The sequence below is a fragment of the Actinomadura rubrobrunea NBRC 15275 genome (assembly GCF_001552235.1).
In the GTDB taxonomy this organism is placed as follows: domain Bacteria; phylum Actinomycetota; class Actinomycetes; order Streptosporangiales; family Streptosporangiaceae; genus Spirillospora; species Spirillospora viridilutea.
In genome coordinates, this window is sequence record NZ_BCQU01000004.1 from 1 (window position 1) to 114,012 (window position 114,012).

104 protein-coding genes, 1 pseudogene and 1 riboswitch (1 of these 106 only partly in view) are annotated in these 114,012 nt (G+C 73.1%); of the genes and pseudogenes, 34 read left to right on the forward strand and 71 right to left on the reverse strand.

What is annotated here, in order from left to right; translation table 11 throughout:
• Window positions 1–11: 11 nt before the first annotated feature.
• The 6 genes from AR3_RS01910 to AR3_RS31950 form a co-directional block, all read right to left on the reverse strand.
• Window positions 12–941 (reverse strand): type II secretion system F family protein, encoded by a 930-nt coding sequence (locus AR3_RS01910; RefSeq protein WP_067907340.1) that lies wholly within the window; start codon window positions 939–941, stop codon window positions 12–14.
• On the reverse strand, window positions 938–1,915 hold the full coding sequence (locus AR3_RS01915; protein ID WP_067907343.1) for a type II secretion system F family protein: 978 nt from the start codon (window positions 1,913–1,915) through the stop codon (window positions 938–940). Before AR3_RS01915 ends, AR3_RS01910 begins: the two co-directional genes overlap by 4 nt.
• A 33-nt stretch (window positions 1,916–1,948) precedes the next feature.
• Window positions 1,949–3,250, reverse strand: a complete 1,302-nt coding sequence (locus AR3_RS01920; RefSeq protein ID WP_067907346.1) for a TadA family conjugal transfer-associated ATPase — start codon at window positions 3,248–3,250, stop codon at window positions 1,949–1,951.
• Window positions 3,251–4,198, reverse strand: a complete 948-nt coding sequence (locus tag AR3_RS01925) for a hypothetical protein (RefSeq protein ID WP_083950842.1) — start codon at window positions 4,196–4,198, stop codon at window positions 3,251–3,253. It abuts the gene before it with no gap.
• 2 nt (window positions 4,199–4,200) lie between these two features.
• The gene (locus tag AR3_RS01930; RefSeq protein WP_083950843.1) at window positions 4,201–5,148 is read right to left on the reverse strand and encodes a hypothetical protein; all 948 of its coding nucleotides are present in this window, start codon (window positions 5,146–5,148) and stop codon (window positions 4,201–4,203) included.
• 266 nt (window positions 5,149–5,414) lie between these two features.
• Window positions 5,415–5,942: a hypothetical protein gene (locus AR3_RS31950; protein WP_227023223.1), complete on the reverse strand. Its 528-nt coding sequence runs from the start codon at window positions 5,940–5,942 to the stop codon at window positions 5,415–5,417.
• Between AR3_RS31950 and AR3_RS01935 the strand changes: the two genes are divergently transcribed.
• Entirely contained in the window at window positions 5,941–10,173 is a 4,233-nt protein-coding gene (locus tag AR3_RS01935) for an FtsK/SpoIIIE domain-containing protein (protein WP_227023222.1), read from the forward strand. The genes AR3_RS31950 and AR3_RS01935 overlap by 2 nt on opposite strands.
• A gap of 69 nt (window positions 10,174–10,242) precedes the next feature.
• Here AR3_RS01935 and AR3_RS32540 read toward each other — a convergent pair whose 3' ends face one another.
• The 11 genes and pseudogenes from AR3_RS32540 to AR3_RS30970 form a co-directional block, all read right to left on the reverse strand.
• Window positions 10,243–10,368: a hypothetical protein gene (locus tag AR3_RS32540; protein WP_281179221.1), complete on the reverse strand. Its 126-nt coding sequence runs from the start codon at window positions 10,366–10,368 to the stop codon at window positions 10,243–10,245.
• A complete protein-coding gene (locus AR3_RS32845) occupies window positions 10,313–10,519 on the reverse strand; it encodes a hypothetical protein (protein ID WP_390097716.1) in 207 nt (68 codons plus the stop codon). Before AR3_RS32845 ends, AR3_RS32540 begins: the two co-directional genes overlap by 56 nt.
• Before the next feature lie 80 nt (window positions 10,520–10,599).
• Window positions 10,600–10,740 (reverse strand): hypothetical protein, encoded by a 141-nt coding sequence (locus tag AR3_RS30175; protein WP_157406600.1) that lies wholly within the window; start codon window positions 10,738–10,740, stop codon window positions 10,600–10,602.
• A gap of 239 nt (window positions 10,741–10,979) precedes the next feature.
• Window positions 10,980–11,204 (reverse strand): annotated as a pseudogene (locus AR3_RS32850) (hypothetical protein); the annotation flags it as partial.
• 208 nt (window positions 11,205–11,412) lie between these two features.
• Entirely contained in the window at window positions 11,413–11,985 is a 573-nt protein-coding gene (locus tag AR3_RS30180) for a hypothetical protein (RefSeq protein ID WP_146150310.1), read from the reverse strand.
• 55 nt (window positions 11,986–12,040) lie between these two features.
• Window positions 12,041–12,346 carry a hypothetical protein gene (locus tag AR3_RS30185; RefSeq protein ID WP_146150309.1) on the reverse strand — a complete coding sequence of 102 codons (306 nt, stop codon included), beginning with the start codon at window positions 12,344–12,346 and terminating at the stop codon, window positions 12,041–12,043.
• A gap of 275 nt (window positions 12,347–12,621) precedes the next feature.
• The gene (locus AR3_RS01940) at window positions 12,622–14,760 is read right to left on the reverse strand and encodes a hypothetical protein (RefSeq protein WP_067907351.1); all 2,139 of its coding nucleotides are present in this window, start codon (window positions 14,758–14,760) and stop codon (window positions 12,622–12,624) included.
• A 22-nt stretch (window positions 14,761–14,782) separates the two neighbouring features.
• Window positions 14,783–15,016: a hypothetical protein gene (locus AR3_RS01945; RefSeq protein WP_067907354.1), complete on the reverse strand. Its 234-nt coding sequence runs from the start codon at window positions 15,014–15,016 to the stop codon at window positions 14,783–14,785.
• Window positions 15,017–15,092: 76 nt separating this feature from the next.
• Window positions 15,093–15,362: a WXG100 family type VII secretion target gene (locus AR3_RS01950; protein WP_067907358.1), complete on the reverse strand. Its 270-nt coding sequence runs from the start codon at window positions 15,360–15,362 to the stop codon at window positions 15,093–15,095.
• A 226-nt stretch (window positions 15,363–15,588) separates the two neighbouring features.
• A complete protein-coding gene (locus AR3_RS01955; RefSeq protein WP_146150308.1) occupies window positions 15,589–15,861 on the reverse strand; it encodes a hypothetical protein in 273 nt (90 codons plus the stop codon).
• A 27-nt stretch (window positions 15,862–15,888) separates the two neighbouring features.
• Window positions 15,889–16,029 (reverse strand): hypothetical protein, encoded by a 141-nt coding sequence (locus AR3_RS30970; protein ID WP_169803773.1) that lies wholly within the window; start codon window positions 16,027–16,029, stop codon window positions 15,889–15,891.
• Between the two features lie 384 nt (window positions 16,030–16,413).
• Here AR3_RS30970 and AR3_RS01965 point away from each other — a divergent pair, with 384 nt between their 5' ends.
• Window positions 16,414–16,890, forward strand: a complete 477-nt coding sequence (locus AR3_RS01965) for a GntR family transcriptional regulator (protein ID WP_067907369.1) — start codon at window positions 16,414–16,416, stop codon at window positions 16,888–16,890.
• Window positions 16,891–17,352: 462 nt separating this feature from the next.
• Here AR3_RS01965 and AR3_RS01970 read toward each other — a convergent pair whose 3' ends face one another.
• The 3 genes from AR3_RS01970 to AR3_RS01980 all read right to left on the reverse strand — a co-directional run bounded on the left by AR3_RS01970 (window position 17,353) and on the right by AR3_RS01980 (window position 19,517).
• A complete protein-coding gene (locus AR3_RS01970; protein WP_067907372.1) occupies window positions 17,353–17,679 on the reverse strand; it encodes a hypothetical protein in 327 nt (108 codons plus the stop codon).
• A complete protein-coding gene (locus AR3_RS01975) occupies window positions 17,676–18,881 on the reverse strand; it encodes a Shedu anti-phage system protein SduA domain-containing protein (RefSeq protein WP_217998417.1) in 1,206 nt (401 codons plus the stop codon). Before AR3_RS01975 ends, AR3_RS01970 begins: the two co-directional genes overlap by 4 nt.
• A gap of 108 nt (window positions 18,882–18,989) precedes the next feature.
• Complete coding sequence (locus AR3_RS01980; protein ID WP_067907380.1) at window positions 18,990–19,517, reverse strand: hypothetical protein; 528 nt, start codon at window positions 19,515–19,517, stop codon at window positions 18,990–18,992.
• Between the two features lie 178 nt (window positions 19,518–19,695).
• Between AR3_RS01980 and AR3_RS01985 the strand changes: the two genes are divergently transcribed.
• The 4 genes from AR3_RS01985 (at window position 19,696) to AR3_RS02000 (ending at window position 23,710) form a co-directional block, all read left to right on the forward strand.
• Window positions 19,696–19,947, forward strand: coding sequence for a type B 50S ribosomal protein L31 (locus AR3_RS01985; protein ID WP_067907382.1), 252 nt, complete (start codon window positions 19,696–19,698; stop codon window positions 19,945–19,947).
• Between the two features lie 110 nt (window positions 19,948–20,057).
• Window positions 20,058–21,824, forward strand: a complete 1,767-nt coding sequence (locus tag AR3_RS01990; protein ID WP_067907385.1) for an acetyl/propionyl/methylcrotonyl-CoA carboxylase subunit alpha — start codon at window positions 20,058–20,060, stop codon at window positions 21,822–21,824.
• 177 nt (window positions 21,825–22,001) lie between these two features.
• A complete protein-coding gene (locus AR3_RS01995) occupies window positions 22,002–23,330 on the forward strand; it encodes a hypothetical protein (RefSeq protein ID WP_067907388.1) in 1,329 nt (442 codons plus the stop codon).
• Between the two features lie 68 nt (window positions 23,331–23,398).
• Complete coding sequence (locus AR3_RS02000; RefSeq protein ID WP_067907391.1) at window positions 23,399–23,710, forward strand: DUF5313 family protein; 312 nt, start codon at window positions 23,399–23,401, stop codon at window positions 23,708–23,710.
• A 141-nt stretch (window positions 23,711–23,851) separates the two neighbouring features.
• Here the strand turns inward: AR3_RS02000 and AR3_RS02005 are convergent, their stop codons facing one another.
• Entirely contained in the window at window positions 23,852–25,237 is a 1,386-nt protein-coding gene (locus AR3_RS02005; RefSeq protein WP_067907598.1) for an NAD(P)H-quinone dehydrogenase, read from the reverse strand.
• An 81-nt stretch (window positions 25,238–25,318) separates the two neighbouring features.
• On the opposite strand from AR3_RS02005, the gene AR3_RS02010 reads away from it, so the two are divergent.
• From AR3_RS02010 to AR3_RS02020, 3 genes are read left to right on the forward strand one after another with little or no spacing between them, the layout of a single operon-like run.
• Window positions 25,319–25,771, forward strand: a complete 453-nt coding sequence (locus AR3_RS02010; protein ID WP_067907394.1) for a gamma-glutamylcyclotransferase family protein — start codon at window positions 25,319–25,321, stop codon at window positions 25,769–25,771.
• A 58-nt stretch (window positions 25,772–25,829) separates the two neighbouring features.
• Complete coding sequence (locus AR3_RS02015) at window positions 25,830–26,642, forward strand: purine-nucleoside phosphorylase (protein WP_067907397.1); 813 nt, start codon at window positions 25,830–25,832, stop codon at window positions 26,640–26,642.
• Between the two features lie 19 nt (window positions 26,643–26,661).
• Window positions 26,662–28,326, forward strand: a complete 1,665-nt coding sequence (locus AR3_RS02020; protein WP_067907400.1) for a phospho-sugar mutase — start codon at window positions 26,662–26,664, stop codon at window positions 28,324–28,326.
• On the opposite strand, the gene AR3_RS02025 is transcribed toward AR3_RS02020, so the two are convergent.
• Both AR3_RS02025 and AR3_RS02030 read right to left on the reverse strand, forming a co-directional pair.
• Window positions 28,319–28,969, reverse strand: coding sequence for a PH domain-containing protein (locus AR3_RS02025; protein ID WP_083950862.1), 651 nt, complete (start codon window positions 28,967–28,969; stop codon window positions 28,319–28,321). The two genes, AR3_RS02020 and AR3_RS02025, sit on opposite strands and share 8 nt — an antisense overlap.
• On the reverse strand, window positions 28,966–30,060 hold the full coding sequence (locus AR3_RS02030; RefSeq protein WP_067907601.1) for an adenosine deaminase: 1,095 nt from the start codon (window positions 30,058–30,060) through the stop codon (window positions 28,966–28,968). The genes AR3_RS02025 and AR3_RS02030 overlap by 4 nt, the downstream gene beginning before the upstream one ends.
• Before the next feature lie 277 nt (window positions 30,061–30,337).
• On the opposite strand from AR3_RS02030, the gene AR3_RS02035 reads away from it, so the two are divergent.
• Window positions 30,338–30,793, forward strand: coding sequence for an excisionase family DNA-binding protein (locus AR3_RS02035; RefSeq protein WP_067907408.1), 456 nt, complete (start codon window positions 30,338–30,340; stop codon window positions 30,791–30,793).
• A gap of 3 nt (window positions 30,794–30,796) precedes the next feature.
• Entirely contained in the window at window positions 30,797–31,360 is a 564-nt protein-coding gene (locus AR3_RS02040; RefSeq protein WP_067907411.1) for a VapC50 family PIN domain-containing toxin, read from the forward strand.
• Window positions 31,361–31,394: 34 nt separating this feature from the next.
• Here AR3_RS02040 and AR3_RS02045 read toward each other — a convergent pair whose 3' ends face one another.
• Both AR3_RS02045 and AR3_RS02050 read right to left on the reverse strand, forming a co-directional pair.
• Window positions 31,395–34,253: a hypothetical protein gene (locus tag AR3_RS02045; protein ID WP_146150307.1), complete on the reverse strand. Its 2,859-nt coding sequence runs from the start codon at window positions 34,251–34,253 to the stop codon at window positions 31,395–31,397.
• Window positions 34,254–34,473: 220 nt separating this feature from the next.
• The gene (locus tag AR3_RS02050) at window positions 34,474–36,921 is read right to left on the reverse strand and encodes a M16 family metallopeptidase (RefSeq protein ID WP_067907417.1); all 2,448 of its coding nucleotides are present in this window, start codon (window positions 36,919–36,921) and stop codon (window positions 34,474–34,476) included.
• A gap of 53 nt (window positions 36,922–36,974) precedes the next feature.
• On the opposite strand from AR3_RS02050, the gene AR3_RS02055 reads away from it, so the two are divergent.
• Window positions 36,975–37,937 carry a hypothetical protein gene (locus AR3_RS02055; RefSeq protein ID WP_146150306.1) on the forward strand — a complete coding sequence of 321 codons (963 nt, stop codon included), beginning with the start codon at window positions 36,975–36,977 and terminating at the stop codon, window positions 37,935–37,937.
• Window positions 37,938–37,953: 16 nt separating this feature from the next.
• Here AR3_RS02055 and AR3_RS02060 read toward each other — a convergent pair whose 3' ends face one another.
• The 8 genes from AR3_RS02060 to AR3_RS02095 all read right to left on the reverse strand — a co-directional run bounded on the left by AR3_RS02060 (window position 37,954) and on the right by AR3_RS02095 (window position 47,822).
• Window positions 37,954–39,231, reverse strand: coding sequence for a thymidine phosphorylase (locus tag AR3_RS02060; RefSeq protein ID WP_067907423.1), 1,278 nt, complete (start codon window positions 39,229–39,231; stop codon window positions 37,954–37,956).
• Window positions 39,232–39,241: 10 nt separating this feature from the next.
• Window positions 39,242–39,643 (reverse strand): cytidine deaminase, encoded by a 402-nt coding sequence (locus tag AR3_RS02065; RefSeq protein ID WP_067907428.1) that lies wholly within the window; start codon window positions 39,641–39,643, stop codon window positions 39,242–39,244.
• The gene (locus AR3_RS02070; protein WP_390097725.1) at window positions 39,640–40,959 is read right to left on the reverse strand and encodes an ABC transporter permease; all 1,320 of its coding nucleotides are present in this window, start codon (window positions 40,957–40,959) and stop codon (window positions 39,640–39,642) included. Before AR3_RS02070 ends, AR3_RS02065 begins: the two co-directional genes overlap by 4 nt.
• Window positions 40,956–42,068 carry an ABC transporter permease gene (locus tag AR3_RS02075; protein ID WP_067907432.1) on the reverse strand — a complete coding sequence of 371 codons (1,113 nt, stop codon included), beginning with the start codon at window positions 42,066–42,068 and terminating at the stop codon, window positions 40,956–40,958. Before AR3_RS02075 ends, AR3_RS02070 begins: the two co-directional genes overlap by 4 nt.
• Window positions 42,065–43,618 carry an ABC transporter ATP-binding protein gene (locus tag AR3_RS02080; RefSeq protein ID WP_067907435.1) on the reverse strand — a complete coding sequence of 518 codons (1,554 nt, stop codon included), beginning with the start codon at window positions 43,616–43,618 and terminating at the stop codon, window positions 42,065–42,067. Before AR3_RS02080 ends, AR3_RS02075 begins: the two co-directional genes overlap by 4 nt.
• A 71-nt stretch (window positions 43,619–43,689) precedes the next feature.
• Window positions 43,690–44,736: a BMP family lipoprotein gene (locus tag AR3_RS02085; RefSeq protein WP_083950844.1), complete on the reverse strand. Its 1,047-nt coding sequence runs from the start codon at window positions 44,734–44,736 to the stop codon at window positions 43,690–43,692.
• A gap of 331 nt (window positions 44,737–45,067) precedes the next feature.
• Window positions 45,068–46,489, reverse strand: a complete 1,422-nt coding sequence (locus AR3_RS02090; RefSeq protein ID WP_390097729.1) for a M20 family metallopeptidase — start codon at window positions 46,487–46,489, stop codon at window positions 45,068–45,070.
• Window positions 46,490–46,655: 166 nt separating this feature from the next.
• On the reverse strand, window positions 46,656–47,822 hold the full coding sequence (locus AR3_RS02095) for a glutamate--cysteine ligase (protein WP_067907613.1): 1,167 nt from the start codon (window positions 47,820–47,822) through the stop codon (window positions 46,656–46,658).
• Window positions 47,823–48,353: 531 nt separating this feature from the next.
• On the opposite strand from AR3_RS02095, the gene AR3_RS02100 reads away from it, so the two are divergent.
• Window positions 48,354–49,565: a D-alanyl-D-alanine carboxypeptidase family protein gene (locus AR3_RS02100; protein ID WP_083950845.1), complete on the forward strand. Its 1,212-nt coding sequence runs from the start codon at window positions 48,354–48,356 to the stop codon at window positions 49,563–49,565.
• A 73-nt stretch (window positions 49,566–49,638) separates the two neighbouring features.
• Here the strand turns inward: AR3_RS02100 and AR3_RS02105 are convergent, their stop codons facing one another.
• From AR3_RS02105 to trpS, 3 genes are read right to left on the reverse strand one after another with little or no spacing between them, the layout of a single operon-like run.
• Window positions 49,639–50,745 (reverse strand): YihY/virulence factor BrkB family protein, encoded by a 1,107-nt coding sequence (locus AR3_RS02105; protein WP_083950846.1) that lies wholly within the window; start codon window positions 50,743–50,745, stop codon window positions 49,639–49,641.
• Window positions 50,746–50,804: 59 nt separating this feature from the next.
• Window positions 50,805–51,401: a 2'-5' RNA ligase family protein gene (locus AR3_RS02110; protein WP_227023221.1), complete on the reverse strand. Its 597-nt coding sequence runs from the start codon at window positions 51,399–51,401 to the stop codon at window positions 50,805–50,807.
• A 19-nt stretch (window positions 51,402–51,420) separates the two neighbouring features.
• Complete coding sequence (gene trpS, locus AR3_RS02115) at window positions 51,421–52,503, reverse strand: tryptophan--tRNA ligase (protein ID WP_067907438.1); 1,083 nt, start codon at window positions 52,501–52,503, stop codon at window positions 51,421–51,423.
• A gap of 593 nt (window positions 52,504–53,096) precedes the next feature.
• On the opposite strand from trpS, the gene galE reads away from it, so the two are divergent.
• Together galE and galK are read left to right on the forward strand one after the other, a co-directional pair.
• Window positions 53,097–54,065: a UDP-glucose 4-epimerase GalE gene (gene galE / locus AR3_RS02120; protein ID WP_067907441.1), complete on the forward strand. Its 969-nt coding sequence runs from the start codon at window positions 53,097–53,099 to the stop codon at window positions 54,063–54,065.
• Window positions 54,062–55,264 carry a galactokinase gene (galK, locus tag AR3_RS02125; RefSeq protein WP_083950847.1) on the forward strand — a complete coding sequence of 401 codons (1,203 nt, stop codon included), beginning with the start codon at window positions 54,062–54,064 and terminating at the stop codon, window positions 55,262–55,264. Before galE ends, galK begins: the two co-directional genes overlap by 4 nt.
• A 46-nt stretch (window positions 55,265–55,310) precedes the next feature.
• On the opposite strand, the gene AR3_RS31955 is transcribed toward galK, so the two are convergent.
• From AR3_RS31955 to AR3_RS29235, 5 genes are all read right to left on the reverse strand, one after another.
• Entirely contained in the window at window positions 55,311–57,962 is a 2,652-nt protein-coding gene (locus AR3_RS31955) for a hypothetical protein (protein WP_067907444.1), read from the reverse strand.
• Window positions 57,959–59,794, reverse strand: coding sequence for an HSP90 family protein (locus AR3_RS02135; protein ID WP_067907446.1), 1,836 nt, complete (start codon window positions 59,792–59,794; stop codon window positions 57,959–57,961). Before AR3_RS02135 ends, AR3_RS31955 begins: the two co-directional genes overlap by 4 nt.
• A gap of 205 nt (window positions 59,795–59,999) precedes the next feature.
• Complete coding sequence (locus AR3_RS02140) at window positions 60,000–60,989, reverse strand: malate dehydrogenase (RefSeq protein ID WP_067907449.1); 990 nt, start codon at window positions 60,987–60,989, stop codon at window positions 60,000–60,002.
• Between the two features lie 321 nt (window positions 60,990–61,310).
• On the reverse strand, window positions 61,311–62,528 hold the full coding sequence (locus AR3_RS02145; protein WP_067907453.1) for an NADP-dependent isocitrate dehydrogenase: 1,218 nt from the start codon (window positions 62,526–62,528) through the stop codon (window positions 61,311–61,313).
• A 129-nt stretch (window positions 62,529–62,657) separates the two neighbouring features.
• On the reverse strand, window positions 62,658–63,125 hold the full coding sequence (locus AR3_RS29235) for a DUF3017 domain-containing protein (protein ID WP_083950848.1): 468 nt from the start codon (window positions 63,123–63,125) through the stop codon (window positions 62,658–62,660).
• 312 nt (window positions 63,126–63,437) lie between these two features.
• Between AR3_RS29235 and AR3_RS02155 the strand changes: the two genes are divergently transcribed.
• Window positions 63,438–64,163 (forward strand): FHA domain-containing protein, encoded by a 726-nt coding sequence (locus tag AR3_RS02155; protein WP_067907456.1) that lies wholly within the window; start codon window positions 63,438–63,440, stop codon window positions 64,161–64,163.
• A gap of 184 nt (window positions 64,164–64,347) precedes the next feature.
• Here the strand turns inward: AR3_RS02155 and AR3_RS02160 are convergent, their stop codons facing one another.
• The 4 genes from AR3_RS02160 to purN form a co-directional block, all read right to left on the reverse strand.
• Window positions 64,348–65,202, reverse strand: coding sequence for a bifunctional methylenetetrahydrofolate dehydrogenase/methenyltetrahydrofolate cyclohydrolase (locus tag AR3_RS02160; RefSeq protein ID WP_067907459.1), 855 nt, complete (start codon window positions 65,200–65,202; stop codon window positions 64,348–64,350).
• Between the two features lie 67 nt (window positions 65,203–65,269).
• Window positions 65,270–65,349, reverse strand: a riboswitch (ZMP/ZTP riboswitch).
• Between the two features lie 131 nt (window positions 65,350–65,480).
• On the reverse strand, window positions 65,481–65,726 hold the full coding sequence (locus AR3_RS30190) for a hypothetical protein (RefSeq protein WP_106258873.1): 246 nt from the start codon (window positions 65,724–65,726) through the stop codon (window positions 65,481–65,483).
• A gap of 162 nt (window positions 65,727–65,888) precedes the next feature.
• Entirely contained in the window at window positions 65,889–67,451 is a 1,563-nt protein-coding gene (gene purH / locus AR3_RS02170; RefSeq protein WP_106258871.1) for a bifunctional phosphoribosylaminoimidazolecarboxamide formyltransferase/IMP cyclohydrolase, read from the reverse strand.
• A gap of 34 nt (window positions 67,452–67,485) precedes the next feature.
• Complete coding sequence (purN, locus tag AR3_RS02175; RefSeq protein ID WP_067907468.1) at window positions 67,486–68,160, reverse strand: phosphoribosylglycinamide formyltransferase; 675 nt, start codon at window positions 68,158–68,160, stop codon at window positions 67,486–67,488.
• Window positions 68,161–68,298: 138 nt separating this feature from the next.
• On the opposite strand from purN, the gene AR3_RS02180 reads away from it, so the two are divergent.
• The gene (locus AR3_RS02180) at window positions 68,299–68,841 is read left to right on the forward strand and encodes a hypothetical protein (protein WP_106258869.1); all 543 of its coding nucleotides are present in this window, start codon (window positions 68,299–68,301) and stop codon (window positions 68,839–68,841) included.
• Window positions 68,842–68,850: 9 nt separating this feature from the next.
• Here the strand turns inward: AR3_RS02180 and AR3_RS02185 are convergent, their stop codons facing one another.
• The 4 genes from AR3_RS02185 to sucC all read right to left on the reverse strand — a co-directional run bounded on the left by AR3_RS02185 (window position 68,851) and on the right by sucC (window position 73,545).
• The gene (locus AR3_RS02185; RefSeq protein WP_227023220.1) at window positions 68,851–70,677 is read right to left on the reverse strand and encodes a cell division protein PerM; all 1,827 of its coding nucleotides are present in this window, start codon (window positions 70,675–70,677) and stop codon (window positions 68,851–68,853) included.
• Window positions 70,674–71,336 (reverse strand): DUF4240 domain-containing protein, encoded by a 663-nt coding sequence (locus tag AR3_RS02190; protein ID WP_217998418.1) that lies wholly within the window; start codon window positions 71,334–71,336, stop codon window positions 70,674–70,676. Before AR3_RS02190 ends, AR3_RS02185 begins: the two co-directional genes overlap by 4 nt.
• Window positions 71,337–71,464: 128 nt before the next feature.
• Window positions 71,465–72,352 carry a succinate--CoA ligase subunit alpha gene (gene sucD / locus AR3_RS02195; RefSeq protein ID WP_067907474.1) on the reverse strand — a complete coding sequence of 296 codons (888 nt, stop codon included), beginning with the start codon at window positions 72,350–72,352 and terminating at the stop codon, window positions 71,465–71,467.
• A gap of 2 nt (window positions 72,353–72,354) precedes the next feature.
• Window positions 72,355–73,545: an ADP-forming succinate--CoA ligase subunit beta gene (gene sucC, locus AR3_RS02200; protein WP_067907477.1), complete on the reverse strand. Its 1,191-nt coding sequence runs from the start codon at window positions 73,543–73,545 to the stop codon at window positions 72,355–72,357.
• 372 nt (window positions 73,546–73,917) lie between these two features.
• Between sucC and AR3_RS02205 the strand changes: the two genes are divergently transcribed.
• Together AR3_RS02205 and AR3_RS02210 are read left to right on the forward strand one after the other, a co-directional pair.
• Complete coding sequence (locus AR3_RS02205) at window positions 73,918–75,342, forward strand: glycoside hydrolase family 15 protein (protein WP_067907480.1); 1,425 nt, start codon at window positions 73,918–73,920, stop codon at window positions 75,340–75,342.
• 55 nt (window positions 75,343–75,397) lie between these two features.
• On the forward strand, window positions 75,398–76,648 hold the full coding sequence (locus AR3_RS02210; RefSeq protein WP_067907483.1) for a Tm-1-like ATP-binding domain-containing protein: 1,251 nt from the start codon (window positions 75,398–75,400) through the stop codon (window positions 76,646–76,648).
• Here the strand turns inward: AR3_RS02210 and AR3_RS02215 are convergent.
• From AR3_RS02215 to AR3_RS02245, 7 genes are all read right to left on the reverse strand, one after another.
• Window positions 76,645–77,205: a GNAT family N-acetyltransferase gene (locus AR3_RS02215; RefSeq protein ID WP_067907490.1), complete on the reverse strand. Its 561-nt coding sequence runs from the start codon at window positions 77,203–77,205 to the stop codon at window positions 76,645–76,647. The two genes, AR3_RS02210 and AR3_RS02215, sit on opposite strands and share 4 nt — an antisense overlap.
• A gap of 90 nt (window positions 77,206–77,295) precedes the next feature.
• Complete coding sequence (locus AR3_RS02220) at window positions 77,296–78,201, reverse strand: endonuclease/exonuclease/phosphatase family protein (protein WP_083950850.1); 906 nt, start codon at window positions 78,199–78,201, stop codon at window positions 77,296–77,298.
• Between the two features lie 388 nt (window positions 78,202–78,589).
• Complete coding sequence (locus tag AR3_RS02225) at window positions 78,590–79,129, reverse strand: dihydrofolate reductase family protein (protein WP_067907497.1); 540 nt, start codon at window positions 79,127–79,129, stop codon at window positions 78,590–78,592.
• A gap of 20 nt (window positions 79,130–79,149) precedes the next feature.
• Window positions 79,150–79,896, reverse strand: a complete 747-nt coding sequence (locus AR3_RS02230) for an SRPBCC family protein (RefSeq protein WP_067907500.1) — start codon at window positions 79,894–79,896, stop codon at window positions 79,150–79,152.
• A gap of 1 nt (window position 79,897) precedes the next feature.
• The gene (locus tag AR3_RS02235) at window positions 79,898–80,509 is read right to left on the reverse strand and encodes an ArsR/SmtB family transcription factor (protein ID WP_174545413.1); all 612 of its coding nucleotides are present in this window, start codon (window positions 80,507–80,509) and stop codon (window positions 79,898–79,900) included.
• Window positions 80,510–80,750: 241 nt separating this feature from the next.
• On the reverse strand, window positions 80,751–80,933 hold the full coding sequence (locus tag AR3_RS02240) for a hypothetical protein (protein WP_067907503.1): 183 nt from the start codon (window positions 80,931–80,933) through the stop codon (window positions 80,751–80,753).
• 62 nt (window positions 80,934–80,995) lie between these two features.
• Entirely contained in the window at window positions 80,996–82,009 is a 1,014-nt protein-coding gene (locus AR3_RS02245) for an alcohol dehydrogenase catalytic domain-containing protein (RefSeq protein ID WP_067907506.1), read from the reverse strand.
• A 96-nt stretch (window positions 82,010–82,105) separates the two neighbouring features.
• Between AR3_RS02245 and AR3_RS02250 the strand changes: the two genes are divergently transcribed.
• Window positions 82,106–82,822 (forward strand): TetR/AcrR family transcriptional regulator, encoded by a 717-nt coding sequence (locus AR3_RS02250; RefSeq protein WP_227023219.1) that lies wholly within the window; start codon window positions 82,106–82,108, stop codon window positions 82,820–82,822.
• Between the two features lie 17 nt (window positions 82,823–82,839).
• Window positions 82,840–83,331, forward strand: a complete 492-nt coding sequence (locus AR3_RS02255; protein ID WP_067907509.1) for a MaoC family dehydratase — start codon at window positions 82,840–82,842, stop codon at window positions 83,329–83,331.
• Between the two features lie 10 nt (window positions 83,332–83,341).
• On the opposite strand, the gene pcrA is transcribed toward AR3_RS02255, so the two are convergent.
• From pcrA to dhaK, 4 genes are all read right to left on the reverse strand, one after another.
• Window positions 83,342–85,639 (reverse strand): DNA helicase PcrA, encoded by a 2,298-nt coding sequence (gene pcrA, locus AR3_RS02260; RefSeq protein ID WP_217998420.1) that lies wholly within the window; start codon window positions 85,637–85,639, stop codon window positions 83,342–83,344.
• Window positions 85,640–85,734: 95 nt separating this feature from the next.
• On the reverse strand, window positions 85,735–86,118 hold the full coding sequence (gene dhaM, locus AR3_RS02265) for a dihydroxyacetone kinase phosphoryl donor subunit DhaM (protein ID WP_067907512.1): 384 nt from the start codon (window positions 86,116–86,118) through the stop codon (window positions 85,735–85,737).
• A 10-nt stretch (window positions 86,119–86,128) separates the two neighbouring features.
• Window positions 86,129–86,746: a dihydroxyacetone kinase subunit DhaL gene (gene dhaL / locus AR3_RS02270; RefSeq protein ID WP_067907515.1), complete on the reverse strand. Its 618-nt coding sequence runs from the start codon at window positions 86,744–86,746 to the stop codon at window positions 86,129–86,131.
• Window positions 86,743–87,738 (reverse strand): dihydroxyacetone kinase subunit DhaK, encoded by a 996-nt coding sequence (dhaK, locus tag AR3_RS02275; RefSeq protein ID WP_067907518.1) that lies wholly within the window; start codon window positions 87,736–87,738, stop codon window positions 86,743–86,745. The genes dhaL and dhaK overlap by 4 nt, the downstream gene beginning before the upstream one ends.
• 98 nt (window positions 87,739–87,836) lie before the next feature.
• Here dhaK and AR3_RS02280 point away from each other — a divergent pair, with 98 nt between their 5' ends.
• From AR3_RS02280 to AR3_RS02290, 3 genes are read left to right on the forward strand one after another with little or no spacing between them, the layout of a single operon-like run.
• Window positions 87,837–88,559 carry a PIG-L deacetylase family protein gene (locus tag AR3_RS02280; protein ID WP_067907637.1) on the forward strand — a complete coding sequence of 241 codons (723 nt, stop codon included), beginning with the start codon at window positions 87,837–87,839 and terminating at the stop codon, window positions 88,557–88,559.
• A gap of 25 nt (window positions 88,560–88,584) precedes the next feature.
• The gene (locus tag AR3_RS02285) at window positions 88,585–89,529 is read left to right on the forward strand and encodes a nucleoside hydrolase (RefSeq protein WP_067907522.1); all 945 of its coding nucleotides are present in this window, start codon (window positions 88,585–88,587) and stop codon (window positions 89,527–89,529) included.
• A 12-nt stretch (window positions 89,530–89,541) separates the two neighbouring features.
• The gene (locus AR3_RS02290) at window positions 89,542–90,000 is read left to right on the forward strand and encodes an SRPBCC family protein (RefSeq protein ID WP_067907525.1); all 459 of its coding nucleotides are present in this window, start codon (window positions 89,542–89,544) and stop codon (window positions 89,998–90,000) included.
• On the opposite strand, the gene AR3_RS02295 is transcribed toward AR3_RS02290, so the two are convergent.
• Window positions 89,997–90,521 carry an AAA family ATPase gene (locus AR3_RS02295; RefSeq protein ID WP_067907527.1) on the reverse strand — a complete coding sequence of 175 codons (525 nt, stop codon included), beginning with the start codon at window positions 90,519–90,521 and terminating at the stop codon, window positions 89,997–89,999. The genes AR3_RS02290 and AR3_RS02295 overlap by 4 nt on opposite strands.
• 103 nt (window positions 90,522–90,624) lie before the next feature.
• Between AR3_RS02295 and AR3_RS02300 the strand changes: the two genes are divergently transcribed.
• Window positions 90,625–91,548, forward strand: a complete 924-nt coding sequence (locus AR3_RS02300; RefSeq protein WP_067907530.1) for a TIGR03564 family F420-dependent LLM class oxidoreductase — start codon at window positions 90,625–90,627, stop codon at window positions 91,546–91,548.
• A 30-nt stretch (window positions 91,549–91,578) separates the two neighbouring features.
• Here the strand turns inward: AR3_RS02300 and AR3_RS02305 are convergent, their stop codons facing one another.
• Both AR3_RS02305 and AR3_RS02310 read right to left on the reverse strand, forming a co-directional pair.
• Window positions 91,579–92,208 carry a LuxR C-terminal-related transcriptional regulator gene (locus AR3_RS02305; RefSeq protein WP_067907533.1) on the reverse strand — a complete coding sequence of 210 codons (630 nt, stop codon included), beginning with the start codon at window positions 92,206–92,208 and terminating at the stop codon, window positions 91,579–91,581.
• Window positions 92,205–93,332: an ATP-binding protein gene (locus AR3_RS02310; RefSeq protein ID WP_067907639.1), complete on the reverse strand. Its 1,128-nt coding sequence runs from the start codon at window positions 93,330–93,332 to the stop codon at window positions 92,205–92,207. Before AR3_RS02310 ends, AR3_RS02305 begins: the two co-directional genes overlap by 4 nt.
• A gap of 223 nt (window positions 93,333–93,555) precedes the next feature.
• Between AR3_RS02310 and AR3_RS02315 the strand changes: the two genes are divergently transcribed.
• From AR3_RS02315 to AR3_RS02325, 3 genes are all read left to right on the forward strand, one after another.
• Entirely contained in the window at window positions 93,556–94,974 is a 1,419-nt protein-coding gene (locus AR3_RS02315) for a PspC domain-containing protein (RefSeq protein WP_067907536.1), read from the forward strand.
• A complete protein-coding gene (locus AR3_RS02320) occupies window positions 94,967–95,188 on the forward strand; it encodes a hypothetical protein (protein WP_067907539.1) in 222 nt (73 codons plus the stop codon). Before AR3_RS02315 ends, AR3_RS02320 begins: the two co-directional genes overlap by 8 nt.
• Before the next feature lie 281 nt (window positions 95,189–95,469).
• A complete protein-coding gene (locus tag AR3_RS02325; protein ID WP_067907542.1) occupies window positions 95,470–96,795 on the forward strand; it encodes a dicarboxylate/amino acid:cation symporter in 1,326 nt (441 codons plus the stop codon).
• Between the two features lie 25 nt (window positions 96,796–96,820).
• Here AR3_RS02325 and AR3_RS02330 read toward each other — a convergent pair whose 3' ends face one another.
• From AR3_RS02330 to AR3_RS02340, 3 genes are all read right to left on the reverse strand, one after another.
• Window positions 96,821–98,026 (reverse strand): glycerate kinase family protein, encoded by a 1,206-nt coding sequence (locus AR3_RS02330; RefSeq protein WP_227023218.1) that lies wholly within the window; start codon window positions 98,024–98,026, stop codon window positions 96,821–96,823.
• A gap of 32 nt (window positions 98,027–98,058) precedes the next feature.
• Complete coding sequence (locus tag AR3_RS02335) at window positions 98,059–99,528, reverse strand: SLC13 family permease (RefSeq protein ID WP_083950853.1); 1,470 nt, start codon at window positions 99,526–99,528, stop codon at window positions 98,059–98,061.
• 295 nt (window positions 99,529–99,823) lie between these two features.
• Window positions 99,824–100,267 (reverse strand): cupin domain-containing protein, encoded by a 444-nt coding sequence (locus AR3_RS02340; protein ID WP_083950854.1) that lies wholly within the window; start codon window positions 100,265–100,267, stop codon window positions 99,824–99,826.
• Between the two features lie 307 nt (window positions 100,268–100,574).
• Here AR3_RS02340 and AR3_RS02345 point away from each other — a divergent pair, with 307 nt between their 5' ends.
• Window positions 100,575–102,125, forward strand: a complete 1,551-nt coding sequence (locus AR3_RS02345) for an alkaline phosphatase D family protein (protein ID WP_227023217.1) — start codon at window positions 100,575–100,577, stop codon at window positions 102,123–102,125.
• Window positions 102,126–102,160: 35 nt separating this feature from the next.
• On the opposite strand, the gene AR3_RS02350 is transcribed toward AR3_RS02345, so the two are convergent.
• From AR3_RS02350 to AR3_RS02360, 3 genes are all read right to left on the reverse strand, one after another.
• Window positions 102,161–102,850 carry a histidine phosphatase family protein gene (locus tag AR3_RS02350; protein ID WP_067907550.1) on the reverse strand — a complete coding sequence of 230 codons (690 nt, stop codon included), beginning with the start codon at window positions 102,848–102,850 and terminating at the stop codon, window positions 102,161–102,163.
• Window positions 102,851–103,442: 592 nt separating this feature from the next.
• Complete coding sequence (locus tag AR3_RS02355; RefSeq protein ID WP_067907553.1) at window positions 103,443–104,069, reverse strand: GNAT family N-acetyltransferase; 627 nt, start codon at window positions 104,067–104,069, stop codon at window positions 103,443–103,445.
• A gap of 66 nt (window positions 104,070–104,135) precedes the next feature.
• A complete protein-coding gene (locus tag AR3_RS02360) occupies window positions 104,136–104,339 on the reverse strand; it encodes a hypothetical protein (protein ID WP_067907556.1) in 204 nt (67 codons plus the stop codon).
• 319 nt (window positions 104,340–104,658) lie between these two features.
• On the opposite strand from AR3_RS02360, the gene AR3_RS02365 reads away from it, so the two are divergent.
• The 4 genes from AR3_RS02365 to AR3_RS02380 all read left to right on the forward strand — a co-directional run bounded on the left by AR3_RS02365 (window position 104,659) and on the right by AR3_RS02380 (window position 109,567).
• Window positions 104,659–105,153: a (2Fe-2S)-binding protein gene (locus AR3_RS02365; RefSeq protein ID WP_067907559.1), complete on the forward strand. Its 495-nt coding sequence runs from the start codon at window positions 104,659–104,661 to the stop codon at window positions 105,151–105,153.
• Window positions 105,150–107,558, forward strand: a complete 2,409-nt coding sequence (locus AR3_RS02370) for a xanthine dehydrogenase family protein molybdopterin-binding subunit (RefSeq protein ID WP_227023216.1) — start codon at window positions 105,150–105,152, stop codon at window positions 107,556–107,558. The genes AR3_RS02365 and AR3_RS02370 overlap by 4 nt, the downstream gene beginning before the upstream one ends.
• The gene (locus AR3_RS02375) at window positions 107,555–108,415 is read left to right on the forward strand and encodes an FAD binding domain-containing protein (RefSeq protein WP_067907565.1); all 861 of its coding nucleotides are present in this window, start codon (window positions 107,555–107,557) and stop codon (window positions 108,413–108,415) included. The genes AR3_RS02370 and AR3_RS02375 overlap by 4 nt, the downstream gene beginning before the upstream one ends.
• Window positions 108,416–108,649: 234 nt before the next feature.
• Window positions 108,650–109,567: an SRPBCC family protein gene (locus tag AR3_RS02380; protein WP_067907568.1), complete on the forward strand. Its 918-nt coding sequence runs from the start codon at window positions 108,650–108,652 to the stop codon at window positions 109,565–109,567.
• Here the strand turns inward: AR3_RS02380 and AR3_RS02385 are convergent.
• Entirely contained in the window at window positions 109,536–110,975 is a 1,440-nt protein-coding gene (locus tag AR3_RS02385; protein ID WP_067907571.1) for a hypothetical protein, read from the reverse strand. The two genes, AR3_RS02380 and AR3_RS02385, sit on opposite strands and share 32 nt — an antisense overlap.
• A gap of 135 nt (window positions 110,976–111,110) precedes the next feature.
• Here AR3_RS02385 and AR3_RS02390 point away from each other — a divergent pair, with 135 nt between their 5' ends.
• Window positions 111,111–111,812, forward strand: a complete 702-nt coding sequence (locus AR3_RS02390; protein WP_067907574.1) for a class I SAM-dependent methyltransferase — start codon at window positions 111,111–111,113, stop codon at window positions 111,810–111,812.
• Between the two features lie 92 nt (window positions 111,813–111,904).
• On the opposite strand, the gene AR3_RS02395 is transcribed toward AR3_RS02390, so the two are convergent.
• On the reverse strand, window positions 111,905–114,012 hold the 3' portion of the coding sequence (locus tag AR3_RS02395; protein WP_227023215.1) for a bifunctional glycosyltransferase/CDP-glycerol:glycerophosphate glycerophosphotransferase. 1,381 nt of this gene lie beyond the right edge of the window; 2,108 of the gene's 3,489 nt are visible here — the last part of the coding sequence; the start codon falls outside the window, past its right edge — the gene reads right to left on this strand; it ends in the stop codon at window positions 111,905–111,907.

Here is a 114,012-nt window from a genome sequence, read left to right on the forward strand (position 1 = left end):
GGACAGAACATCTAGGCGGCCATCACCCGCATCACCGCCGGGTAGGCCAGGAAGATCAGGAACGCGGCGCACAGCAGGAGCTGGGCGACGAGCATCGACTGGGACCGCTCGCCCGCCTTGCCCTCCAGCTCCGACAGCTCCCGGCTGCGCATGGACGCGGCCCGCGCCGTCAGCGACTTGCGGACCTGCGCCCCGTCGTCGGCGACCAGCGCCAGCGCGCCCGACAGGTCGCGCAGCTCGTCGATGTCCAGCTCGTCGCCGAGGCGGCCGAGCGCCTGCCACGGGGTCTGCCCGGTGATGCGCGCGCCCGCCACCGCGTCGCGGATGCGCAGCATCGCCCAGCCGTCGCCGACGTCGGACGCGGCCATCAGCGCCTCGGGCACGCCGCGTCCGCCCGCCAGGTTCATCGCCACCAGGTCGAGGAACGCGCCGACGACGTGCCGGAAGTCCTGGCGCCGCGCCCGCGCCTCCTCCTTGAGCTGCATGTCGGGGAAGAAGAAGAACAGCGCCGCGAACAGCACGCAGATCCACAGCGGCACCTGGAACGACACCCCGGCGCCGAGCAGCGCGAAGTAGGCGGCGACCACCGGGGTGAACAGCAGCGCCGTGGCGGGCAGCAGGAACTTGGTGGCCAGGAACGCCTCCAGCGACCGGCCGGTGATGGCCAGGTCGGCGCGCACCGAATGCATCCGCCACCCGCGCGCCTCGCACAGCTTCACCAGCTCCCGGCCGATGCGGGCGCGCAGCCCGCCGACCTTCTCCAGCGTGGGCGCCATGCGCCGCGCGGCGTTCTCCTCGTCGCGGCGGCGGGCGGCGTCGAAGGCGGCCAGCCGCGCCGCCAGCCCGGGACGCGGCGGGAACAGCGCCCGCACCAGCAGGTACAGACCGGCGCCGACGACCGCCCCGGCCAGCAGCGCGCCGGTCATGCCGTCGCCCGTCATGCCGCACCACCTCCGCCCGCGTCCATCGCGTGCCGTCCGCGCAGCGCCGTCTCGGTCGAGGAGCCGCCCGCCTGCCAGGACGCCACGGTGGTCGGCACCTCGCCGGGCACGCCGGGCTGCGCCGTCCGCGCCCTGGTGAGGAACCGGGCGGGCATCTCGTGCCGGGCCAGCCGCCGCAGCCACAGGAAGCCCGCCGCGTACAGGGCGATCACCAGGGTCAGCACCAGCTGCCCGAGGAAGTCGTCGTAGGGCCGCACGTAGTCGTGGTTGAAGATCGCCAGGCCGAGCGCCGTGCCGACGGAGACGCCGACGACGATACGGACGCTGCGCCGGGTGGCGCGCCGGTCGGCCTCGACGCGGCGGCGCATGTCGAGCTCGGCGCGGGCGGAGGCGGCCAGCGCGGTGAGCATGTCGCGCAGTCCGGGGCCGCGCAGCCGCGCGTTGAGGATCAGCGCGGCGACGACCAGGTCGGCGGACGGGTCGTCCAGGTCGTCGGCGAAGCGGCGCAGCGCCTCGGGCATGGGGACGCGGGTGTGCAGCCGGTCCACCAGCGTCTCCAGCGGACGCCGCAGCACCGGGGACGCCGCCCGCAGGGAGGCCGGGATGGCCTGCTCCAGGCCGACCGCCCCGGCGATCGTGTCGCGCAGCGACTCGGTCCAGGCGGCCAGCGCCTCCAGCCGCGCCATGGCGCGCCGCTCCTCCGCCGCGCCGCCCGCCAGCCCGTTCCAGGCGAGGACGAGCACGGCGGTGCCGAGCGCGCCGATCGGCCAGCGCGTCACGATGAGCACCAGCGCGCCCGCCACGGCCGCGAGGGCGCCGCGCGTGGTCAGCGTGCGGACCAGCTCCTCGCGCCGCCTCCCCCGCGCCGGCGCCGGCCGCACGGGCATCCCGCGGATCGCCGCGACCAGCAGCAGGACGCCGCCGCCGACCGCCGCGCCCGCGACGACGGCGAGCAGCACGTCCGCCGAGTACACCTCACCCACCTCCCCGGCGGGCGGCGGCCCGGGTCACCACGGGCCTCCGAGGGAGGTGTCGTAGCCGTGCCGGGCCAGGTCCTCGGCGCAGGCGATCGGGGCGGACGGGACGGCGTGCCCGTCGGGGCCCATGGCGAACACCTCCGACGACAGCACCCGCCCGTCGCAGCCGGTGACCTCCCGGACGCTGGACACGAAGCGGCGCAGCCGCCCGCCGCTCGCGTAGTCGTTGCGCTTCTCGATGAACACCACGAAGTCGATCGCGCCCGCGATGAGCATGTGGGTGGCCTCCACCGGCAGCCGCTCCTCCGCCTGGATGGCGTACGTGGCGATGCGGTTGAAGACCTCCATCGACGAGTTGGCGTGGATGGTCGACAGCGACCCGTCGTTGCCCTGCGTCATCGCGTTGAGCATGGTGACGATCTCGTCGCCGAGGACCTCGCCGACGATGACGCGCGAGGGGTTCATGCGCAGCGACCGGCGCACCAGCTCGGCCATGGAGATCGCGCCCTGCCCCTCGGAGTTCGGCAGCCGCTGCTCGAACGCCACGACGTTGGGGTGCAGGTCGGGGAAGGCGTCCAGGCCCAGCTCCAGCGCGCGCTCGACCGTGATGAGCCGTTCGTGCGGCGGGATCTCGTTGGCCAGGGCGCGCAGCAGCGTGGTCTTCCCGGCGTTGGTCGCCCCGGCGATCATGATGTTCTTGCGGGCGGCCACCGCGGCGGAGAAGAACCGGGCCAGCTCCTCGGTCATGGTGCCGTTGCCGACGAGGTCGGACAGGAACACCTTGTGGAGGCGGGCGCGCCGGATCGACAGCGCGGGCCGCACCGTGACGTCCATCACCGCCGACAGCCGCGAGCCGTCCGGCAGCCGCAGGTCCAGCTGCGGGTTGGCGGTGTCGAACGGACGCGACGACAGGCCGCTGTAGGCGGCGAGGACCTGGATCAGCTCGATGAGCTCCTCGTCGGAGTCGGCCACCGGCTCGCCCATCACCTCGCGGCCGTCGGCGTACCCGATGAACACCCGGTCGCAGCCGTTGATGTCGATGTTCTCGATCTCGGGGTCCTCCAGCAGCGGCTGCAGGCGGCCGACGCCGAACAGCGCCGCGTGCACGCCCGCCGCCAGCGCCTCCTCCTCTTCGGCGTTGGGCGGACGGCGCCCCGCGGCGATCTCGCCGCGCGCGTACTCCTCGAGCACCTGCCCGATGAGCGCCCGGGCGAACTGCCGTTCGTCCTCCCCGGACATGGGAGGCAGTCCGGCGGCGGCGTCGAGCCGGCGCTGCTGGGCGAGCCTGTCGCCGACCTCTTGGCGCAGACGTTTGACCAGTGCGTGGTCCACCTAGAGCCTCCCCTCCTGCAGTTGCGGGTCCGACGGGGCCGCCGGGCCGCCACCGCCGCCGGGCGGGGCGGGGTGCGCGGCGCCTTCGGGACCTCGGGCGTGCGGGACGGCGGCGTCCGGGGCCGACGCGGCCAGGCGCGCGACCAGCGTCCCGGCGACCTCGCGGGCCGAACGGATCAGCAGGGTCCGGTCCAGCCGGCCGCCCCAGTGGCCGGCCAGCAGTTCCGCGCCCTTGGGGTCCAGGGCCAGGCCGCCGATCACCGACACCGGCGGAGGCTGCGGTCCGCCGGACGCGGCGGCGTCGGCGCGCAGCCGCTGGTGGGCGTTGGCGACGATCCGGTCGACCTCGGCGATGGAGGCGCGGAAGTCGCGCGGGTCGGCCAGCACGACCACGCCGACGGGCGGGCCGCCGCGCAGCTCGCCCGCCAGCGCCGCGATGCGTTCGCGCAGATGGGCGACCTGTTCGAGGGTGGCGCGGGTGAACAGCACGAGCATGTCGGACGCGCGGATCAGGTCGAGCAGCGGCGTGCCCGCGCCGAGCCGTCCGCAGTCGGCCAGCACGTCGACCGGGGCGAGGCCGGCGAACGCGCGGGCCAGCGGCCCCCACAGCCAGGTCATGCCCTGGGCCTGCTCGGCGTTGGTGATGCCGACGAGCACGTCCAGGCCGCCGACCAGCCGCTGGCAGTGCTCGGCGATCTGCTCGGGGCGCAGGCCGCGGCGGGCGGTGGCGGCCAGGCTGAGCAGCCCGCGCGACGGGTTGAGCATGCCGGTGCCGCCCTTGCCGCCGTTCCGGCCGTCGTCGGCGGCGGGCAGCCGGTACACCAGGTCGCCGCCGGCCTGGTCGCATTCGGCGACGAGCACCGGCCGGGGCCAGACCGCGCCGAGGGCGACGGCGGAGGTGGTGACCCCCGGCGCCCCCTTGTCGGCGGCGAGCGCGATGAGTGCCACGGTCAGTTCCCGCCCGCGGTGGACGACCCCTGCTGACCGGCGGGCCGGCCGCCCAGGTTCGGAGTCGTGCCCGGGCCCTGCGTCGCGCCGGTCGGCTGGCCGCCGTCCGGTGCCTGCCCGCCGTCCTGCCCGCCGTTCTGCACGCCGTTCTGGGTGCCGTTCTGGCCGGTGCCGCCCGCACCCGGCGCGGAGTCCTTGGTCTTCTCGGGCGCCGGGGACGCCGCGCCGACCCGCGTCCCCTCGGGGACGAGGCCCACGGCGACCGCGCCCGCCGACGCGGCCTGGGCGACCTGCGGGGCGTCGCTCGGCGCGACCGCCACGTCCACCGTCGTCTGGTCGTCGCGCAGCCGGCCGGCGCCGCCGCCCACGCTGAGGACGACCGCGTCGGCGGACAGCACCGTGCCCGCGCGCGGCCCGCCGCCGTTGGCGCTGCCGACCGCGTACAGCACCACGTGCTTGCCCGCCTCCAGGCCCTGCGCCGGGAACTGGCCGGGTTTGAGCGCCAGCCCCACGACCACGCGGCCCCGGGCGGCGTCGTTGCCCCGGCTGACCATGGCGTTGGTGAGCAGCGCGCCCTTGACCAGCGGCACCGCCGCGTACGCCTGCGTCACCCGCATGCGCTCCGACCACGCGATGTACGACACGCCGGTGTCGCCGATCTGCACCTCCTCCAGCGCGGTGAGCGGGATGCGCTGCCCGGCCGCCACCGGCTGGGCGATCCGGATGGCCGACACCCGCTGCCCGCTGGCCATCACCAGGTACGCGCTGGTCAACGCGCCGCCGAGGATCAGGAGCACGGCCAGGGCGGCGAGCGCGGGCTTGCGCTCGCGCGGCGCGGAGGGAAGCCGCTGCCCGCCGGACGCGCCCAGCCCGGACCGGCCGAGACCGGCCGCCGCGCCGGCGCCGGCGGCGGACGTCCCGCTCGCGACGGCCGACTGGTTGCTCTTCATCGCACTCGCCCCGTGCTCCTTCCCGCCCCGGCGGGCGCCCCACTCCCGGCAGTCCCGCCCGCGTTCGCGTGCCCGCCCCGCGCCGCGAGACGCGGCATTCGCTCCGGCGACGCCCGGTATTCGACATGCACCGAGCGATCCATGCTTGCGGGACGGGCGAGGCCGCGTCAATGGATTCTCGGAGGTGAAGCCGCACCGTGACCGCGCACACCATCATGACCAGCGGATTCACCGGCCACTTGCACACTTACCAAAAGTCACAGAGATCACTTACTGCGTTCGGGAACCGCAGGTCGGGCCGGACGGAATGGCGCATCCTTGAACCGGACGACACCCGCGCGGCAGCCGACCGCGGGCACGGGCCGGTAATTAAGCTGACCCGTGCGCCGGCGCCGTTCGACGACCGCCCCGGGGGCCGGGGCGCCGCGCAGCCCGAGGGCGCGCCCGTCCCGCCGCGGACGCGGACGCCCGGTACGCCGACCGCGCGCCCACCGGCGGCGGAGCACGATGGAGGGGCTCTGAATGCGGATCTCGTTCACGGCGTTGACCGGCCGGGGCGCCCGCGACGTGATCGTCAGCGTCGATTCCGACGCGACGGTCGACAGCGTCGCCCGGTCCCTTTCCGCAGCCCTTGACGGAAATTCGGCGGCGAATGAGCGGCCGATTCCCATGGTGCCGCGTTTTTCGAAAGCCGCCCGTTCGGCGGCGGCCGGCATGTCCGCGTCCGGCTCGCCATCGACGCCGGAGCGCGGGTCCGCGGGGACGCCGACCACGCTGTGGCTGGACGGCCGCATGCTCGACCCCGCGGCGCGGGCGGTCCGGGAGCTGCGGGACGGCGCCGTCGTCGCCGTCGAGCAGCGCACGGCCGCGGCGACCGTGCTGGCCGAGCCGACCGGCACGGTCGAGGTCCGCGTGGTGGGCGGGCCCGCCGCGGGCTCGGTGCACCGGCTCGGGCTGGGCGTGTCGACCCTGGGCTCCGGCGACGACGTGGACGTCCGCGTCGACGACCCCGCGGTGCCGCCCGTCGCGCTGCGCCTCACCGTCGAACGCCAGACCGTCCGCGTGGAGGCGTCCGCCCAGGCCGTGCTGGACGGCGCGGCGCTCGACGCGCCCGCGGTGTGGGAGCCGGGCGCCATGCTCGCGGTCGGCGCCAGCGTCCTGACGCTCGCCCCGGTCGCCGCGCCCGACACCCACCTGGAGCGGCTGCCCGACGGAGGGCTGGCGTTCAACCGCCCGCCCCGCCTGCACCCGGCGCAGCGGCCCCGGCGGCTGGAAGTGCCCAAGCCTCCCGAACGCAACCCGCGCGAGCGGCTGCGGCTGTTCGGGGCGCTGCTGTTCTCGGCGTTCGGGCTGGTGATGGCGGTCGCGCTGAAGCAGTGGTGGTGGGCGCTGTTCGCGCTGGCGTGGCCGGTGATGACGGTCGGGGAGTGGGTCGGCGACCGGCTGCACGGCCGCAAGTCGTACAAGAAGGCGCTGCGCGAGTACCAGCGCAAGGCCGCCGCGTTCGACGGCGAGCTGGACCGGCTGCGCCGCGCCGACCAGGACGAGCGCCGCGCCGCGCACCCCGACCCGGCCGAGGTGCTGCTGACCGCGACCGGCCCGCGCCGCCGCCTGTGGGAACGGCGCGCCGCCGACCCCGACACGCTGCACCTGCGCGTCGGCCTGGCCGACCTGCCCGCCCGCATCGAGCTGGTCGGCGAAACGGACGGCGTCGCCGTCCCGGCCGCGCGGCTGGTGCCGGTGGCGCTGCCGCTGCCCGACCTCGGCGTGCTCGGCGTGACCGGGCCGCGGGCGGCCTCCCGCGGCCTGGCCCGCTGGCTGGTCGCGCAGGCCGCCGCCCTGCACAGCCCCCGCGACCTGGCGATCGTCGTGCTGTGCGCCGACGAGGACGGGCGCGCCGCCGAGAACTGGAACTGGGTGCGCTGGCTGCCGCACTGCGCGCCGCGCGAAGGCGAGGAGTGCGTGGCGCTGGTCGGCGCCGACCCCGAGTCGGCGGCGCACCGCGTCACCGAGCTGGCGATCCGCGTCACCGAGCGCCGCCGCGCGGCGCAGGCGGCGTCCGGGTTCTTCGGGCAGGACAAGCCGCCCGCCGACGCGATCCCGTACAACATCCTGCTCGTGCTGGACGGGGCGCGGGCGCTGCGCCGCGTCCCCGGCATGCCGATGCTGCTGTCCCGCGGCCCCGAGTACGGCCTCTACGCGATCTGCGTGGACGACGAGGAGCGGCTGCTCCCCGAAGAGTGCACCGCCGTGGCGGCGTGGGACGGCCCGCACACCCTGCGGCTGCGCGGTCAAGGGCTGGACGCGATCGGCCCCGTCCTGGCCGACCAGGTGTCGCCCTCGTGGGCGGACCGCGTGGCCCGCGCGCTCGCCCCCGTGCGGGACGTGTCGCGGGAGGACGCCGAAGACGCCCTCCCCGCCTCGGCCCGCCTGCTCGACCTGCTCGACATGCCCGACCCGTCCGCCGAGCACGTGCTGGACGCCTGGCGGCGCACCGGCGGACGCACCACGCGCGTGCCCATCGGCGTCGGCCCGGACGGTCCGTTCGAGATCGACCTGCGTACCGACGGCCCCCACGGCCTGATCGCCGGAACCACGGGGGCGGGCAAGTCCGAGCTCCTGCAGACGCTCATCGCGTCCCTCGCCGTGGCCAACCGCCCGGACGAGATGACGTTCGTGCTCATCGACTACAAGGGCGGAGCCGCGTTCAAGGACTGCGCCCGCCTGCCCCACACCGTCGGCATGGTCACCGACCTGGACGGGCACGCCACCGAACGCGCGCTCGAATCGCTGTCGGCCGAGCTGCGCCGCCGCGAGGAGATCCTGCTGCGCGCCGGGGCCAAGGACATCGACGACTACCACGACGCGGGCGGCACCGGGCTCCCCCGCCTCGTCCTCGTCATCGACGAGTTCGCCGCGATGGTGGCGGAACTGCCCGACTTCATCGCGGGCCTGGTGGACATCGGCCGTCGGGGCCGCTCCCTGGGCGTGCACCTGATCCTGGCCACGCAGCGTCCCGCCGGGGTCGTCACGGCCGACATCCGCGCCAACACCAACCTGCGCATCGCCCTGCGCGTCACCGACCCCGACGAATCCACCGACGTGCTGGACGCGCCCGACGCCGCCGACATCGCCAAGTCGACCCCGGGGCGCTGCTACGTGCGCTCCGGCGCGTCCGAGCTGTACCCGGTGCAGACCGCCCGGGTCGGGGGCCGCCGCCCCGGGGGGTCGGCGGGCCCCGGCTCCCCCTCCGTCCTGCCGCTCCCCTGGCAGAGCCTCGGCCGCCCGCTGCCGTCGCCCCGCGAAGCCGCGGACGACGCACCCGCCGTCACCGACCTGGCGGTCCTGGTGCAGGCGGTGGACGAGGCCGCCCGCCGCGCCGGGATCGACAAGCAGCCGTCCCCATGGCTCACCCCATTGCCCGAGAAGGTGAAGCTCACCCCGCGCACGGCCGCCGGCGGCTCGGTGGTGGAGGTGCCGCCCGTCCCGTTCGGCATCACCGACCTGCCCGCCACCCAGTCGCGCGAGCCGCTCACCCTGGACCTGACCTCCGGCGGCCACCTGTACATCGCGGGCTCAGCCCAGTCGGGCCGTTCGACCGCGCTGCGCACTATCGCGGGCTCCCTGGCGGGGGCGTGCTCCCCGTACGACGTGCACCTGTACGCGATCGACTGCGGCTCCAACGCCCTACTGCCGCTGGTCGCGCTGCCGCACTGCGGGGCCGTGGTGAGCCGCGACCAGCTCGACCGGGTCGAACGGCTCATCGCCGCGCTGTCCGCCGAGGTGTCCCGCCGCCAGCAGCTTCTGGCCGAGGCGGGCTTCGCGTCCCTGTCCGAGCAGCGCGCCGCCGTGGCCGCCACCGACCGCCTGCCCTGGATGCTCCTCCTGCTGGACCGCTGGGAGGGGTTCACCGCGGCGTTCGAGAACTACGACTACGGCCGCCTGCTGGACGCGCTGGTGCGGCTGCTGCGCGAGGGCGCGTCGGTCGGGCTGCGGGCGGTGTTCACCGGCGACCGCTCCGGCCTGTCCGGCCAGATCTCGACCGTCTTCGACCGGCGTCTCGTGCTGCGCATGGCCGACCCCAACGACTACGGGTACGCGGGCCTGCAGGAGAAGCAGATCCCCGCCGCCATGCCGCCCGGCCGCGCCCTGGAGGTGGTCGGCCCGGGGCTGCCGGTGCGTGAGTCGCAGATCGGCCTGCTCGCCGACGACCCGTCCGGCACCGCGCAGGTGGCGGCCCTGCAGGAGATCGCACGCGCATGCGTCACTCGCTATGGCCGCCTGCCCCGCAAGCAACGCCCCCTTCACGTGGACGAACTGCCCGTCCGCGTCACGTACCGCGAGGCGATGGCGCTCGACCCGGAATTCCTCGCGCCCTCGCCCCTGTGGGCCCTGGTGGGCGTGGGCGGCGACACGCTGTCGCCCGTCGGCATCGACCTGCTGAACGAGGGGCCCGGTTTCGTCGTGGCGGGGCCGCCCCGCTCCGGCCGGTCCACGACGCTCCTTACGATCGTCCACTCGCTCCTGGACCCGTCGGTGGGCGGCGGGTTGACGCCGGTGGTGCTCATCACGCCGCGCCGCTCCCCTCTGCGGGAGCTGTCGGGCCATCCGGGCGTCCTCGGCGTCCTGACCGGCGACGCCGACCCGGACGACCTCACCGACACGATCGGCGACGAGCACCGCTACGTCGTCGTGGTGGACGACGCCGAGCTGCTGGACGAGACCGACCTGGACGACGCGCTGTGCGGCGTCCTGCGCACGGCCCGCGACGGCGAGCACGCCGTCGTCATCGGCGGCACCACCGAGGACCTGGGTCGCGGCTACCGCGGCTTCCTCTCCGACACGCGCCGCTCCCGCTCCGGCGTCCTGCTGTCCATCAGCTCCCCGGACGACGGCGACCTGTTCGGCCTGCGCCTGCCCCGCAACGCCCCGACCGCCGGCCCCACAGGCCGCGGCCTGTTCGTCGCCACAGGCCTCACCACCCAGATCCAGGTGGCCCTCCCCCCAACCCCCAACAACCCCTGACGCACCCCACCCACACGGCCTCCGGGCCGCCGTCACATCGAAATGCGCTGGACGACGTAGGGCGATTTCTCATCCGGCGCCGTTGCCGAACACGTCGCCGCACATGCGGTCGTGACCGAGGAAGGTGAAGAACCGTTGTTCACTGACGATGCCTGCATGCATCGCCCTGGCCCCCTCTACGTCGAGCACCTGCACAGACGAGCAGGCGAGACTCCTGGGCGGCGGCCGAGTCGACCAGGAACGGCATGCCATCGGTGATGATCTGTACAACGGTGCGCCTGGAGTCCGGTCCGTCGTCGAGGTGTCCTAAGCTGCCAAGTCGTTGGGCCTGACCTTTCGGGCTCATACCGCAGGCGGGCACAGCCCTAAAAGGGCCCCCATCCCCTCGGACCTGGCCAAAGTCCCCGGATGGGGGCCCTCGCTCCCCTAGTGAAGGGGACCGAACGGTCCGCCGGACCGCAGCCAGTGGAAGACGACCCACAGGCCGGTCTTGACCAGCTCAAGACCGATGCGGATGCGCCAGTACCAGCCTGATCCGTCGTCCCGTCTCCTGCCGGGCACACCCATTGCTGGGTGCCTCCTCTCCTCCGGCCAGTTCGGGCCTGGCCGTCGCCCTGCCGGACCATCCGGCGATCGCACGCATGGTCCGATCGGAGAGGAGGAGTAGGGCCCGCGCCGATGCGAGCAGGACCTACCTCGGAAGCGTAGCGAGGAGAGCCGCAAAGCTGACCAGGCAAAAAATGGCCGGGGGAACGTTTCCTCAGTTCAAACCACTGCGCAACTGCGCAGCGGATCTGTGGAGCGGCGACCGAGTCGACCAGGAACGGCATGTCATCGGTGACGATTTGTACAACGGTGCGCCTGGGTCCGGTCCGTCGTCGAGGTGTCCTAAGCTGCCAAGTCGTTGGGCCTGACCTGTCGGGCTCATACCGCAGGCGGGCATAGACCAGCAGGGTCCGTCCGCTCGAATTTGGCCCAGAGTCGCCCCCTCGCTCCTGGAAGAGAAGCCGAACGGTTCCCCGCTCACACACGTGCAGAACGTCGGCGCTGCGGGGTCAGCGAACGCTTCCTTCAGTACTGCAACAGCCCGACGATTCACCTGACGAGCCCAGGAGAAGGCACCTTGCAGAGAGTCATGGACAGATCAGCACTAGCGTCACCGGCCATCTCCCCACCAAGCCGCTGATCCGCTGTTGCGTATCATTGAGGCCCACTGGACGCCCAGGTGCACTGCGGCCATCAGGGCCGCGGGGTGCACTTGTGCAGCTCACCGAATCGATTCTGCGCGATCCGCATGAACGCGAACATATCCTGCACAGGATCCCGCCCCCGCACCACGGGCGCGAAGTCAATGCTCAACCACGGCTGCTTGTCACCACACCGGAACAAACTGATCACATAGTTGGGTCTGACCTTGATGCTGTCAGGTCTTGCGAATCCCGTTCCCAGATCCGCAGGCAAGGTGTGCGCACTATCAGGAAAAGAAGGCCGGTTCTCTCTGAGAACTTTCTCACCGTCATCGAAATCCCACTGGATCCCCAGCGGCGGCTGCCGCCCCTTGGCATGAGCCACGCACAGCCCCGAGTCCTTCTGTGGACCATTCCACTGAGCACTCAACTGCATGGTCAGCCCGGTCACGCGACGGAACTCCACCTCTGGAACGAGATCACACAGGTAGGGGACACGATCACGAACCGGAGCCAAATCTGCAGAGACGGTCGACTGAGCAGTGTTTCTACCGCCATCGCAAGCGTTGACCGCAAGCGTTAGAAAGACGCCGGCAATCAATGCTGAACTGACCGGTTTGGACACGCCTTCTTTAACCACTCGACATTTGACCGACACACCTGTACCACTTCCACGGCACTCATGGCCGCGGCGTGCACTTGTGCAGCTCACCGAATCGCTTCTGCGCGATCCTCATGAACGCGAACATATCCTGCACAGCATCCCGCCCCCGCACCACAGGCGCGAAATCAATGCTCAGCCACGGTCGCTTGTCACCGCACTTGAACAAGCTGATCACATAGTTGGGATTCGGGTAGCCCGCAGCAGGACTGGCAAACCCTTTCCCGAGCCCCTCAGGCAGCGCATGGATGCCGTTATCCGCATAGGATTTCTCCAGACGACGAATGACCTCCTCGCCGTCACCGTAGCGCCAGTGGATACCCAACGGCGCGTCTCGCCCCTGGGCATAAGCGAGACATAGGCCAGTCGTGGTTAGATTCCCACTCCACCTAGGGGACAGTCGAAGAGACAAGCCCGTGACCCGGCGAAACTCTCCCTCCGGAACCAGATCACACAGGTAGGGGCCGACATCAATGACCGGCCGCAGGTCTACCGGCGGTGAGCTCGACTTGCCATCTCCTTCATCGCCTCCACGACAGGCTCCTAGGCTCAAAAGCGAGCAGACGACCGGAACGACCAGCCAATAACGCACGAGTGACCTCACCGCTGCTCGCTAGGGTGCACGTTGAATCGACCGTCGTCAGTGCGATAATGACCGGCCACCTGCCGTATTCCATTGTCCATCGAAGTGATAGACCTGTCTTGCAGATCCCGCACAATATCGTATTCTTCAATCGCCCACCGTCTGAGGGCGTTATATTGCTCGGGAGCAAGCGAATCCACCGGACGCAGTCGGGGAGGGTTTCCCGGCACAGCAAACGGCTGCCCGTTTAGCTCCTCTGGCCGCCATCGGTGGTTCTGCGCGACGGAGGAGACAAGCATTTGGCCGAAGAGGCCTTCGATGGCCTCGGCGTTGTTGGTTGGGCGGCTGACGGCGCTGTCGGGTTTCTCCTGGAATGGCTTGGAGGCCTGGGCCGCTACCTTGGCCAGCTGCTGGGTCACCAACTGGTTGTAGGCGAGGGTGGCCCCCGGGACTCCGGTTGCGCTGACGGCGAGGGAACCCGCGTCGCCGACGAGACCGGTGAGGCGGGCCACCTTGTCCTGGAGCTCCTTGTTGACCGCGTCGACGCGGCCATGCTCGGCGAGGACGGTCTGGTTGCGGGCCTCGATCAGGTGGCCGAAGACCTGCGCGTTGGCCACGACCGCCTCGGTCAGGGCGATCCTGGTGCCTTTCGCGGCGGCTTGGCGGATGTCCACCTGGGCGTGCGCGATCTGCGCGTTGAGCAGCTTGTCGAAGGCGGACGCGTCGCGCGAGACGTCCAGGAGCAGGTAGTCCAGGTCCGCGTACCCCATCGGCGTCGTGCCCTGCTTGGCGCCGAGGATGAACAGGCCGTACTCCTTGTTCACCGTGGTGATGTGGTGGGCGAGCACGTCCGCCATGTGCGTGCGCAGGCCGGACAGCGCGTCCAGCTTCTCCTTGTCCGCGATCTTCAGTTGCTTGGTGGCGGGGTCGACCTTGAAGTACTTGCGCGCGTCCTCGCTCAGGATCTTCCCGGCGGTGAAGGCGATGCGTTCGGAGTCTTTGTCGTCGCCGATGGAGGCGGTCTTGATGACTTTGCCCAGGGCGTCGCCTCGGTCGGTCAGAGCCCAGACCTCGCGGCGGGTGCGCAGCAGGTACTCCAGATTGGACGTGGTCTTCTCGGCCTGCTCGTCACGCGGCCAGACCCCGTACAGACGCTGGTCGAGGAGGACTTGGGCGGCTTCCCGTCCCGAGGCCGCGGTCGCGTTGAGGAGGGGGATGAGGTAGTCGGTCTTGCGTTCACCGCCGACGACCTTGGTCGTCCCGGGGTCGAGGGCGTTGCCGAGGCGGTAGCGGCCGGCGAGGTCGGGCAGCGGCCACGTGGACGGGCGGTCCTTGTGCGAGCGGTCGTAAATGATCATGCCGCCGCCCACGGTGCTGATGAATTTCGTGGAGAAGCGGGCGTCGCCGGCTGCGGCGAGAAGCGTGGACAGCGCCTGGTAGCCCACCACGCCGTACGGCGGCTTGCTGCGCGGCGGAAAGTTCGCGCTGCCCACCTCGTTGAGCTGTTTCAGGTACTCGTCGCCGACATAGCCGCTGCGTGCGGCGGGGTCGGTGCCGAGAGCGAGGCTGCGGCCGAGGATGGCGAGGGCGTGCCGGACGTCGCGGGCGTGCGCGTCCACGCTGTCGCGGTACTGGGCGATGTCGCCGCCGAGGTGGGACGTGAAGTCGATTGGCAATCTGACGACGCCTTCGGGGCCGAGCGCCTCCAGCAGCGCCTTGGCGAACGCCGGAGTGATGTCCTGCGGGTTCACTCGGCTGAGCTCGGCCTTCGCGGCCGCGTCGCCGTCGGCCGCGCGGCGCAGCAGCCCCGCGACGCGGCGGCCGTCGCCGTAGGCGACCTGGTCGGTGTAGCGGTCGGGGAGGGTGAGGTAGCTGCCGTCCTGCCGGTCGATCCTGAAGGCGAGCCGCTCTCGGTCCAGGTTGTGCGCCAGGACGTTGCGGCGGCGCAGGTCGGCCGCGGCCCTGCCAGCCCAGGCGGCGATCCGTTTGATCTCCATCGCCGGGGCGGTGCTGACTCCGGCGCCGTGCAGGGACTGCCAGAGTTCGTGGGCGAGCTTCTCCAGGCTGGTCGCCGCCTGCGTCATCTGCCGCGTCATCTGGTCGAACTGCGCCAGCTTGACGCCGCAGGTGTCGGGCCCGAGCCAGTTGTCCCCCATGGCCCTCTCACATTCCCCCTCGTCAGAGCGGCGGCCGCCGCAGTTTGTCCTGTACCAGTTCGAGGGCTTTGCGCAGCTGCGCGTGGAGCTCCCTGTCGCTGCGTTCGAGCTCCTGCCCGAACGCCTTGGCGGACTCGCCGCCGACCCACGCGTGGTCGCCCATGGCCCGCAGCGGTCCGGTGAAGACGTGCCAGTGCTCGTCGGACAACGTCTGGACGTGCATGAGCATGAGCTGCAGGCGCAGACGTTCTTCCACGGCACCTCCCCGTCCGGCATGGCGCGAGCCCCGGCCTCGGGGGGGTGAGCCGGGGCCCGCGCGTCCCTGGGCGCGTTCAGCGCGTGGCGGCCTCGATGTTCTGCTGGGAGCGCTTGATGTCCTGGCTGCCCTGCTCCAGCGCGAGCGCCATCTTGTCGAACGCGGCCTTGGCCTCGGCCCAGGCGCTGCGGAAGCGGTCGGCACCGGGCCCCCACCAGATCTCCGTGCTGCTCACGGTGCGGCTGTTGAGGTCCTTGATCAGGGCGTCGAGATTTCTGGAGTGCTTGCTGAACATGCGGGAGAGCTCCTCGAGGGCCCCGATGCTCGCACCCCGCTTGTCGCTCATGCCCGACCCCTTTCGTCGCTTGCCCCGCTTTTCTAGGGTGGCGCCAGTTTACGACTCGCAGATCACAGGAAGCCACCGGCGCATCGCGCAGGACGTGCCGTTTTACTGCATTCTCTTCTCGCTCGACTGGCCGGATCCGGTCAAACGTTTCGCCCGGTCGCGCGCGTCTCGGAGATCATCGAGCGGCGGTTCACGGGCGGATCATGACGCGCGGGATGACCGGGCGTCAAGAAATCCGCAGGCTGAGCAGCCTGGCGACGTACGCGACCGCCTCCGCGACATTCTCGGCCGAGCAGATGATGCTGCCCCATTCCGACAGAAAGCATGCCTCTCCGTTGATCGTTTGAAGATGGACGTCCGTGCTGAGCGGCGCCTCCGGATGAGACGCCCGCAGGACACGTCCTTCCTGGTCGGAGTCGCGCAGCCGCGCCGGCACCCCGTACTTCCCGAGCGCCTCGGCGAGTTCCCGCAACGGCCCCAGCGGATCCTCGTCGTCCATGTTCGTCTCCATCTGTCCGGTTTCCCCCTACCAGAATCCCCTGCCGAGGACTTTGCGGTCCCGTGCGGTCTCGACGGCGAGCAGTTCGCACAGCCGCGCCGGGGTGTCCGCGTCCAGGGACGCCTGACATCCGGCCCGCAGCTGCTCCTTGTCGAGCGGCCCTCTCATGGCCCACCACCGCCCGCGATCGCTGACGAAGACGCGCCAGCCCGGGTACGCCCGCTTGATCACGTCCGCGAACCACACCCGAGCGTTTTCGCTCAGTTCCGCGCTCTCCCCGTCCGGCCACCAGACCGGCCGGCGATCCAGCTCACACCCGACGTTCTTCCGTTCAACACGCACCTCTCCGATCCGAAAGCTCATGTCGCCTCTCCTTTGCGCGACACCGAACGGCACCGAAGGCCCTTGCCCCAAGGCGCCCTCTCGGGAGTCTCAAGATAGCCATACGTATTAATCACGTCTAGTCATTCAACGTATTCAATACGTACCCATACGTCTAGGTACGTATCTATACGTCTACAGTTCGTGGACGTGGAGCCTGATCATGAACTCGTGGCGCCGATCTATCAGCAGATCGGCCGGATCATCAGGCGCCGGATCCTGTCCGGTGAACTGCGGCCTGGACAGCGGATCCCCAGTGAGCAGGCACTGGTCGAGGAATTCGGGGTGGCACGCGAGACCGCCCGGCGCGCGGTGGCGTGGCTGCGAGATCAAGGCTTGGTCCACACCGCGCCGCAGCGCGGAAGCTTCGTGACGACGGACGGGGCCGCCGTGGATCCGCCCGCCTGGTCGACGGACGACACGGCGCCCGCGTACCTGCGCATAGCCAGCATCATCAAGAAGCGCATCGACGCGGGTCTGCTGAAGCCGACACGGCCGATACCCAGCGAAAAGCAACTGTGCCAAGAGTTCGGCGTATCACGTGTCACCGCACGCAGGGCAGTGGCCTACCTGCGTGAGCAAGGGCTCATCTACACCGTGCCGCAACGCGGCTCATACGTCGCACCGCCCGGTGACCAGTCGGACTGAGGACCGACAGCCAACCGTCGAACCGGGGGTCGTTGAGAGGACGGGTCGTACGAAGCAGGCCTTGCTAGCCCACATAAGGTCCGGCGCCCTCGACGTGAGGAGGCCCCACCCGCACCCACAAGGCCCGTCTAACAACCATGCGACAGAGGGACCACGGCTCGACCGCCCCACAACCGACGGGACCGACACGACCGTCAACCGCCGCACCGGGGGACCTCCGGAGACGGAACCGCACGCGCCCGGGACACGCTCACCCACAAGAACGCGCCTTGCGCCTTGACGTGGAGCGCCCTACTCACGCCGGTAGTGCGTCTTCACCTGATCGCAAGGCCGCCCACACCCGCATCGCCCCCACACCGGCAAGGCTGGCACGACCTATCAGCCGGCTAACCGCGGGACTACCAAGGGGCCAGCTGGGGATGCGTCAAGCAGACCGCTCCCCATATCCGCGCGGAGAGCCCTTCATCGATCGCGGTCGGGGCGCAGGTGGCGGGAGGCGGCCAGGCAGGCGGACAACCATGTAGCCTCCGGACGATTGATGATCAAGTCACTGACAGTGATCATTCCGTCCAACGGGCCGTCGAGGCGTATCGAGTGGTCGCCGACGCGGAACATCTGCCAGTCCGCGTCGCTGTGCCACAGCCGGGCGGTCTTCTCGCCCCGACGCTGGGCGAAGACGAGCTCTTCCCCGTACTCGTTCCGGAAGTATCCGACGTAGTCCTGTGAGGTGACCTCACCTCCACAGAGACGGGCCAGAAGCTGGTGGATCGCAGTGCGAGTCTCGCTCATGTTCCGGGTTCTTCCTCCGAATCTGAGTCTTGCCGTGCCGACGACAGGGCCAGCATCCGTTCGGCTGACTCCAGAAGCGTTTCGTAGGTGATCACTTCTATCCGCGCCAGGTGCGCATTGTAGGTACGCAGCGTTTCCGTGACTTCCCGGCGTGTGATTTTCTGGTTCACGTATCTTGGATGTCCGATCACGACCGTCGCCGAGGCCCTGCGGGTGTCGACACCGTACTTCGCGAGGATGGTGTGGCGGTTTTCGTCCAGAGTCCGCAGGTAGTTCTGGACCTGGGACACCGCGTGATGCACCGGGGCCCCTGGCATGAGATGGCCGCTGCGCCGGATGACCAGATCACTGATATTGGCGCGTTTGAGTTCGACAACGTGCAGGGATCCGTCCCCGCGTAGGAGCGGAATGTCGAGGATGGTGTCCGGCGTGTACTGACGACGGGACAGCTCGGCCACATAGACTCCACCGAAAATCCACTCCTGCCCCTTCAAGCAGTCGTGCAGCGCACCTTCGGAGCTGTCCGGGTCGTCCACCGCAGCGCGCAAGGCCGCGAGGCCAGCACGCCTGGCCTTCAGTTCGAGCACCTGGGCCAGCAGCCCCGCGTCGACGCCCTCCACAGCTTCGCCGATCATCCGCGCGGCCTGGGCGGAGGCGGGCCGGGGCAGGTTCTTGAGAACCAACTCCATGCGTCCGAACTGCTGAAGCGTCCTCAATTCCCGGTGGCGCAGCCGGGTCCCACCCTCACCTGCTCCGATGCTCAGGTGGTCGACAGATAGGGCTATCCCGCGGAACAGTTCACGGGCGTCGGCAGCGGTCGCATCGGGGTTGTCACGGCATAGGGCGTCGAGCGCGGCGACCGCCCGCTCGGCCCCCATGGCGGCCATTTTCCTCATGAATCGCTCGCTGCGCTGCCTCGCTTCCTCGTCATAGAAAATCTCCAGAACATCGAGGTACAGGTCCCCACGGGCGTAGGAAGCGAAGTGCTGGAAGCGCTCGGCAAGATCGAAGTCCTCGTGGAGGACCGCTTCCTGGGCAACATCCTCCAAGGCGTCCACGAGCGGCTTTCCCTTGCCGTATTTGTCAGTAGATTCCATGATGCGCAGAACCGCATCAATACGCTCCCGCACACGCGGGCGATTAGTCAGCTCCCGCGCATCTTTCACCATGCATAAAAGCCTGAAGCTTGATCGGAAACCCACGCGGGCCACCTTAGAGCCAAGCACTGACAATTGACTTTGCACTGGCCGGAGCAGGCCACGAGGTGGCGAGCGTGACGGTTCGGAGTTCGCAGAGAACGAGGACGGGGGTCAGCGGTCGGAGCTGGGGTCGTTGAGGGGGTGGGCCGTGGGATCCAGGACGTGCTCGCCCACGAGGATGATCTGGGCGCCGTCGGTGGTGAAGTCGAAGCGGCGGCGGACGGACTGGGTGACCTTGCCGGTCTCGTAGCGGATCTCGGTGTGCTCGGTGGCGTCCAAGGTGATGCGGTCGCCGGTGCGGACGACGCGTTCGGGTTCGAGGGTGGTGCGGGCGCTGGTGTACGGGGGGCCGCCCTCGACCGGGGCGCGGCCGCGGTTCTGGAGTTCGCGGACGGCGCGGGCCTGCAGGCGGGCCAGATGGGGTGCGATCCGCACGCCGAGCACCTCGGTGGGGGCCTGGCGGGAGCGGGGGCGCCGGACGAGCGCCTCGGAGCGGTACTGGAGCAGGGCGCGGGCGGCGACGGTGAGCTGACGCGTGGTGTCGGCGTCCACGGTCGGCGAGTCGTCGATGACGGCGGAGGACGACAGCGTCGCGCACGCGACCAGCGCGACCGCCGCAAGGCCGAGACGGCGAACCATCAGACTCCCGGGTAACCAGCCGAATCAGAGCGAAGATACACCCGGGCCACGCGGCCGGGGAGTCGAGAAGACGGTCGCTTGAACGTCTCGGTGGTCACCCCTGGAAGGAGCGACCACGTCACGGGAATGAAAACGGTTATCACCGTGTTCGCCCGGGTGAGCGTAGCAGGAGGTCGCCATGAAGCAGGGGATCCACCCCGAGTACCGGCCCGTCGTGTTCCGCGACCGCAGCGCCGGTGTCGAGTTCGTCACACGGTCCGCCGTCGTCACCGACCGGACGATCCAGCGGGAGGACGGCACCGTGCTCCCGCTCGTGGACGTCGATGTCAGTTCGGCGAGCCACCCCTACTACACGGGGCGCGGCCGCATCCTCGACGCCACTGGAGCCGTGGAGAGATACCGCCGCCGTTACGGGGCACGCACCAGGTGACGCCGCACCCCTAGAAATCACTCGCCGCCCCCCTGATCAGGAGGGCCTTACGAAGGTGGTGGCGGTTGATTATCTAGACTGCGTGCGTTGGTTGAGGGAGGAGACCCAACGTGCGCAAGGTCCTGATCGCCAACCGCGGTGAGATCGCGGTCCGCATCGCGCGCGCCTGTCGCGACGCCGGTCTGGCAAGCGTGGCGGTGTACGCCGAGCCGGACTTGGACGCGCTGCACGTTCGGGTGGCCGACGAGGCGTATGCCCTGGGCGGGCAGACGGCCGCCGACAGCTACCTGGACATCGACAAGATCCTGAAGATCGCCGACGTGGCGGGCGCGGACGCGGTGCACCCGGGCTACGGGTTCCTGGCGGAGAACGCGGACTTCGCCGCGGCCGTGGAGGCGGCCGGGCTCACCTGGATCGGTCCGCCGCCCGCCGCGATCACCGCGCTCGGCGACAAGGTGCAGGCCCGGCACATCGCGCAGAAGGTCGGCGCGCCGCTGGTGGCGGGCACCAAGGACCCGGTCTCCGGCGTCGACGAGGTGGTGGCGTTCGCGCGCGAGCACGGGCTGCCGATCGCCATCAAGGCGGCGTACGGCGGCGGCGGGCGCGGGCTGAAGGTGGCGCGCACGCTGGACGAGGTCCCCGAACTGTACGAGTCGGCGGTGCGCGAGGCCACGGCGGCGTTCGGCCGCGGCGAGTGCTTCGTCGAGCGCTACCTGGACCGGCCCCGGCACGTGGAGACGCAGTGCCTGGCGGACCGCCACGGCAACGTGGTGGTCGTGTCGACCCGCGACTGCTCGCTGCAGCGCCGCCACCAGAAGCTGGTGGAGGAGGCGCCCGCGCCGTTCCTGAGCGACGAGCAGATCGCGGTGCTGTACGAGTCGTCCAAGGCCATCCTCAAGGAGGCCGGCTACGTGGGCGCCGGGACGTGCGAGTTCCTGGTCGGCCAGGACGGCACGATCTCGTTCCTGGAGGTCAACACCCGGCTGCAGGTGGAGCACCCGGTGACCGAGGAGGTCGCCGGGATCGACCTGGTTCGGGAGCAGCTGCGCATCGCCGCCGGCGAGGAGCTGGGGTACGACGACCCGCCGCTGCGCGGCCACTCCATCGAGTTCCGGATCAACGCCGAGGACGCCGGCCGCAACTTCCTGCCCGCCGTCGGCACCCTGCGGACGTGGCGTCCGCCGTACGGGCCGGGCGTGCGCGTGGACTCCGGCTACGTCGAGGGCCAGACGGTGCCGCAGGCGTTCGACTCCCTCATCGCCAAGCTGATCGTGACCGGCGCGACGCGGCGGCAGGCCGTCGAGCGGGCCCGGCGGGCGCTGGCGGAGTTCCAGGTCGAGGGGATGCCGACCGTGCTGCCGTTCCACCGGGCGGTGCTGGAGGACCCCGCGTTCGTCCCCGCGGACGACGACCAGCCGTTCACCGTCCACACCCGGTGGATCGAGACCGAGTTCGACAACACGATCCCGCCCTACGACGGCCCGGCGGCCGAGCCGGCGGAGGCGGACGAGCGCGAGCGCGTCACCGTCGAGGTCGGCGGCAAGCGCCTGGAGGTCGTGCTGCCCGCCGGGCTGGGCGCCGCCTCCTCGCGGGCCGGCGCCGGGAGCACGCCGGTGCGCCGCCGCGCCGCCAAGAAGGGCGCCGCCGCGCAGGCGTCCGGGGACGCGCTGGTCAGCCCCATGCAGGGCACCATCGTCAAGGTCGTCGCCGAGGAGGGGACGACCGTCGCGGCCGGGGACACCGTCGTGGTGCTGGAGGCCATGAAGATGGAGCAGCCGCTGACCGCGCACAAGGCGGGCACCGTGACGGGCCTGTCGGCCGAGGTCGGGCAGACCGTCGCCTCCGGCGCCGTGATCTGCGAGATCAAGGACTCCTGAGCCCTGGGATCGTCGCCGACACCCCCGCCCCGGCGGGGGTGTTCGCGTTTCGGCCGGGTATGGACCATGCCGAACCCGAACATTTCGGCCCATCACCATCGAACGCCCACCGCATTCGGAACGGAGCGCGTCGCCCGCTCGTCCTACCGGGTGAGGTTGAGGAGGGACACTGTCATCATGACTTCGCAGCTTCGGCGAGGGTTCGCGGCCCACGGGCGAGGCGCCCGCCGCGGCATCCTCGCGGCGGTGGCCGCCGCGGTGATCGCGCTGCTGTTCGGCTTCGCCGCCCCCGCCCAGGCGGACGACGTCTCACAGATCGCCAACGGACTGAGCGGGTCCCGCCTGTACGTGACGACCGGCGCCCGGTCCGCGGTTCCGGACGCCGACCAGGCCGCCATCCGCCAGGCGCTGGACCGCAACGAGGACGCCGACGTGCGCGCCGTGGTCGTCCAGAGCGGCGTGACCAAGGAGCGGATCGGCCCCATGCTCAAGTCGGTGGCCCAGCGCGTCGACAAGGGCAAGACGTACGTCGCCATCACCGCCGACGGCAAGATGATGGCCATCTCCAAGGACCTGTCCGGCAAGGAGCTCAACCAGCTCATCGCCCAGACGGCCGGCGGCGACATCAAGACCCGTCTGATCAGGTTCGCGGATCTGGCCGAGGCCGAGGCCGACCAGCAGGCCCGCTCCGGCATGATCGGCGCGTTCGTGACGCTGGGCGTGCTGATCTTCGCGGTGGCCGGGGTGACGGGCGCGCTGCTGGTCGCCGGCAAGCGGCGCCGCGAGCGGCAGGCCCGCCAGATGGCCGAGCTGAAGCGGGGCGTGGAGGAGGACGTCACGCTGCTCGGCGAGGACATCGCCCGCCTGGACCTCAACGTCATGGACCCCGGCCTCGACCCCGCGGCCCGTGAGCACTACGAGAAGGCCATGAACTCCTACGACCGCGCCAAGGCCGCCACGGAGCGGGCGGCGCGTCCGGAGGACATGCAGGCGGTCACCGAGGCCCTGGAGGACGGCCGCTACCACATGACCGCCACGCGGGCCGTGCTGGCGGGCGAGCCGGTGCCGGAGCGGCGCGCGCCGTGCTTCTTCAACCCGCAGCACGGGCCGTCGGTGAAGGACGTCACCTGGGCCCCGCCCGGCGGCGTCGCCCGCTCCGTCCCGGCGTGCGCGGAGGACGCGCGGCGGGTGCTGAACGGCGAGATCCCGGACATGCGGATGGTGCCGTACGGCGACGGCCGCCGTCCGTACTGGGACGCCGGCCCCGCCTACGCCCCCTACGCGAGCGGGTACTACGCCTCGTACGGCGGCCTGGACCTGCTGAGCGGCATGATGATCGGCACCATGCTCGGCTCGATGATGTCCGGCGGGTTCGGCCACCACGTCGGGGACGTCGGCGCCGGCGACATGGGCGGCTTCGGCGGCGACACCGGCGACATCGGCGGCGGCTGGGACTTCGGCGGGGGCGACTTCGGAGGCGGCGGCGACTTCGGCGGAGGCTTCTGATCGCGTCGCGTCGTCCGGGCGCGCCCCCGAGGGGGGCGCGCCCGCCCCGCTCTGTGTGGGCCGGACCGATGACACGGCTGCCGGGTGATCCGGGTCCGCTGCGGCGGGTCCGCTACGCGCTGGGGTTCCGGCTGCCGGACGAGCACCGCGACTGGGTGCGGCACGACCTCACCGACGCGGGCTGGCGGGGCCGGCTGCTGCGCCGCCATCTCGCGGTCATGCTGCCGGTCTGCCTGGCGTTCCTGCTGCTGCCGGGCGCGTGGTGGATCGGCGCGGCGGCCGGGCTGCTGGCCCTGCTCACCAGCACGGTCACCATGCTGATCTCCGCGGACGACGTGCGCCGCTCGCGGCTGCGGCGGCACGGCCTGCCGCCGCCCTGACGCGCGCTCCCGGCGTCCGCCGCGGACGTCCACCGGTCGCCCTCCGCCGGTCGGCGTCCGCGGCCCGACGCCCGGACGGTGAAGATCTTGGCCGCCCTCCGTGCCCGCCGACTGGGCTGCGTCGCCCGGACGGCGCGTGCGTCAGAAGGCGTGTTCGGCCATCAGGCGGCGCGCGGCCTCGGTGATGCTGCCCGACAGCGACGGGTAGACGGCGAAGGTGTGCGCGACCTGGTCGACGGTCAGGTGCTGCTGGACGGCCATGGACACGCCGAGGATCAGCTCGCTGGCGCGCGGCGCGACGATCACGCCGCCGAGCACGATGCTCGTGGACGGGCGGCAGAACAGCTTGACGAACCCGTCCTGGAAGCCCTGCATCTTGGCGCGCGCGTTGCTGAACAGCGGCAGCATCACCGTGCGGGCGTTGACCTCGCCCGAGTCGACCATGGACTGGGTGACGCCGACCGAGGCGACCTCCGGCTCGGTGAAGATGTTGGACGCCACCCATCCCAGCTTGAGCGGCTGGACGGCCTCGCCGAGCGCGTGCCACATGGCGATGCGGCCCTGCATGCCCGCCACCGACGCCAGCATCAGCACGCCGGTGCAGTCACCGGCGGCGTAGATGTGCGGCACGGAGGTCCGCGACACCTTGTCGACGACGACGAACCCGCGCTTGTCGAGCTTGACGCCGACCTCTTCCAGGCCGATCCCCCGGGTGTTGGGCACCATCCCGACCGTCATCAGGCAGTGGGAGCCCTCGACCTTCCGGCCGTCCTCCAGGGTGACGATCACGCCGTCGCCGGACCGTTCCACCCCGGCGGCCCGCGACCGCGGCATCACCTTCATGCCGCGCCGCAGGAACACCTCCTGCAGCACGGACGCGGCGTCGGCGTCCTCGGTGGGCAGGATGCGGTCGCGCGAGGACACCAGCGTGACCCGCGACCCCAGCGACAGGTACGCCCCGGCCAGCTCCACGCCGGTGACGCCGGAGCCCACCACGATCAGCTCCTCGGGCAGCTCGGGCAGGTCGTACAGCTGCCGCCAGTTGAGGATGCGCTCGCCGTCCGGCTCGGCGCCGGGCAGCACGCGCGGGGTGGCGCCGGTGGCCACCAGGATGATGTCGGCCCGGATGCGCCGGTCGCCGACCGCGACGACGTGCGGCTCGACCAGCCGCCCCTCGCCGCGCACGATCTTGACCTCTTCGTAGGCGAGCCGCTCGGCCACGTCGAACGACTGCGCCCGCGCCAGGTCCTTGACCCGCTTGTTGACGGTGGCCATGTCGGCCTCCAGCGCGCCGACGACCCCGTCCGGACCGCCGTTGTAGCGCAGGCCCAGGTCGGCCGACTCCGACATGACCGCCATGCGGACCGAGGTGGCGATCAGCGTCTTGGACGGCACGCAGTCGGTGAGCACGCACGCACCGCCGGGGCCGTCGCGCTCCACCACGGTCACGTCGGCGCCGAGCTGCGCCGCGACGAGGGCGGCCTCGTAGCCGCCGGGGCCTCCACCGAGGATCACGATGCGGGTCACGTCTCCCATTGTTTCGCATAACGGGCGGTGACCCGTCCCGCCCCCGGGACGAACGCCCGTCCCTGGGTACGCTTGGCTGCCGTGGCACTGTACGCGGCGTACGCCTCCAACATGGACCCCGACCAGATGGCGCAGCGGGCCCCGCACTCGCCGATGCGCGGCACCGGCTGGCTGACCGACTGGCGGCTGACGTTCGGCGGGCAGGACGTCGGCTGGGAGGGGGCTCTGGCGACGGTGGTCGAGGAGCCCGGCGAGCAGGTCTTCGTCGTGCTGTACGACGTGCCGTCCTGGGACGAGAAGGAGCTGGACGCCTGGGAGGGCGCCGCCCTCGGCGTCTACCGCAAGATCCGGGTCCGGGTGCAGACGCTCGACGGCGACGTGCTCGCCTGGATCTACGTGCTCGACGACTACGAAGGCGGCCTGCCGTCCGCCCGCTACCTCGGCATCCTCGCCGACGCGGCGGAGAAGGCCGGCGCGCCCGACGACTACGTCAAGGACCTGCGCACCCGCCCCTGCAAGTCCCTCGGCGACTGATCGCCGCGCCGGGCCGCCCGAGTCGCCCGCGGGCTGATCTGCGAGGTAGCGTCGCCGCGTGAGCATTTCCCCTAGCGACGACGCGTTCGACCTGGCGCGGGCGGCGGCGGACCGGCTGCGCGCCCGCACGTCCGTGGACTCCTTCGATGTCGCCCTGGTGATGGGCTCGGGCTGGGTTCCGGCCGCCGACGCCCTGGGCGACCCGGCGACCGAGCTGCCGGTGACCGAGCTGCCCGGGTTCGCGCCGCCCGCCGTGGAGGGCCACGCGGGGCGGATCCGGGTGGTGGAGGTCGCCGGGCGCCGCGCCCTGGTGTTCCTCGGCCGCACGCACCTGTACGAGGGGCGCGGCGTCGCCCCCGTGGTGCACGGTGTGCGGACCGCGCTGGCCGCCGGGGTCGGCACGGTGGTGCTGACGAACGCGGCGGGCGGGCTGCGTCCCGAGCGCCAGCGGGTGGGCGACCCGGTGCTGATCGCCGACCATCTCAACCTCACCGGCGCCAACCCGCTGACCGGCGCGACGTTCCTCGACATGACCGAGGCGTACTCGCCGCGGCTGCGGGCCCTGGCGCGCGAGGTGGACCCGACGCTCGGCGAGGGCGTGTACGCGGCGCTGCGCGGCCCGACGTACGAGACCCCGGCGGAGATCCGCATGCTGCGGACGCTGGGCGCGGACCTGGTGGGCATGTCCACGGTGCTGGAGACGATCGCGGCGCGCCAGGGCGGCGCGGAGGTGCTGGGCATCTCCCTGGTCACCAACATCGCCGCCGGGCTGACCGACGGGCCGCTGGACCACGAGGAGGTGCTGGCGGCGGGCCGGGACGCCGCCGCCCGCATGGGCGCGCTGCTGGCGACCGTCCTGTCCAAGCTGTGAGCGCGCTCGGGAGGCTGCGATGACCGACTACCGCCGCCGGGCCGAGGAGTGGCTCGCCCAGGACCCCGACCCGGCGACCCGCGACGAGCTGCGGGCGATCCTGGCCGCGGGCGACGAGGCGGCGCTGGCCGACCGGTTCGCGACGCGGCTGGAGTTCGGCACGGCCGGGCTGCGCGGCGAACTGGGCGCGGGCCCGAACCGGATGAACCGCGTCACGGTGATGCGGGCCGCCGCCGGGATCGCCGCCCGCCTGCGCAAGGACCCGCCGCCCGACGAGGAGGGCGCGGGCGTGGTGATCGGATACGACGCGCGGCACGGCTCGGAGCGGTTCGCCCTCGACAGCGCGGCCGTGCTCACCGGGGCCGGGCTGCGGGTGTGGCTGATGCCGCGTCCGCTGCCCACGCCGGTGCTGGCGTTCGCCGTCCGGCACCTGGGCGCCGCGGCCGGGATCATGGTGACGGCCAGCCACAACCCGCCGCGCGACAACGGCTACAAGGTGTACTGGGGCGACGGCGCCCAGATCACCCCGCCGCTGGACGCGGAGATCTCCGCGGAGATCGACAAGGTCGGCCGGGTGGACGGGCTGCCGCTCGGCGAGGGCTGGACGGTGCTCGGCGAGGAGATCGTCGAGGCGTACCTGCACGCCCTGTCGCGCCTGCCGCTCGGCGACGCCCGCGACGTCTCCGTGGCCTACACGCCGCTGCACGGCGTCGGCCGCGACGTGCTGGAACGCGCCTTCGCGTGGGCGGGCTTCCCCGCGCCGGCCGTCGTGCCCGAGCAGGCCGAGCCGGACCCCGACTTCCCCACGGTCGCGTTCCCCAACCCGGAGGAGCCGGGCGCCATGGACCTGGTGCTCGGCCTGGCCGGCGCGTCCGGCGCCGACCTGGTGATCGCCAACGATCCGGACGCCGACCGCTGCGCCGTGGCCGTCCCGGACCGCGACGGCGGCTGGCGGACGCTGGCCGGCGACGAGGTCGGCGGGCTGCTGGCCGAGCACGTGCTGCGCCACACCAAGGGCGCCGACCGCCTGGTCGTCACCACGGTCGTGTCGTCGTCGCTGCTCGGCGCGATCGCCCGCGCGCACGGGGTGCGGTCCGCGGAGACCCTCACCGGCTTCAAGTGGATCATGAAGGCGGGGCGGCCCGGCGACCGCCTCGTGTTCGGGTACGAGGAGGCGCTGGGCTACAGCGCGGGCGGCGACGACGGCGTGGTCGTCCACGACAAGGACGGCGTCGGAGCGGCCCTCGCCGTCGCCGCCCTGGCCGCGCAGGCCCGGCGCGACGGCCGCACGCTGGTCGACCTGCTGGACGACCAGGCCCGCCGGTACGGCCTGCACGCCACCGCCCCGCTCACGTTCCGGGTGAAGGACCTGGGGCTGATCGGCGAGGCGATGGCCCGGCTGCGCGCCGCCCCGCCGTCCCGGCTGGGCGGCCGCGAGGTGGAGGCCGTCGACGACCTGTCCGGCGGCGTCGGCGGGCTGCCGCCGACGAACGCCCTGCGGTTCCGGATGCCGTCGGCGCGGGTGGTGGTCCGCCCGTCGGGCACCGAGCCGAAGCTCAAGTGCTACCTGCAGGTCGTCCACCCGGTGGGGGACGGCGAGGACGTGGCCGCCGTGCGCGCCCGCGCGAACGCCGACCTCGACCGCCTCCGCGAGGACCTGGCGTCCGCGCTCGGCCTCAGCTGACCAGCAGGGCCGCCACCAGCGCGGCCGACGCCGCCGCGGGCACGGCCACGCTCGCGACCGCGGGCCACGACCAGCCCATGGCGGCGGCGCCGGCCCGCTCGCCGGCGCGGGCGCCGCGATGGCGGGTCTTCAGCTCGTTGAGCTGCTGGGCCACGAACATCGTCGGCGTCCGCCCGGCCGCGTCCGGCGGCGTCCTGGACCCGCCGCCCTGCGCGCCGCCGCGCGTCGCCGCGGACGTCACCGCGGCGCGCTTGTTCGCCTGCGCGACGCGGGCGGCCTTGGCGTGGGCGCGGGGCGAGGTCTGCACGGCCCAGGCGCGGGCGGTGCGCTCGGCGCCGTCCGCGTCCGCGAACGTGATCGTCACCGCGGTGGTGGCCTCGATCCGCCGGATCGCGGGCCACGGCAGCCGCACGTCGCGCAGCGGGTTGCGGACGGTGACCCCGTCCTCGTCGGCGGCGATCACCGGCCGCAGCCCCACGACGTAGGCGACGCCGCAGCCGAACAGCAGCACGGCGGCCACCGCGGCCGACGCCAGGTCGCGGCCGCGCAGCGCGATGTCCAGCAGGTTCAGCGCCGCGAAGGCCATCCACAGCCACGCGCCGACCCGCGCGGGCGTCGAGCGGAACCGGTGCGGCGCGGTCATGCCAGCGGACGGGCGCCGCGCCACTTGAGCTGCGCGAACCCCGGCTTGATCACGCCGTTGATCAGCTCCAGCCGCTCGCCGAACCCGATGAACGCCGACTTCATCGCGTTGACGGTGAACCACTGCAGGTCGTCCCAGCCGTAGTCGAACGCCTCCACCAGCTTGTGGAGCTCGCGCGACAGGCTGGTGCCGCTCATCAGCCGGTTGTCGGTGTTGACCGTCACCCGGAAGTGCAGCCTGCGCAGCAGCCCGATCGGATGCTCGGCGATCGACTTGGCCGCGCCGGTCTGGATGTTGGACGTCGGGCACATCTCCAGCGGGATCCGCTTGTCGCGCACGTAGGCGGCCAGCCGGCCCAGCACCGGGGCGTCCTCGTCGGTCGCGTCGATGTCGTCGATGATCCGCACGCCGTGGCCGAGCCGGTCGGCGCCGCACCACTGGATCGCCTGCCAGATCGACGGCAGCCCGAACGCCTCGCCCGCGTGAATGGTGAAGTGGGCGTTCTCGCGCTGGAGGTACTCGAAGGCGTCCAGGTGGCGGGTGGGCGGGTACCCGGCCTCCGCCCCGGCGATGTCGAAGCCGACCACGCCGTCGTCCCGATACCGCACGGCCAGCTCGGCGATCTCCATGCTGCGCGCCTGGTGCCGCATCGCCGTCACCAGCGTGCCGATCCGGATGCCGTGGTCGCGCTCCCCGGCCTTGAAGCCCTCCAGGACCGCCTCCACGACCTGCGGCAGCGTCAGCCCGCTGCGGGTGTGCTGCTCGGGCGCGTACCGCACCTCCGCGTACACGACACCGTCGGCGGCCAGGTCCTCGGCGCACTCGTAGGCGACGCGGGTCAGCGCCTCGGCCGACTGCATCACCCCGACGGTATGGGTGAACGTCTCCAGGTACCGCTCCAGCGACCCGGAGTTGGACGCCTCCTCGAACCAGACCCGCAGGTTGTCGGGGTCCGTGGTGGGCAGCCCGGTGTAGCCCTCGTCGCGGGCCAGGTCCACGATGGTCTCCGGGCGCAACCCTCCGTCGAGGTGGTCGTGCAGCAGCACCTTTGGCGCCCGCTGGATCGCGTCAAGAGTCGGCCGATGGTCCATGACCGCCAACCTACCTCCAGGTTTCCCAAGGTCTCTCCGGCAACTGTCGCCAATCACAGCACGTCGCGCAGCTCCACGGCACGGACGATGAGCGGCCCGCTCCCCCACAGCCCCACCGGATCGTCCGGCATGCGGACGTCGCCGACGGCGTGCTGCAACGGGCACGGCCCTTGTGCCTTTCGACCGTCCCGGCGAGCACGGTCACGTCGCCCTTGAGAGCCACCTCTTGCGTTTATTTCGTTTACTGCGAATACTGCGACTAGGAGGTGGCCGCGCAATGTCGGATGTACAGGTCAAGCGCATCGAGCCGGGCGCGATCGATGCCGAGATGGCTGCCCGGGCGATGGAAAGGATCAAGAGTTATCTCATGCAGCACCCCGACGAGCAGGAGATCAGGGTCGTCGGAGAGATCGGCGCTGAAGACGCCTTGGTCCTTCCGCGCGAGGTCGTGATGCTGCTGACGTTCATCCTGAGCCAGGCGGCCGCCGGGCGAGGGGTGTCGGTGATGCCCTCTCATGCCGAGCTGTCCACCCAGCAGGCGGCGGACATGCTGAACGTGTCCCGCCCCTACCTGATCGGGCTGCTGGAGTCGGGCGCGATCCCTTATCGGCTGGTCGGCAGGCACCGCCGCATCCGGTGGGACGACCTTATGGAGTACAAGCGAAAGACGGAGGCCAAGAGTCGCGCCGCAGCCGACGAGCTCGCCGCGCTCGGCCAAGAGCTGGGGATCTGAGCCGTGCCCTTCGTCGTGCTCTACGACACCAACGTGCTCTACGGCAACACGCTCCGAGATCTGCTGATCCGCGTGGCTCTGGCCGGTGCGGTCCAGGCCAAGTGGACGAACGACATCTTGGACGAGTTGCTGGCGAATCTCGCAGCCGAACGCCCGGACATCGCACCGGAGAAGTTAATCCGGTTGCGGACTCTCATGAACGAGGCGGTCCCCGATGCGCTGGTCGAAGGGTACGAGCCGCTGATCGACGGGCTGAAGCTTCCTGATCCTGGCGATCGGCACGTGCTCGCCGCCGCGATCAAGGCGGGCGCACAGGTGATCGTCACCTCCAACCTCAGGGACTTCCCGCCGGAGACGCTGGCGGCCTGGAACCTCGAGGCCAAGAGCCCCGACGACTTTCTGCTCGACCAGATCGACATCGATGACCGTGTCGTCTGGGCGTGCGTCCAGCAGATCGCGGACTCGAGACGCAACCCACCGGCGACGGTTGAGGACATCCTCAATGACCTGGAGAGAGCGGGCCTGGTGGAGTCGGTTGCAGCCCTGCGAACGCGTCCTCCGCTGTAGGAGCGCTTCCGCAGGCTTGACTCGGCTGCGCGAATCACAGGGCGTCGCGCAGTTCCAGGTAGCGCTCGGCGGCACGGGCGATGAGGGGGCCGTTCTCCCACAGCTCCGCCGGATCGTCCGGCATAAGGTACTCCCGGGTGGCGTCTTGCAAGGGCCATGACACCTTGACCCGGCCGCGCTCCGGGAAGAGCGCGGCGATCTCCTTCGGCAGATCGGAAAGCGGGATGTCGCCGTAGGCGAAGGGCAAGGCGTACTCGAGAAGGCCGAAGACGATGTTCGCGGCGTCGGCCGGCGGCATGCCCGTGCGGTCGGCCAGCTCGTGGGCCCAGGCCGGGTCGGGGCGGACCGGGCCGCGTTCGTCGAGGAGCCGCCGCAGGGCGAGAACCCGTTCGGGGCCGCCCCACCCACGCGACGCGAACCTTGCGTACGCGCGCCATCCCGGCAGTTCGACGGGGCCGAACTCGCCGTCGGGCACGTACTCCCAGACGATCAGCCTCTTCTCGTAAACGATATGGCGCTCGACGAGCAGGACACCGCGCGGCGTCCGCCAGATCGCGCCGCGGGTCGCCTTGCTGTCACGGCCCGCGGCAGTGAAACGGAGCAGACGCCAGCGTCCGCTTCCGTCGCCTCGCGCGGTATTCGCCCACGCGTTGAGGTTCTCCAGCAGGAACCTGCGATGGTGCGCGGTGCGCCACGGCCAGACGGTGTGCAGTGCCGCGCTCCCCGTGTCCTCGAAATCCACACGCAAACCCCTGCGCCAGTCGGGCAACGTCACGACCCGCACCTGCCGAGGCTCCGGCGGCGCCGGGATCTCCAGGGCCTCCCGGACGGCGTCCTCCACCCAGCGCATGCCCGGCAGCATCACGACGCCGCCGCCCGCCGGAAGTTCGGGACGGGTCCGCAGCGACGGCGGCAGTGCGGGCTGCGGCAGGCCGAGCCGCTCGCGCAGCCGCACCGCGTCCAGCACACACTCCGCGGCGGTACGGGCGTACTCGCTCACTCCGCCACGCAATGGGCGCTCCACCACGTCCGGCAGAATCCGCGACCACTCCTCGCGGACCGCCCCGGCCCCGACGAGCGCCAGCTCCACCAGCCTCGCGGCCTGCTCCCGGTGGAGGTCCCGCAGCGCCTTCGAGCCGCGGACGTCGGTCACCGCCAAATGGCACCACCAGCCGGGCGGGACGACGGGGCCCCGCCCATCCGTCTTCTGCAACGGCCAGTAGGGCAGCCGGGCGGTCTGGGTCCCGTCCGGCGCCGTCACGGTGATCACGCCGCCGCGGTACTCGACGCGCGACGGCCCGGCCGCGTGCGGGAACGTCACCTCGGCCTCGGCCGGACCGTCCGGAAGGCGGGTCCGCGTCGCCGGGTCGAGGATCAACCCGATCTCGCCGTCATCGCCCTCCACCGCCCGGAACGTCAGCATGGAGCCGCCCAAGGACAGGGAGGCCAGCAGCTGCTCGCCGTCGTCCCAGAACACCAATCCTTGATCATGTGTCTTGAGCCAGGCGCGCAGCTTCTCACGGACGGGCGTCCAGACCTGGACATGGCCTGAGCGGTAGGCGGCGGTCAGGCGGTCGCCGTGCTGGGCGAGCTTCACCTCCTCACTGACCAGGCCGCCAGGAGATGTGCGCCATTCGTATGGGAACGTCAGCTCCTCGGGGATGCCGCCGCGCAGGGCGGCGTGCAGCGCGTCCACGGGATCGGTGATCCGCAGGCCGTCGGCGAAACCGGGGGCGAGGTCGGCGTAGCCGTGCTCGGCGAGCTTCCTCAGGCGGCGCAGGCCATGGGACAGAAGAGGCAGCGAGGCGGACGCGACCCCGGCCTTCCACTGCTCCACCTGCCTGCGCAGCTCGTCCCGGAACTCGGGAACGCCCTCCCACAGCCCGCGCAGCGCGGCCACGTAGTCGATGTTGACGGCGCGGCCGAGGTTGGTGATGAAGTGGTCCAGCTGCTGGGCGAAACGGTTCGGGTCCTGCCGTGCCTGCTCGGTGACCGTCGGTACGTTGGCGGACAGCCATCTCAATGTTTCTTGGTTCAGCTGGCCTTCCGTGGCCACGTCGAACCGGCTGTACACGTCGGTGACCAGGCAGGACGCGGCCCGTTCCTGCGGTACGAGCCGTTCGCCGGCCTGCCGGACCAGCGGCACCAGCGTCTTCAACGCGCACCGGCCGGAGTTTTGGACGAACCACTCCTCCGAGAGCAGGGCACCGGCGCCGACCTCCACCAGCACCTCCACCCACATCCGCCAGATCTCCTCGGCGAGCTCCGGATCGTCCTCCGCGTCCTCGTCCGGCTCGGCCGCGATCAGCAGCCGCACGGCATCGTCATCCCCCGTGACCAGCCGCGACAACGACGGACCAGCGGCCTGCCACACCGCATACGAGGCATACCGCAACGCGCCGCTGCGCAGCAGCCGCAGAGTCAGGTCGTCCTCCGCGACGGACTTCCTGACCTTCGCGGGCCTGCCCAGCTTGCGCGTGTCCGGATAGATACGCGCATACGGGACGACACCCTTGGCGAACGCGGCGTCCAGAATTTCGCGGTACCGGTCGTAGGCCTGCTTGGGCTCCAGCCGCTCTGCCATCAGGCCAACGTGGTCGCGCAACGCGGTCGGCGCCACCACGCCCATCGGCGTGAACTCCAAAAAGACCTGGTGAAGCCGGTCCATGTCGACCAGCCCCGGATGGTTCTTCTCCACCTTGCGGGCCTGCGTGAACGCCCACATCGCCAGCTCGGACGCCCCCGCCGCGGCGAACTCACGACACGCCTGCTCGAAGAACGGCGCCAACTCCTCCGCGGGCAACGAACGTGCGAGCCGGTTCACCCCCGACTTCGCCTTACGAGGCTCGGCCACCCCGATCGCCGCCGGCTCCGCCGGCTCCACATCAGCCATGCGCACCCCCACCGCTCGACGACACCCCTCAGACCTCTGACCGGACGATCCCGTTCCGACCAAGATCAAAGTTAGGCGTGCGCACCGACATCGCCGGAGGCGTCCCTGTGGCGGGTCCCGTACGCGGTGGTGTTCTCGGCACGGCCGATCCGCTTCGCGCCCGTGCCGCCGAGAAGCTCGACGGACGCGTCGAGCTTCTCGTTCCGGCGGAGGTCAAAAGTCAGCGCAGGCCGACGTCGCGACGGGCGTCCTTGTAGACGCGGGCGGGTCTCAACTCGTAATCCCAAGGGAGGGCACCGGGGCGGTTCTTTCCCGTGTGGGAGAGGTGGACGCGCGCCCGGTCGAAGTCGCCGGCGTAGTAGAACGCTGCGCCGAAGAGGTGGTGTGCTTCCTGGGTGCGCGGGTGCGGGACGGGCTGGGCCAGCCATTTCGCGCCCGCGGCCGCGAGGGCGGCGTGGACCTCGGGGCGGGACATGTACTCCCACATGTCGTCGTGGTCCATGCTGTTCTCCAGATGGGCGGCCGCGAGGACGGCCGTCACCGGATCACCCGGCGGCGCGGCCTCCACAGCCGACTCGGCGAAGTCGAGCAGTTCGGCCTCCGACCCGAACCACTTGGGGGCGAGGACCTGGGCTCTGGAGTAGTGGCCGGCGAACAGCGTCCGGTGGCGCCTGTGCAGTTCCTGCCAGATCCGGTCGAGTTCGGACCGGCTCAGTTGAAGGCCCAGCCCGTACCACTGCAGGTTGTCCCAGGGCACCGGGTCGTGCGGCAGCAGTTCGGCGGCGCGGTACAGCGGCTCGCCAGCGCTGGAGAGGATGAGCCAGAAGCGGCCGAACTGCTCGTCGGAGACGTGCTCGGCCCGGGCGGCGGTGCGCACGTGCCAGGCCTCCTTGACGCGGGTCGCGCCGAGCAGAAGGTGGACGTCCGGGTCGTCCGGACGGTCCGCGGCGCGCGCGGCGAGCAGGTCGCCGTGACCGCACGCCGCACGGGAGAGGTTGTCGATGTAGAGAGCGCGCAGCTCGGGGAAGTCGCGCGTGCGGGCCAAAAGTTCCACGGCCACGTCGATCCGACCGCGCCTGACCTGGGGCAGCGCGGCGGCGAGGGCGGGGTCGTCCCAGGCCATGCCTCTGCGCGTGCGCCAGGACGCGCGGTCCGGTGCCGGGCTCAGCGTCATCAGCGGCTTGCGCGACCGGGCCGCTCCCGCGGGCCGCTCCGGGATGTCCTCCTCCGGCCGGGGCGGCATCCGGACGACGCGGTCGGCGGGGACGCTCCGGTCGATCTCGGCCGGGAGGCCGTCGGCGCCGATCCACACGTTGGGTTCGACGCGGACGGTGATGCCGTCCAGCCCGATGAGGACGCGGCCCCCGTCCGGCCAGGCGACCACGGCGGCGCACGAGTCGTAGCGGACGGTGCCCAGCTCCGGTCCGATCATGCTGGTCACCCCAGCGGGGCCGGCGATGAGGTGCACCTGCTTCTGCTCGCGGTCGGCGGGGGCGTAGGCGGTGCCGCACACCGCGACCGTGGAGCTGCCGGGGGCGGGCACGTAGCGGCCTATGTGGGGTTCCTGCCCCTGCGGGACCATCACCAGGGCCGAGTCCCGCATGGTGCGGGCGGCCGACTGGATGTCGTCGGGGGTCAGCGCGTCAAGGCGGCGGACCTGCTCGTCGTAGGAGGTCTGCGGGCCGCCCAGCAGCTCGTCCTTGCAGGCCGACATCACCCAGGCGTGGACGGCGCCGGGCTGGTCCATCGCGCCGCGGTGGATCGCCACCGCCTCCGCCAGTTCGGCGCTCTCCACGGGTTCTTCGGCGATCCGTTCGATCTCGTCGAGGAACTCCTGCGTCAGCCGGGGGTGGGACTCGGCGAGCCCGTCGGCGAACGCGATGACATGGGCGAACCGACCGTCCCGGAGCGAGTAGCCGACCTGCGCGGAGTAGCTGAGCGCGTCGTCCAGCCGCAGCGCCTTGTGCAGACGCCGCTGCAGGATCGTGGTGAGGACGTTGCCGGCCGCGGCGCGCGGTACGACGGCGCTGAGGCCGACCCCGTCGACGTTGGCGGCGAAGTAGGCGGGGGTGCGGGGCAGCGCGCTCGTCGGTTCGGGCGTCGGGAGACGCCTCCCCTCGGGGAGGTCTAGGCGCAGCCCTGCGGGAGGGGGCCCGCCGACGATGGCCAGGGCGGCGTTGGCGCGGGTGAACCGGGTGGCGGCCCAGGCGGCGACGTCCTCGCCGGTGAGCGCGGGCAGTCCGAGCTCGTCGAAGCCCGGCAGGCCGTACGTGGCGGCCCCGTACCGCCACAGCATCATCCGTCCCACGGCGCCCGAGGAGCGCCCGGCGGCCTCGGTCCGCAGGATCTGCTTCTCCGCCTCCAGCCGCTCCAGGGGCGGCTCGCGCAGGGCGGCGCAGACGGTGGCCAGGAACCGGGTCGCCTCGTCGCGGTCGCCTTCGGTGGTGAACGCCGTCGTGACGGTGTCGACCGCCCCGTTGTAGTGGTGTTCGGGCTGGCCCACGCGGTGCAGCGCCAAGTGCTCGACCAGGTGGGTGATCCCCCTGCGCGCCAGCGTCTCGTCGGCTTGACCGATGCGGAAGACCAAGGCGACGTGGTAAACGTCGGTGCCATCGCCGGGCGCCCAGAACGCGGGAACCCCGTCGACCTCGGTCTGCGTGACCTCCACGTAGTCCCCCCTTTGCTCAGGTCGCGCCATCTTACGATCTTGGAGTGTCAGGAATGGTGGATTTTCGATACCAGCGCCCGATCCGGCCGCCGCGACGGGTGTACCGGCGGGCCGTCATCTTGGTCGCGGGCTACGCGCTGGTGTCGGTGCTGGTCGTCCTGACCCATCTGTCCGCGCTCACGACACCGGACTTCGACCCGGCCTACGGCGGCGACCGCAGCGCGGACGGGCGCCCGACCCTGCAGGTCGGCCGGGACGTGCGCTACCGGATCCATGTGCGGGAAGGCGCCGCGTCCCCCCGCGACTGCGTGCTGGTCACCAAGACGGGTGCGGTGCATCCGCTGTCCCTGGACCGGTCGGACGGCTCCCCCGTCGAGGAGGACGGGGTCCGCTACCGGTGGGTCGGTTCGTTCCGCTCGCCGGTCGACGCGTGGGCGGCGGTGCAGTGCACGCCGGACGCCCGCGCACCCCTGCGCGTCGAAGCGGACCCGTCCGAGCTCTTGCCGATCGGGCTCGCGTTCTTCGCCGCGCCCCTGGTCCTGCTCCTCGCCGCCGTCATGACGCTGGTGACCTGGGTGCGCAGGCGCCGCGGCAAGCGGCTGGCGTTCGTGCGTCCCGCCACGCCCGAGCTGGACGCCGAGATCGCCAAGCGGGTCGCGATGGCCGACCGGCTGGTCGGCGGGACCGCGCAGACCTTCGTGCTGTTCCGGCACGGGACGCTCGTCCCCGCCGGGACGCGGACGGGCCACGACGCCGTCGTCCACGCCACCGAGCTGCTGCGGCGGTCCGCCGACCCGGGGGACGGCTGGCGGGTCGCGGCCGTCGACGACGGCTGGACGGTCGCCTGCCCCGAGTCAGGGCTGCGCGTCCTCGTCGGCGACGACGAGACCCGCCGCCCCGACACCCAGGAGATCGGCCGGATCGGCCGCGCCAAGCTGCGCATGGACGCCCGGCGGCCCATGGTCCTGCACCTGGCCGACGGCCGGACGCAGACGCCGGCCGCGGTCGCGCGGTGACCCGCCGGCGGCCGCGTCAGCCGACGCGGTCGATGACGAGCGGGAGCAGGTCGGGGGCGCCGTCGGGGACGACCTCGATGGCGCCGTCCAGGGCCTCCAGGGCCCGGTCGATGCGGGACGGGTCGTCGGTGTGCAGGGTGAGCAGGGGCCGCCCGGCGGTGACCCGGTCGCCCGGCTTGGCGTGGCAGAGCACGCCCGCGGCGGCCGAGACCGGGTCCTCCTTGCGGGCGCGGCCCGCGCCCAGCCGCCAGGCGGCCACGCCGACGGCGTAGGCGTCCAGGCGGGTCAGCACGCCGGAGGCGGGCGCCGGGACGTCGTGGGTCTCCTTGGCGGTGGGCAGCGGCGCGTCCGGGTCGCCGCCCTGGGCGGAGATCATGCGGCGCCACACGTCCATCGCCGAGCCGTCGGCGAGCGCGTCGGCCGGGTCCTTGGCCGACGCCAGGCCCGCCGCGGCGAGCATCTCCCGGGCCAGGGTCACCGTCAGCTCCACCACGTCGGACGGGCCGCCGCCCGCGAGCACCTCCACGGACTCGGCCACCTCGACGGCGTTGCCGACGGCGCGGCCGAGCGGACGGTCCATGGCGGTGAGCAGCGCGACGGTGCGCACGCCGTGGTCGGTCCCGATGCCGACCATCGTCTCGGCCAGCTCGCGGGCCTGGTCGACGGTCTTCATGAACGCGCCGGAGCCGACCTTGACGTCCAGCACCAGCGCCCCGGTCCCCTCGGCGATCTTCTTGGACATGATCGACGAGGCGATCAGCGGGATCGACTCGACGGTGCCGGTCACGTCGCGCAGCGCGTACAGGCGGCGGTCGGCGGGCGCCAGGCCCGACCCGGCGGCGCACACCACCGCCCCGACGTCCGTCAGGACCGCGAGCATCTCCTCGGGCGACAGCGACGCCCGCCAGCCCGGGATGGACTCCAGCTTGTCCAGGGTGCCGCCGGTGTGGCCGAGGCCCCGGCCGGACAGCTGCGGGACGGCCGCGCCGCACGCGGCCACCAGCGGCGCCAGCGGCAGGGTGATCTTGTCGCCGACGCCGCCCGTGGAGTGCTTGTCGGTGGTGGGGCGGTCCAGCCCCGACCAGTCCATGCGCTCGCCGGAGCGGATCATCGCCTCGGTCCAGCGGGCCACCTCGGCGCGGGTCATCCCGTTGAGCAGGATCGCCATGGCCAGCGCCGCCATCTGCTCGTCGGCCATGACGCCGCGGGTGTAGGCGTCGATCGTCCAGTCGATCTGCTCGGGCGTCAGCGTCCCGCCGTCCCGCTTGGCGCGGATGACGTCGATGGCGTCCAATGAGGCTCCTTCAGGACAACAGGTCGTCGGGGCCGAACGCGTCGGGCAGCACCTCGGCCAGAGGGCGCACGCCGCGCGGCGTCTCCAGCAGCATCTCAGGCCCGCCGTGCTCCCACAGCAGCTGGCGGCAGCGGCCGCACGGCATCAGCGGCTCGCCGTCGCCGCCGACGACCGACACCGCCACCAGGCGGGGCCGTCCGGACGCGCCCGGCCCGTACAGGGCGCTGACCAGGCTGCATTCGGCGCACAGGCCGACACCGTAGGAGGCGTTCTCGACGTTGCAGCCGGAGACGACCCGGCCGTCGTCCACCAGCCCCGCCGCGCCCACCGGGAAGTTCGAGTACGGCGCGTAGGCGCGGCGCATCGCCTCGCGGGCCGCCGCGCGCAGCGCCTCCCAGTCGACCCCGCTCATCGGGCCTCGCCCTTGCGGTACCGCAGCCCGTTGGCCGCGGGCATGCGCAGCCGCTGGGACGCCAGCGACAGCACCAGCAGCGTCGTGATGTGCGGGCTGTAGGTGACGATCTCCTTCGGCAGCTCGTCGGTGAGCAGGTACCACGTCAGCATCAGCATGCCGACGACGACGGCGGCCGACGCCTGGACGATCCGGGAGCGCCGGTGCAGGCCGCCCGCCTCCGACGGCGTGACCGGCGCGCGGCGCAGCGACGCCAGCCGCCAGGCGGCGAACGCGAACAGCGCGACCGCGATGACCAGCAGCAGGGCGTGCACGGCGCCGGTGGCGCCGCGCTGCTGGAGCGCGTCGGTGTAGCCGAAGAGCCCGGTGCCCGCGGCCAGGCCGCCGGGCCGCCAGTTGCCGAAGATCATGGCGGCCAGGCCGATGAAGCCGCGGCCGCCGGTCTGGTTCTCCTGGTACTGCGACGACCCGACCATCGCGAGGAACACGCCGCCCAGCCCGGCCAGCGCGCCCGACACGGTCACCGCCGCGTACTTCATCGCGGCGACCCGGACGCCGAGGGACTCGGCGGCGTACGGGTTCTCCCCGCAGGAGCGCAGCCGCAGCCCGAACGCCGTCCGCCACAGCAGCACGTAGGTCAGCGGGATGAGGGCCAGGCCGATGACGGTGAGCGCGGACAGGTCCGTGGTCAGGCCGCGCACCAGCCCGGCCAGGTCGGACAGCAGGAACCAGTGGCGGCCCTCCAGGTCGGCCAGCGGCTCCCCGATCCCCGGCACGCTGACCGTGGGGAAGTCCGGCAGCGGGGGCGACTGGGTGGCGCCGCCGCCCGGCTCGTCCTGGAAGAAGATCGTGGACAGGTAGCGGGCGACGCCCGGCGCCAGGATGTTGATGGCCACGCCGGAGACGATGTGGTCCACGCCGAACGTGACGGTGGCCAGCGCGTGCAGCAGGCCCCCGGCCGCGCCCATCACCACGCCCATGAGCAGCCCCGCCCACGGGTTGCCGGAGAAGTACGCGCCGAACGCCCCGCCCCACGTACCGAAGATCATCATGCCTTCGAGGCCGATGTTCACCACGCCGGCGCGTTCGGACCACAGCCCGGCGAGCGCGGCCATGCCGATCGGCAGGCCCAGGGCCAGGGTGGTGCTCACCGTTCCGCCGGAGGTGATGGTGTTCTCCCCGGTGATGGCGCGCAGCAGCACCAGCACGCCGAACACGGCCGCGAGGACGATCAGGGCCCGCACCACCGGGCGGCGCGCCGTCCGCGCGGGCGCGGGCTCCGCCGCCGGCATGGCCTCGGTCAGGGTCGAGCTCACGCCGCCACCTCCTTCGGGGACGCGTCACGGCCGGCCAGTTGCGCGGCCACCGCCTGCTGCTGCCAGCGCATGCCGAGCCGGCGCACCACCTCGTACACGACCACCACCGACAGCAGTACCGCGGCCTGCGTGATCGCCACGATCTCCTTGGGGATTTCGTTGAACTCCAGGATCTGCGACGACTGGTCGAGGAACGACCACAGCAGCGCGGCGAACGCGATGCCGACCGGGTTGTTGCGGCCCAGCAGCGCGATGCCGATGCCGACGAAGCCGAGGCCGCTGGGGAAGTCCAGCCCGTAGGAGTACGACGAGCCGAGCAGCTGCGGCATGCCGACCAGCCCGGCCGCCGCCCCCGACAGCACCATGGCCGTCACCACCATGCGCCGGGCGTCGACGCCGCTGGCCACCGCCGCGCTCGGCGACAGGCCGGTGGCGCGCAGGTCGAACCCGAACCGGGTGCGCTCCACCACGACGTGGAACGCCACGCCGACCGCCACCGCGAGCACCACCAGCCCGAACACCTCCAGGTCGGCCCCGGGGTAGGGGATGCCGGGCACCCGCCCGGACGGCGCGATCGGCTCAGTGCCGACGTTGTCGCTGCCCGCGACCTGGGTGCCGAGCCGGTCGGTCTGCAGCAGGTAGGCGATGATCCCGGTGGCGATGAAGTTCAGCATGATCGTGGCGATGACCTCGCTGACGCCCCGGGTCACCTTGAGCACCCCGGCGATGCCCGCCCACAGCGCGCCCACCAGCATGGCCACCACGATGATCACGACCTGGTGCAGCACCGGGGGCAGCGCGAACGCGCCGCCGACCGCGGCGGCCAGCATCGCCGCCAGCCGGTACTGGCCGTCCACGCCGATGTTGAACAGGCCCATCCGGAACCCGATCGCCACGGCCAGCGCGGCCAGGTAGTAGGTGGCCGCCCGGTTGACGATGTTGACGACGCTGTCCGGCTCCAGCCCGAACTCGATCATCGCCTGGAACGTCGACGGCGGGTGGAACCCGCTGATCGACAGCACGATCGAGGTCAGCGCGACGGAGAACGCCAGCGCGGCCGCCGCCGCCAGGACGGTCAGCGCCAGCGGCGAGTTCTTCAGCCGGTTCACTCTTCCCCCTCCAGCGGCGCCCCGGTCATCGCGGAGCCGAGCCGTTCGGGCGTCACGTCGGCCGGGTCGACCTCGCCGACGATCCGGCCGCGCAGGATCACCCGCAGCGTGTCCGACATGCCGATCAGCTCGTCCAGGTCCGCGGAGATCAGCAGGACCGCCAGGCCCTCGGCGCGGGCCTGCCGCAGGTGCTCCCAGATGGCGGCCTGGGCGCCGACGTCCACGCCGCGGGTCGGGTGGGCGGCGATGAGCAGCTTCGGCTCGCCCGACATCTCCCGGCCGACGATGAGCTTCTGCTGGTTGCCGCCGGACAGCGCGGCGGCGTCCACGTCGATGCCGGGGGTGCGCACGTCGTAGGCCTCGACGATGCGCCGGGTGTCGGCCCGGGCGCCGGCCCGGTCGATCCACGGCCCCTTGACGTTGGGCCGCCGCGTCTGGTGCCCGAGGATCCGGTTCTCCCACAGCGGGGACTCCAGCAGCAGCCCGTGCCGGTGCCGGTCCTCGGGGATGAAGCCGATGCCCCCTTCGCGGCGCCGCCGGGTCGACCAGGCGGTGATGTCCTCGCCGTCCAGCCGGATGGTCCCGGCGTCGGGGGCGCGCATGCCCATGATCGCTTCGACGAGCTCGGCCTGCCCGTTGCCCTCGACCCCGGCGATGCCCAGGATCTCGCCCGCGTGGATGGTGAAGCTGACGTCGTCGACGACCGCGCGGCCGGAGGCGTCCCGCACGGTCAGCCCGTCGAGCCGCAGGACGGGCCGGTCGGTCACCGTGGACTCGCGCAGCTCCGGGACGGGCAGCTCGCTGCCGACCATCATCCGGGCCAGCTCCCGCGCGGTGGTCGCGGCGGGGTCCAGGCCGGTCGCCACCGTGGTGCCGCGCCGGATGACGGTGATCTCGTCGGCGACCGCCAGCACCTCGTCCAGCTTGTGCGAGATGAACAGGACGGTGAGCCCTTCGCGGCGCAGCTCGCGCAGGTTGGCGAACAGCTCGTCGACCTCCTGCGGCACCAGCACCGCGGTGGGCTCGTCCAGGATCAGGATGCGGGCGCCCCGGTAGAGCACTTTGAGGATCTCGACCCGCTGCCGGTCGCCGACGCCGAGCTCCTCCACCAGCTTGCCGGGGTCGACGCGCATGCCGTACCGCTGGGACAGCTCCTCGACGCGCCGCCGCGCCTTCGCGCCGATGCCGTGCAGCCGCTCGGCGCCGAGGACGATGTTCTCCAGGACGGTGAGGTTGTCGGCCAGCATGAAGTGCTGGTGCACCATGCCGATGCCGCGGGCGATGGCGTCGGCCGGCGAATGGAACGCGACCTCCTCGCCGGCGACCTTGATGGTCCCCTCGTCGGCCCGCTGCATGCCGTAGAGGATCTTCATCAGGGTCGACTTGCCCGCGCCGTTCTCCCCGACGATGGCGTGCACGGTCCCGGCCTTGACCGTCAGGTCGATGTCGTGGTTGGCGACGACGCCGGGGAAGCGCTTGGTGATGCCGCGGAGCTCGAACGCGGGCGGGGCGGCGGTGCCGGTGTCGGACGGCCGCTCAGTGGTGGACATCCCCTGGTCCTCCTACACCAGAGCCCGGGAGGAGGCCGTGGCCGTCCCCCCGGGCCGGAGCAACGTTCAGGTCACTTGGTCGGGACGGTGATCGCCCCGCTGACGATCTGCTGCTTCAGCTCGTCCAGCTTGGCCTGCACGTCCTTGATCTCCGCGGCGTTGCTGGTGGAGTAGCCGACGCCGTCGTTCTTCAGGTCGAAGGTGACGGGCCCGGACTTGGCCGTCCCCTCGCCCGCGGCCTTGACGAACTCGAAGACCGCGGTGTCCACCCGCTTGAGCATCGAGGTGATGATGTAGGGCTTCTGCGCCGGCTCTGCGTTCTGGTACTGGTCGGAGTCGACGCCGATCGCGTACTTCTTCTTGGCGGCGGCGGCCTGGAACAGGCCGGTGCCGGACAGGCCGGCCGCGTGGTAGATCACGTCGGCGCCGGCGTCGTACTGGCCCTCGGCGATGGTCTTGCCCTTGGCCGGGTCGGTGAAGCCGGAGAAGTCGGTGCCGCGGGAGATGTACTTGACGTCGATCTCGATGTCCGGCTTGACCTTCTTGGCGCCGGCGACGTAGCCCGCCTCGAACTTCTTGATCAGCGGGGTGTCCACGCCGCCGATGAAGCCGATCTTGCCGGTCTTGGACTTCAGCGCCGCCGCGGCGCCGACCAGGAAGGAGCCCTGCTCCTCGGCGAACACCAGGTTGGTGACGTTCGGGCCGGTGACCGAGCTGTCGTCGACGATCGCGAACTTGGTGTTCGGGTGGTTCTTGGCGACCTTGGCCAGCGGGCCCGCGTAGGCGAACCCGACCGCGATCACCGGGTTGTAGCCGGACTTGGCCAGCAGCTCCAGCCGCTGCACCTTGTCGTTGTCGCTCTCGCCCTTGGTCGCCTCGATGTCCTTGACCTCAAGGTTGAGGACCGACTTCACCTTCTGCAGACCCGCGTAGGCGGCGTCGTTGAACGACTTGTCGCCCCGCCCGCCGATGTCGTAGGCCAGACCGACCTTGACGGTCTTCTTGCCGTCGCCGCCGTCGCCGCCGGTGGTCGCCTTCTTGCCGCCGCACGCCGATGCACTGAGCGTGAGCGCTGCGCCCGTCAGCGCGACGAGTGAGATCTTGAGTCCACGGCGCACGTTTGGCGCTCCTTCCGTTCCCCGCCCTCGACATGGCGGCCTTCGGCCGCCGAAATCGATGGGACGCTACCGGGTCGAACGAGCGGAACGTCCGTGATGCACCGATTCGCAACGGGTCCGTTACCAAGGTGTAGGCATATCGCCACAGGTCAGGCCGCTCGCGGCCGGTGCACCCGGTAGGCCGGCGAGGAGAAGTGAATCGCGTCACCCGGCCGGGGCCCGCGTCCGGCGCCCCGCCGGACGGTGAACGACGTCCCTGAGGGGCGCGCCGCCCGGGGCGGGCGGCCGCGAGCCCGGTCGGGGGGACCGGCGCGCTCGGGCCGGGCCGGGCTCAGGCGAGGGCGGCGCCTTCCATCTGCTCGGGGTCGCCGGGGCGGCCGCCGTCCCACAGCGCGGTCAGGGCGGTGGCGCTCAGCACGCGGACGCCGACGGCGATGCAGCGCTCGTCGACGTCGAAGTCGCCCCGGTGCAGGTCGTACTCGACCGCCGAGCCGGGGGTGCGCACGCCCAGCCGGGCCAGGGCGCCCGGGATCGACTCCAGGTACCAGCCGAAATCCTCGCCGCCGAGGCTCTGCGGCGTCGGCACCGCGGCCTCCTCGCCGAGCACCTGCGCGGCGGCGTCGCGGAACATCTGCACGCTCGCGGCCTCGTTCACGGTGGGCGGGACGCCGCGCACGTACTCCAGCGACGCCTCCACGTCGTAGGCGGCGGCGACCGAGTCCAGCAGCGCCTTCATCATCTCCGGCGCGCGGTGCCACGCCTCGTCGTCCAGGCAGCGGACGGTGCCCTCGGCGATGCCGTCGTCGGGGATGGCGTTGGCCACCGACCCGGCCGACACCCGGCCCCACACCAGCGACAGGCTGGAGCGCGGGTCGACGCGCCGCGACAGCGCGGCGGGCAGCTCGGTGACGATCTTGGCCAGCGCGTACACCAGGTCGGCGGTCAGGTGCGGCCGGGCGGTGTGCCCGCCGGGCCCGGTCACCTTGACGTACACCTTGTCGCAGGCGGCGGTGATCGGCCCGGTGCGCAGGCCGAGCTGCCCGACCTCGATGCGCGGGTCGCAGTGCAGCGCGAACGCCCGGTCCACGCCGCAGATGCCGCCGGCGGCCATGACGTCCAGCGCGCCGCCGGGGGTCTCCTCGGCGGGCTGGAACAGCAGCCGCACCCGGCCCGGCAGCTGGCCCGCCGCGGCCTGCTGCGCCAGGAACAGGCCGGCGCCCAGCACCATCGTGGTGTGCACGTCGTGGCCGCAGGCGTGCGCGACGCCCGGCACCGTGGACCGGTACGGCACGTCCTTCTCGTCCTGCAGCGGCAGCGCGTCGATGTCGGCGCGCAGCGCCACGGTCGGCCCCTCCTCCGGGCCGATGTCGCAGAACAGTCCGGTGCCCTTGGGCAGGACCACGGGGGACAGCCCGGCGGCGGTGAGGCGCTCGACGATCCGCTTGGTGGTGCGGTGCTCGGCGAACCCCAGCTCCGGGTGCATGTGCAGGTCGCGCCGGAAGCTGATCAGCTCGGCCTCGTGGCGGGCCAGGAACGCGTCCAGTTGCGGCTGCAGGGCCGCGCCGCCCAGCGGGCCGCCCCCGCCCGGCCCGGTCCCGGGACCGGTCGCGGAGCCGTGCGCCAGGCCGCCGGCGGCGCCCCGGCGGACGGACCCGGCCGCCCGCGTCGCGTCCTCGGCGTCGTCCGCGCCCGCCGCCCCCGCGGCGGCCGCTGGTTCAAGGCCGGGCATCACCCCGGGTCCCGGTTGTGTCATGTGCGCCCCCTGCGCAACGGCCGGGCGGATCGGCGTCCGCCCGGTGATCTGTCCGGTATCGTGCGGGGCCGTCCCGGGCGCGCGCGGCACCTTCGGGGTCCCCCGCTCCGGGGCGTCGCCGGTCGCGTCGTCGGGTCCGGCGCGGCCCGCCGGGTCGGCGGGCCCCTCAGTTCCCGACATGTGCAACCTCCCCGAATGTGATGAACCTGTCCTCGGCGAACTCCGCGATCGCGGCGTCGACCACGTTCTCCAGCGTCCCGCCCTCGGCGCGGATCGCGCGCTGGCGTTCGTACGGAGCCCCGTGCTCCAGGATCTCTCCCGCGACCTTGAGCTCCTCGGCGCAGCCCAGCCGGTCGGCCACGGGTTCGAGTTCGCGGACCAGTTCGTAGAGGTCGTCGCGGAGCGGCACGGTGTTGCCGCTGTCATCGGTGATGACGAGGGCGTCGAGACCGTGGCGGGTGGCGCGCCACTTGTTGTCGCGCACCACCCAGGCCGCCGGGCGCGGCAGCGTGTAGCCGCGGTCGAGCTGCTGGTCGAACAGGGTCACCAGGCTCTGGCAGAGCGCGGCCGCCATGCCGAGCTCCCGCAGGGTGGGGATGCCGTCGAACATCCGGATCTCCACCGTGCCGAAGTCCGGGTGCGGCCGGATGTCCCACCACACCTCCTTGATGCTGCGGATGGAGCCGGCGCGCAGCAGGGTCGCCATGTAGTCCTCGAACGCGGCCCAGTCGTCCAGCAGGTGCGGCGGCCCGGCCGTGGGCAGCTGGCCGAAGACCACCGCGCGGCTGGACGCCAGGCCGGTGTCGTGGCCGCTCCAGAACGGGCTGGAGGCGGTGAGGGCGAGAAAGTGCGGCAGGTAGGCCGACAGGGCGTTGACGATCGGGATCACCCGGTCGGCGTCGCTCACGCCGACGTGGACGTGCACGCCGAAGGTCTGGATGCGGCGGGCCAGCCACTGCATCTCCTGGATGAGGTCGGCGTAGCGCTGGACCGGCGCCATCACCGCGTCCCGCCAGTCGCTGATCGGATGCGTCCCCGTGCAGCACAGCGCGATGCCCCGCTCGGCCGCCGCCGACCGCAGCGCGGCCACCGTGGCGGCCAGGTCGGCCTTGGCCTCGCCGACGGTGTGGCACACGTCGGTGACGATCTCGACGGTCGACTCCATCAGCTCGTGGCGGATCTTGGGGACGCCGCCGCCCTCGCTGAGCGACGGCAGCGCGGCCAGCACCTCACGCGCGTCCTGCCGCAGGTGCCTGGTCTCCGCGTCCACGAGCTGGAGCTCCCACTCGACGCCCAGCGTCGGGCCGCGGGACGGATTGAAGTCAATGGCCACGGCCAACCTCCGTCCACAATCCTTGCAGGTCGATGCGTGGCACGTGGCGCAATTCGGCCAGCGGGTCACTAAGCCTGGACAAACGCCGATCCAGGCGCCGGTCCAAGCCGGGACTGTCCACCATCATGACGCCGGGCGCCGAGAACCGGCAGGGCTCTGCGCCCGGCACGGATCATTTGATCCCTATGGACGACAACCGGACACGATCCGTAACCCTTTTCGGTCATGCCGGATCGGGGGGTCATCCTCCGGACGGACTAGTCCGCGCACCCAGAGTACCTGGTGACGGTACGTGATCGCCCGTGTTCTCGTCCCGACACCGCGCCCTACGTCCCAGATGAGCGGTCCGATGGCGAACGTCCGTATTTCGGCGCCGACAGGAGGGTGCGCGACAGGCGTGAATCTCCTCCCGGACAGGTCATAAGGTCGTGGCTTAATCTTCGTGAAGTCGCGGGGATCACCCCGAGACGCCAGGAGCGCCGTCCACCGGAAACGCGGATCGTTATTCGGACCGAACGCCATCGGGGAGCCATGAGAAGACCACCGCGCGCCGTCTCCGCGATCACCGTGCCGTCCGTCGCGGCCTGCCTCGCCTGCGGCCTGGCGGCTCCCCCCGCCGCCGCCCGGCCGGCGGCCGCGGGGCCGGGCGGGACGACGCCGGTCACCACGGCCGCCCCCGCGGAGCCGCTCGGCGGTCCGCAGCTCGCCGGGAAGGGCACGATCGTCAACCCCGCCCCGGGGGTCCCGGCCCCGCCGAAGATCAAGGCGGCGTCGTACCTGATCGCCGACGGCGACACCGGCGAGGTGCTGGCGGCCAAGGACCCGCACGGCCGCTACCTGCCCGCCAGCACGCTCAAGACGCTGACCGCGCTGACGCTCATCCCCCGGCTCAAGCCCGACCAGACGGTGCGGCCCTCCCGCGAGGCGTGCGACGTCGAGGGCACCAAGGTCGGCATGACGCCGAAGATGAGCTACAAGGTGTCCGACCTGTTCTACGCGCTGATGATGATGTCGGCCAACGACGCGGCGGTGGCGCTCGCCGAGGCCAACGGCGGCATGAAGAAGACCCTGGCCGACATGAACGCCGAGGCCCGGCGGATCAACGCCCGCGACACCCTGGCCGGCTCCCCCAACGGGCTGGACCGCGACCTCGGCCTGACCGTCAAGACCCAGCACACCTCCGCCTACGACCTGGTGCTGATCTTGCGCGAGGCGATGCGCCATCCCGACTTCCGCCGGTACGTCCAGACCATCGACCACAAGTTCCCCGCCCCGCCGACCAAGAAGGAGCGCAAGAAGGGCAAGAAGGTCGGCGGCTACCCGATCCACACCCACAACCGGATGCTGCCGGGCCAGTCGCACGCCTACCCGGGCATGCTCGGCGGCAAGAACGGCTACACCATCGCCGCCAAGCAGACGTTCGTGGCGGCCGCCCGGCGCGGCGGCCACACCGTCTACATCTCGCTCATGGGCGCCGACCGGCCGCCGTCCCCGTACGCCGCCGAGCTGCTGGACTGGGGGTTCAAGGCGCGCGGCAAGGTCAAGCCCGTGGGCATGCTGGTGCCGCCCGGCGACCTGACGCCCAAGAAGGACGCCGGACAGGACGACGGGCTGCTCGCCGACACCCCGCTGGGCGGGGACGGCCCCGCGCACGGCTGGGGCCTGGTGGGGGGCACCGTGGCCGGGGCGGTGCTGGCGGCCGGGCTGGTGTTCGTCGTGGCGCGGCGGCGGCAGCGCGGCTGATTCGGCGCCCTGGACGGGCGGCCGATTCTGCGGCGCATCGCTCGGCGGGCGGCGACCACCCGTCGTCCCCGGTTCAGGGCCTTCTTCCGGGACGGCCGGCGGAGCCGACGCCGCCCGCCTTCGAATCGCTCCCGCCCACGGCGCCGTCGCCTTCGCCGTCTTCAGGACCGGCCGCGCCTGAGGCGGCCCTCCGGTCGGCGTCCCCGGCGGGCGGCGCGCCGGTCTCGGGTTCCTCGCCCGCAGGCTGTTCCTCGGCGGGCGCGGCGCGGTCGGCCCTCAGGACGGCGGTGCGGGTGGCGGTCCACGCGGCGACGTACAGCACGTACCGGGCCGCGATGTTGATCCACACGATGAGCCCGACGAGGACGGCGAACGAGGCGTAGACCGGGTTGCTCGTGGTGTGCCCGAGCAGCAGGGAGGCAGCCTGCTTGAGCACCTCGAAGCCCACCGCGCCCACGAGCGCGCCGCGCAGCATGGTGCGCCACGGCGCTCGGGTGCCCGTCACCCGGGAGAAGAGCACCAGGAAGATCACGGTGTTGGCGGCGACCGCCACGGCCGCCGACAGCAGCCACAGCCCGACGCCCGCCCCCGGCACGTCCGCCGCGCCGAGCCGGCCCAGCACCGCGCTGGAGGCCGACACCGCGACCGCCGACAGGGCCATGCCCACGATGAGCATGCAGCCCAGGAACAGCAGCACGCCCGCGTCCCACAGCTTGCGGACCACGATGTTGGCTTCGGGCTCCGGCGGGTGGCCCCAGATCTCGCGCAGCGACTCGCGCACCATGGTCACCAGGCCGAGGCCCACCACCAGCAGGCCGGCCAGGCCGAGCAGCCCGGCGGCGGTCCGGGACCGGGCGATCTGCTCCACCTGGAGCCGGTCGGCCAGCCCGGGCAGCAGCGACCGGACCGCCTCGACGAAGTAGGCGCGGGCCTCCTCGCTCACCCCCACCAGATAGCCCAGCAGGGCGTACGCCAGCGCCAGCAGCGGGAAGAAGGACAGGAAGGCGTAGCAGGTCAGCGCGGCCGCCAGCCGGTCGCCGCGGCGCTCCTGGTACCGCGTGAACGCGCGGGCCAGGTGGTCGAACCACTCCGAGCGGGCGCGTGCGGCGTCCAGCAGGCGTCCGGCCCGGTCGCGCAGATCCGCGGCCAGGCGGGCCGTCGCGTTGATCGCCCGCCGCATGCACGGACCGTACCCGACGGGTCCTCGGCGATGCGCGGCCCCGCCGAAGGCCCGGCGCGCTAGGACGGGGTGCCGCCGCCGAGCAGGAAGTGGCGCTGGGGCCGCCACACCCCGTCGGCCCCGTGCTCGTACAGGGAGAACCCCCACACCTCGAAGGCGGCCTCGTAGTCGGCCAGCTCCTTGTAGGCGCGGTCCATCTGCTCGTCGGGCAGGTGGTGTGCCACGGTGACGTGCGGGTGGTACGGGAACTGCGGCTTCTGCGCCAGCGGACCCGACAGCACTTTGTCGTGCAGGCGCGCGCAGCCGTCCATTCCTTCGGCCACGGCCACGAACACCACCGGTGAGACGGGTCGGAACGTTCCCGTACCGTGCAGTCGGAGGCCGAAGGGGCGCTCGCTGCGCGCCACCCGCGTCAGATGCTCCTGGATCGCGCCGAGATCGGCGGCGTCGATCCGCGTGGGCGGCAGCAGGGTGATGTGCGTCGGGATGCACGCGGCCAGCCGGTCGCCGAACGACTCGCGGACGCGCTGGAGCTCGCGCCCGTACGGGTGCGGGATCGGGATCGCCACCCCGATCGTGCGCGCGGCGTGCCCCGCGGCCTGCCCTCCGGCCTGCCGCGGCTCCGCCGTCCGTTCCGCGGGGGGAGCGCTCCCCACGGCTTGCGCCCCTCGGGCGTCAGCGACCACGTCCCACGAATCCAACCCGGTCGCGCACGACCTCCATCGTGTGCGCGGCGACCTTCCTGGCGCGCGCCGCCCCGTCGGCGAGGACGCGGTCGAGCTGGTCCTCGTCGGCGAGCAGCTTCTGCGTGCGCTCGCGGATGGGGGTGAAGGTGTCCACCACCAGCTGGGCCAGGTCCTTCTTGAACTGGCCGTAGCCGCTGCCGGCGTACCGCTCCTCCAGCTCGGGCACGGACGTGCCGGCCAGGGCGGAGTAGATCCGCAGCAGATTGGTGATCCCGGGCTTGTTCTCCTCGTCGTAGCGCACCTCGGTGCCGGTGTCGGTGACCGCGCGCATGATCTTCTTGCGCATCGGTCCCGGCTCCTCCAGCACGTCGATGATGCCCTGCGGCGAGGAGGCCGACTTGCTCATCTTGGCGGTCGGCTCCTGCAGGTCGGTGATCTTGGCGGCGCCCTCGGGGATGTAGGCCTCCGGCACCGCGAACGTCTCGCCGAACCGCTGGTTGAACCGCTGCGCCAGGGTGCGGGTGAGCTCCAGGTGCTGGCGCTGGTCCTCCCCGACCGGCACCCGCAGCACCCGCTCGGCGGCGCCCTCGCCGGGGCCCGGCGTGTAGAGCAGGATGTCGGCCGCCTGCAGCACCGGGTAGGTGAACAGGCCGACCGTGGTGCCCGCGGTGCCCTGCTTGGCGGCCTTGTCCTTGAACTGGGTCATCCGGCTGGCCTCGCCGAACCCGGTGAGGCAGCCGAGGATCCAGCCCAGCTCGGCGTGCTCGGGGACCTGGCTCTGCACGAACAGCGTGGCCCGCTCGGGGTCCACGCCCATGGCCAGCAGCTGGGCGGCCGCGACCTTGGTGCGGCGGCGCAGCTGCGCGGGGTCGTGCTTGACCGTGATGGCGTGCAGGTCGACCACGCAGTAGAAGGTCTGGTGGGTCTCCTGCATCGCCACCCACTGCCGCAGCGCCCCCAGGTAGTTGCCGAGGTGGAACGAGTCGGCGGTGGGCTGGATGCCGGACAGCACACGCGGGACGTCGGGGGCGGACGCGCCGCCGACGCCTTCGGAAGTGGGCGCTACGGACATATGCACGGACCGATTCTCTCAGACCCCGTTCGGAGGGGCGTCGTCGGCGGCGGCCCCCTTCGGGTTTTCACGGCGTTCCCGTCATTTGGGAACATTCCGGGTGCCCTTGGGAGTCGCCGGTGACGGGACGCCCCCGCGCGCGGAGTCGTTCAGGGCTGGCTGGTCGCCGGCGGCAGGTCCGGCCGGCGCGACGCGCGGGCGAGGACCGCGGTCGGCGACCGTCCCGCCGCGCGACCGGCGCGCCTGCGCGTCATGCACATCATATTCACGGGGAATGTCCCCGATGAGATCTCGACCGGTCCGCCGCCGGACCCCCTGTTCAGTCCTGCGGACGTAATGCCCACGACTCATGCCCCCACGACTCATGCCCCCCACAACTCATGCCCCCACGACTCATGCCCCCCACAACTCATGTGCCACGACTTGATCAGGACGGAGCGGAGCGCCGCGGGCGGCGGCCTCGGCGGAGGGGGTGCCCGGCTCAAACCGCGTCGGGCGCGGGGGCACGGGCGGTGCGCGTGTTCGCAGGGGGCGGGAGGGGCGGCGCGGATAGCCTTGAGCGGCCGACCAGTCGATCTTCGGAGGTGCATCACGTGAAGCTGCTCGTCACCGGGGGCGCCGGCTACATCGGCGGCGTCGTGGCCGCCCAACTGCTGGACGCCGGGCACGAGGTCGTCGTCCTGGACGACCTGTCCACCGGGCACGCCGACTCCGTCCCGGAGGGCGCGCGGCTGGTGCGCGGCACGCTGCGCGAGGCCGCCTTCGACGTGCTGGACGGGGGGAACTTCGACGCGGTGCTGCACTTCGCCGCCCGGTCGCTGGTCGGCGAGTCGGTGGAGAAGCCCGGCCTGTACTGGGACAGCAACCTGGGCGAGTCGCTGGCGCTGCTGGACGCCATGCGCCGCGCCGGGGTGGACCGCATCGTGTTCTCGTCCACGGCGGCCACCTACGGGGAGCCGGAGTCCACGCCGATCCTGGAGACCGACCCGACCCGGCCGACCAACCCGTACGGGGCGACCAAGCTGGCCATCGACACCGCGCTGGCCGAGTACGCGCGGCTGCACGGCATCGGCGGCGTGTCGCTGCGCTACTTCAACGTGGCGGGCGCGCTGCTCGACGGACGGCGGGTGCAGGGCGAGCGGCACACCGTCGAGACGCACCTGATCCCGAACGTGCTGAAGGTCGCGCTCGGGGAGCGCGAGTCGGTGAAGGTGTTCGGCGAGGACTACCCCACCCCCGACGGCACCTGCGTGCGCGACTACATCCACGTGGTCGACCTCGGCGCGGCGCACCTGCTGGCGCTGGACGCCTGCGAGCCGGGCGTCCACCAGATCTTCAACCTGGGCAACGGCAACGGGTTCTCCGTCCGCGAGGTGATCGAAGTGTGCCGGGAGGTCACCGGCCATCCGATCCCGGCGGAGCCGCATCCGCGCCGCCCCGGCGACCCGGCCGTGCTCGTGGCGTCGTCGGAGAAGATCAGGTCGCAGCTCGGCTGGAAGCCCGAGCGGGACCTGCGGGCCATGGTCGCCGACGCGTGGGAGTTCGCCCGGAGGGCCCGGTGACCTCCGCGGACCCGCGCGCGCTGGCCGCCGCGTTCGCCGAGGCGTACGGGCGGCCCGCGGAGGGCGTGTGGCGCGCCCCCGGACGCATCAACGTGATCGGCGAGCACACCGACTACAACGACGGGTTCGTCCTGCCGTTCGCGGTGCCGCAGGGGGTGTCGGTGGCGGCGGCGCGCCGCGACGACGGCGTGCTGGAGGTGCGGTCGCTGCAGGCCGCGGGAGCCGGCGTCGCCGTGCCGGTCGACCCGCGGGCGCCCGAGGCGCGGCGCTGGCGGGAGACGGCGCCGCAGCGGGAGCGCTGGGCGGCCTATCCGGCCGGGACGGCGTGGGTGCTGCGCGAGCACGTCCCGGACGGCCGGATCGGCGGGGCGTCCCTGCTGATCGACGCGGACCTGCCGCAGGGCGCGGGACTGTCCTCGTCGGCCGCGCTGGAATGCGCCACGGCGCTGGCGCTGTGCGAGCTGTACGGGGCGGACGGCCTGCTGGGCGCGGCGGGCCGGCGGGAGCTGGCGCGGCTGGCGCAGCGCGCCGAGCACGAGTACGTCGGCATGCCCTGCGGGATCATGGACCAGTCGGCGTCCCTGCTGTGCACCGCGGGCCACGCGCTCATGCTGGACTGCCGCAGCGGCCTGTCCACGCAGGTGCCGCTGCCGTTGGCGGACGCCGGGCTGAGCCTGCTCATCGTCGACACCCGCATGCGGCACGAGCTGGTCGACGGCGACTACGGGCGGCGCCGCGCCGAATGCGAGCGGGCGGCCGAGGCGCTCGGGGTGCCCGCGCTGCGCGACGTCAAGGACCTGCCCTCCGCGCTGGACGCGCTGGACGACCCGGTGCTGCGCCGCCGCGTGCAGCACGTGGTGACCGAGAACCACCGCGTGGAGGCGGCCGTGGGGCTGCTGCGGGCGGGCGCGGCCGCCGAGCTGGGCGCCCTGCTGACCGCCTCGCACATCTCGCTGCGCGACCAGTTCGAGGTCTCCTGGCCGGGCGCGGACGTCGCGGTCGAGGAGGCGCAGCGGGCCGGCGCGCGCGGCGGCCGCATGGTCGGCGGCGGGTTCGGCGGCTCGGCGATCGTGCTCACCCCCGCCGACCGCGTCGACCAGGTGAGCGAGGCCATTCGCGCCGCGTACCGGCGGCGCGAATGGGAAGAGCCGCGGTTCCTCACCGCCGTTCCCGCCGACGGCGCCCGCCGGCTGCTCTGACGCCGCGTCCGGGGGCCGCCCGGGGCGGCCCCCTGCTCGGGGCGGTTCAGAGCCGCTGCCGGATCTCGTCGCGCAGGCGGGCCGCGGCCTGCGCCGCGTCGTCCTCGCCCAGCGACGCGAAGCCGTCGGCGGCCCGGCTCGCCGGCTCCAGAGCCTCGTCCAGCCGTCCCTCGTTCGCCAGCAGGCGGGCCTCGTCGTAGCACAGCGCCGCCGTCTCCCAGGCCACCGCGGCCTCGGGCCCGTCCGCCGGCAGCCGGCCGAGCGCCTCGCGGGCGGCCGCCATCTCCTCCAGGGCGCGGGCGGCGTCGCCGCCCCACGCGCGGCACATGGCCCCGCGGCGGCGGCAGCGCACCGCGCCGAACGGGTCGCCGGCCTCGGCGAACGCGTCGGCGGCCTCGGCGTACCGGTCGGCGGCCAGGGCGTCCCGGTCCAGGTCGGTGAGCACGTCGGCGGCCTGCTCCAGCAGCCACGCGGCCGCGCCCGGGTCGTCTTCGTCGGCGGCGAGCCCCGCGAACGTGTCGGCGGCCTGCTGCTCGCCGAGCCCGCGCTGGGCCTGCGCGAGGACGTACCGGCAGCGGCGGTCGGCTTTCGCGTCGCCCAGCTGCGCGAGCACGGGCACGGCCTCCTCGGCGGCCTCGGCCGCGTCGAAGTGCCGTCCCACCGCCAGGTACGCGGTGGCGAGTTCGGTGCGCGCGTAGGCCGCCTGCGGCTGCATGCCGAGCGCGGTGAACCCGGCCGCCGCCTCCTCCAGGTCGGGGACCGCGTCGGCGGCGCGATCCTGCGCCAGCAGCAGGGAGCCGCGCGAGGCATGCGCGGTGGGCAGCAGGCCGGGCGGTCCGGCCGCCGCGTTCGCCACGGCCTCGTCGAACGCCTCCAGGGCAGCGGCGCCGTCCGCCTGGGCGTGGCCCAGCAGCAGCGCCGCCTGGGCCAGACGCGCCGGTTCGCCGCACGTCCGGAAGCCGTCGCAGGCGCGGCGCAGCGCCGCGGCGGCGTCGGCGGTCCGGCCCAGGCCGTCGAGCACGCGCCCCCGCATGATGTCCAGCTCGGCGGCGTCGCGCGGCCGGTCCGGCGCCAGCCCGTCCAGCGCGGCCAGGCCGTCCTCCCCGCGCCCCTGCTTCACCAGCGCGTCGGCGAGGCGCATCCGGGCGCCGGATACGCGCGTCGACCCCGCGTCGTGCTCGTCGAGGTACGCGACGGCCGCCTCCATCAGCGCCATGCCCTCCTCGCGGGCGCCCGTCTCGAACAGGATCGAGCCGATTCGACTGCGCACGGCGTGCTCGCGCACCGCGTTGCCCGCCTCGGCGTACAGCGCCTCCGCCCGCCGCCACTCCGCCAGCGCGGCGTCGGGGTCGCCGTTCACGAGCATTTCCACGCCGCGCCCGTCGGCGCGGCGCGCGGCCTGCAGCGCGGTCAGCGGGCGGTCGCCCGCCGCCTCGTCGAACCGCCGCCACGCCGCCAACGCGCCGTTCTCGTCGAAGGCGGACCGGCACTCGTCGGCGATGTCCAGCAGCGCGTCGAGGTCGGTCACCTCCGACAGGTCGCGGACCGGCCCGTCCGGTTCCTGCCGCGGGGGCGGCGCCGGGACCTGCGCGGGACGCCGGGGGGCGTGCGGGGTCAGCGGGAGATGGTCGACGACCGGCTCGTGGGCCAGCAGCCGCTCGACCTGGTCGCCCTGGTGGGACGTGCCGTTGCGGGCGTCGAACCGGGCCGCGATCTCACGGGCGCGCGCGGCCAGCTCGCCCCGCAGCCGCGCGGCCGTCACCTCGCCGGCGCCGTCGGGGCGGCGCAGCGTCACGTCCCCGGCGCCCGTCTCCTCCATGCGGCGCAGCAGCAGCGCGGCCGACGCGGCGAACCACATGGCGGCGGACGGGCTGGGCGCCCGGTCCAGCCACCCCAGGTGCCGCTGGACGATCTCCAGCCCGCGCGGCTCGTTGCCGGTCACCGCGCAGAACCACACGTGGTCGCCGATGTCCGCCAGGTCGGACAGGTTGGACCGGATGAGCCGGTACGCGCGGCGGTGCGCGTCGCGCGCCTCCTCCGTCCGGCCCGTCCGCAGGAAGACCGGCAGCAGCGTGGTCAGGACGCCCTGCGGCTGCTCGGTGCAGTTCAGCTCGGCGTTCAGCACGGGCGCCGCGACGGCCAGCGCCTCCTCGTCGCGACCGCGGGCCTTCAGGTGCGCCGCCATGCCGGTCGGGTCGCAGCCCGCGCAGTCCGACAGGTCGTCGCGGGGCGCCGCGATCCACTTGGCGTACCACTCGTCGGCGGCCTCATGGTCGCCCACGTGCCGGGCCACGACGTTGCGGTAGTGGTACACCGCCTGCAGGCTGTGCCCGCCGGCCCGGTAGCGGCGCTCCATGTCGTCCAGCAGCCGGTACGTGCGGTCGAGCGGGATCTCCGGGAACAGCGTCAGCGAGTTGATGATCCACTTGAAGTGCCACAGCAGCCGCTCCCCCTTGCCGAACCGGCCCGGGTCGCGGTCGTGGTCGGCCAGGCACCGGCTGAACGTGGCGAACGCCTTGGCCGGCTCGCCGCCGTACTGGTAGGCGCCGGTCAGCGACATCCGCACCCGGAACGCCAGCTCGTCGTCCCCGGCCGCCTCGGCGTGCCGCAGCGCCTCCTCGACCAGCACGGTCTTGGCCTCTCCGTAGGGCAGGTCGCCCGCCCGCGCCATCAGGTCGTAGACGTCGTCGACGCTCATTCGCCGCCTCCGGGTCGGGGCTCCTCGGCGGCCCGCGGCCGGTGCACGGCCCACTCGAGCAGGCCGAGGAACGAACGGTTCAGGACCGCGGTGTCCACGGGCCGCAGCGGATGCTGCCCGAGCAGCAGCGCCTGCCCGTACAGGCCTTGGACGGCCAGTCCGACCAGCTCGTCCCCGGTGCGGGCCGCGTCGCCCGACGGGGACGGCGCATCGGCCGCCAGCGCCGTGATCCGCCTGGTCAGCGGATTGCGGTAGTTGAGGACGAGCTGCGGCCGGTCCGCCGCGACGGCGTCGTCGAGCGCGCCGAGCACGTCCGCCCACAGATCGTCGGCCAGCTCCCTGGCCTGCTCCATCTCCTGCCGGTGCTGCGCGGACCGGCTGGTCAAGTACAGGGCGGGCAGCGACGCCGGGTCGAAGTCGCGGATCACCACTTCGCAGCCGAGCGGGTCTAGGGCGCGCTGCGCGGCGGCCAGGAACGGCCGCAGCGCCAGCTCCGCCGCCGGGTCGAGCACGCCGAAGCGGGTGGTCAGCTCGGCCGGGTCCAGGGGGCGCAGCACCGCGTCCGGGTCGATGTCCGGCAGCCGCCGGATGATCTCGGTGTCGTGCACGTAGCCGGCGTTGACCAGCCCCACGCCCTGCGCGCCCGCCACCGCCGACAGCCGCCGGAACTCCTCCACGGTGGAGGCGAAGCGGCCCTGGGGGTGCCGCCTGCGGAACTCGGCCAGCGTCATCGGGCCCGCCGAGGTCTCGAACTCCAGCCACCGGTCGACGATCCGCAGCATCTCGTCGTCGTGCAGCGCCATCGCCTTGACGCCGAGGTGGTGCAGCCGCAGGAAGCCGCGCAGCCGCGCCGGGTCGGTCTCGGCGAGCCGCACCAGCCACTGCCGCAGCCGCTCGCCCAGCGCCTGCCGGGCCGACTCCAGCAGCTCGTCCTCGTACAGCGCCTCGCGGCTCGCGGTGGGGCGCAGTTCCCCCGCGTCCACCACGCACCGGACGAAGAACGCCCAGTCGGGCAGCAGGCCCTCGACGTTCTCGGCCAGCAGCATGCGCTTCAGGTACACCCGGTGCGCGCCCCGGGCGGTCGGCGCCACCGCGTGCGGCAGGACGAACGCCACGCCCGTCAGCCCCGCCTCGGGCGCCTCCAGGTCGATCACGTCGTACGGCTCGAAGCCGAACAGGTCGCGGCAGTAGGCGTCCAGCGCGCGCCGCCGCCGCGCCGGATCGGGATGCGGCGCGAGCCACGGCGGCCCGTCCCCGGTGATCTGCACGCCGTCGACCGTCACCGGGACCGGCAGCAGCGACCCGTAGGTGTGGGCCAGCTCCGCGACCACCGCCGGCTCCAGCAGGTCGGCCGTCCCCGGGCGGGGCCGCAGCGTCACCGTCGTGCCCGGCTCGTCCCGCTCGCCCGGCTCGACGCGGTAGCGGCCGTCGGCCAGGCCCGTCCACCGCACCGGCGCCGCGTCCGGGACGGCGGCCGAGCGGGTCTCCACCTCGATCTCGTCGGCCACCAGGAACGCCGACAGCAGCCCGATGCCGAACTGCCCCAGGAAGTCGTGCCGCGCGAACCCCAGCTCGTCCCGCTTGGACGACCGGCCGATCGTGGCCAGCAGCCGGTGCACCTCGTCCTCGGTCAGCCCGACGCCGTCGTCGTGCACGCGCAGCCGCCCGCCGCCGGTCTCGATCCGCACCGCGCCGCCTCCGCCGCCCCGCGCGGTGATCGCGTCGACCGCGTTCTGCAGCAGCTCCCGCAGGTACACCCGGGGGCTGGAGTAGAGATGGCGGCTGAGCAGGTCGACCACGCCCCGCAGATCTACTTGAAACGCCTGCTCCACCCCGTCACGCCTCCCGTCGCTCGCCCTGCGGCCGCCGTCGTCCTCCAAGCGGCGCGGCCAGCCACCTTAGCGGCAGGAAAGCGTGCGCCTCCGACATTTTTCGCCGATCGCTGCGGCGGCAGACGAAAGGCCCCGGACCGGTGCGACGGTCCGGGGCCTTGGCAGGGACGCGACGTCCCGGCGATCTGCGTCTCGAGACGCGGCGTCAGATCAGGCCGAGCTTGCGCACGGCGTCCCGCTCGTCCGCCAGCTCCTTGACCGAGGCGTCGATGCGGGCCCGGGAGAAGTCGTCGATCTCCAGGCCCTGGACGATCTCCCAGCGGCCGTCCTTGCAGGTCACCGGGAACGACGAGATGAGCCCCTCGGGCACCCCGTAGGAGCCGTCCGACGGCACGGCCATGGACGTCCAGTCGCCCTCCGGCGTGCCGTTCACCCAGGTGTAGACGTGGTCGATGGCCGCGCTCGCCGCGGACGCGGCGCTGGACGCCCCCCGCGCCTCGATGATCGCCGCGCCGCGCTTGGCGACCGTCGGGATGAAGTCGTTCTCCACCCACGCGCGGTCGTTGACGGTCTCGAACGCGTTCTTGCCGGCGATCTCGGCGTGGAAGATGTCCGGGTACTGGGTGGCCGAGTGGTTGCCCCAGATCGTCATCTTCTTGATGTCGGCGACGGAGACGCCCGCCTTCTTGGCCAGCTGGGCCAGCGCGCGGTTGTGGTCGAGGCGGGTCATGGCGGTGAACCGCTCGGCGGGCACGTCCGGGGCGTTCCGCTGGGCGATCAGCGCGTTGGTGTTGGCCGGGTTGCCGACCACGAGCACCTTGACGTCGTCGGCGGCGTGGGCGTTGATGGCCTGGCCCTGCGGCTTGAAGATGCCGCCGTTGGCCTCCAGCAGGTCGCCGCGCTCCATGCCCTTGGTGCGCGGCCGCGCGCCGACCAGCAGCGCGACGTTGGCCCCGTCGAACGCGGCGTTCGGGTCGTCGTAGATGTCGATCCCGGTCAGCAGCGGGAAGGCGGCGTCCTCCAGCTCCATGGCGGTGCCCTCGGCGGCCTTGACCGCCTGCGGGATCTCCAGGAGCTTCAGGCGTACCGGGACGTCCGCGCCGAGCAGCTGCCCCGACGCGATCCGGAACAGCAGCGCGTAACCGATCTGGCCCGCGGCGCCGGTGACGGTGACGTTGACTGGGGTGCGAGTCATGCGCTCATCTCCTGCTGTGACCTGACGGGGCCCGTCGGCCTCCGGTGGTTCGCCGCCGCGGCGCCCCGGAGGCGGGCCGCCGCACCGTTTGTCTCGTTGTCGAGATACCGCCCGTCAGGCTACCGCGCGCGGCTTCCGCGACCTCCGCCAGGTACCGACCCCGCATACCCGTCCACGCCGTCCCCACACACCGGCGGCGCGGCCCCCTCCCCCATAGCGCGTCCGCGTGATACAGGTCCGCGTCATGCAGGAAGGCCGCCCCGGGTTGCCCGGGACGGCCTTCCCATGCCCTATGCCAGTGCTCTACGCCCTGCGGTCACCTCACTGGGCGAGCTTCTTCTGCAGGTTGGTGTCGAGGGCCTCGAGGAACTCCTGCGTCGTCAGCCACTTGGTGTCGCCGCCGACGAGCAGGGCCAGGTCCTTGGTCATCTGGCCGTTCTCGACGGTCTCGATGCAGACCCGCTCCAGCGTCTGGGCGAAGTCGATGACCTCGGGGGTGTTGTCCAGCTTGCCGCGGTGGGCCAGGCCCCGCGTCCAGGCGAAGATGGACGCGATCGGGTTGGTCGAGGTCGGCTTGCCCTGCTGGTGCTGCCGGTAGTGGCGGGTGACGGTGCCGTGCGCGGCCTCGGCCTCGACGGTGCGGCCGTCGGGGGTCATCAGCACCGAGGTCATCAGGCCGAGGGAGCCGAAGCCCTGCGCCACCACGTCGGACTGGACGTCGCCGTCGTAGTTCTTGCAGGCCCAGACGAAGCCGCCCTCCCACTTGAGCGCCTGGGCGACCATGTCGTCGATCAGCCGGTGCTCGTAGGTCAGGCCCTTGGCCTCGAACTCGGCCTTGAACTCGGTCTCGTAGATCTCCTCGAACAGGTCCTTGAACCGGCCGTCGTAGGCCTTGAGGATCGTGTTCTTGGTGGACATGTACAGCGGGTAGCCGCGGTCCAGCGCGTAGCGCATGGTGGCGCGGGCGAAGTCCCGGATCGAGTCGTCGAAGTTGTACATGCCCATGGCGACGCCGGCGCCGGTGAACTTGGCGACCTCCATCTCGATGGGCTCGCCGCCGTCCTCGGGGACGTAGGAGATCGTCACCGTGCCGGGGCCGGGGACGACGAAGTCGGAGGCGCGGTACTGGTCGCCGTGGGCGTGACGGCCGATGACGATGGGCTTGGTCCAGCCGGGCACCAGGCGAGGAATGTTGGACACCACGATCGGCTCGCGGAAGACCACGCCGCCCAGGATGTTGCGGATGGTCCCGTTGGGCGAGCGCCACATCTTCTTCAGGCCGAACTCCTCGACGCGGGCCTCGTCGGGAGTGATCGTGGCGCACTTGACGCCGACGCCGTACTTCTTGATCGCGTTGGCGGCGTCGACCGTGACCTGGTCGTCGGTGGCGTCCCGGTTCTCGATCCCCAGGTCGTAGTACTTCAGGTCCACGTCCAGGTAGGGCAGGATCAGCTGGTCCTTGATGAAGCGCCAGATGATCCTGGTCATCTCGTCGCCGTCGAGTTCGACGACCGGGCCCGCTACTTTGATCTTGGGCATGCTGTTGCTGTCCCTCTTCCTACACCGGCCGGCAGTCCTTGTAAGGCTCAACTGGCTAGGCTATCGGACCGCCCGTACCGGTCTAGACCTCCCCCTTGTCCCACAAACCGCATCACATGGGATGAAGCATCACATGGGATGAACGGGGACGCCGCCGGAGTCGTCCGCGCCGCGCCGGTGGGCGCCGCGCCGCTCGACGAACAGGTACCGCACGACGCGCACCAGCCCGGCCAGCCCGACGAGCACCCCGAACGCGGCGGCCACGGCCAGGCCCGCCTTGTTCATCGGGGGGATGCTCAGCGCCGCGAAGGCGGTCAGCTCGCCGAGGACGACCAGCGTCCAGCAGTCCAGCGAGCGGCTGCGCACCGCCAGCAGCCCGAGCTGGGACTCCGGCAGCAGCGCCCGGGCCAGCGCGCCGAACAGCAGGGCGGCGGCGATCAGCATCGAGCCCTTGCGGAAGTAGGCCATCGAGCACAGCACCAGCCCGCCGGCCACGCCGCACAGCACCAGCAGGTACGGCAGCCTGCTCAGCCGGTTGCCCCGCGCGCCCGTCGCCCCGGGGGCCCGCCGGCGCCGCCGGCTCAGCTCCGCGCTCATTTCTCCCTCTCCGGCCTCACCGAAAGGTCTGGTTCCCCCAACCGTAGCGGCTGGAATTTTCGTCCGGGGGGTGCGTCCGGCCCCGCGAACGCCTTTCGCGCAGAGGGCCGTCTGCGACGGCATTTTCCGCCGCTTTGCCGCTCGCAGGTTGAAAATTGACGGTCGCGCGGCCGTGACACCTGGGGTTTCTTGACCGCTGTGGGGCGCCGCGAGTCTTGTGGCGTAGGTCCTACTCACCAGTAGGAGGGTGTGGCGCTACCCGCTCCGGGTAACCCGGCAGACAGGGGTCGCTAACTAGCTGGGAGGACTGCCGTGGAGGGGCCGTTCATGCGGATCGAGGACAGCGGCCTGGTCATGCCGCTGCGCCCCGACGTCACGACGGTCGGGCGCGGGCGCGGAGTCGACATCCGCCTCGACGACCCGAGTGTGTCCCGATTGCACGCAGAGATCGTTCGGCGCGGCCCGTACGTCTACGTCGTCGACATGGGCCTGTCCCGCAACGGGACCCGGGTCAACGGCCGCCCGATCGCCCGCCGCGTACTGGAGGACGGCGACGTCGTGAGCTTCGGCACGGCGCGCTGCCGGATGGGGGGCATCCCCCGCGAGGACGTCGACCCGGCCGTCGAGCTGCGGCGCGCCGTCGCCCCCGAGCTCACCCGCCGGGAGGTCGACGTGCTGACCTCGCTGTGCCGGCCCGCCCTGTCGGACGAGGCGTTCGTCGCGCCCGCCACCGCCCGCGAGATCGCCGCCGACCTGGTCGTCACCGAGGCGGCGGTGAAGCAGCACCTGCTGCGGCTCTACCAGAAGTTCCGGATTCCCGAGGGCGCCAACCGGCGCACCCGCCTCGCCAACGAGGTCATCGCGATGGGGCTCGTCCGCCCGCTGCCGCCGGTGCACGTGCCGCAGCAGCAGAACCGGACGCCGATGGACGCCCGGACGGCGGAGGTCCGCCGCGCCGGGCACGCCCCCCATCCGCCGGGACGCCTCGGCGCGCCCGGCCGCCCGCCGGCGGGCACCGCGGGCCGCAGGGCGAGCTGATCTGACGCGGTGAGCGTGCGGCCGCTCCCCGTGGGCAGCGCATGCAGGGGAGCGGCGCGCGAGGTGGGCCCGTACGGGGCCGTGCGCCGTCGGCCACGGCCTCGTACGGGCGAACCCCTTCCCGAAGCCTTGGCCGCCGTTTCCGGCGCCGTCACGGGCGTGTGACGGCCGTCCGGCGCCGAGGTCAGGCGCCGGCCGCGGCTTCGGCGGCCTCGACGACGTTGGCGAGCAGCATGGCGCGCGTCATGGGGCCGACGCCGCCGGGGTTGGGGGCGAGCCAGCCCGCGACCTCCCGCACCTCCGGGGCGACGTCGCCGGTGAGCTTGCCGTCCACCCGGGACACGCCGACGTCCAGCACGGCGGCGCCGGGCTTGACCATGTCGGCGGTGATCAGGCCGGGGACGCCGGCGGCCGCCACCACGATGTCGGCCCGGCGGGTGTGCGCGGCCAGGTCGCGGGTGGCGGTGTGGCAGGACGTCACGGTGGCGTTCTCGGTGCGGCGGGTGAGCAGCAGGCCGAGCGAGCGCCCGACGGTGATGCCGCGGCCGACCACGACGACCTCGGCGCCGCGCAGCGGCACGTCGTAGCGGCGCAGCAGCTCCACGATGCCCTTGGGGGTGCACGGCAGCGGGCCAGGCTGCATGAGCACGAGCCGGCCGAGGTTGACCGGGTGCAGCCCGTCGGCGTCCTTGGCCGGGTCGATCAGCTCCAGGACGCGGTGCTCGTCCAGGCCCTTGGGCAGCGGCAGCTGGACGATGTACCCGGTGCAGGCGGGGTCGGCGTTGAGTTCCGCGACGGCGCGCTCCACGTCCTCCTGGGAGGCGTCGGCGGGCAGGTCGCGGCGGATGCTCTCGATGCCCACCTCGGCGCAGTCGCGGTGCTTCATGTTCACGTAGGCGCTGCTGCCGGGGTCGTCGCCGACCAGCACGGTGCCCAGCCCGACGCGGACTCCGCGTTCGCGCAGCGCCTCCACCCGCTTGGCCAGATCGGCCCTGATCTCCGCGGCCGTCGCCTTGCCGTCCAGGATCCGTGCAGTCATGCGCACCTCCGCGCTGTCAGGCCGGGGTCCTGTGGACGGGCCCATCCCGGGTTCCCCGGCTGCCGTCCCGGTACACCCAGGCGCGCGGTGTCCGGATGTCCTTCGCTCCCCGGTGGTTCGCTCCACCTTGACCGCGCCAGTCGCGTCCCCGCCATGCTAGCGCCGCGCGCGGCGGCGGCAGGCCGCTGGGCGGCGCGGGCGGCGCCGCGGAAAGCGGCAGGCAGGAAGGGCCGCGGAGAGAGAGGGGCGGTTCGCTGTTCGGCGCGGACGGGCGGCGCTCACTCCTCGTCGGCGTCGCCGCGCCAGGCGATCAGGCGGTCGGTGCCGTGCCAGCCGAGCTGGGCCGCCAGCACGGCGGCCAGCGTCGCCGCGGCCAGGCCGATCAGCTGCCGCGCCTCCAGGAACAGGGACGTCGTCTGCACGATCATCCCCGCCAGCAGGGACACCAGGAAGTCCATCGACGCCTCCAGGGGACCAGCGGTCGGGGGACGGGCGCGCCGGACGTCGCGGACGGCGCGGTCCACGGGCGCGACCGACGGCGAGGCTACCAACCCCGCACGAATGCCCTGGCCAGACGGCGCGGCCGTGGAGACGGACGCCGGCGCCCCGGTGCCGCGCACCGGGGCGCCGGAAGGCGCGTCGGCGCCGCGTCCGTGAAACGCAGGTCCCGGAGAAAGGGGTGCGCGTCAGTGGAAGAAGTGGCGGACGCCGGTGAAGTAGAGGGTGACGCCCGCGTCCTTGGCGGCGGAGATCACTTCCTCGTCGCGGATCGACCCGCCCGGCTCGACGATCGCCCGCACCCCCGCCTCGGCCAGCACCTGCAGCCCGTCGGGGAAGGGGAAGTAGGCGTCGGACGCGCCGACCGCCGAGGCGGCCCGATCGCCGGCCCGCGACACCGCCAGCCGGGCCGAGTCGACCCGGTTGACCTGGCCCATGCCCACCCCGACGGTGGCGCCGTCGGCGGCGAGCAGGATCGCGTTGGACTTGACCGAGCGGCACGCCTTCCACGCGAACGCCAGGTCGCGCAGCGTGGCCTCGTCGGCGGGCGAACCGGCCTTCAGCTCCCAGTTCGCCGGGTCGTCGCCGGGGGCGTCCACCTTGTCGACGCTCTGCAGCAGGACCCCGCCGTCGATGCGCCGGTACTCGGTCGCCTCCGCCGGGCCCTCGGGGCAGCGCAGCAGCCGGATGTTCTTCTTGCGGGTGAGGATCTCCAGGGCGTCGTCGTCGAAGTCCGGCGCCACGATCACCTCGGTGAACACGTCGGCGACCTGCTCGGCCATGGCGGCGGTCACCGGGCGGTTGACGGCGATCACCCCGCCGTACGCCGACACCGGGTCGCAGGCGTGCGCCTTGCGGTGCGCCTCGGCCACGTCCGCGCCGACCGCGATGCCGCACGGGTTGGCGTGCTTGATGATCGCCACGGCGGGCTCGGCGAAGTCGTAGGCGGCCCGGCGGGCGGCGTCGGCGTCGACGTAGTTGTTGTACGACATCTCCTTGCCGTGCAGCTGCTCGGCGCCCGCCAGCCCGCCGCCCCGCGCGGACGACCCGGCGGCCGTGTAGAGCGCGGCGCGCTGGTGCGGGTTCTCCCCGTACCGCAGGACGGCCTTGCGCTCCCACGCGGCGCCGACGAACTCCGGCCAGTCCGGCCGCTCGGCGTCGCCGCCGGCCGCGTACGGGCCGGCGAACCACGAGGCGACCGCCACGTCGTAGGCGGCGGTGTGCGCGAACGCCCGCGCGGCCAGGCGGCGCCGCTCCTCCAGCGTGAAGCCGCCCGCGGCCACGGCCGCCAGCACCTCGCCGTACGCCGACGGGTCGACGACGACGGCGACGCTGGCGTGGTTCTTGGCGGCGGCGCGCACCATCGTGGGGCCGCCGATGTCGATCTGCTCGACGCACTCGTCCGGCTGGGCGCCCGAGGCGACCGTGTCGGCGAACGGGTACAGGTTCACCACGGCCAGGTCGAACGGCTCGATGTTCAGGTCGTCGAGCTGCTGGATGTGGTCCTCCTTGCGGCGGTCGGCCAGCAGCCCGGCGTGCACCTTGGGGTGCAGGGTCTTGACCCGCCCGTCCAGGCACTCGGGGAACCCGGTGAGCTTTTCGACCTTCATCACGGGCACGCCCGCGGCGGCGATCCGCGCCGCCGTGGAGCCGGTGGAGACGATCTCCACCCCGGCCTCGTGCAGCCCGCGGGCCAGCTCCTCCAGCCCCGTCTTGTCGTACACACTGATCAGCGCGCGCTTGATCGGCACCCTCGCGGGGGTCTGGGAGGCCGTCCCCCCGGATTCACTCGCGACCCGACTCACCGGTCGAGCTCCCCTCGTCTCCGCCTACGGACGTGTTGCAGGTCCTGCACTTCATGGAGACCCGCCTGCCCTTCTGGGTCCAGCCGTCGCGGGCCAGGCGGCCCACGACCTCGACCAGAAGCCTGCGCTCCACCTGCTTGATCCGCTCGTGCAGGGTTTCCTCGTCGTCATGCCAGCCGACCCGGACGGCCTCCTGGGCGATGACGGGTCCGGTGTCCACGCCTTCGTCGACGAAGTGAACGGTACAGCCCGTCACCTTCACCCCGTACGCCAGGGCGTCGCGGACGGCGTGCGCCCCGGGGAAGGCGGGCAGCAGCGCGGGATGGGTGTTGATGGTGCGGCCGCCGAACCGCTCCAGGTACCGGGGGCCGAGGATCTTCATGAACCCGGCGGAGACCACCAGGTCCGGCTCGTGCTCGGCGACGGCCTCGGCGAACGCGGCGTCCCACTGGGCGCGGTCGGGGAAGTCGCCGACGCGGACGGTGAACGTCGGCAGTCCGGCGCGTTCGGCGCGTTCCAGGCCGCCGATCCCGTCGCGGTCGGAGCCCACGGCCACCACCCGGGCCCCGTAGGCTGGATCTGCGCACGCGTCGAGCAGGGCCTGTAGGTTGGTCCCCGCGCCGGAGACGAGGACGACGAGCCGGGCGGACACCATGACTCCCTGAAACGAACGTTGGGTGAACGGACCTGCGCGGCAGTGTCCGGGGCACTGACCGCCCTGCACGAAGCCTATCGGTCGCGCTCGGCGCGCCCCTAATCCGCACCGGACCTCAGCGGCACCAGGAGGATGAACGTGAGTGAGCAGCCGGGCCAGGGCGAGGGCGGCACCGCCCCTCGCCAGGACACCGGCCGGAACCCCGGCGACGACGCCGCCCCCGGCGGCCACCCTGCGCCGCCGCCCATGGCCCCTCCGCCGATGGTTCCTCCGCCGATGGGCCCTCCCCCCGTGACCGGTCCTGTGGACCGCACCGGCTGGCGGGCGCTGTGGCTCGGCGTCGGCGCGTTGGCGCTGGCGCTCCCCTTCTACCCGCTGGGGCTGGTGCTGGGCGTCGCGTCGCTCGTGGTGGGCGCGCGGGCCCGGCGGCGGGCGCGGCAGCAGAACGGGCTCGCGCCCGGGGCGGGCCCGGGCATGGTGCTCGGCGCGGTCGGGCTCGTGATGGCGGGCGCCGCGCTGGCGGTCTCGATGGTGCTGTTGCCGGAGCTGGACGGCTACCGGAAGTGCATGGACACCGCCAACACCACCATCGACGAGAAGGCCTGCCGCGACCGCTACTTCCCGAAGATCGAAGAAAAGCTCAACCTGCCCGAGGGCAGCATGTCGCGGTCCGTCCGCTAGCCGGCCCGGCTAGCGGTCGGTGTCGGCGTCGTCCTTGAGCACGTCGTCCTTGAGCACGTAGATGGCGCCGCCGCGGTTCTCGGTGCGTTCCCGCGGCTCGGACGCGCCGCCGTCCCGGGAGCGCGGACGGTCGGGTTCCGGGCTCCTGGGCTCGGGCGCGTAGGGCTCCGCGGCCGGCTCGGCCTCGGCGGGCTCGGCCGCGGCGGCGGGCGGCGGCCCCGGGTCAGGCTCGTCGACCAGGTCGACCAGGCCGGGCAGCGGATCGACGGCGCCCGGCCGGCTGCGCGCCGTGCGGCGCGGCGCGAGGACGGGTTCGGCCTCCTCGAACTCCAGCGGATCGGGGCCGTGCGGCGGCACCGGGGGCTCCGGCGCGGCACCGGGCCGCGGGGCCGCCGCGGGCGGTGCGGCCGCCGGCTCCGGCGGCGTCGGCGCGGCCTGGGCGGCGGGTTCGGCGAGGACCGGTTCGGGCCTGCGCCGCTTGACGCGCTTGAGCGGTTTGGGGCGGGCCTTGGTCCTGCGGCGCCGCGCGGCGCGCTCGGACGGCGCCTCCTCGGACCGGCGCAGGATCAGCGCGTTCGCCGCCCACGCCGCGATCGCCGCCGAGATGCCGACCTCCAGGGCCGCCAGCAGGCCGACCCGCCAGGGCGAGGGGCCGACGGTGGCCATCCGCCCGCCGCCGATCGGGCCGCCCGACAGCGCCGCCAGCAGCGCCGCGACCCCGCCGGTCAGCGCACCGGTGAGGAAGCCCCACAGCGGCGCCGTCTCGGACGCCCGGCTGGGCATGGACCGCACCATGAGCACTCCGCCGACGGCGCCCGCGGCGAACGGGGCGATCAGCGCCGGCAGGGACGCCAGCGGCGCCGGTCCCGGCTCGGGCAGCGCCGCCAGTGGCGGGAACGCGGGGACGACGTCGAGGAACACGCCGGTCGGCGACACGCTGGTGCCCGCGCCGACGGAGAACCCCGGGCCGACGGCGTAGGACATCCCCCAGATCACCGCGTTCGGCAGGAACGCCAGCTCGATGAGCAGGAGCAGCACGCCGCCGACGATGCCCGGGGCGAGCATGTCGTACAGCCGGGTCGCCTCCCGCACGTGCGCGGCGAGGGAGGCGCCGACCAGGACGGCCCCGGAGGCCAGCAGGACGGCGAGCGCGCCCGCGACGCCGATCACCAGCGATCCGGCCCGTTCGGGCAGCAGCCGCAGCAGCGCGCCGAGCCCGGAGCGCACCCGGCGGCCCGCGGCGATGTGGGCGACGACGGACCGCGCCGCGCCCAGGCCGCCCGCGACGAGGGCGACCACGAAGCAGGCCACCACGGCCTGCCACGCGGACGGGGTGATGACCGGCGCGCTGGCGGCCAGCGCGAGCAGGCCCGCGAGCAGCGCGTACGGGACGGCCAGCGCGACCGAGACCCGCGCGACCGCGGCCCGCGGCCGGCGCCGCATGCCGCCGACCCGGATCATCCAGCCGCCGCTGCGGTACAGCAGCGCCCCGGGGATGACGAGCGGGCCGAGCGGCAGCAGCCCGACGCGGCCGTGCTCGAGGGAGAACCCGGCGTGGTGGGACACCAGCCAGAACGTCACCGCCGTCCGGAACACGCCGGGCATGCCCGCGCCGAGCGCGGTGCGCGGCGCGGCGATCCAGCCGACGAGGGTGACGGTGGTGAGCACGGCGAGCCCGATGCCGATGCACCACAGGGCTCCGACGAGCCCCGTCACGTACAGCGGACGGGCCGTCGCGGCGGCTCCGGTCGGGGCCGCCCGGCCGGACGCCGCCGACGCCCTCGGCCGTTCGGGAGGCGGTGAGGTCGCGCTGGATCCCGGGCTCACATCGCTCACGGCGTCCATGCTGGCACCCTGCGCCCGCGCAATCGGGGCCTCCGCCTCGTCCGGCGTGTCGCCTTGCTGCGGATTGGTACGGGGCGAGGTCGGTACAGGGCGAGGTCAGGCGTCGTGCCGCTCGTACAGCGCCCAGAGGCGGGGCAGGCGGCGCCGCGTCTCGGCCCTGTCCTTATCGAAGTCCTTCTCGAAGTCCCACCTGGGGGCGCGCTGGGGGAAGCGGATTCTGAACGAGCCGGCCAGGAGGTTCTCGCCGGTCGCGCTGCGGTGGGCGTCCAGGCGATGCCGAGCGCCGCCTCGGACTCCAGTTCCTCGCCGGTCTGCGCGGCGGCCCGTACGGCGGGCAGGTCGGCGAGGGAGTCGGGGTCGGCGACGGCGCGTTCGAACACCGCACGGCCCTGCAGGATCAGCCGGCCGCGGAAGTAGTCGAACCCGTCGTCGGAGCAGCCGCCGTTGATGTGGTACGCCGCGGCCCACGGGTCCGTCCGGTAGGAGTCGGCCATGAGCTGCCAGATCACCCGCTGGGCGGCGACGATCTGCTCGCGCGGGCGTTCGGCCGGCAGGGCGGCGGCCTCGGCGGCGACCGCGTCGGCGCCGGCCGGGTCGGGGACGGCGGCGCGGGCGTCCTCGACGAGCCGCCAGAAGTCGTCTCGGTCCACGGCGCCCACTCTGCCGGAGGGCCGCCGACAGGACCGCGGCGGCGACGGCGAGGCGCCGGAGAACGGAAGACGCCCGGGCCGCCGCGCGGGCGGCACGGGCGTCTTCCGCGAATCCGACGGACGCGCCGTCAGAGGTTCTGCATGATCTCCCGCATGATGCGGGCGGTCTCGCTGGGGGTCTTGCCGACGCGGACGCCGACCTTCTCCAGCGCCTCCTTCTTGGCCTGCGCGGTGCCCGCCGAGCCGGACACGATCGCGCCGGCGTGGCCCATCGTCTTGCCCTCGGGGGCGGTGAACCCGGCGACGTAGCCGACGACCGGCTTGGTGATGTGCTGCTCGATGTAGGCGGCGGCGCGCTCCTCGGCGTCCCCGCCGATCTCACCGATCATGACGATGGCGTCGGTCTCGGGGTCGTCCTGGAACGCCTGCAGCGCGTCGATGTGGGTGGTGCCGATCACCGGGTCGCCGCCGATGCCGACGCAGGTGGAGAAGCCGATGTCGCGCAGCTCGTACATCATCTGGTACGTCAGCGTGCCCGACTTGGACACCAGCCCGATGCGGCCGGGCGAGGTGATGTCGGCGGGGATGATGCCCGCGTTGGACTTGCCGGGGGACGCGATCCCGGGGCAGTTGGGGCCGATGATGCGGGTCTTGTTGCCCTTGGACCCGGCGTAGGCCCAGAAGTGGGCGGTGTCGTGCACCGGGATGCCCTCGGTGATCACCACGCACAGCGGGATCTCCGCGTCGATCGCCTCGACCACGGCGTCCTTGGTGAACTTCGGCGGGACGAACACCACCGACACGTCGGCGCCGGTCTCGGCCATGGCCTCCCGCACGGTGCCGAACACCGGCAGCACGGTGCCGTCGAAGTCGACGCGCTGCCCGGCCTTGCGGGCGTTGACGCCGCCGACGACCTTGGCGCCCGCGGCGAGCATCCGGCGGGAGTGCTTCATGCCCTCCGAGCCGGTCATGCCCTGCACGATGATCTTGCTGTTCTCGGTCAACCAGATGGCCATGCTCATGCACCTGCCGCAGCGAGTTCCGCGGCGCGCCGGGCCGCGTCGTCCATGGTCTCGACCTGCTCGACGCCGGGCAGCGCCGCGTCGCTGAGGATCTTGCGGCCCAGCTCGGCGTTGTTGCCGTCGAGCCGGACCACCAGCGGCCGGTCGACGCTCTCGCCGCGCTCGGCCAGCAGCTTGTACGCGGACACGATGCCGTTGGCGACGGCGTCGCAGGCCGTGATGCCGCCGAACACGTTGACGAAGACGGCCTTGACGTCGGGGTCCGACAGCACGATCTCCAGGCCGTTGGCCATCACGTCGGCGGAGGCGCCGCCGCCGATGTCCAGGAAGTTGGCCGGCTTCTGCCCGCCGAACTGCTCGCCCGCGTAGGCGACGACGTCCAGCGTGGACATGACCAGGCCGGCGCCGTTGCCGATGACGCCGACGGTGCCGTCCAGCTTCACGTAGTTGAGGTCCTTGGCCTTGGCGCGCGCCTCCAGCGGGTCGGTCGTCGCCTTGTCCTCCAGGGCCTCGTGCTCGGGCTGGCGGAACGCGGCGTTGTCGTCGAGGGTGACCTTGCCGTCGAGCGCCTTCACCTGCCCGTCGGTGGTCAGGATCATCGGGTTGACCTCGACCAGGGTGGCGTCCTCGTCGACGAACACCGCCCACAGCCGCTCGATGAGCGTGGCCGCGCCCTCCTGCGCCTCGGGCGGCAGCTTGCCCGCCCGGGCGATCTCCAGGGCCTTGGCGCGGTCGACGCCCTCCAGCGCCGACACCGGCACCTTGGCCACGGCCTCGGGCTTGGTCGCGGCGACCTCCTCGATCTCCATGCCGCCCTCGGCGGAGCAGATCGACAGGAAGGTGCGGTTGGCGCGGTCGAGCAGGAAGGAGAAGTAGTACTCCTGCGCGATCGCGCTGCCCTCCTCGACGAGGACCTTGTGGACCATGTGGCCCTTGATGTCCATGCCGAGGATCTGGTCGGCCAGGGCTTCGGCCTCGTCGGCGGTGTCGGCCAGCTTCACGCCGCCCGCCTTGCCGCGACCACCGGTCTTCACCTGGGCCTTGACGACGACCTTCGAGGCCCCCGCGGCGAACAGCTCCTCCGCGGCGGCCCGGGCTTCCTGAGGAGTATGGGCGACCTTGCCGGTAGGCACCGGTACCCCGTACTCGGCGAAGAGCTCCTTCGCCTGATGTTCGAACAGGTCCACGAGGCGTCCCTTGTTACGGATCGACAGCTGATGACCGCGCGAGTGGGGGTGTGAACACGGGGGTCCGTGCGGCCGCCACACCCTGCGGTCCGCTCCGTCGATGCAGCCTAGCCCCTCACAAAGAGTGACCGGACGACAGGGGGAAGCCTCTGCACGGGATCTCCGCCATGGTGACACGTCCCGGGCGGTGTTCGCGAGCGGGACGTCCGCCCTGATCAGCGCGGGTGTGTGGTCGCCGTCCCCTGCCGTGACGGAAATGGCACCTGAGAAGGATGTCGCTTTCGCCCTACGGGAGGTGAATCGCGGGCGTCTCCTTTGGTGTACTTGGCTTCGCCTTGCTTTGACGCGGGGTGAAGAAGGGGAGAAGGGGCGGTGGCCGAGGACCAGCAGGGGGTTGCGCGGGCCGGCGGTCCGCGCAAGGTGCGGCGCGCGGTGGCGATGCTGCTCGTCGCGGGGCTGGCGGCCACCTGCGGGGCGCGCATGCCCAGCGCGGCCGGACCCGGGTGGCACAGCCCGGGGCTCGTGGGCGGCGGCGGATGGCCGTTCGCCGGGGTGCCGCTGAACCCCGACGACGAGGACGGCGCCGCGTACCTGCCGGGCAGCTCGGTGGTGCTGCTGCGGGACGGCCGGGTGCGGCTCGTGCCGCTCGGCGGCGAGACGGCCGTCACGGTCCCGGCGTCCGATCCGCGGGTGGCGCAGGCCGTGCGGTCCGACCGGCGGTGGCTGGCCCGCGGCACGGTCCCGGGGCGGACGCCGCTCGACCGGGAGATGGCCGAGCGGGCGCTGCTCGACCTGCGGCTGCTGACCCGTCCCAACGGGGCGTCGCTCGCGTCCTGGTACGGGCCGTGGCGGTACGCCTGGCCCCGGGACGCGGCGTTCGCGGCGGCGGCGTTCGCCGTCACCGGCCACGCCCACGAGGCGCGGCAGGTGCTGCGGTTCCTGGAGAGCGTGCAGACCGACGACGGCCGGTGGGCCGCCCGGTACCACCCCGACGGCCGCGCGGTCACCGACGGCCGCGCCCCGCAGCTGGACTCGCTGGGCTGGGTCGTGTGGGCGAGCTGGCTCGTCCACACGCAGGACCCGGCCCGGACGGGACGGCAGCCGGAGCTGTGGCGGATGGTGGCGCGCGCCGCCGACCGGATGGCGCGGTCGCTCGACTCTGAGGGCCTGCCCCCGCCGTCGTCGGACTACTTCGAGCGCTCGCCGAGCACCGAACAGGACCCCGACAGCCCCACCCTGGGCGTGGTCGGGCCGATGCTGGCGGGGCTGCGCGCGGCGGCCGCCCTGGCGCGCGAGCGCGGCGACGAGCAGCGGGAGCTGCGCTGGCAGGAGGCCGCGCGGCGGCTGTCGGACGCGGTGGCGCGGCGGTTCGCCCCCTACGGCTATCCGCGGTCGCCGATACGCGGCGGCCGCATGGACACCTCCGTGACCTTCGTCGCGCCGCCGTTCGCGCCGCAGGACCCGGGCGTGGACGCGGCGGTGCTGAACGCGGCCGCGCGGCTCAGGCTGCCGAACGGCGGCGTCCTGCCCGGCGAGAAGTGGGCGGGCAACCGGACCGTGGCGTGGACGCCGGAGACGGCGATGTTCGCGCTGGCCGCCGCGTCGGCGGGCCGCACGGACGAGGCCCGGGCGCGCCTGGACTGGCTGGCCCGGCACCGCACGTCGCTGGGCGCGCTGCCGGAGAAGGTGGACGCCAAGGGACGCCAGGCCGGGGTGGCGCCGCTGGGCTGGACGGCGGCGCTGGTGCTGCTGACCCTGACCGCGCTCGACCGTCCCCTGCCGGTGCCGCCGCCCTGACCGATCGCGGCGCGCGCCTTGCGGGCCGGGGCGCCGCTTCTGGACAGTGGCGTGCATGCCGACCGTCGTACTTCTCGGGACGCTGGACACCAAGGGCGCCGAGCACGCGTGGCTGCGGGAGCGGCTCGTCCGGCTGGGCAACGCGGTGATCCTCGTCGACACCGGGGTCCTGGACGAACCGCAGACCGTCGCCGACGTCCCGCGCGAGGAGGTCGCCCGCGCCGCCGGCACCACCCTGGCCGAGCTGCGCGCGCAGGGCGACCGCGGCGTGGCCGTGGCGGCGATGGCGCGCGGCGCCGCCCGGATCGTGACGCGCCTGTACGAGGAGGGCCGGCTGCACGGCGTGGCGTCGGTCGGCGGCAGCGGCAACTCGTCGATCTCCGCCGCGGCGATGCGGGCGCTGCCGCTGGGCGTGCCGAAGCTGCTGGTGTCGAGCATGGCGTCGGGCGACGTGTCCCCCTACGTCGGCGGCTCGGACCTGACGCTGATGTACACGGTCGTGGACGTGGCCGGGCTGAACCGCGTCTCCCTGCCGATCCTCGCCAACGCCGCCGACGCGATCTCGGGGATGGCGGCGGGCTTCGCCGCGGGCCGGCCCGCCCCGCCGGACGACCGGCCGCTGATCGGCGCGACGATGGCGGGCGTCACGACCCCGGGCGTGCGCGCCGCCGCACGCCGCCTCGCCGACCTCGGCTACGAGACGCTGGTGTTCCACGCCACGGGCGCGGGCGGGCGCTCGTTCGAGGAGATGACCGGCGGCGGCGCGTTCGCGGGCGTCCTGGACGCCACGCTGCTGGAGCTGTCGACCGAGCTGGTCGGGGGCGTCGGCGCGGCCGGTCCGGACCGGCTGCGCGGCGCGGGCCGCCACGGCCTGCCGCAGGTGGTGAGCCTGGGCGCCCTCGACATGGCCAAGTTCGGACCGCGGGTGCCGGAGCGGTTCCGGGACCGGCACGTCCACGTGCACAACCCGTCGGTCACGGTGATCCGCACGACCCCGCAGGAGTGCGCCGAGCTGGGCCGCCGCGTCGCGGCCAGGCTCCGCGGGGCCGCCGGCCCGACCTCGCTGTTCCTGCCGCTGCGCGGCCTGTCCACGCTGAGCGGCCCCGGCGGGCCGTACCACTCGCCGTCCACCGACGCCGTGCTGTTCGACGCGGTGCGCGACGGCCTGCGCGGCTCCGCCGTGGAGATCGTCGAGCTGGACACCCACCTCAACGACCCCGCCTTCGGCGCGGCCATGGCCGACCGCCTGCACGAGCTGATCACGGGCGCCCGGCTCCCGGCCGGCGCGACCCGCACGGCGCCCTAGGCTTCCGCCTTGTTCGCCGCCGTCCACTCCTCGGCGAGCAGCGACCAGATCTGCTCGTCCCGGCGTTCTCCGTTGACGAGGAACGCGCGCCGCCGCGTCCCCTCGTAGCGCATGCCGAGCCGCTTGGCGACGGCCTGGCTGCGCGTGTTGTCGGGCGCGCACCGCCACTCCACGCGCGTCATGCCGCGCTCCCCCACCGCCCAGTCGATCATGTGCCGGACGGCGCGGGTGACCAGGCCGCGGCCCCGCGCCGCGGCCTCCAGCCAGACCCCGATCTCGCAGACGCCCGCCTGCACGTCGAACGTCCGGAACGCGGTGCCGCCCCGCAGCACGCCGTCCACCCAGATCCCGTAGAGGCGGCCCTTGTCAGCGGCCTGCCGGTCGGCGTAGGCGCGCAGGAACGCCCGGGCGGATTCGACGTCCCTCACCCGCGCGGCCCAGGGGATCCAGTCGACGATGTCCGGACGCGCCCGCTCGCCGTGCGCGAGGAACTCCTCCGCCTGCCACGGCTCCAGCGGGCGCAACTCCGCGCCGTCTCCCAGGGCGACAGCGAACACGCTGACCTCCGCAGTGCACACTCACGTTTCCCAGCGGCCCTCTGCGCGCCGCGCTCCCTTCGGGCGGCCCGGCTGCGCCGTTCGCGCGGTTCACCGCGCCGCGGCCGGACCGAACCGTACATGCGCGATGACGGGGAAATGGTCCGACGGATACACGCCGCCGGAGTGCCAGGGATCGATTTCGCTCCACAGCGTCTCGACCCGTCCCCGCGCCAGAATCCAGTCGACCCGTCTGCCGCCCGGCACCGGCGGCTTCCAGCGCGCGTCCGTCTTGTATTGCGTACTGCGCCGACGGGCCGTCACCCACGTGTCCTGCAACGCGTCCGCGCCGGTGAGGATCGAGTACGCCCGCGAGTCTCCGGCCGTGTCGTTGAAATCCCCGGTGACGAGCACCGGGACGCCCGGCTGGAATCCGCGCACCCTTTTCAGGACCAGCTCGGCGCTCTTCTCCCGAGCGCGCTCCGACTCGTGGTCGAAGTGCGTGTTGAGCTGGTAGAGCACCGTGCCCGTCCGACGGTCGCGCAGCTTGACCCAGGTCGCCATCCGCACGTACCGGTTGCCCCACGTCGCCGACCCGATGACGTGCGGCGTGTCGGACAGCCAGAAGTGGTCGAAGTCCAAGAGCTCGAACCGGTCGGCCCTGTAGAAGACGGCGACGAACTGGTCCCGTGTCCCGCCGCGCAGGCCCATGCCGATCCACCGGTGCCCCGGAAGCGCCCGTTCCAGATCCCGCATCTGCGGCCACTTGGCCTCCTGCACGCCGAGCAGGTCCGGGTCGTGGCGCCGCAGCAGCCGTTTCACCAGCGGCAGCCGCGTCCGCCAGTCCCGAGGCGGCGGATCGGCGACCCCTCGCACGTTGTAGGTCATCACGCGCACCGTCGGATCCGGCTCCGTCACGGGCCATGCCACCACGGCGCCGGACATGCCGAGCGTCGCCACGCCCGCCACGAGGCTCCAGAGCCACCTCCGCCGCACCGGCCATTCGGAACGGGACATCCAGCCCCTTCCACAGAGAGGGCCACACGATCAACAGTAACCGTTCCCCGTGAACGTCCAAGAGCCCTCGATCCCGCCGCGCACCGCCCCAAAGCACACGGGCCTCCGCGCCCCCGTGACCGCCGCGGCCGCACGCGGGGAGCCGAGACCCTCCGGGCAGACCGCCGTTCCAGCCGCACCTCGCAGGCAGCACCTGCCCGGCGGTGACGGCCCCACACGGCCTCCACCGACCGGCGTGCCGGGGGAGCGGGACGGCCGTCGCGCACCGTCCAGGCTCAGTGCGCTGCGGTACGCGGCGTCTCCTTGCCCGAAGGCAGGGGATGTCCCTGGACGGCGCGGCCCTGGACGGCGCGGCGCGGACGGCGGCCGGTCGGGCGCGCTTCGGCGATCAGGCGTCCGCCCGCTCGTACGTCAGGTTGAGGACGCCGGTGCTGAAGGTCCGCGAGCCGGTCAGGCGGAGCGGCACCTGCGGACCGTCGTCGAAGAGGCGCTTGCCGGCGCCCACCACGATCGGGTGCACCAGGAGGTGCAGCTCGTCCAGGAGCCCTTCGCGCAGCAGGGAGCGGACGAGGGTGCCGCTGCCGGTGATGCCGAGGTTCTTGCCGGGCTGCTGCTTCAGCCGGGCCAGTTCCTTGTACACGTCGCCGCTGATGAGCGTCGAGTTCTGCCACTCGGCCGAGGTCAGGGTGTTGGACACGACGTACTTCGGGATGCCGTTCATGCGGTCGGCGAGCTCGTCGGTGGAGGTGGGCCAGTATGCCGCGAACTCCTCGTACGTCCGTCGGCCGAAGAGCATGGCGTCGCTGCCCTCCAGCAGGGCCTCGACGGCCTCCCCCATCTCGTCGTTGAAGTACGACAGATGCCACTGGTCGGGGGCCTCCACCACCCCGTCGAGCGAGATGAACAGGCCGCTGACGATCTTCCTCATGGTTCGTCTCCTCGTGTCTGTCAGGCGGACAGACGGGCCAGCCACGCCCGCCACGCCTGTTCGGTCCCCGTGCGGTCCACGTCCTCGGCGAACAGGTGGTGGGTGACGATCATCGGGCCCCGGAAACCCGCGATGAAGCGGTACAGGGCGTCGCGGGTGCGGATCCCGATCGCGTCCGGGTTGACGAAGTCGACGACGCCGTCGATCGCCGGCAGACCGTCCGGCGCGGCCCGCACCCGGTCGCCGACCGCCGGATCGGCGGCCAGCCCCAGGGCGGCCGGGACCCGGTCGAACACCGCCCGCGCGTCCGACGTCATCGGCGCGGCCACCGTGATCGGCGTCGCGGTGCGGCCGGGAAAGTGGGTGAGGTACGCGACGAGCGTCGCGAAGTACATCGCGCCGCCCTTGAGCATCGCGTCGTACTCGTCCTCCCAGTCGTCGCCGGGCAGGAAGCCGTTGGTCACCAGGCGCAGCACCGTGCCGCCCTGCTCGCGCCCCTCGATGAGGAACTCGAACGCGACGAAACGCCCGTCCGGGCCCTCGTCGCCGCGGTAGGCGAACCGGCGCAGCGGCTCCCACGCGGTGACCTCGGACTCCATCACGTACCCGCCCAGGTCGGTGCGGACCGAGCCGCCCTCGCCCGGCTCCACCTCGGTGCGTCCCATGAACCAGGAGTCGATGCCGGGGCCGCTGGCGATCGCCTCCCACACCTGCTCCGGAGTCGCGTCGACCTCGACCTCGTCGTGCTGCTCCCATTCGCGGCCCATGTCAGGACTCTTCCTTCTTCACCGGGCCGCCTGCGGCCGACACGGCGGGATGGACGGCGACGACGATCCGATGCGTACGGCCCCCGGCGGCCTTCTCGTCGTGGTAGCGGCCCACGAGCGCGGTGACCGTCCGGGCCAGTTCCTCGGCGAAGGCGGCCCGGTCGGCCGCCGAGGCGAAGCGCACCTCGCCCTCGATCGCGAACGTCGCCACCGGCTTGCCGGCCCGCACCGCGCCGTTGATCAGCGCCCCCACCTCCCGGACCAGCCGCGCGGCCAGGGCGAGCAGCCACCGCGCCGACAGGCGGTCGGGGGCCCGCCCGGGGTCGGGCGCGACCGCGGCCAGGGCCTCGGGGGAGATCACGTACGACGCCGCGGTCGCCCGCAGCACCCGCTCGGTCATGTTGCCCTTGCGGCGTTCCTCGACCAGTTCCACCAGCCCGCGCCGCTCTAGTTCGCGCAGGTGGTAGTTGACCTTCTGCCGGGGCAGCCCGACACGGTCGGCCAGCGCCTTCGCCGAGGCCGGCTCGGTCAGCTCGGCCAGCAGCCGGGCCCGTATGGGGTCCAGCGAGACGGCGGCCACCGCCGGATCCTCGATCACCGCCACGTCCAACATGCGCCCAGCGTCTCACCGACAACTTCTCTTGTCAAGACAAGATTTTTTGTCGGTCCCGGACCAGCGCATCCGCAGCCACGGCCACCAGCGCACAGTGGAGTAAGACGACCACCACGACCAGGCAGGGCTGCACATCCCGGAGTGCAGGCAACCTGGCTGCTGAACACCGAGGACGCGCCTGAGAGCCGGACGGCCAGCCGGGACGGACCCGGCTCGGCTCCACCAGACCTCAAAAGCACCGTCAGCACCCGGACGAGAACAGGTCGGAGGGGTACCTCTCGGCCCTGGCGCGCACGTCGTCCATCGTCAGAACGCTGCAATCGGGCCGCAGCATCAGCAGCGGCACGCTGCGGGCGGCGCGCGGGGGCTGGAGCGTCCCTGCGCGCCGCCCTGTCGCCACGGTGATCCCTCTGCTGCTGGGCATGGCGGTGGTGGGAGCACCGGGTGACACCTCTTTCGGTGTCATCTCGCCATGTCGTCTCGGTGTCAGGAGAGGGTGATGACGTGGCGGGTGTTGGGGGCGGTGCCGTCCGCCATGGCGGCGAGGACGGCGGGCGCCTCGTCCAGGGTGATCGGGGTGATCTCCGGGACGATGCCGTGGGCGGCGGCGAAGGCGAGGGTGTCGCGCATGTCGTGCGGCGAGCCGGACGGCATGCCCATCACCCGGATGCGGTTGGCCACCAGCGCGAACGGCGGGATGTGCAGCGGGCCCTCGCCGACGCCCAGGATGACGAGCGTGCCGTCGGGGGCGATGCCGCCGACGGCGGCCTCGGCCGGCCCGTTGGCGGGCGCGGTGTGCAGGACCACATCGGCGCCGCCGTCCCAGGCGCGCAGGGCCTCGGCCGGGTCCTGCTCCTCGGTGGCGATGAACAGCTCGGCGCCGAGGCGCTTGGCCCGGTCCTCGGCGCGGCGGCTGCGGGACACCACCGCGACGCGGGCGCCCATCGCGACGGCGAACCGGACCGCCATGGTGCCGACGCCGCCGGTGCCCAGCACGGCGACCTTCGAGCCGGGACGGGCGCCGCCGTGCCGCAGCCCGTTGAAACCGGTGATGCCCGCGCACATCAGCGGGGCGGCGGCGACCGGGTCCAGGCCGTCCGGCAGCGGGGTGACGTAGCCCGCCTTGGCGATCATGTATTCGGCGTACCCGCCGTCCAGGGTGATTCCGGTGGCCCGCTTGGCCGGGCACAGGACCTGGTCGCCGCGCACGCACAGGTCGCAGTGGCCGCAGGAGTCGTACAGCCACTGCGCGCCGACCCGGGTGCCGACGGCCGGGAAGTCCACGCCGGCGCCCACGGCCTCGACCACGCCGCTGACCTCGTGGCCCGGCACGGTCGGGAAGCGGCCGAACGGGTAGCGGTCGTTCAGGTGGACGACCTCCGAGTAGCACATCCCGCAGGCGACCACCCTGATCAGCACCTCGCCGGGGCCGGGCTCGGGGACCGGCCGGTCCTCGACCGTCAGCGCCGTGCGCGGCGCGGTCATGACTGCTGCTCGCATCGTCTGCTCCTCACCTCAGGTTCGAAATCGACGATACACGGCGCTCTGTACTAGCGCTATACAAAGTTTCGTAGAACATCGCTCTACACTGGTGGCGTGAAGGACCTCAAGGACGGCGACACCCGGGAGCGGATCCTGCGCGCGGCCGCGGCGCTGATGGCCGAATCGGGTGGGGAGCCGGTGTCCACCAGGGCGATCTGCCAGGCGGCGGGGGTCGGCGCCCCGACGCTCTACCACCACTTCGGCGACAAGCGCGGCCTGATGAACGCCGTCGCCGCCTACGGGTTCGAGACCTACCTGGCGGAGAAGCGGGCCATGCCCGTCCCCGACGACCCCGTGCAGCGGCTGCGCGACGGCTGGGACCTGCACGTGGAGTTCGGGCTGAAGAACCCCGCGCTCTACATGGCGATGCACGGGTCCGACCCGACGGGCGGCCGCTCCTCGGCGGCCCGGGAGAGCGAACGGATCCTGCTCGAGATCGTCAACGGGATCGCCCGGGCCGGGCGGCTGACCGTCCCGCCCGAGCTCGCGGCCCGGATGGTGCACGCGGCCGGGGTCGGGGTGGTGCTCACGCTGATCAAGGATCGGGAGGCGGCGGCCGACGACCTGTCGGTCCGGACGCGGGAGGCGCTCATCGCCGCCATCACCGCGCCCGAGGAGACGGCGGGCGACGCGCCCCGGCCCCTGGCCGCACTGGCCATGGCGCTGCGCGCGGCGCTCGGCGCCGCCTCCGCGGACGACGTCCCGCTCAGCGCGGCCGAACGGGCGCTGCTCGCCGAGTGGCTGGCGCGTATCGCCGCCGCCGGCGAGTGAACGGCATTCTGGTAGGCATGACCAAGCCGCTGAGAGAAGACTTCTCCGCTCCGATCGACGACCGCTACTTCGAGGACTACGTGCCGGGCTCGGTGTACGAGTACGGCACCGTGACCGTGGACGAGGCGGAGATCGTCGAGTTCGCCGAGCGGTTCGACCCGCAGCCGATCCACATCGACCGGGAGTACGCGGCGACCGGGCCGTTCGGCGGGCTGATCGCCAGCGGATGGCACTCCGGCGGGATCTTCATGCGCATGTACGCCGACCACTACCTGTCGCGGGTGGCGAGCCTGGCCTCGCCCGGCCTGGACGAGCTGCGCTGGCCCTCGCCGCTGCGCCCCGGCGACACGGTGCGGCTGCGCGCCACCGTCCTGGACGCCCGGCCGTCGCGCTCCAAGCCCGACCGCGGCATCGTCCGAACCCGCGGCGAGCTGCTCACCGAGGACGACCGGACCGTGCTCGACCTCGTCGCCGTCAACCTGCTCCTGCGCCGTCCGGCGGCCGGGTGACCGTTAGGGCTCAGAGCTTCTCGACGGGGGCGTAGCGCAGGACGAGCCGCTTCACGCCGTACTCGCCGCCGAAGTCGATGCTGGCCGCGGCGCGTTCGCCCGCGCCGTCCACCGACACCACCGTGCCGAGCCCGAACGAGTCGTGGGTGACCTTGTCGCCCGGGGACAGGGACGGGACGACCCTGTTGCCCGGCGAGCGGGTGCCGGGCCGGGAGGCCTGCGCCGACAGCGCCGAGGACGACGAGGCGGACGACGCCTCGCGCTCCCACCGCACCAGGCTCGCGGGCACCTCGGACAGGAACCGGGACGCCGGGTTGACCTGCGGCGCGCCCCACGAGCTGCGCATCGCCGCCCGGGTCAGGTACAGCCGCTCGCGGGCGCGGGTGATGCCGACGTAGGCCAGGCGGCGCTCCTCCTCCAGCTCCTTGGGGTTGCTCATGGCCCGCAGGTGCGGGAAGACGCCGTCCTCCATGCCGGTGAGGAACACCACCGGGAACTCCAGGCCCTTGGCGGTGTGCAGGGTCATCAGGGTGACGACGCCCTGGTCGGTCTCCTCGGGCCGCTCGCCGGGCGGCAGCGGGGCGCTCGTGGCGCCGCCGGGGATGGAGTCGGCGTCGGCGACCAGCGCCACCTGCTCCAGGAAGTCGACCAGGCGTCCCTGCGCGGGCTCGCCGTCCAGCCGGTCCTCGAACTCGCGGGCGACGGCCTCCAGCTCGTGCAGGTTCTCCACGCGGGTCTCGTCCTGCGGGTCCTTGGACTCCTGCAGCTCGGCCAGGTAGCCGGTCTCCCGGAGCACCGCCTCGACCATCTCGGCCGGTGTCCGGTCGGCGACCTGGGCGCGCAGGCCGTCCAGCAGCGTGACGAACTCGCGGACGGCGTTGATCGACCGGGTGGCCATGCCGGGCACGTCCTCGGGGCGGCGCAGCGCCTGCCAGAACGAGATCCGCTCGCGGGAGGCGTAGGCCTCCACGCACGCCTCGGCGCGGTCGCCGATGCCGCGCTTGGGGACGTTCAGGATGCGCCGCAGCGAGACGGTGTCCTCGGGGTTGACCAGGACGCGCAGGTAGGCCAGCAGGTCGCGGACCTCCTTGCGCTCGTAGAAGCGGACCCCGCCGACGACCTTGTAGGGCAGGCCGACGCGGATGAAGACCTCTTCGAACACGCGCGACTGCGCGTTGGTGCGGTAGAAGACCGCCACGTCGCCGGGGCGGGCCTCGCCCGCGTCGGTGAGCCGGTCGACCTCCTGCGCGACGAACGCGGCCTCGTCGTGCTCGTTGTCGGCCACATAGCCGACGATCTTGTGGCCCTCGCCCTGGTCGGACCACAGCTTCTTGGGCTTGCGGTCGGCGTTGCGCTCGATCACCGCGTTGGCCGCCGACAGGATCGTCTGGGTGGAGCGGTAGTTCTGCTCCAGCAGGATCGTGGCGGCGTCCGGGAAGTCGCGCTCGAACTCCAGGATGTTGCGGATGGTGGCGCCGCGGAACGCGTAGATCGACTGGTCGGCGTCGCCGACCACGCACAGCTCGGCCGGTCCGAGGCCGTCGTGGTCGTCCGGGGACTCCCCGGCGGGGGAGGCGATCGGGGCGGTCAGCTCCCGCACCAGCTCGTACTGGGCGTGGTTGGTGTCCTGGTACTCGTCGACGAGCACGTGCCGGAAGCGGCGCCGGTAGTGCTCGGCGGCCTCCGGGAACGCCTGCAGCAGGTTGACCGTCAGCATGATCAGGTCGTCGAAGTCCATGGCGCCGGCCTGCTGCAACCGCGCCTGGTACATCTCGTACGCCTCGGCCAGCGTCTGCTCCATGTGGGTGGAGGCCCTGGCCTTGAACGTCTCGTAGTCGATCAGCTCGTTCTTGAGGTTGGAGACCTGGGCGCTGAACGAGCGGGGCGGGTAGCGCTTGGGGTCCAGGTCCAGCTCGCGGCAGACCAGGGCCATCAGGCGCTGCGCGTCGGCCTGGTCGTAGATCGAGAAGTTGGACGGGAAGCCGAGCCGCTTGGCCTCGCGGCGCAGGATCCGCACGCACGCCGAGTGGAAGGTCATCACCCACATCGCGTTCGCCCGCGGCCCGACCAGCGCCGACACCCGCTCGCGCATCTCCGCGGCGGCCTTGTTGGTGAACGTGATCGCCAGGATCTGCCCGGGGTGCACGTTCCGTTCGGCCAGCAGGTAGGCGATGCGGTGGGTGAGCACGCGCGTCTTGCCCGAGCCGGCGCCCGCGACGATCAGCAGCGGGCTCCCGGAGTGCACGACGGCGGCGCGCTGCTGCGGGTTCAGGCCGTCCAGCAGGGGATTGGCATGCGTGTTCGACATCATGTGCGAGTGTACGGCGCCGACCGCGGCGCTCTCGCCCCTTCGCGTCCCTTCCCCCGGCTCCTGCCCTCGGATCTCGCCCTCAGATCTTGCCCTCAGATCTTGCGGTGACGGCGGGCCGCCTCGGCGGCGTTGAGCACGGTCCGCAGGTCCGCCCCGGTGGCGGCCATCGACGCCGCGGCGACGGCGCCCTCCACCAGCGGCGCGTCGGCGAGGGCGACCCCGTCCCCGCCGAGGTCCTCGACGACCATCTTCGCGGTCATGACGGAGCTGCCGAGGTCGACCAGCAGCAGCACGCCGTCGCCGTCGTCGGCGGCGCGCACCGCCTCCTCGACCTCCTCGATGCTGGTGCCCAGCCCGCCGCGCACGTTCCCGCCGGCGGACCGGACGACGATCTTGCCGGCGCCCATCGCGCGCGCGACCTCGGCGACGCCGTCGGCCAGCGCCCTGCTGTGCGAGATCACCACGATTCCGACCACCGGTGCCTCCTCAGGCGTCTCGGGACGCCACGTCCGCGAGCGCCCGCAGGATGAGCGCGGTGGACACCGCACCGGGGTCGAGGTGTCCGATGCTGCGCGGCCCCAGATAGCTGGCGCGGCCCTTGCGGGCCTGCATCGGGATCGTGGCCTCCGCGCCGCGTTCGGCCGCCTCCGCCGCCGCCCGCGCGCACGTCGGCAGGTCGCCCCCGGCGGCCAGGGCCTCGTCGTAGGCGGCGACGGCGGGCGCCAGCGCGTCCACCATGGTCTTCTCGCCCTCGACGGCCTCGCCGAGTTCTTGGACGCTCTGCAGCGCGGCCCGCAGCGCCGCGCCGACCTCGGCCGCGCCCACCTGCTCCGCGTCGCCCAGCGCCTTGCCCGCCTGGCGCCACGCCATCCCGTAGAGCGGCCCGGCCACGCCGCCGGTGTTCGACACGATCGCGCGGCCCGCCAGGATCAGCGCCCGGCCGGGCCTGACGTCCTCCGGCAGCGCCTCCACGGCGGCGGCGAACCCGCGGTCCAGGTTGTGGCCGTGGTCGCCGTCGCCGATCGCCGCGTCCAGCCGCGACAGCCGCTCGGCCTCCGCCTCGATCTTCTCGGCCGCCCGGCGCACCCACTCGCGGACGTTCATCGGCCCCACCTCAGCGCGGGGGTCTCGACCGGGGCGTCCCACAGGCGGGTCAGTTCGGGGGTGAGGCGGCACACCGAGATCATGCAGCCCGCCATCTCCAGGCTGGTGACGTACGGGCCGACCAGGCGGCGCGCGACGGTGGCGCCGTGCCCCTCCAGCCAGGCGGCCGCCGCCGCGTACGCGATGTACTGCTCGATCAGCGGGGTGCCGCCCATGCCGTTGACGAGCACCAGCACCTCGGCGCCGCGCACCGGCATGTCCGCGTCGATCGCGGTGAGCGCGGCGTCGACGATCTCGGCGGCGGTCATGGCCGCGACGCGTTCGCGGCCGGGCTCGCCGTGGATGCCGATGCCGAGCTCGATCTCGTCCTCGCCGAGCCGGAACGTGGGCTCGCCCGCGGCGGGCACCGTGCACGGCGACAGGGCGACGCCGAACGAGCGGGTGCGCTCGTTCACCTCCCGGGCCGCGGCCGCGACCCGCTCCAGGTCGGCGCCCTCCTCGGCGAGGGCCCCGGCGATCTTCTCCACGAACAGCGTGCCGCCGGTGCCGCGCCGCCCGGCGGTGCGGGCGCCGTCCTCCACCGCGACGTCGTCGTCGACGAGGACGGAGACGACCTCGACGTCCTCGTCCTCGGCCAGTTCGGCCGCCAGCCGGAAGTTCAATACGTCGCCGCTGTAGTTCTTGACGATGTGCAGCACGCCCGCGCCGCCGTGCACGGCGAGCGTGGCGGCCAGGATCTGGTCGGGCACCGGGGAGGTGAACACCTCCCCGGGCGCGGCCGCGTCGAGCATGCCGTGTCCGACGAAGCCCGCGTGCAGGGGTTCGTGGCCCGAGCCTCCGCCGGAGACCAGCGCGACCTTGCCGGGGCGGGGGGCGTCGGCGCGCACCACCGTCCGGCCGACCGGGTCCACCCGGAGCGATGGGTGCGCGGCGGCGAGGCCGCGCAGCGCGTCGGCGACCACGTCCGCCGGGGCGTTGATGAGCTTGCGCATGCCTCGATCCTTACCCCGCGGACTGGTGCGTCCCAGGCCCAAGTCGCGACCATGGCTGTGGAAAATCGAGGCCGGGTTAGGGTGATCATGTGACGAACATGCTCGACGACAGCGACGTGCGGCGGGTTCTGGCGGTGATGGCGCATCCGGACGACGTCGACTTCGGCGCGGCCGGGACGATCGCCGGGTGGACCTCCCGCGGCATCGAGGTGACGTACCTGATCGTCACCGACGGCGACGCCGGCGGGTTCGACGACAGCGTCGGCCGCGAGGAGATGGCCGCGCTGCGCCGCGACGAGCAGCGCGCGGCGGCGGCCTGCGTGGGCGTCGACGACGTGCGCTTCCTCGGCTACCCCGACGGGCGGGTGGAGCCGACGCTCGACCTGCGCCGCGCCATCGCCCGGGTGATCCGCCAGGTGCGGCCGGACCGGGTGCTCATGCCCAGTCCCGAGCGCAACTACGAGCGGATCCACCCCAGCCACCCCGACCACCGCGCGGTGGGCGCCGCCGCCCTCGACGCGGTGTACCCCGACGCCCGCAACCCCTACGCGTTCCCCGAGCTGCTCGCCGACGAGGGCCTGGAGCCGTGGACGGTCCGCGAGGCGTGGCTCAGCGGCGGCCCCGTGGTGAACCACTACGTGGACATCACCGACGATTTCGACCGTAAACTGGCGGCGCTGAAGTCCCACGTCAGCCAGACCGCGCACCTGGGCGACGCGCTCGCCGACACGCTGCGCCAGTGGCTTTCGGCCAACGCGGCCGCCGCGGGCCTGCCCGCCGGCCGGCTGGCCGAGTCCTTCCAGGTGGTCGCCACCGTCTGATCCGCTCTACCCCCCGAGGAGATTCGTGGCCGCCCTCCTGCTCGACTGCGACACCGGCATCGACGACGCGGTGACCCTGCTCTACCTGGCGTCCCTGGTGCGCGCCGGCGAGGCCGAGCTGGTCGGAGTCGGCACCGTGCACGGCAACATCGACCCGCACACCGCCGCGCTGAACTCGCTGCGGGTGCTGGAGCTGGCGGGCCTGCACGACGTGCCGGTGGCGGTGGGCGCGGCGCGTCCCATGGCGCAGGACGTGCACTACGCGCTCGACTGGCACGGCACCGACGGGCTCGGCGACACCGGGCTGCCCGACCCCGCCGGCAGTCCGGTGGACGAGGCGGCGGCCGCGCGGATCGTCCGGCTGGCCCGGTCGCGGCCCGGCGAGCTGACGCTGCTGGCCACCGGCCCGCTGACCAACCTCGGCACCGCGCTGCTGCTCGACCCCGAGCTGCCGGCGCTGGTGCGCGAGGTGGTCATCATGGGCGGCGCGTTCGACCACCCCGGCAACGTCACCACGCACGCCGAGGCCAACATCTGGCACGACCCCGAGGCCGCCGACCTGGTGTTCGCCGCCGACTGGCCGATGGTGCTCGTCCCGCTGGACGCCACCCACCCGACCGCGGTGGGCGACGCGTGGCTGGACCGGTTGGCCGCGCACGACTCCGAGACCGCCCGGTTCGCCGCCAAGATCCTGGACTTCTACGTGGCGGCCTACACCCCGACGCTCAAGCGCCGGGGCGCGGTCATCCACGACGCGCTGGCCGCGATGCTGGCGGTGGACCCGGGCGTCGGCGAGTACGTCGAACGCCCGGTGCGCGTGGAGCTGCGCGGCGAGCTGACGCGCGGCACGACCGTGTGGGACGCCCGCTCGCTGCCCGCCGAGGACGACCGCCGTCCCGTCAAGGTGGCCGTCGGGTGCGATGCGGCGGTCTTCCACGAACGTCTTCTCGCGTCCATTCTGTCCCTGTAGCGGGAGGGGCGCATGCCGTACGAGATCGAGGTCACCGCGACGTGCACGGCCTCGCGCGAGGTGGTCTTCAAGCATCTGAGCGTGGCGGAGGCGTGGAACGAATGGGCGCGTCTGCCCACCAGGTCGCGGCGGGAGAGCGAGGGGGAGAAGGTGCCGAACGGGGTGGGCGCCGTCCGGCACATCCCCCCGGTGCGTGAGAAGGTGGTCGTGCACGACCCGCCCCGGCACTACGCCTACGTCGGGGTGTCGGGGTTGCCGCTCCGCGACTACCGCTCGGACGTGACGCTCGAACCGCACGGCGTGTACACGCTCGTGCGCTGGCGCGCGGCGTTCGAGCCGAAGATCCCGTGCACGGGGCCGATCGCGCGGTTCTTCGTGCGCCGGTTGATCACCTCGTTCGCCCGCCGGCTGGCCTGGCACTCCCAGCACTGCGAACCGGGGTGTCCGGCCCGCCTGCCCACCGCCCACTAAGGCCACGGCGCGGCGCGCGCCAGGATGTCGTCGACGGTCTCGTCGACGGTCTGGTGCGTGGTGTCGAGCCACAGGCCGACGCGGGGCGTGGTCTCGCGCAGGGCGCGGTCCAGGTGGGCGACGGTGAAGGCTCCGTACGCGCGTTTGGCGCGCCCGGCCTCGCGGGCGGCGACGGCGTCCGCGCTGGGGGCGAGCACCACGACGTACAGGGGGCGGGTGCGGATCTGCCCGGCGAGCCACGGCAGCCACTCCCCCAGCACGACGTCCTGCAGGACGGCCGTGAAGCCCTCGGCGGCATAGGCGTCGGCGGTCTGCGCGGCCAGCCGGTACCGCAGGCGCAACTGGGCGAGGGCCTCCGGCGACGGCTCGGGCGCCATCTCCGCGCGGCCGTTGACGACGAAGCGGCGGAAGGCGTCGCCTCGCACATGAGCCGATTTCGGCAACCGCTCGGCGAGCGCCTGCGCCACGGTGGACTTGCCGGACGCCTGCACGCCCGTGATCAGGTAGACCGCCCCCGTCATGCCTTCATGATCCCTGCTTCGTCGGCGGCCGCCGCACGGAAGCTCCGGCTTGTCAGTCGAGAACGGCGGGAATACCAGGACGCGAGTGCGGGTTGCGGCTGCCATGACGATTGGTGTTGTCCTTACCGCGTCCCCGTCCGGAAACGCCGTCGACGACTTCGTCGCGCAGGCCAAGAAGGCGCAAGCCGCCGGGATACGCGCGGCCTGGTTCTCGCAGCAGTTCTCCCATGACGCCATCGGCGTCGCCGGGCTGGTCGGCCGGGAGGTGCCGGGCCTGGCGGTCGGGACGTCCGCGGTCCCGATCTTCGCCCGGCATCCGATCCTGATCTCCAGCCAGGCGCAGACCGCGCAGGCCGCCGCGCACGGCTCCTTCACCCTCGGGCTCGGGCTGGGCGCCCCGTCGTTCGTGGAGCCGGTGTTCGGCATCCCTTACGACCGGCCGGCGGCGCGGTTGCGCGAATTCCTGACGGCGCTGCGGTCGCTGCTGGAGACCGGCGGCGCCGACTTCCGCGGGGAGTTCTACACCGCGGCCCCGCCGCTGTCCGCGGGCGTGCCGGGGGCGACGCCGCGCGTGCCGGTGCTGGTCGCGGCGATGGGCCCGCACGCGCTGCGCGTCACCGGGGAGCTCGCCGACGGGACGCTGCCCTTCCTGGCCGGTCCGCGCGCCCTGAGCGAGCACATCGTCCCGGCGATCACGGAGGCGGCCGAGCGGGCGGGCCGTCCGGCGCCGCGGATCGTCGCGTGCGTGCCGCTGGTGGTGACCGACGACGTGGACGCCGCCCGCGAGGCCGCCGCCGAAGCCACGGCGTTCTACGACCGCCTCCCCTCCTACCAGCGGGTCATCGCGTTGGAGGGCGCCGCCAAGGCGGCCGAACTGGTGGAGATCGGCGACGAGAAGGCGGTGGCGGAGGCGATCCGGCGCTACTTCGACGCGGGCGCCACCGAGGTGGTGGCCACCCAGACCGATCTGCTCGGGGAGGACGCCCGGGACCGCACCTGGCGGCTGCTCGGCGAACTGGCCGGCTGAGCCCCGGGCCGGAGGGCTCGGCGGAGGGGCTCAGACGAGGCGGCGCGCGGCGGCCCAGCGGGACAGCTCGTGCCGGTTGGACAGCTGGAGCTTGCGCAGCACGCTCGACACGTGCGTCTCGACCGTCTTGACCGAGATGAACAGCTCCCTGGCGATCTCCTTGTAGGCGTAGCCGCGGGCGATCAGCCGCAGCACCTCGCGCTCGCGCTGGGTGAGCCGGTCCAGCTCGGGATCGACGGCGGGCACGTCGGTGGCGGCGAACGCGTCCAGCACGAAACCGGCCAGCCGGGGGGAGAACACCGCGTCCCCCTCGGCCACCCGGGCGATCGCGTCGGTCAGCTCCGGACCGGAGATCGTCTTGGTGACGTAGCCGCGGGCGCCGCCGCGCACCACCCCGATCACGTCCTCGGCCGCGTCCGACACCGACAGGGCCAGGAAGCGGCACGGCACCATCCCGTGCAGCCGCCGCAGCACCTCCACGCCGCCGCCCCCGGGCAGGTGCACGTCGAGGAGGACGACGTCCGGCTTCGTCGCGCGGATGACCGACACGGCCTCCTCGACGTCCCCGGCCTCGCCGACGATCTCCACGGCGTCGCCCAGCTCCGCCTTCACCCCCGTGCGGAACATCTGGTGGTCGTCGACCAGGACTACCCGCGTCATGCCTTCTTCATCTCCAAACGCACTTCGGTGCCCTCTCCGGGCGCGGTGCGCACGGTGGCGCGGCCGCCGTTGCGCTCCATACGTCCGATGATGGACTGCCGCACGCCCATCCTGTCGTCCGGGACGGCGTCCAGGTCGAAGCCCTTGCCCCGGTCGCGGATGAAGATCGACACCTGGTCGCCCTCGACCTCCCCGTACACCGACACCGACGGGGCCTCGGCGTACTTGGCCGCGTTCACCATCGCCTCCCGCGCGGCCTGCAGGGCGGCGCCGAGCCGCTCGTCCAGCGCGGTGTCACCGACGCACACCACCTCGATGGGGACGCCGTGGGCGTCCTCGACCTCCCCCGCCACCTCGCGGATCGCGGCGGCGAACGTGCGGTCGGGGTCGGAGCGCGGCTGGTAGAGCCAGGTGCGCAGGGTGCGCTCCTGGGAGCGGGCCAGCCGCTGCACCTCGCGCGGGTCGTGCGCGTTGCGCTGGATGAGGGTCAGGGTGTGCAGCACCGAGTCGTGGATGTGGGCGGCCAGCTCGGCGCGCTCCTGGGAGCGGATGCGCTCGTGCCGTTCGGCGTCCAGGTCCTGCCAGAGCCGCACCACCCACGGGGTGGCGATCACGGCGACGCCGGTCAGGATGATCAGCGTCGCGATCAGGACGGCGCGCGCCTCCCTCGGGTTGACGCTCTGCACCAGGAACCCGCCGATGCCGGCGACCACCAGGAGCAGCCCGATCAGGCTGCGCAGCCACCGCTGCCGCAGCGGCATCACCCAGCGCTGCCGCTGGTCGCGGTCGGCCTGCTGCCACAGCACCGCCACGCCGACGCCTCCGGCGACCAGCGGCCACAGGGCGGCGCGGGCGACCCCGGTGCCCCAGGTGAGCGCGGACAGCCCGACCGCCACCGCCCCGTACGCCAGCAGCTGCACCCAGTCCCGGCGCGCCGCGGGCCGCGACGCCCCCTCCTCGCCGGGCACCATGAGCCAGAACACCCCGTAGACGGCCATGCCGATGCCGCTGGCGACCGTCAGCAGCACGAACGCCGCCCGGACCATGAACGGGTCGACCCCGAGATGCGCGGCCAGGCCCCGGCACACGCCGGCCACCAGCGCGCCGTCGGCGCGCCGCTCCAGCCGCGGCCGGTCGGGCCGCCGGTCCGACGGGTCGCCGGACGGGCCGCCCGCGGCCTGCTCGTGCGTCGTCGATCCCGCGTCGTCCACAGCATCGATCGTCACATGCCGTCGGGAGGCGGCGCATCAGGGGGCGCCACCCCGAATCGCACAGGGGCGCCTCAGGGTCGGCTCAGGGGCGTCCCGGATACCGCGCGCGGGACGTGCCCCGCCACGATGGTGAACCATGACCGACGAGCGCACCGCGACCGACTCCGCCACGACGGCGCACGGCAGCTATCCGAGGCTGGCGCGCGACCAGGAGAGCCGCGTCCTGACCGGGGTCTGCTCGGGCCTGGGCCGGTTCATGGACGTCGACCCGGTGGTGCTGCGCGTGGCGTTCGCGGTGCTCACCCTGGCGGGCGGGAAGGGCCTGTGGCTCTACGGGGCGGCCCTGCTGCTCATGCCGGGGTCGCCCGAGGAGGACGCGCCGGCGGAGAAGCTGCTGCACCGCAGGTTCGACGCGGCGGGCGCGCTGTCGATCCTCGGCGCGCTGCTGGTGGTGACGGCGGCGTTCGCGCCGCTCGGCCACTGGTCCTCCGGCGACGTGATCGCGGTGCTGGCGGTGGTCGGGCTGGTGCTCGTGGTCGCGCACGCCCGCGGCGTGGACCTGGGGGCGGCGCTGTGCGCCCTGCCGCAGCGGCTGCAGGGCCATCCCATGGAGCCGGCGCCGCCGTCGGGGGCCGGCGGCGCGGCGCCGGAGAAGGGCGGGGTCTCGTTGCAGAAGGACGTCTCGCTGCAGAAGGACGTCTCGCTGCAGAAGGATCGGGTCTCGTCGGAGCAGGGCCGCGTCTCGTTCGAGAAGAACCGGGTCTCGTTGCAGAAGGACCGGATCCCGTCGGAGACGGCCGCCGAGCCCCGCGAGGGACTGCCGGACGGCATGATCGACCTCGCCGTGCTCGGGTCCCGGCGGCGGACGGCCGACGGGGCGCCGGAGCAGGACGCCTTCGCGGGCGGCCCCGCTCGGTGCGGGACGGCGGCCGCCGTTCCCCGGCGCAGGTCCCCGCTGACGGCGGTGACGCTGCTGGCCGCCCTGGCGGCGGGCGCGGCGGTGGTGCCGCTCGCCCGCGCCTACTCCGCGCCGGACGCCGCGCTGATCGTCATGTCCACCGCCCTGGCCGTCGTCGGGCTCGGGCTGGTGGTGGGCGGCTGGTTCCCCGCGCGCGGCCTCGCCGCGGTCGGGACGCTGCTGACGTTCGCGCTGCTGACGACCTCGGTCGTCGCCGAGGCCCCGAGCGACATGCGGTACGGCGACATCGAATGGCGCCCCGTCGACGGCGCCCATGTGGAGCGCGAGTACAAGGTGGGCGTGGGCTCGGCGAGGCTGGACCTCAGCCGGACGCGGTTCTCGCCGGGGCAGCGGGTGAGCGTCACCGCCCAGGTGGCGCTCGGCGCGCTGAAGGTGACGGTGCCGCGGACGGCGCGGGTCGAGCTGGACGCCCGGCTCACCCTGGGCGATCTGGAGGTGGACGGACGGACGATCGCCGGCCCGGCGGCCCGGGTGACCGAGGTGCTGGAGCCGGAGGCGGCGGGCCGGGAGGCTCCCCCGGTGATCGCGTTGCGGGTCCGCGGCAGGCTGAGCGACGTGGAGGTGACCCGTGCCTGAGCGCAGTCCCGCGCCGTCGCGTCCCCGCCGCCGCTTCGACCCCGGCGGCCCGGTGGCCGGCGTGTTCTTCCTCGCGGTCGCCGCGGTGTTCATGGCGAACGGGCTCAGCGGACTCCCCGTGGTCGACCCCGCCCTGCTGGGGCCGGCGCTGGTGGCCGGGCTGGGCGTGATCGGCATCGTCCGGGTGCTGACCCGGTCGCGCCGCCAGGGGTAAGCAAGATCAAACTTTGCAGAAAGCGGACATTGGGGTTAACTGTCTCCTCGTGAGCTCTTCCCGGAAAGGCGTTCTGCTGGTGGCCCGGCTGCACGTCGACCTGTGCCGCCTCGCCGCTGTTCTGTGTAGCCGCTGACAGTCGCTGACCTGTTTCAGCCCGCCTTCCCCTTTTCTGTTCCCGCCCCCTTTCCGCACCTTCGCCGACACCTCGGGCGCCGCGTACCGGGGCATGCCCGCGCGCGTCCGCATCGGGTGCTCGAAGCTCCCTGGAGAGCGCTTACATGAACATTCGCGTCTGGAAATGGCAGTTCTGGCAGCAGATCGTGCTGGCCCTCGTCCTCGGCGCCGCCGTCGGCGTGCTGATCAACAACCTCGCCGATGACGGCGGGGCGATCGCCGAGGACTGGCTCGACCCGTTCGGCGACGTCTACGTCAGCCTGCTGAAGGTCGTGGTCGTGCCGCTGGTGTTCTCGGCGATCGTGGTCAGCGTGGGCCGGCTGCGCGGCGTCGGCGGCGTGGCGCGGCTCACCGCCAAGACCCTCGGCTGGTTCGTGGTCACGTCCGCCATCGCCACCGCGATCGGCCTGGCCGTCGGCCTGCTGCTGCGGCCCGGCGAGGGCCTGGGACGGCTGGCCTCGGAGAGCACCGAGACCGACCCCGTCACCTGGACCCAGGTGCTGCGGAACCTCTTCCCGTCCAACATCGTGAACGCCATGTCCGAGGGCAACGTGCTGGGCGTGGTGTCGTTCGCGGTGCTGTTCGGCGCGGCCCTGCTGGCGGTCGGCGACCGCGGCGCGCGGATGGCCGCGCTGATCGACGACCTGTACGCGGTCATGCAGAAGATCGTGTGGTGGGTGGTGCGGTTCACCCCCGTCGGGTCGTTCTTCCTGATCGCCTCGGTGGTGGCCACCTACGGCCCGGACTCGCTGGCGCCGCTGGCCAAGTTCACCGGCGCCATCTACGCGGCCGTGGCGGTCATGCTGGTGGTCGGCTACCCGGTGCTGCTGCGCGTGTTCGGCCGCGTCTCGCCGCTGAAGTTCGCGCGCAACTCCTGGCCCGCGATCCAGTTCGCGTTCGTGTCGTCGTCGTCGCTGGCGACGCTGCCGATCGCGCACCGGGTGTCGGTCGAGCGCAACGGGGTGCGCGACGAGTACGCCAGCTTCGCCCAGCCGCTCGGCGCCACCATCAAGTTCGACGGGTGCGGCGCGATCTACCCGGCCGTGGCCGCGATCTTCGTCGCCCAGTACACCGGCGCGTCGCTGGGCCTGGCCGACTACGCGCTGATCGCGCTGGCCGGGGTGATCGGGCAGCTCGGCACCGGCGGCACCCCCGGCCCGGCGCTGGTCGCGCTGACCCTGACGCTGACCACCGTCGGCCTGCCGCTGCAGGCGGTCGGCTACCTGATCGCCATCGACAAGGTCATCGACATGGCGCGGACGGCGCTGAACGTCACCGGACAGCTCACCGTGCCCGTCCTGGTGGCCCGCTCGGAGGGCCTGCTGGACGACGAGGTGTTCAACGCTCCCCCGGCCGACCTGACCGCCGCCCCGGCCGAGTCCGCCGCCGAGGAGGAGCGTTCCCGCGACGCGGTGACCGCCTCCGCCTGACCCGTCCGCGGGCGGTGCGGGCACGTCACGCCCCTTTGGGTGTGCGTGCCCGCACCGGCCCGCGGTGTTCCGCCTCCGGCGTCAGGGCGGTCCCGAGCAGCACCAGGCGCAAGGCGCGCTCGGCGCCGTCCTCGAGAATCTCCGTGCCGTGCGCCAGGGCCTCGTCCATCGGCATCGGACGCGGCAGGATGCAGGCGTACGCGTCGACGCCGCTGCCGTAGACCAGGCGGGCGTCCGGGCCGATCGCCCCCGCCAGGAGCAGCACGGGCTTGCCGTGTCGTTCGGCGCGCCGGGCCACCTCCGCGGGGATCTTGCCGCGGGAGGTCTGCCGGTCGATCGCGCCCTCGGCGGTGACGACCAGGTCGGCGGCGGCGAGCACGCCGTCGAGGTCCAGGTGCTCGAGCAGCACCTCGAACCGGGGCACCAGGCGGCCCCCGATCGCCGCCAGTCCGGCGCCGAGGCCGCCGGACGCCCCCGTTCCCGGCGCGCCGTGCAGGTCCACGCCCACCGGGCCGAGATCGCGTTCCAGGACGCACGCCCACCGGCACAGGGCCTTGTCGAGCGCGTCCGCCTGGGCGGGGGTGGCGCCCTTCTGCGGGCCGTACACGCGAGCCACGCCCTCAGGGCCGCACAGCACGTTGAACGGGTTGCAGGCGACCACCATCTCGATGCGGGCCAGCCGGGAGTCGAGCCCGGACACGTCGATCCGGTCCAGCAGCGCCAGCGCAGCCCCGCCGCGCGGCAGCTCCCGCCCGGAGGCGTCCAGGAGACGGACGCCGAGGGCCTGCAGGGCGCCCGCCCCGCCGTCCGACGTGCCGGAGTCGCCGCAGCCGACGAGGATGCGGGCGGCCCCGGCGTCCAGCGCGTGGGCGATCAGCTCCCCCACGCCGACGGTGGTGGTGCGGCCGGGGTCGCGGGCGTCCCGCGGCACCAGACGCAGCCCGGCCGCGGCCGCCATCTCCACCACGGCGGTGCGCGGCCCTGACCCGCCCAGAATCGCGTAGTGCGCGTCCACCGGCGCGGCCGTCGGCCCGGTCACCCGGTGCGGCACCAGCCGGCCGCCGGTCGCCGCCGCCAGCGTGCGGGCCGTGCCCTCGCCCCCGTCGATCAGCGGCATCGTGGTGATCGAGGCGTCCGGCACCGCGCGGCGGACGCCGCGGGCGATGGCCGCGGCGACCTCCTCGGCGCTCAGCGACTCCTTGAAGCCGCCGGGGGCGATGACGATGCGCACCTGGGTCTCCTCCCCGGCCATCGCGGCCCGATTCAGCGGACGGGCAGGCCGAGCGCCGGCCACACCCACAGGGCGAAGGCGAGGACCAGGGCGGCGGTGACGGGGCCGAGCACCGCGGCGGTCCGCATCAGGTCGCGGGTGGTGTACGTGGGGGCGCCGTCAACGGTGTGGAACAGCGCCACGGGCTTGGCCGAGGACGGCAGCGTCTGGCAGAACCCGGCGGCGGCCGTCGAGGCGAACGCGGCCGCCGCCGGCGCGACGCCCGCCCCGGACGACGCGGCGATCACCAGCGGGACCAGCACGCTGGACCGCGCGGACCGGGACTGCAGCACCAAGTGCGCGGCGGTGCTCACCGCGACGACGACGGCCAGGAACAGCCAGGCGGGAGGCCGGTCGGGGCCGGTCACGGCGCCGAAGACCGCGCCGCCGAGCCAGCGGGCGGCGCCGGACGTCGTCACGGCCACGCCCATCGCCGTGGTGGCGGCCAGGAACACCATCAGCCGCCACGGGACGGCCGACAGCGCCGCCTTCACCCCGATCGTGCCGGCCCCCGGCAGGACGGTGACGATCGCGCCGATCACCGCCACCGCCGCCGGCGGGACGCCGTGCAGCGGCTCGGTGCACCACAGCGCGACCACCGCGGCCAGCAGACCGGCCGAACGGGCCTGCGGCCCGGTCAACCGGCCCGTCACCCGCACCCCCGCCGCCTCGCCGACGTCCGCGGCGCGGACCCGCACCGGGCGGCGGCGGTCGTCCCGGGTCGTGGTCAGCACCAGGATCAGCTCGGCGGCCAGGTGCGAGGACACCAGGGCGAGGGGCGTGCCGAGCACCAGCCACCGCAGGAAGCCGATGCGCTCGCCGGTGGTGTCCGCGAGGATCTCGGCGGTGATCAGGTGCGCGCCGGCGCCGATCAGGGAGGCGACGGCCGACAGCAGGATCACCGTCGGGAACAGCAGGGCCAGCGCGAGCACCATGCGGCGCCGGTCGCCGAGCGTCCGGGCGAGCGCGACGAACACCGGCAGCGCCAGCGCGGCCCGCCCGGACGTGGCGGGGATCGCGAACACGGCGGCGACCAGCGCGGCCGTGGTCAGGTGCACCAGCCCGCGGACGCCGCGCGCCCGGGCCGCCAGATGCGCGGCCGCCCGGGTGGCCAGCCCGGTCCGCGCCACCCCGCCGGCGATCACGAACGCGCAGACCAGCAGCAGGGTGGTCGGTCCGGCGAGACCGCCGAGGAACACCCCCGGGTCCAGCACCCGGGCGACGGCCAGGACGAGCGCGGCGGCCACCGCCACCAGCACGTCGTCGATCCGGCCGAACATCCACAGCAGCGTCGCCACCGCGAACACCGCCAGCGTGATCCGCCCCTCGCCGCTCAGTCCCGGGCCCGGGCCGAACAGGGCCGCCGCGCCCAGGGCGGCGGCCGCCGCGGCCAGCGCGATGCGGCGCGACGGTCCGGCTCCGGCGGGGACGACGCCGGCCGCCCCCGTCGTCCTGTTCGGCACGTTCCCGTCTCCTTCGCCATCGCACTGCGGCGAGACGCGTCGATCCTCCGGCCGGACGGTTCGGCCTTCATGAACGGCGAATGAGGAATTGTTCGTCTGCGCACGGGCGGGGAGGGACGGCCGTCCGGGCGTCACCGATCAAAAGGCGGCGGCCCGTGCCGCGTACGGTCTCGATGCGCTGCCCGCCGAGCTTTTCGCGCAGCGCGCATTTATACGCCCACGATATTGGAGCCGGAATCGGCATCGTAGCCCCGCACCTGCGGCACCGCCCTCCGGTGCGAATGACGGGCTTTCGTCAGCGGGCCAGGCCGGCGTGCAGGCTGATGGCGTAGGCGGGGCCCGGGTTGGTCAGCTCGTGCGCGCGGGCGGCGCCGCGCACCCGCACCCGGTTGGCGCGCAGCGGGCGCTCGGTCACGCCGTCGGCGGAGATCGACACCTCGGCCAGCTCGCCGGCCAGCAGGGTGCTCACCTCGACGCCGTCGTGCCCGTGCACGTCGGTGCGGTAACCGGGCGGCCAGGTGGTCAGCCAGAGCCGGACGCCGTCGCCGCCGTCCAGCGGCACCCGCACCGGACGGTTCGGCTCGAACCGCACCAGGTGCCACCACTCGGCGGGGCGGGCGGCGAGCTCGCCGACGCGCGCGGCCAGCTGGCCGACCGTCGGGGGGCGGGGGGCGATCGCGCGTCCGTGCGGGTCGTCCAGCCCGCGCATCGTCAGATCGGGAACCATGTCGAGGTTCACGGAACGTCCTTCGTGATCAGCAGAAGAGCGCCGGAGTCGGCGGAAGAGATCGAGAAAGAGATCGAGAAGAGGCCGCTGAGATCAGCGACAACACGAAGGACACAGACACAGCGCGCTGGCCACGCGGCGCAGGGCCACGGGGCTGCCGAGGAAGGATCGCGCTGGCATGGCACCTAGAACACCGTCGCCGGGGATGCGTTGTCAAGTCGATCGCCGGATTCCCCGCGTTCACTGAGCCGTCACGCCCGGGCCCGGCAACGTATCCGGAGAACCGGCACCATGCGGCCCGTTGGACGAACCTAGAACCATGGAGCGACGGATGGTGCTCGACCGGCGGACTGTGCTGCGCGGAGGTCTGCTCACCGGCGGCGGGGCGGCGCTCGGCCTGCTGTGCGGCGGCGGAACGGCGGCGGCCGCCGCCCCGGCCCTGCTGCGGGCCCGGCCGCGCCTGACCCACGGCGTCCAGAGCGGCGACGTCACCGCCCACGAGGCCGTCGTGTGGGCCCGGTCCGACCGGCCCGCGCGCATGATCGTCGAGATCGGCCGCCGTCCCGACCTGCGGGACGCCCGGACCGTCCGCGGCCCCCTGCTCACCCCCCGCACCGACCTGACCGGCAAGACGCTGCTGCGCGGCCTGCCCTCCGGGGAGCAGCTGCACTACCGGGTCCGGCTGGCCGACCCCGACCGCCACGGGCTGCTGTCCGAGCCCGTCGTGGGCCGCCTGCGCACCGCCCCGCGCGCCCGCGCCGACATCTCGTTCGTCTGGTCGGGCGACCTGGCGGGCCAGGGCTGGGGCATCAACCCGGACTTCGGCGGCTACCGGATCTTCAACGCGATGGCCGCCGCCGACCCCGACTTCTTCCTGTGCAGCGGCGACTACGTGTACGCCGACGGGCTGCTCGCCGAGACCGTGCCCCTGCCCGACGGCCGCACCTGGCGCAACGTCGTCACCCCCGAGAAGACCAAGGTGGCCGAGACGCTGGCCGAATTCCGCGGCCAGTTCCGCTACAACCTGGAGGACGCCGCGCTGCGCGCGTTCAACGCCCGCGTCCCGATGATCTACCAGTGGGACGACCACGAGGTCGCCAACAACTGGTACCCCGGGGAGATCCTCGACCTGCCGCAGTACACCGAGAAGCGCGTGGACGTCCTGGCCGCCCGCGCCCGCCGCGCCGCCCTGGAGTACATGCCGGTCCGCGGCGACCGGGTGTACCGGAAGCTGTCGTACGGGCCGCTGCTGGACGTGTTCGTCCTCGACATGCGCTCCCACCGCGACCGCAACGGCCCCGGCACGTCCCCCGCCCAGCGCGCCGGCATCCTCGGCGCCGAGCAGGTCGCCTGGCTCAAGCGCGAGCTGCGCGCCTCCCGCGCGGTGTGGAAGGTCATCGCCTCCGACATGCCGCTCGGCCTGGTCATCCCGGACGGCGACGCCATCGAGGGCGTCGCCCAGGGCGACGGCAGGGCCCCGCTCGGCCGGGAACGCGAGATCGCCGACCTGCTCTCGTACGCCAAGCGGCACCGGGTCCGCAACATGGTGTGGCTGACGGCGGACGTCCACTACACCGCCGCCCACTACTACGACCCCGGCAAGGCGTCCTTCACCGACTTCGACCCGTTCTGGGAGTTCGTGTCGGGCCCCCTGAACGCCGGCGGCTTCGGCCCCAACGCACTGGACGGCACGTTCGGCCCGCAGGTGAAGTTCCAGAAGACGCCGCCGCGCGCCAACACCTCCCCCGCCGAGGGCTACCAGTTCTTCGGCCAGGTCGAGATCGACGGCCGGTCGGCGGCACTCACCGTCCACCTGCGCGACCTGGACGGCGCGTCGCTGTACTCCGTCAATCTCAACCCGCGGCGCTAGGCGACGCGTCCGCCCCCGGCCACCCGCCCGTGCGGCTAGTCGAGGCGGGTGGCGGCGGCCGTCTCGGGAGCGGTCGACAGTTCGGGGAGGTGGGCCGTCCCGCCGGCCACGACGCGCCAGTCCTCGCCGCCCGAGCGCCGCAGTTCGACGATCGTGCCGTTGGGGACGTAGCACACGCCGTCGAAGTGCCTGAAGGTCCGCATGTCCGCGGCGCTCGGGTCGGTCACCCCGGTCAGCAGCGTCCACATCACGGTCTTGATGAAGAGGCCATGGCTGAACACCGCGATCGGGCCGTCGACCGGGTGGTGCGCGGCGCGGTCCAGGAACGCGCGGGCACGGGCGATGACCGCCTTGAACGACTCCCCGTTCCCGCCGTTGACGTAAGCGGGGTCGCACCTCTGCCAGTAGGCGTCGCTGTGAGGCCGCCGCTGCTCGGCGGTGGTCTGCGGGGCGTGCAGGCGTCCCAGGTAAGTGAACTCCTGAACCGGCCACTCCTCGTAGGCGACGTCGGGGAACCGTTCGACGGTCGCCCGGGCCGTCTGCCGTGCGCGGACGAACGGCGAGCTGACGATGAGGGCGGGCGACTCGGGGAGCTGCGCGGCCACCCGTTCGGCCTGTCGCCGTCCGAGCGCGGTGAGCGGGGCCGCCGCCGGGCCGTTCGTGGGAAGCCCCGCGTTCGACTCGCTCTCCCCGTGCCTGACCAACCACACCCGTCGTGTCGCCATGCCGCCAGGGTGACACAAGGCCGCGGTGGTCGAACGCCGGACGCTCGGCGAAGCCGCCCCATTTCCGAATTGACCACAGTCACCCCTCCGGAAAGCCACTTCGATCGGCTATCAGAACCCGCGAATGCAACTGAATGAATTCTTGGCTTTGCCGCCGTAAGCTCGCAGGTCAACAAGTGTCGGCCCCGCGCACGCGGGGATGGCCCTTGCAGTGACGTGCGTCACGGCGTCGGGCGGCCCGTCGGCCCCGCGCACGCGGGGATGGCCCCATCTCGTTCAGGTGATGCACGCGCAGCTTGTCGTCGGCCCCGCGCACGCGGGGATGGCCCGCAGTTGCAGCCAGCGAGATCGCCGTGATCAGCGTCGGCCCTGCGCACGCGGGGATGGCCCGGTCTTCGACGACCGCGCCGCGGAGGACTGGCCGTCGGCCCTGTCCACGCGGCGATGCTCCGATGTAGCTCCTCGCAGGGTCGCGCATGATCGCGTCAGCCCCACGCACGCGGGGATGGTCCCCGCAGCTCGGCCACCCAGAACGCGGTGCACACGTCGGCCCCGCGCACGCGGGGGTGTGGGAACGCGGCTGAGGGTGTGTCTAGGACGCGTTCCAGTCGGTGCTGCGGCCCAGGTAGGTCAGGGGGCCGGGGTCGGGGACTGGGATCTCGTGGAATCCCAGCCGGTCGTAGAAGGCGCGGGCCGGGGTATTGGCGGTGACCATGGCGAGGTGGACGTTCGCCACGCCCTTGCGGCGCAGCGCGTCGAGGAACGTGCGCATCAGGGCGCGGCCGTGGCCCTGCCGCTGGTAGGCGGGCAGCAGGTCGATGTGCAGGTGGGCCGGATAGTCCTCCACTTCGGGCACCAGCATGCGCTCGGGATGGTGCATCAGGTCGATCATCTCTTCGCTGGGCGTCGACGGAGGACCGTCGGGGAGCGGGAAGCGGTCCACGAGGGTCGGCAGCCACGACGCGCGGAACGCCTCGACGAACGCGGCGGTGTCGGCCGTGCCGAGGATGTAGCCGACGGCGCGTTCGCCGTTGTCGAGGACGAAGGCCAGGTCCGGTTCGAGGTGGAGGTACGGCCCGGCGAAGATGCTCGGCATCAGGTCCGGGTCGGGGTAGATGTGCCGCGAGTCCCCTCCCAGGTGGGCGGTGCGCACGCAGACGTCGTACACGGCGGCGCGGTCGCCGGGACGGTAGGGCCGGATGACGGGTGGTCTGCTCACCGGGTCATCATCGCCTGGCTGGGAGCGCTCCCACAAGAGACGCACCGCCACGGGCGGCGTCCCCGGTCACCGGAGCGCGACCGCGAACAGGGCTTCGAGGGCGCGGAGGATGGTCACCACCGCGACCGTCGTGACCACCGTGGCCGTCGCGGTCCGCGCGATCTCCCTGGACGCGTGGAGAAGGCGGGAGACCGCGCCGTCCGGCCCCAGGAGCTCGTCCTCGTCGTAATAGATCAAGAAGCGCGGGGTGCTGCGTGAGTCGTCGGGCATCTCGGACGCATCCCCCAAGAGACGTCGGCGTCAGGAAGACGCGTGGGTCCGGTCAATGGTTGACAACGCGTCAGGCCCCTGTCGGGCGATGAGTGCGGAGGGTCGCGGGTTCGCCTCCGGGGCGAGGCGTCACCGTCGTTTCAACGGCGGGCAAATTGACGCGGGCGGGGTCTGGTACAGGGGTGACGCCTCGGCTTACGTTCATAAGGTCGCCTTCTCCGACGGCCGGAGGTGACCCCACGATGCCGTGGCCGGTCCAACGTGGTCCTCCCAGGAGGGACGTCTTCCCGCCCCAACCGAGACGTCCCTGGGAGAAGGAATGACACGTGTCCGCGTCGAGGTCGACGGAGTGACGTACGAGGACGACGTCGAACCGCGCCTCTTGCTCGTCCACTACCTGCGCGACCGGTTGGGGAAGGTCGGCACCCCGATCGGCTGCGACACCACGAACTGCGGCGCCTGCACCGTCCTGCTGGACGGGGTGAGCGTCAAGAGCTGCTCCGTGCTGGCGGTGCAGGCCGACGGCCGTCAGGTCACGACGGTCGAAGGGCTGGGGATCGACGGGACGCTGCATCCGCTGCAGCGGGCCTTCCACGAGGAGCACGCGCTGCAGTGCGGCTTCTGCACCCCCGGCATGATCATGGCGGCGCTGGACCTGCTGCGGGAGAACGCCGCCCCGTCCGACGAGGAGATCCGCGAAGGGCTCGAGGGGAACCTGTGCCGCTGCACCGGCTACCAGAACATCGTCCGGGCGGTGCGCCGGGCGGCCCGTGAGATGCGCACCCCGGCGCAGGAGCGGGAGGTGACATCGTGACCGTCCAGGAGATCGGCACCCCGCGCCGGCGCGTCGAGGACGCGCGGCTGGTGACCGGCCGCACCCGCTGGACCGACAACATGCAGCCTCCTGGAACGCTTTACGTGGCGTTCCTGCGCAGCCCCATGGCGCACGCGCGGATCAATTCGGTGAACGTGTCGGCGGCCAAGTCCCGTCCGAACGTCGTGGCCGTGCTGACCGGCGCCGACTTCGCCGACGAACAGGGGTCGCTGCCGTGCGCGTGGCCCGTCACCGAGGACATGAAGCACCCCGCGCACCCGCCGATGGCCGTGGACGAGGTGCGGTACGTCGGCGAGCCGGTGGCGTGCGTGGTGGCCCGCGACCGGTACGCGGCCGCCGACGCGCTGGAGGCCATCGACGTCGACTACGAGCCGCTGCCGGCGGTCGTCGACATGGAGGAGGCGCTCAAGGAGGGGTCCCCTCTCGTCCACGAGGACCTGGGCACCAACAAGTGCTACACGTGGGTGTTCGAGAACGGCGACCTCGACGCGGCGATGCGCGACGCCCCCGTGGTGATCGAGCGCCGGTACGTGCAGCAGCGGCTCATCCCGACGGCCATGGAGCCGCGGGCCGTGCTGTGCGTGCCGGAGGGCGACGACTTCACGGTCTACTCGGCCACGCAGATCCCGCACATCCTTCGGTTGATGCTGGCGACGGTCACCGGGATCCCCGAGCACCGGCTGCGCGTCGTGGCCCCCGACGTGGGCGGCGGCTTCGGCTCCAAGCTGCAGGTGTACGGGGAGGAGGTGCTGTGCCTGCTGCTGGCCAGGCGGCTGGGCCGCCCGGTCAAGTGGACCGAGTCGCGCAGCGAAGGGAACATGGCCGTCCACCACGGCCGCGACCAGATCCAGCGGCTGCGGCTGGCCGCCGACCGCGACGGGCGCATCCGCGGGTTGAAGGTCGACCTGCTCGCCGACATGGGCGCGTACCTGATGCTGGTCACGCCGGGCATCCCGCTGCTGGGCGCGTTCATGTTCAACGGCATCTACAAGATGGACGCCTACTCGTTCACCTGCACGGGCGTGTTCACGACGAAGACGCCGACGGACGCCTACCGGGGCGCGGGCCGTCCGGAGGCGACGTTCGCGATCGAGCGGCTGATGGACGAGCTGGCGGCCGAGCTGGGCCTGGACCCGATCGAGGTGCGGCGCCGCAACTGGATCCGGCACGAGGAGTTCCCCTACGAGACGGTCGCCGGGCTCACCTACGACTCCGGCCACTACGAGGCGGCCACGGACAAGGCGCTCCAGCTGTTCGAGTACGACAAGCTGCGGGCCGAGCAGGCCGACCGGCGCGAGCGGCGCGATCCGGTGCAGCTCGGCATCGGGGTGTCGACGTACACGGAGATGTGCGGCCTGGCGCCGTCGCGGGTGCTGGGGTCGCTGTCGTACGGCGCCGGCGGCTGGGAGCACGCGTCGGTGCGGGTGCTGCCGTCCGGCAAGGTCGAGGTGGTCACCGGGTCGTCCGCGCACGGCCAGGGCCACGAGACCGCGTGGGCGCAGATCGCCGCCGACCGGCTCGGGGTGCCGTTCGAGGACGTCAAGGTGCTGCACGGTGACACCGCGGTGTCTCCCAAGGGCATGGACACCTACGGGTCGCGGTCGCTGGCGGTCGGCGGCGTCGCGCTGTACGGCGCCTGCGACAAGGTGATCGACAAGGCCCGGAAGGTCGCCGCGCACCTGCTGGAGGCCGACGAGAACGACCTGGAGTTCTCCGGCGGGCGCTTCCACGTGAAGGGCGTGGCCGAACAGGGGCGCACGCTCCAGGAGGTGGCCGCGGCCGCGTTCGCCGCGCACGACCTGCCCGAGGGCCTGGAGCCGTCGCTGGACGCCGAGGTCACCTACGACCCCGACAACTTCTCCTTCCCGCACGGCACGCACCTGTGCGCCGCCGAGGTCGACACCGAGACGGGCATGGTGCGGCTGCGCACGTACGTGGCCGTGGACGACGTCGGCAAGGTCGTCAATCCGCTGATCGTCGAGGGGCAGGTGCACGGCGGGCTCGCCCAGGGCATCGCGCAGGCCCTCTACGAGGAGGCCGTGTACGACGCGGAGGGCAACCTGACCACCACGACGATGGCGGACTACCTGGTGCCGTCGGCGGCGGACCTCCCCGAGTTCACCACCGACCGCACCGAGACCCCGGCGACGTCCAACCCGCTGGGGGTCAAGGGCGTGGGCGAGGCCGGGACGATCGCGTCCACGCCCGCGGTGGTCAACGCGATCGTCGACGCGCTGCGCCCCTACGGCGTGCGGGACGTGCCGATGCCGTGCACGCCCGAACGGGTGTGGCGGGCGCTGCAGGGCGACGGCGCGCCGGAGGGCGGTCCGCAGCCGGGCGCCGCCGGCGGGCTCGGCTCGGTGCAGGGAGGTGACGCGCAATGATCCCGGCGGCGTTCGACTACGCGCGGCCGACGACGGTCGAGGAGGCGTGCGCGGCGCTGGCCGACGCGGGCGAGGACGCCAAGGTGCTCGCGGGCGGGCAGAGCCTGATGCCGCTGCTGCGGCTGCGGCTGGCCTACCCGGACGCGCTCATCGACCTCGACCGGGTGGAGGCTTTGCGAGAGATCCGCGACGAGGGCGACGCGCTGTTCATCGGCGCCATGGCGACGCACCACCAGGTGATGAGGGACCCCCTGGTCCGCGAGCACGCCCCGCTGATCGCCAAGGCGACCGCGACGGTCGCGGACCCGGCGGTGCGGCACCGCGGCACGTTCGGCGGGGCGCTGGCGCACGCCGACCCCGCCGGGGACCTGCCCGCGGTGGCGCTGGCGCTGGACGCGGAGTTCGCGGCGGTCTCGGCGGAGCGCGGCGAACGGCGGATGCCGGCGGCGGAGTTCTTCGTCGACTGGATGACCTCGGCGCTGGAGCCCGACGAGATCCTCGTCGGGGTGCGCGTGCCCAAGCTGGGCGCGGGCTGGGGCGTCCACTATGAGAAGTTCCACCGCACGGCGCAGGCGTGGGCGATCGTCGGGGTCGCGTGCGCGGTCCGGCGCGGGCAGGACGGCGTGGAGGAGGCGCGGGTCGCGCTGACCAACATGGGCCCGACGCCGGTGCGGGCCACCGAGGTGGAGCGGTCCCTCCAGGGCCGCGCGGCCTCGGAGGACGCGTTCAAGGAGGCCGCGCAACGGGCCGCCGAGGGCACGTCCCCGCCCGGCGACCTGCACGGTTCGTCCGAGTACCGCGCGCATCTGGCGCGCGTCCTGACCGCTCGGGCCCTGACCGCCGCCGCGGCCGGCTGACGCTCTCGGGGACGGCCGGCGCGCGCCGGCCGTCCCCGACCGCCGCGTTGATCGCGCCTGCGCGAGGCGGCGCGCTTGGACGGCGCGCCCCGGGGTATGCGGTCGGGCATCCGACGGCGCCCTCGGGCCCCGGGCTCAGTCGCGGAGGGGGCCCGCTGGCGTTGGCGCGGCGGGCGGTCGTAAGGTCACGGACGAGGCCCTTACACGCGCCCCCGAACGAAAGGGACCGGGATCATGGAGCTCGACCACGAATTCGCCGTTCCCGTTCCGGTGGACGAGGCCTGGTCGGTGCTGCTCGACGTGGAGCGGGTGGCCCAGTGCGTGCCGGGCGCGACCCTGGACTCGGCCGAGGGCGGGGAGTACACCGGACGGCTGCGGGTCCGGGTCGGCGCCATGACCGTCACCTACCGCGGCACCGCGCGGATCGTGGCGGCGGACGAGTCGGCGCGCACGGTCACGATCGAGGCGTCCGGCAAGGAGGCCCGCGGCTCGGGCACCGCCTCGGCGACCGTCCAGGCGCGGCTGCACCCCGTGCCCGGCGACGGGGAGGGAGCCGCGGGCACCACGCGCGTCACCGTGCACACCAAGCTCAACGTGACCGGCCGTCCGGCGCAGTTCGGCCGCAACATCCTGGCCGAGGTGGGCGCCAAGCTGATCGGGCGGTTCGCCAAGGCGCTGGCCGAGGAGCTGGAGTCCTCCCGGCAGGGCGACGGGGCGGACGCCGGGGCCGAGGACGTCGTCGACCAGCAGGGCGCCGCCGAGGCGGCGCGGGAGCAGACGCAGGAGGCGGCGGCCCCAGCGCCCGAGGCCGCGCCCGCGTCGAAGGAAGAGGCCGCCCCGCAGGAGCAGGCGCAGCAGGACGCCGCGCCACAGGAACGGCCCGCGCAGGAGGAGCAGGAGGCGCAGCAGGAGCAGCCCGCGCAGGAGGACGCGGCGCCCGTGCCGCAGCAGCGGCCGCCGTCGGAGGCCGGCCGGGAGCGTCCCCTGAAGGCGGTGGGCGCGCCGCGGCGCCGCGAGCAGGAGCCGATCGACCTGCTGGAGGTGGCGGGGCCGTCGGTGGCCAAGCGGGCCCTGCCCGCGGTCGCGGTCGTGGCCGCCGGGCTGCTGGCCGTCCGGCTCCTCAGGCGCCGCCGCGCACGCGGCCGCCGCTAGCGCGGTCGCCGACGGCGGGGGCGGCGGGGGCGTCGCGCTTCGGCACGAACGCCAGCGCGGCCGCCAGCGCGCCGAACGGGACGGCGGGCAGCACGTACCGGTAGTCGAAGTCCGCGGTGGCGGCCGGGACGACCAGCAGCCCCGCCGACACCAGCCACGGCAGCAGGGCGCGGCGCCGCGCACCGCGCCGCGCCGCCATGCCCGCCGCCGCGACGGCCAGCACGGCGCCGAGCCCGATGCCCGGCAGGTACACGCGGTCCTGGTAGAAGCGCATCCACCCGGCGTACGGCTCGACGACCCGGCGGGGCCCGGCCGCGTGGGCGTAGGGGCGGGCGACCTTGGCCTGGCGCTTGCTGAGGCGGGCCGTCCGGTCCGGGAACTCGTACTTGCGGAACGTCGACAGCCGCGGGTAGACGGTGCGCTTCCACCAGAAGGCGCGGAGCGTGTCGCGGACGACGACGCGGGCGTAGTCCAGCGGCTGCGCGCGGATCGCGGCCCACGCGAACTCGCCCGCCCGCCGGTTGGCGCCCATCTTGCCGCCGGGCAGCCGGGCGAACGGCGAGCGGTCGGTCCACAGCGCCGCGTACGCGGGCGAGACGCCCTCCGGCGGCTCGCGCGGGCACAGGTCGCGCAGCTCGGGACGCGGTTTGATGATCGAGCAGTCGGCGAACTCCGCGGTGCGGCTGTAGAGGAACACCTTCTCGGTGCCGGTCAGCGCGAACCGCCCGTGCACGGCCTTGAACCACGTCGCGTACAGCAGCAGGGGGAGCGCGAACGCGGCGATCAGCGCGGCGGCGGGCGCCGCCCGCGGCCGCCGGGCCGGTCCGCCGGCGACGAGCCACACCAGCACGATCGCCAGCAGCGGCAGGCCGGCGGAGCGGGTGGTGCCGGCCAGCCCGAGCAGCAGCCCCGCGGCCGCCGCCGTCCACACGCCGACCCGCGCGTTCCACAGCAGCGCGGTGATCGCGGCGACGAGCAGGAACGTGAAGAGGGTCTCCGACAGCAGCAGGTGCTCGAGCTGGATCTGGTACCCGTCGAACAGCACCGGCAGGGCGACCGCCGCGCCCAGCAGCCCCGGCCGCAGCGGGCGGTCGGGCCAGGCCGCCCGCGCGTGCCGCCAGACCAGCGCGTACAGCAGGACCGCGGTCAGCAACCCGAACAGGTGCTGGACCGCGACCACCGCCGCCAGGCTGTGCAGCGGACGCAGCGCCAGCAGCATGACCCCGTACGCGCTCGCCCGGGTGATCGACGGCTCCAGGGTGAGGGCCACCCGCAGGTAGCCGACCGAGTCGCCGAACCACAGGGCCGTGGGGTAGCCGAGCATCGCGACCGCCCGCACCGCGAGGGCCAGGGCGAGCGCGACGCCGATCGGCCAGTGCCGCCGCGCCGCCCGGTCGATCGCGTCCATCCGCCGCCCCCTCACGGTCAGGGGTGAGGACTGTTCCCGAAATGGGAGGGTACGTCCCCTTCCGGCGGACCAAAACGCCGTCAACCCCGGCGCGTCCCGTGGCCGCGGGCCGCGGGTTTGGCATGCGCTGGTGCGGTGGACACCATCGAGATTCAACGGGTCGTCGCGATCGAAGACGACAACTGGTGGTACCGCGAGCGCCGCGGGATCGTCGCGCGGGAGCTGCGCCGGATCGGCGTCCCGGGAACCGCCGTGGACATCGGCGCCGCGGGCGGCGGCAACACCAAGGTCCTGATGGAGCACGGCTGGCAGGCCGTGGCGGTCGACTCCGCCCCCGCCGCGGTGGACCTGTGCCTGGCGCAGGGCATCACGGCCTACCTGGGCGACGCCCGGTTCCTGCCGCTGCCGTCCGCGACGTACGACCTGGCGCTGGCGCTGAACGTGCTGGAACACGTGGAGGACGACCGCGCCGCCGCGGCGGAGATCGCCCGGGTGCTGCGGCCCGGCGGGACCGCGCTGGTCTCCGTGCCGTGCGACATGTCCCTGTGGTCGGCGCACGACGTGGCGCTGGGCCGCGTCCGCCGCTACGCCAAGGCGGATCTGGCCGGGGTGCTGGAGGGCGCCGGGCTGCGCGTGGAGCGGCTGTGGAACTGCAATGTCCTGCTCCGCCCGCTGGTGCGGTGGCGGCGGCACCGCGCCCGGTACTGCGAGGACATGGCGGACGCGCCGCCCATCGTGAACGAGCTGCTGAGCCTGGTCAGCGCCGTGGAGCGGCGGCTTCCGGTCAAGTCGTGGCCGGGCGTCACGCTGTTCGCCCGCGCCTACCGCGCCGATTAGCCAACGCCGACCAGCCCGCGCCGACCAGCGGCCGATCGACCGCCGCGGGCCGGGCCCGGGAGGACGCGCCCGCCGGGCCCGGCCCGCGCGGCTCAGCCGAACACGCGGTCCACGACGCGGGCGGTGGCCCCGCCGTCGTCGAGGGCGCAGTGCCGGTCGGTGAACGCCCGGTAGGCGTCGGCGTGCTCCTCGACGACGCGGTCGATGTCCCGCAGCGCCGCGATCACCTCGTCGCCGGTGCGCAGCAGCGGGCCGGGCGCGTCGGACTCGAAGTCGAAGTAGAAGCCGCGCAGCTCGTCCCGGTAGCTCTCCAGGTCGTAGGTGAAGAACAGCATGGGCCGCCGCGTGATGGCGAAGTCGAACATGACCGACGAGTAGTCGGTGACGAGCACGTCGGTGATCAGCAGGAGCTCCTGCATCTGCGGGTAGACCGACACGTCGAAGACGAAGTCGCGGCCGACCTCCGGCACCCGGTCGACGATGTGGGGATGGCGGCGGACCAGCACGACGTGGTCCTCGCCCAGTTCGGCCTGCATGCGGCGCAGGTCGAGCTTGAGGTCGAGGCGGTAGCGGCCGCGGGTGTAGAACTTGTCGTCGCGCCACGTCGGCGCGTACAGGATGACCTTGCGGCCCTCGGGCACGCCGATCCGCTGCCGGACGGCACGGGCGATCTCGTCGCGGTCCTCGGCGAAGAACAGGTCGTTGCGCGGGTAGCCGGTCTCCAGCACCTCGCCCTCGAACCGGAACGCCCGCCGCATGATCGGCGTGCACCACGGGCTCGGCGAGACGAGGTAGTCCCACTGCTCGACCTCCAGGGCCAGCCGCTCGTGGTAGTCGCGCGTGGCGAACCGCACCCGCTCGATGTCGAACCCGATGCGCTTGAGCGTGGCGCCGTGCCAGGTCTGCAGCACCGTCTGGCCCGGACGGCGGCGGAACCACCACGGCAGGTGGCTGTTGACGACGACGTATTTCGAGCACGCCAGGGCCTCGACGTATTCGCGGCCGCCCCGCCGCACCGGCGTGATGCCCTCCGGCAGCTCCACCTGCCCGTCCCGGACGCTCCACACGAACTCCAGCCCGGCGTCGCGGCGCCGCAGCTCCTCCAGGATCGCCCGGGGGCTGTCGGAGTACTGGCGGCCGTAGTAGCTCTCGAAGAAGACCTGCGGCCGCAGCGGCTGCTCGCACAGCTCGGGGTAGACGCGTTCGGTGAGCAGGCGCTGCCCCTTGCGGCTGCGCTCCTCGGGGGTCAGGTCGCCGTTGACGCGCAGCAGCGGCGTCAGCTCCTTGGTGACGTCCATGTGCAGGGTGCGGCCGTCGCGGGTCCGCGTCAGCGGGAACATCGTCCGCAGCGCGTTGCCGACCTGGATCGGCGCGTCGCGCGTGCCGCCGTCGCGGGTGAGCCGCAGGTACATCTGGTACCGGCCCTTGGGCAGCGGCAGCGTCCCGGCCAGGGACCGCACGCGCCACGGGTCCAGCTCGGCCTCGAAGCGGCCGTCGTCGCGCGTCAGCGGGAACACGCGCTCTTCGACGCGGCCCCCGGCGCGCAGCACCAGGCCGGCGGGCAGTTCGGCGCGGGAGGGCAGCTCGCCGGCGATGCGCAGCGGCCCGTCCGGCTCCCACTCCAGCACGTCCAGCACCGGCCGGACGGCCCGTTCGTGGATCTCCAGGTGGCCGCTCTTGGTCCGGACGGCGGCGACCTCCCGGTCGCCGCCCGCCTCGTGCCGCAGCAGCCGCGACACCTCCGGCAGGATCAGCGGGGTGCGGGTGCCGTCCGAGCCGACCAGCTCGACGGCCCACTGCGTGGTGTCGCCGAACGCCGCGGCCTCCGGGCTGCCGGCCGGGAACCCGGGGGACGGCACGGGTGCCTCGAAGTCGCGCATCGGCATGCGCGCGGTGAAGCCCGTCCCGTCCGGGTGGCGGGTGAGGGGGTAGCGGCGCGGCGCGCAGCCCGGCCAGCGGGTGGCGAGCAGGTGGCTGCCCCACAGCAGGCCCGTGGGCGCCTCGCAGGTCAGCTCGAGGGCGCCGTCCGCCGGCCGCATGTCCGTCACGATCACGGCGTCGTCGCCGGTGCGCAGGACGAACCGGCCGCCCTTGGCCCACTCGGGCCGCACCCATACCTCGCCGACGCGGCGCGCCTCCAGCCGCCGGGCGGCCGCCGACGGCCTGCTCAGCTCCTCCCGCCGGAAGATGCCGCGGTTGT

Excerpts from the sequence above, each read along its gene's own strand:
- AR3_RS31950 (WP_227023223.1), bottom strand. The coding sequence starts at position 5,942 with ATGCGGCCGTCCAGCCACAGCGTGGTCGGCGTCCCCGCGGACCCGCGC.
- AR3_RS01930 (WP_083950843.1), bottom strand. The coding sequence starts at position 5,148 with ATGAAGAGCAACCAGTCGGCCGTCGCGAGCGGGACGTCCGCCGCCGGC.
- AR3_RS02160 (WP_067907459.1), bottom strand. The coding sequence starts at position 65,202 with ATGACTGCACGGATCCTGGACGGCAAGGCGACGGCCGCGGAGATCAGG.
- AR3_RS02220 (WP_083950850.1), bottom strand. The coding sequence starts at position 78,201 with ATGTCCCGTTCCGAATGGCCGGTGCGGCGGAGGTGGCTCTGGAGCCTC.
- AR3_RS02080 (WP_067907435.1), bottom strand. The coding sequence starts at position 43,618 with ATGTCCACCACTGAGCGGCCGTCCGACACCGGCACCGCCGCCCCGCCC.
- AR3_RS02295 (WP_067907527.1), bottom strand. The coding sequence starts at position 90,521 with ATGACGGGGGCGGTCTACCTGATCACGGGCGTGCAGGCGTCCGGCAAG.
- AR3_RS02365 (WP_067907559.1), top strand. The coding sequence starts at position 104,659 with ATGACACGTGTCCGCGTCGAGGTCGACGGAGTGACGTACGAGGACGAC.
- AR3_RS02100 (WP_083950845.1), top strand. The coding sequence starts at position 48,354 with ATGAGAAGACCACCGCGCGCCGTCTCCGCGATCACCGTGCCGTCCGTC.
- AR3_RS02140 (WP_067907449.1), bottom strand. The coding sequence starts at position 60,989 with ATGACTCGCACCCCAGTCAACGTCACCGTCACCGGCGCCGCGGGCCAG.
- AR3_RS02305 (WP_067907533.1), bottom strand. The coding sequence starts at position 92,208 with ATGACGCGGGTAGTCCTGGTCGACGACCACCAGATGTTCCGCACGGGG.
- AR3_RS31955 (WP_067907444.1), bottom strand. The coding sequence starts at position 57,962 with ATGAGCGTCGACGACGTCTACGACCTGATGGCGCGGGCGGGCGACCTG.
- AR3_RS02290 (WP_067907525.1), top strand. The coding sequence starts at position 89,542 with ATGCCGTACGAGATCGAGGTCACCGCGACGTGCACGGCCTCGCGCGAG.
- AR3_RS02375 (WP_067907565.1), top strand. The coding sequence starts at position 107,555 with ATGATCCCGGCGGCGTTCGACTACGCGCGGCCGACGACGGTCGAGGAG.
- AR3_RS02035 (WP_067907408.1), top strand. The coding sequence starts at position 30,338 with ATGTCGGATGTACAGGTCAAGCGCATCGAGCCGGGCGCGATCGATGCC.
- AR3_RS02210 (WP_067907483.1), top strand. The coding sequence starts at position 75,398 with ATGCCGACCGTCGTACTTCTCGGGACGCTGGACACCAAGGGCGCCGAG.
- AR3_RS02025 (WP_083950862.1), bottom strand. The coding sequence starts at position 28,969 with ATGACCGCGCCGCACCGGTTCCGCTCGACGCCCGCGCGGGTCGGCGCG.
- AR3_RS01970 (WP_067907372.1), bottom strand. The coding sequence starts at position 17,679 with ATGAGCGAGACTCGCACTGCGATCCACCAGCTTCTGGCCCGTCTCTGT.
- AR3_RS01910 (WP_067907340.1), bottom strand. The coding sequence starts at position 941 with ATGACGGGCGACGGCATGACCGGCGCGCTGCTGGCCGGGGCGGTCGTC.
- AR3_RS01935 (WP_227023222.1), top strand. The coding sequence starts at position 5,941 with ATGCTCGACCCCGCGGCGCGGGCGGTCCGGGAGCTGCGGGACGGCGCC.
- purN (WP_067907468.1), bottom strand. The coding sequence starts at position 68,160 with ATGGTGTCCGCCCGGCTCGTCGTCCTCGTCTCCGGCGCGGGGACCAAC.
- AR3_RS02230 (WP_067907500.1), bottom strand. The coding sequence starts at position 79,896 with ATGGGCCGCGAATGGGAGCAGCACGACGAGGTCGAGGTCGACGCGACT.
- AR3_RS02385 (WP_067907571.1), bottom strand. The coding sequence starts at position 110,975 with ATGGACGCGATCGACCGGGCGGCGCGGCGGCACTGGCCGATCGGCGTC.
- AR3_RS02345 (WP_227023217.1), top strand. The coding sequence starts at position 100,575 with ATGGAGCGACGGATGGTGCTCGACCGGCGGACTGTGCTGCGCGGAGGT.
- AR3_RS29235 (WP_083950848.1), bottom strand. The coding sequence starts at position 63,125 with ATGAGCGCGGAGCTGAGCCGGCGGCGCCGGCGGGCCCCCGGGGCGACG.
- dhaK (WP_067907518.1), bottom strand. The coding sequence starts at position 87,738 with ATGCGCAAGCTCATCAACGCCCCGGCGGACGTGGTCGCCGACGCGCTG.
- AR3_RS30175 (WP_157406600.1), bottom strand. The coding sequence starts at position 10,740 with ATGGGTGTGCCCGGCAGGAGACGGGACGACGGATCAGGCTGGTACTGG.
- AR3_RS01940 (WP_067907351.1), bottom strand. The coding sequence starts at position 14,760 with ATGGGGGACAACTGGCTCGGGCCCGACACCTGCGGCGTCAAGCTGGCG.
- AR3_RS32845 (WP_390097716.1), bottom strand. The coding sequence starts at position 10,519 with ATGAGCCCGAAAGGTCAGGCCCAACGACTTGGCAGCTTAGGACACCTC.
- AR3_RS02350 (WP_067907550.1), bottom strand. The coding sequence starts at position 102,850 with ATGGCGACACGACGGGTGTGGTTGGTCAGGCACGGGGAGAGCGAGTCG.
- AR3_RS02360 (WP_067907556.1), bottom strand. The coding sequence starts at position 104,339 with ATGCCCGACGACTCACGCAGCACCCCGCGCTTCTTGATCTATTACGAC.
- AR3_RS02315 (WP_067907536.1), top strand. The coding sequence starts at position 93,556 with ATGACCGACGAGCGCACCGCGACCGACTCCGCCACGACGGCGCACGGC.
- AR3_RS02030 (WP_067907601.1), bottom strand. The coding sequence starts at position 30,060 with ATGGACCATCGGCCGACTCTTGACGCGATCCAGCGGGCGCCAAAGGTG.
- sucD (WP_067907474.1), bottom strand. The coding sequence starts at position 72,352 with ATGGCCATCTGGTTGACCGAGAACAGCAAGATCATCGTGCAGGGCATG.
- AR3_RS01950 (WP_067907358.1), bottom strand. The coding sequence starts at position 15,362 with ATGAGCGACAAGCGGGGTGCGAGCATCGGGGCCCTCGAGGAGCTCTCC.
- AR3_RS02020 (WP_067907400.1), top strand. The coding sequence starts at position 26,662 with ATGACCGACTACCGCCGCCGGGCCGAGGAGTGGCTCGCCCAGGACCCC.
- AR3_RS02380 (WP_067907568.1), top strand. The coding sequence starts at position 108,650 with ATGGAGCTCGACCACGAATTCGCCGTTCCCGTTCCGGTGGACGAGGCC.
- AR3_RS02280 (WP_067907637.1), top strand. The coding sequence starts at position 87,837 with ATGCTCGACGACAGCGACGTGCGGCGGGTTCTGGCGGTGATGGCGCAT.
- AR3_RS02045 (WP_146150307.1), bottom strand. The coding sequence starts at position 34,253 with ATGGCTGATGTGGAGCCGGCGGAGCCGGCGGCGATCGGGGTGGCCGAG.
- dhaL (WP_067907515.1), bottom strand. The coding sequence starts at position 86,746 with ATGAACGTCCGCGAGTGGGTGCGCCGGGCGGCCGAGAAGATCGAGGCG.
- AR3_RS30970 (WP_169803773.1), bottom strand. The coding sequence starts at position 16,029 with ATGAGAGGGCCGCTCGACAAGGAGCAGCTGCGGGCCGGATGTCAGGCG.
- AR3_RS02325 (WP_067907542.1), top strand. The coding sequence starts at position 95,470 with ATGAACATTCGCGTCTGGAAATGGCAGTTCTGGCAGCAGATCGTGCTG.
- AR3_RS01955 (WP_146150308.1), bottom strand. The coding sequence starts at position 15,861 with ATGGACGACGAGGATCCGCTGGGGCCGTTGCGGGAACTCGCCGAGGCG.
- AR3_RS01985 (WP_067907382.1), top strand. The coding sequence starts at position 19,696 with ATGAAGCAGGGGATCCACCCCGAGTACCGGCCCGTCGTGTTCCGCGAC.
- AR3_RS02090 (WP_390097729.1), bottom strand. The coding sequence starts at position 46,489 with ATGACACAACCGGGACCCGGGGTGATGCCCGGCCTTGAACCAGCGGCC.
- AR3_RS01995 (WP_067907388.1), top strand. The coding sequence starts at position 22,002 with ATGACTTCGCAGCTTCGGCGAGGGTTCGCGGCCCACGGGCGAGGCGCC.
- AR3_RS01980 (WP_067907380.1), bottom strand. The coding sequence starts at position 19,517 with ATGGTTCGCCGTCTCGGCCTTGCGGCGGTCGCGCTGGTCGCGTGCGCG.
- AR3_RS02245 (WP_067907506.1), bottom strand. The coding sequence starts at position 82,009 with ATGCGAGCAGCAGTCATGACCGCGCCGCGCACGGCGCTGACGGTCGAG.
- AR3_RS02300 (WP_067907530.1), top strand. The coding sequence starts at position 90,625 with ATGACGATTGGTGTTGTCCTTACCGCGTCCCCGTCCGGAAACGCCGTC.
- pcrA (WP_217998420.1), bottom strand. The coding sequence starts at position 85,639 with ATGTCGAACACGCATGCCAATCCCCTGCTGGACGGCCTGAACCCGCAG.
- trpS (WP_067907438.1), bottom strand. The coding sequence starts at position 52,503 with ATGTCCGTAGCGCCCACTTCCGAAGGCGTCGGCGGCGCGTCCGCCCCC.
- AR3_RS02065 (WP_067907428.1), bottom strand. The coding sequence starts at position 39,643 with ATGAGCGGGGTCGACTGGGAGGCGCTGCGCGCGGCGGCCCGCGAGGCG.
- AR3_RS02240 (WP_067907503.1), bottom strand. The coding sequence starts at position 80,933 with ATGCCCAGCAGCAGAGGGATCACCGTGGCGACAGGGCGGCGCGCAGGG.
- AR3_RS02145 (WP_067907453.1), bottom strand. The coding sequence starts at position 62,528 with ATGCCCAAGATCAAAGTAGCGGGCCCGGTCGTCGAACTCGACGGCGAC.
- AR3_RS02055 (WP_146150306.1), top strand. The coding sequence starts at position 36,975 with ATGGTGGATTTTCGATACCAGCGCCCGATCCGGCCGCCGCGACGGGTG.
- AR3_RS02255 (WP_067907509.1), top strand. The coding sequence starts at position 82,840 with ATGACCAAGCCGCTGAGAGAAGACTTCTCCGCTCCGATCGACGACCGC.
- AR3_RS02235 (WP_174545413.1), bottom strand. The coding sequence starts at position 80,509 with ATGTTGGACGTGGCGGTGATCGAGGATCCGGCGGTGGCCGCCGTCTCG.
- AR3_RS02000 (WP_067907391.1), top strand. The coding sequence starts at position 23,399 with ATGACACGGCTGCCGGGTGATCCGGGTCCGCTGCGGCGGGTCCGCTAC.
- AR3_RS02225 (WP_067907497.1), bottom strand. The coding sequence starts at position 79,129 with ATGAGGAAGATCGTCAGCGGCCTGTTCATCTCGCTCGACGGGGTGGTG.
- AR3_RS02105 (WP_083950846.1), bottom strand. The coding sequence starts at position 50,745 with ATGCGGCGGGCGATCAACGCGACGGCCCGCCTGGCCGCGGATCTGCGC.